This is a genomic window from Enterobacter cloacae complex sp. HYC033_NIDB (assembly GCF_056673335.1).
On the sequence record NZ_CP115124.1, the window covers coordinates 57672 to 167757 of the forward strand.

135 protein-coding genes and 2 pseudogenes (2 of these 137 only partly in view) are annotated in these 110086 nt (G+C 51.9%); 34 read left to right on the top strand and 103 right to left on the bottom strand.

Annotated elements, in window-relative coordinates:
- The 4 genes in view from O1721_RS23765 to O1721_RS23780 are tightly spaced (at most 14 nt apart) and all read left to right on the top strand, a layout consistent with a single transcriptional unit that may run on beyond the window.
- Window positions 1-557, top strand: the 3' portion of a protein-coding gene (locus tag O1721_RS23765; protein ID WP_001249395.1) for a hypothetical protein. 61 nt of this gene lie to the left of the window's left edge; only the last 557 of its 618 coding nucleotides appear in the window; the start codon falls outside the window, past its left edge; its stop codon occupies window positions 555-557.
- On the top strand, window positions 539-772 hold the full coding sequence (locus O1721_RS23770) for a hypothetical protein (RefSeq protein ID WP_001191890.1): 234 nt from the start codon (window positions 539-541) through the stop codon (window positions 770-772). Before O1721_RS23765 ends, O1721_RS23770 begins: the two co-directional genes overlap by 19 nt.
- Window positions 772-2964 (top strand): DNA topoisomerase III, encoded by a 2193-nt coding sequence (locus O1721_RS23775; protein ID WP_000366823.1) that lies wholly within the window; start codon window positions 772-774, stop codon window positions 2962-2964. Before O1721_RS23770 ends, O1721_RS23775 begins: the two co-directional genes overlap by 1 nt.
- Before the next feature lie 14 nt (window positions 2965-2978).
- Window positions 2979-3467: a hypothetical protein gene (locus O1721_RS23780; RefSeq protein ID WP_000467110.1), complete on the top strand. Its 489-nt coding sequence runs from the start codon at window positions 2979-2981 to the stop codon at window positions 3465-3467.
- Window positions 3468-3557: 90 nt separating this feature from the next.
- On the opposite strand, the gene O1721_RS23785 is transcribed toward O1721_RS23780, so the two are convergent.
- The 10 genes from O1721_RS23785 to O1721_RS23830 form a co-directional block, all read right to left on the bottom strand.
- A complete protein-coding gene (locus tag O1721_RS23785) occupies window positions 3558-3836 on the bottom strand; it encodes a hypothetical protein (RefSeq protein WP_000746034.1) in 279 nt (92 codons plus the stop codon).
- Window positions 3837-4068: 232 nt separating this feature from the next.
- On the bottom strand, window positions 4069-4686 hold the full coding sequence (locus O1721_RS23790; protein ID WP_000464630.1) for a hypothetical protein: 618 nt from the start codon (window positions 4684-4686) through the stop codon (window positions 4069-4071).
- A gap of 55 nt (window positions 4687-4741) precedes the next feature.
- Window positions 4742-5398 carry a hypothetical protein gene (locus O1721_RS23795; protein ID WP_000268552.1) on the bottom strand — a complete coding sequence of 219 codons (657 nt, stop codon included), beginning with the start codon at window positions 5396-5398 and terminating at the stop codon, window positions 4742-4744.
- The gene (locus tag O1721_RS23800; RefSeq protein ID WP_000936897.1) at window positions 5398-6825 is read right to left on the bottom strand and encodes a DNA cytosine methyltransferase; all 1428 of its coding nucleotides are present in this window, start codon (window positions 6823-6825) and stop codon (window positions 5398-5400) included. The genes O1721_RS23795 and O1721_RS23800 overlap by 1 nt, the downstream gene beginning before the upstream one ends.
- A 3-nt stretch (window positions 6826-6828) precedes the next feature.
- A complete protein-coding gene (locus O1721_RS23805; protein WP_000647188.1) occupies window positions 6829-7329 on the bottom strand; it encodes a hypothetical protein in 501 nt (166 codons plus the stop codon).
- A gap of 8 nt (window positions 7330-7337) precedes the next feature.
- A complete protein-coding gene (locus O1721_RS23810) occupies window positions 7338-7649 on the bottom strand; it encodes a hypothetical protein (RefSeq protein ID WP_002210541.1) in 312 nt (103 codons plus the stop codon).
- A gap of 5 nt (window positions 7650-7654) precedes the next feature.
- Window positions 7655-8161 (bottom strand): hypothetical protein, encoded by a 507-nt coding sequence (locus O1721_RS23815; protein WP_000566443.1) that lies wholly within the window; start codon window positions 8159-8161, stop codon window positions 7655-7657.
- Window positions 8154-8828 carry a hypothetical protein gene (locus tag O1721_RS23820; RefSeq protein ID WP_000344149.1) on the bottom strand — a complete coding sequence of 225 codons (675 nt, stop codon included), beginning with the start codon at window positions 8826-8828 and terminating at the stop codon, window positions 8154-8156. Before O1721_RS23820 ends, O1721_RS23815 begins: the two co-directional genes overlap by 8 nt.
- A complete protein-coding gene (locus tag O1721_RS23825) occupies window positions 8803-9084 on the bottom strand; it encodes a hypothetical protein (RefSeq protein ID WP_000044823.1) in 282 nt (93 codons plus the stop codon). Before O1721_RS23825 ends, O1721_RS23820 begins: the two co-directional genes overlap by 26 nt.
- A complete protein-coding gene (locus O1721_RS23830; RefSeq protein WP_001125904.1) occupies window positions 9077-9454 on the bottom strand; it encodes a hypothetical protein in 378 nt (125 codons plus the stop codon). The genes O1721_RS23825 and O1721_RS23830 overlap by 8 nt, the downstream gene beginning before the upstream one ends.
- A gap of 326 nt (window positions 9455-9780) precedes the next feature.
- Here O1721_RS23830 and O1721_RS23835 point away from each other — a divergent pair, with 326 nt between their 5' ends.
- Entirely contained in the window at window positions 9781-9924 is a 144-nt protein-coding gene (locus O1721_RS23835; protein WP_000939033.1) for a hypothetical protein, read from the top strand.
- Between the two features lie 91 nt (window positions 9925-10015).
- Window positions 10016-10651, top strand: coding sequence for an N-6 DNA methylase (locus O1721_RS23840; RefSeq protein ID WP_000074431.1), 636 nt, complete (start codon window positions 10016-10018; stop codon window positions 10649-10651).
- Between the two features lie 52 nt (window positions 10652-10703).
- Here O1721_RS23840 and O1721_RS23845 read toward each other — a convergent pair whose 3' ends face one another.
- The 21 genes from O1721_RS23845 to O1721_RS23945 form a co-directional block, all read right to left on the bottom strand.
- On the bottom strand, window positions 10704-10976 hold the full coding sequence (locus O1721_RS23845; RefSeq protein ID WP_000703827.1) for a helix-turn-helix domain-containing protein: 273 nt from the start codon (window positions 10974-10976) through the stop codon (window positions 10704-10706).
- Window positions 10977-11024: 48 nt separating this feature from the next.
- On the bottom strand, window positions 11025-12206 hold the full coding sequence (locus tag O1721_RS23850) for a ParB/RepB/Spo0J family partition protein (protein ID WP_001207227.1): 1182 nt from the start codon (window positions 12204-12206) through the stop codon (window positions 11025-11027).
- Between the two features lie 3 nt (window positions 12207-12209).
- Window positions 12210-12995: a ParA family protein gene (locus O1721_RS23855; RefSeq protein ID WP_001151305.1), complete on the bottom strand. Its 786-nt coding sequence runs from the start codon at window positions 12993-12995 to the stop codon at window positions 12210-12212.
- 173 nt (window positions 12996-13168) lie between these two features.
- Window positions 13169-13480: a hypothetical protein gene (locus O1721_RS23860; RefSeq protein WP_000380893.1), complete on the bottom strand. Its 312-nt coding sequence runs from the start codon at window positions 13478-13480 to the stop codon at window positions 13169-13171.
- Window positions 13462-13911 carry a hypothetical protein gene (locus tag O1721_RS23865; RefSeq protein ID WP_001053910.1) on the bottom strand — a complete coding sequence of 150 codons (450 nt, stop codon included), beginning with the start codon at window positions 13909-13911 and terminating at the stop codon, window positions 13462-13464. The genes O1721_RS23860 and O1721_RS23865 overlap by 19 nt, the downstream gene beginning before the upstream one ends.
- Before the next feature lie 13 nt (window positions 13912-13924).
- A complete protein-coding gene (locus tag O1721_RS23870; RefSeq protein ID WP_000098294.1) occupies window positions 13925-15169 on the bottom strand; it encodes a DNA-methyltransferase in 1245 nt (414 codons plus the stop codon).
- The gene (locus O1721_RS23875; protein WP_001258026.1) at window positions 15162-15524 is read right to left on the bottom strand and encodes a hypothetical protein; all 363 of its coding nucleotides are present in this window, start codon (window positions 15522-15524) and stop codon (window positions 15162-15164) included. Before O1721_RS23875 ends, O1721_RS23870 begins: the two co-directional genes overlap by 8 nt.
- Window positions 15525-15526: 2 nt before the next feature.
- Window positions 15527-15769 carry a hypothetical protein gene (locus tag O1721_RS23880; protein ID WP_001096360.1) on the bottom strand — a complete coding sequence of 81 codons (243 nt, stop codon included), beginning with the start codon at window positions 15767-15769 and terminating at the stop codon, window positions 15527-15529.
- Window positions 15770-16203: 434 nt separating this feature from the next.
- Complete coding sequence (locus O1721_RS23885; RefSeq protein WP_000268394.1) at window positions 16204-17142, bottom strand: ParB/RepB/Spo0J family partition protein; 939 nt, start codon at window positions 17140-17142, stop codon at window positions 16204-16206.
- Window positions 17143-17258: 116 nt separating this feature from the next.
- Window positions 17259-17804, bottom strand: coding sequence for a hypothetical protein (locus tag O1721_RS23890; protein WP_000435225.1), 546 nt, complete (start codon window positions 17802-17804; stop codon window positions 17259-17261).
- Window positions 17805-17806: 2 nt separating this feature from the next.
- Window positions 17807-18376 carry a hypothetical protein gene (locus O1721_RS23895; protein WP_001256126.1) on the bottom strand — a complete coding sequence of 190 codons (570 nt, stop codon included), beginning with the start codon at window positions 18374-18376 and terminating at the stop codon, window positions 17807-17809.
- 11 nt (window positions 18377-18387) lie between these two features.
- Window positions 18388-18951 carry a hypothetical protein gene (locus O1721_RS23900; protein ID WP_000004671.1) on the bottom strand — a complete coding sequence of 188 codons (564 nt, stop codon included), beginning with the start codon at window positions 18949-18951 and terminating at the stop codon, window positions 18388-18390.
- Window positions 18944-19372 (bottom strand): hypothetical protein, encoded by a 429-nt coding sequence (locus O1721_RS23905; protein WP_000988988.1) that lies wholly within the window; start codon window positions 19370-19372, stop codon window positions 18944-18946. Before O1721_RS23905 ends, O1721_RS23900 begins: the two co-directional genes overlap by 8 nt.
- The gene (locus O1721_RS23910; RefSeq protein WP_000039129.1) at window positions 19369-19716 is read right to left on the bottom strand and encodes a hypothetical protein; all 348 of its coding nucleotides are present in this window, start codon (window positions 19714-19716) and stop codon (window positions 19369-19371) included. Before O1721_RS23910 ends, O1721_RS23905 begins: the two co-directional genes overlap by 4 nt.
- An 11-nt stretch (window positions 19717-19727) precedes the next feature.
- Complete coding sequence (locus O1721_RS23915) at window positions 19728-20861, bottom strand: hypothetical protein (protein WP_223369384.1); 1134 nt, start codon at window positions 20859-20861, stop codon at window positions 19728-19730.
- Between the two features lie 44 nt (window positions 20862-20905).
- On the bottom strand, window positions 20906-21100 hold the full coding sequence (locus O1721_RS23920; protein ID WP_000757530.1) for a DUF2997 domain-containing protein: 195 nt from the start codon (window positions 21098-21100) through the stop codon (window positions 20906-20908).
- 48 nt (window positions 21101-21148) lie between these two features.
- Window positions 21149-21541 (bottom strand): hypothetical protein, encoded by a 393-nt coding sequence (locus tag O1721_RS23925; RefSeq protein WP_000018404.1) that lies wholly within the window; start codon window positions 21539-21541, stop codon window positions 21149-21151.
- 61 nt (window positions 21542-21602) lie between these two features.
- Window positions 21603-23066 carry an AAA family ATPase gene (locus O1721_RS23930; RefSeq protein ID WP_001280522.1) on the bottom strand — a complete coding sequence of 488 codons (1464 nt, stop codon included), beginning with the start codon at window positions 23064-23066 and terminating at the stop codon, window positions 21603-21605.
- Between the two features lie 73 nt (window positions 23067-23139).
- Window positions 23140-24072, bottom strand: coding sequence for a hypothetical protein (locus tag O1721_RS23935; RefSeq protein ID WP_000434070.1), 933 nt, complete (start codon window positions 24070-24072; stop codon window positions 23140-23142).
- A 561-nt stretch (window positions 24073-24633) separates the two neighbouring features.
- Window positions 24634-25131, bottom strand: coding sequence for a hypothetical protein (locus tag O1721_RS23940; protein WP_000062185.1), 498 nt, complete (start codon window positions 25129-25131; stop codon window positions 24634-24636).
- 2 nt (window positions 25132-25133) lie between these two features.
- The gene (locus O1721_RS23945) at window positions 25134-25622 is read right to left on the bottom strand and encodes a DUF1643 domain-containing protein (RefSeq protein WP_001273096.1); all 489 of its coding nucleotides are present in this window, start codon (window positions 25620-25622) and stop codon (window positions 25134-25136) included.
- A 96-nt stretch (window positions 25623-25718) separates the two neighbouring features.
- On the opposite strand from O1721_RS23945, the gene O1721_RS23950 reads away from it, so the two are divergent.
- Window positions 25719-26054: a hypothetical protein gene (locus O1721_RS23950; RefSeq protein ID WP_000683477.1), complete on the top strand. Its 336-nt coding sequence runs from the start codon at window positions 25719-25721 to the stop codon at window positions 26052-26054.
- Between the two features lie 14 nt (window positions 26055-26068).
- Here O1721_RS23950 and O1721_RS23955 read toward each other — a convergent pair whose 3' ends face one another.
- The 4 genes from O1721_RS23955 to O1721_RS23970 form a co-directional block, all read right to left on the bottom strand.
- On the bottom strand, window positions 26069-26539 hold the full coding sequence (locus O1721_RS23955; protein ID WP_001281821.1) for a hypothetical protein: 471 nt from the start codon (window positions 26537-26539) through the stop codon (window positions 26069-26071).
- Window positions 26532-26903: a hypothetical protein gene (locus O1721_RS23960; protein WP_000516918.1), complete on the bottom strand. Its 372-nt coding sequence runs from the start codon at window positions 26901-26903 to the stop codon at window positions 26532-26534. The genes O1721_RS23955 and O1721_RS23960 overlap by 8 nt, the downstream gene beginning before the upstream one ends.
- Window positions 26904-26913: 10 nt before the next feature.
- Window positions 26914-27108, bottom strand: coding sequence for a hypothetical protein (locus O1721_RS23965; protein WP_000343597.1), 195 nt, complete (start codon window positions 27106-27108; stop codon window positions 26914-26916).
- A gap of 340 nt (window positions 27109-27448) precedes the next feature.
- Complete coding sequence (locus tag O1721_RS23970) at window positions 27449-27997, bottom strand: hypothetical protein (protein WP_001061573.1); 549 nt, start codon at window positions 27995-27997, stop codon at window positions 27449-27451.
- 162 nt (window positions 27998-28159) lie between these two features.
- Here O1721_RS23970 and O1721_RS23975 point away from each other — a divergent pair, with 162 nt between their 5' ends.
- On the top strand, window positions 28160-28510 hold the full coding sequence (locus tag O1721_RS23975; protein ID WP_000270043.1) for a type II toxin-antitoxin system RelE/ParE family toxin: 351 nt from the start codon (window positions 28160-28162) through the stop codon (window positions 28508-28510).
- 4 nt (window positions 28511-28514) lie between these two features.
- Window positions 28515-28817: an XRE family transcriptional regulator gene (locus tag O1721_RS23980; RefSeq protein WP_000124640.1), complete on the top strand. Its 303-nt coding sequence runs from the start codon at window positions 28515-28517 to the stop codon at window positions 28815-28817.
- 26 nt (window positions 28818-28843) lie between these two features.
- Here O1721_RS23980 and O1721_RS23985 read toward each other — a convergent pair whose 3' ends face one another.
- From O1721_RS23985 to O1721_RS24070, 18 genes are all read right to left on the bottom strand, one after another.
- Complete coding sequence (locus tag O1721_RS23985; protein WP_001239998.1) at window positions 28844-29137, bottom strand: hypothetical protein; 294 nt, start codon at window positions 29135-29137, stop codon at window positions 28844-28846.
- A gap of 88 nt (window positions 29138-29225) precedes the next feature.
- Window positions 29226-29498, bottom strand: a complete 273-nt coding sequence (locus tag O1721_RS23990; protein WP_001043046.1) for an HU family DNA-binding protein — start codon at window positions 29496-29498, stop codon at window positions 29226-29228.
- 57 nt (window positions 29499-29555) lie between these two features.
- Window positions 29556-30083: a thermonuclease family protein gene (locus tag O1721_RS23995; RefSeq protein ID WP_001210659.1), complete on the bottom strand. Its 528-nt coding sequence runs from the start codon at window positions 30081-30083 to the stop codon at window positions 29556-29558.
- Window positions 30084-30085: 2 nt separating this feature from the next.
- Complete coding sequence (locus O1721_RS24000; protein ID WP_001270409.1) at window positions 30086-30277, bottom strand: hypothetical protein; 192 nt, start codon at window positions 30275-30277, stop codon at window positions 30086-30088.
- A 25-nt stretch (window positions 30278-30302) separates the two neighbouring features.
- Window positions 30303-31160: a hypothetical protein gene (locus tag O1721_RS24005; protein WP_001167036.1), complete on the bottom strand. Its 858-nt coding sequence runs from the start codon at window positions 31158-31160 to the stop codon at window positions 30303-30305.
- Complete coding sequence (locus tag O1721_RS24010) at window positions 31147-31377, bottom strand: hypothetical protein (RefSeq protein WP_000972665.1); 231 nt, start codon at window positions 31375-31377, stop codon at window positions 31147-31149. The genes O1721_RS24005 and O1721_RS24010 overlap by 14 nt, the downstream gene beginning before the upstream one ends.
- Complete coding sequence (locus O1721_RS24015) at window positions 31377-31895, bottom strand: nitrite reductase (protein ID WP_000210757.1); 519 nt, start codon at window positions 31893-31895, stop codon at window positions 31377-31379. The genes O1721_RS24010 and O1721_RS24015 overlap by 1 nt, the downstream gene beginning before the upstream one ends.
- Complete coding sequence (locus O1721_RS24020; protein WP_000919343.1) at window positions 31892-32338, bottom strand: hypothetical protein; 447 nt, start codon at window positions 32336-32338, stop codon at window positions 31892-31894. Before O1721_RS24020 ends, O1721_RS24015 begins: the two co-directional genes overlap by 4 nt.
- Window positions 32338-32697: a hypothetical protein gene (locus O1721_RS24025; protein WP_000422769.1), complete on the bottom strand. Its 360-nt coding sequence runs from the start codon at window positions 32695-32697 to the stop codon at window positions 32338-32340. The genes O1721_RS24020 and O1721_RS24025 overlap by 1 nt, the downstream gene beginning before the upstream one ends.
- A 57-nt stretch (window positions 32698-32754) precedes the next feature.
- Window positions 32755-33183 (bottom strand): hypothetical protein, encoded by a 429-nt coding sequence (locus O1721_RS24030; RefSeq protein WP_000591076.1) that lies wholly within the window; start codon window positions 33181-33183, stop codon window positions 32755-32757.
- Window positions 33184-33216: 33 nt separating this feature from the next.
- The gene (locus O1721_RS24035; RefSeq protein ID WP_000139696.1) at window positions 33217-34077 is read right to left on the bottom strand and encodes a DsbA family protein; all 861 of its coding nucleotides are present in this window, start codon (window positions 34075-34077) and stop codon (window positions 33217-33219) included.
- A 15-nt stretch (window positions 34078-34092) separates the two neighbouring features.
- Window positions 34093-35052 (bottom strand): S49 family peptidase, encoded by a 960-nt coding sequence (locus O1721_RS24040; protein ID WP_000829617.1) that lies wholly within the window; start codon window positions 35050-35052, stop codon window positions 34093-34095.
- A complete protein-coding gene (locus O1721_RS24045) occupies window positions 35052-35906 on the bottom strand; it encodes a hypothetical protein (protein WP_000539391.1) in 855 nt (284 codons plus the stop codon). Before O1721_RS24045 ends, O1721_RS24040 begins: the two co-directional genes overlap by 1 nt.
- 4 nt (window positions 35907-35910) lie before the next feature.
- A complete protein-coding gene (locus tag O1721_RS24050; protein ID WP_001370730.1) occupies window positions 35911-36204 on the bottom strand; it encodes a hypothetical protein in 294 nt (97 codons plus the stop codon).
- A 10-nt stretch (window positions 36205-36214) separates the two neighbouring features.
- The gene (locus tag O1721_RS24055) at window positions 36215-36688 is read right to left on the bottom strand and encodes a hypothetical protein (RefSeq protein WP_000057876.1); all 474 of its coding nucleotides are present in this window, start codon (window positions 36686-36688) and stop codon (window positions 36215-36217) included.
- Window positions 36689-36784: 96 nt separating this feature from the next.
- The gene (locus O1721_RS24060; RefSeq protein ID WP_000648873.1) at window positions 36785-37306 is read right to left on the bottom strand and encodes a hypothetical protein; all 522 of its coding nucleotides are present in this window, start codon (window positions 37304-37306) and stop codon (window positions 36785-36787) included.
- A gap of 2 nt (window positions 37307-37308) precedes the next feature.
- Window positions 37309-37830: a hypothetical protein gene (locus O1721_RS24065; RefSeq protein WP_000393783.1), complete on the bottom strand. Its 522-nt coding sequence runs from the start codon at window positions 37828-37830 to the stop codon at window positions 37309-37311.
- Between the two features lie 4 nt (window positions 37831-37834).
- Complete coding sequence (locus tag O1721_RS24070; RefSeq protein WP_000849069.1) at window positions 37835-38443, bottom strand: hypothetical protein; 609 nt, start codon at window positions 38441-38443, stop codon at window positions 37835-37837.
- 267 nt (window positions 38444-38710) lie between these two features.
- On the opposite strand from O1721_RS24070, the gene O1721_RS24075 reads away from it, so the two are divergent.
- Together O1721_RS24075 and O1721_RS24080 are read left to right on the top strand one after the other, a co-directional pair.
- Entirely contained in the window at window positions 38711-39826 is a 1116-nt protein-coding gene (locus O1721_RS24075; RefSeq protein ID WP_000946104.1) for a phosphoadenosine phosphosulfate reductase domain-containing protein, read from the top strand.
- Between the two features lie 17 nt (window positions 39827-39843).
- On the top strand, window positions 39844-40278 hold the full coding sequence (locus O1721_RS24080) for a hypothetical protein (RefSeq protein ID WP_004201092.1): 435 nt from the start codon (window positions 39844-39846) through the stop codon (window positions 40276-40278).
- Window positions 40279-41314: 1036 nt separating this feature from the next.
- Here O1721_RS24080 and O1721_RS24085 read toward each other — a convergent pair.
- From O1721_RS24085 to mobI, 3 genes are read right to left on the bottom strand one after another with little or no spacing between them, the layout of a single operon-like run.
- Window positions 41315-42415, bottom strand: coding sequence for a RepB family plasmid replication initiator protein (locus O1721_RS24085; protein WP_001348532.1), 1101 nt, complete (start codon window positions 42413-42415; stop codon window positions 41315-41317).
- Window positions 42400-42687 carry a hypothetical protein gene (locus tag O1721_RS24090; protein WP_000127321.1) on the bottom strand — a complete coding sequence of 96 codons (288 nt, stop codon included), beginning with the start codon at window positions 42685-42687 and terminating at the stop codon, window positions 42400-42402. Before O1721_RS24090 ends, O1721_RS24085 begins: the two co-directional genes overlap by 16 nt.
- A 4-nt stretch (window positions 42688-42691) precedes the next feature.
- Window positions 42692-43231 (bottom strand): conjugative transfer protein MobI(A/C), encoded by a 540-nt coding sequence (gene mobI, locus O1721_RS24095; protein ID WP_001447712.1) that lies wholly within the window; start codon window positions 43229-43231, stop codon window positions 42692-42694.
- A gap of 498 nt (window positions 43232-43729) precedes the next feature.
- Between mobI and O1721_RS24100 the strand changes: the two genes are divergently transcribed.
- Genes O1721_RS24100 through O1721_RS24110 form a run of 3 tightly spaced genes read left to right on the top strand, consistent with a single transcriptional unit; the run spans window position 43730 to window position 45444 of the window.
- Window positions 43730-44713, top strand: coding sequence for a ParM/StbA family protein (locus tag O1721_RS24100; protein WP_000077457.1), 984 nt, complete (start codon window positions 43730-43732; stop codon window positions 44711-44713).
- Window positions 44714-44729: 16 nt separating this feature from the next.
- On the top strand, window positions 44730-45023 hold the full coding sequence (locus O1721_RS24105) for a hypothetical protein (protein ID WP_000919078.1): 294 nt from the start codon (window positions 44730-44732) through the stop codon (window positions 45021-45023).
- A 1-nt stretch (window position 45024) separates the two neighbouring features.
- Window positions 45025-45444, top strand: a complete 420-nt coding sequence (locus O1721_RS24110; protein WP_000651490.1) for an H-NS family histone-like protein — start codon at window positions 45025-45027, stop codon at window positions 45442-45444.
- A 59-nt stretch (window positions 45445-45503) separates the two neighbouring features.
- On the opposite strand, the gene O1721_RS24115 is transcribed toward O1721_RS24110, so the two are convergent.
- From O1721_RS24115 to O1721_RS24130, 4 genes are read right to left on the bottom strand one after another with little or no spacing between them, the layout of a single operon-like run.
- Window positions 45504-46055, bottom strand: a complete 552-nt coding sequence (locus O1721_RS24115) for a FlhC family transcriptional regulator (protein WP_479953918.1) — start codon at window positions 46053-46055, stop codon at window positions 45504-45506.
- Entirely contained in the window at window positions 46052-46660 is a 609-nt protein-coding gene (locus O1721_RS24120; RefSeq protein WP_000891157.1) for a hypothetical protein, read from the bottom strand. The genes O1721_RS24115 and O1721_RS24120 overlap by 4 nt, the downstream gene beginning before the upstream one ends.
- A 10-nt stretch (window positions 46661-46670) precedes the next feature.
- On the bottom strand, window positions 46671-47204 hold the full coding sequence (locus O1721_RS24125) for a transglycosylase SLT domain-containing protein (RefSeq protein ID WP_000790610.1): 534 nt from the start codon (window positions 47202-47204) through the stop codon (window positions 46671-46673).
- Entirely contained in the window at window positions 47204-47476 is a 273-nt protein-coding gene (locus O1721_RS24130) for a helix-turn-helix domain-containing protein (protein ID WP_000356489.1), read from the bottom strand. The genes O1721_RS24125 and O1721_RS24130 overlap by 1 nt, the downstream gene beginning before the upstream one ends.
- 715 nt (window positions 47477-48191) lie before the next feature.
- Here O1721_RS24130 and O1721_RS24135 point away from each other — a divergent pair.
- Window positions 48192-48554: a hypothetical protein gene (locus O1721_RS24135; RefSeq protein ID WP_000683483.1), complete on the top strand. Its 363-nt coding sequence runs from the start codon at window positions 48192-48194 to the stop codon at window positions 48552-48554.
- Between the two features lie 37 nt (window positions 48555-48591).
- Here the strand turns inward: O1721_RS24135 and O1721_RS24140 are convergent, their stop codons facing one another.
- The 11 genes from O1721_RS24140 to O1721_RS24190 all read right to left on the bottom strand — a co-directional run bounded on the left by O1721_RS24140 (window position 48592) and on the right by O1721_RS24190 (window position 62479).
- On the bottom strand, window positions 48592-52206 hold the full coding sequence (locus O1721_RS24140) for a conjugal transfer protein TraG N-terminal domain-containing protein (protein ID WP_000534551.1): 3615 nt from the start codon (window positions 52204-52206) through the stop codon (window positions 48592-48594).
- A gap of 12 nt (window positions 52207-52218) precedes the next feature.
- Window positions 52219-53652, bottom strand: coding sequence for a conjugal transfer protein TraH (locus O1721_RS24145; protein WP_000256129.1), 1434 nt, complete (start codon window positions 53650-53652; stop codon window positions 52219-52221).
- 1 nt (window position 53653) lies between these two features.
- A complete protein-coding gene (gene traF, locus O1721_RS24150; RefSeq protein ID WP_001326396.1) occupies window positions 53654-54694 on the bottom strand; it encodes a conjugal transfer protein TraF in 1041 nt (346 codons plus the stop codon).
- Between the two features lie 110 nt (window positions 54695-54804).
- Entirely contained in the window at window positions 54805-56316 is a 1512-nt protein-coding gene (locus O1721_RS24155; RefSeq protein ID WP_000811656.1) for a UvrD-helicase domain-containing protein, read from the bottom strand.
- A gap of 286 nt (window positions 56317-56602) precedes the next feature.
- The gene (locus O1721_RS24160; protein WP_000101568.1) at window positions 56603-57643 is read right to left on the bottom strand and encodes a DNA-binding protein; all 1041 of its coding nucleotides are present in this window, start codon (window positions 57641-57643) and stop codon (window positions 56603-56605) included.
- A gap of 152 nt (window positions 57644-57795) precedes the next feature.
- A complete protein-coding gene (locus O1721_RS24165; protein ID WP_001097010.1) occupies window positions 57796-58671 on the bottom strand; it encodes a DNA replication terminus site-binding protein in 876 nt (291 codons plus the stop codon).
- Between the two features lie 316 nt (window positions 58672-58987).
- Entirely contained in the window at window positions 58988-59479 is a 492-nt protein-coding gene (locus O1721_RS24170; RefSeq protein WP_000139717.1) for a hypothetical protein, read from the bottom strand.
- Window positions 59476-60345 carry a 3'-5' exonuclease gene (locus O1721_RS24175; protein WP_000997323.1) on the bottom strand — a complete coding sequence of 290 codons (870 nt, stop codon included), beginning with the start codon at window positions 60343-60345 and terminating at the stop codon, window positions 59476-59478. The genes O1721_RS24170 and O1721_RS24175 overlap by 4 nt, the downstream gene beginning before the upstream one ends.
- 4 nt (window positions 60346-60349) lie before the next feature.
- Window positions 60350-61360 (bottom strand): tyrosine-type recombinase/integrase, encoded by a 1011-nt coding sequence (locus O1721_RS24180; RefSeq protein WP_000543934.1) that lies wholly within the window; start codon window positions 61358-61360, stop codon window positions 60350-60352.
- Between the two features lie 2 nt (window positions 61361-61362).
- On the bottom strand, window positions 61363-61899 hold the full coding sequence (locus O1721_RS24185) for a protein-tyrosine phosphatase family protein (RefSeq protein ID WP_000949433.1): 537 nt from the start codon (window positions 61897-61899) through the stop codon (window positions 61363-61365).
- A gap of 298 nt (window positions 61900-62197) precedes the next feature.
- On the bottom strand, window positions 62198-62479 hold the full coding sequence (locus O1721_RS24190) for a hypothetical protein (protein ID WP_000575657.1): 282 nt from the start codon (window positions 62477-62479) through the stop codon (window positions 62198-62200).
- A gap of 261 nt (window positions 62480-62740) precedes the next feature.
- Between O1721_RS24190 and O1721_RS24195 the strand changes: the two genes are divergently transcribed.
- Entirely contained in the window at window positions 62741-63343 is a 603-nt protein-coding gene (locus tag O1721_RS24195; protein ID WP_000278322.1) for a hypothetical protein, read from the top strand.
- 15 nt (window positions 63344-63358) lie between these two features.
- On the opposite strand, the gene O1721_RS24200 is transcribed toward O1721_RS24195, so the two are convergent.
- From O1721_RS24200 to O1721_RS24240, 9 genes and pseudogenes are all read right to left on the bottom strand, one after another.
- Window positions 63359-63811: a hypothetical protein gene (locus O1721_RS24200; RefSeq protein ID WP_000791469.1), complete on the bottom strand. Its 453-nt coding sequence runs from the start codon at window positions 63809-63811 to the stop codon at window positions 63359-63361.
- A gap of 170 nt (window positions 63812-63981) precedes the next feature.
- A complete protein-coding gene (locus O1721_RS24205; protein ID WP_001165345.1) occupies window positions 63982-64404 on the bottom strand; it encodes a hypothetical protein in 423 nt (140 codons plus the stop codon).
- Window positions 64394-68539: an RHS repeat-associated core domain-containing protein gene (locus O1721_RS24210; protein WP_011872905.1), complete on the bottom strand. Its 4146-nt coding sequence runs from the start codon at window positions 68537-68539 to the stop codon at window positions 64394-64396. The genes O1721_RS24205 and O1721_RS24210 overlap by 11 nt, the downstream gene beginning before the upstream one ends.
- Window positions 68540-68779: 240 nt before the next feature.
- A complete protein-coding gene (locus O1721_RS24215) occupies window positions 68780-69505 on the bottom strand; it encodes a hypothetical protein (RefSeq protein WP_000988731.1) in 726 nt (241 codons plus the stop codon).
- Window positions 69506-69618: 113 nt separating this feature from the next.
- Window positions 69619-69993 carry a hypothetical protein gene (locus O1721_RS24220; protein WP_000868820.1) on the bottom strand — a complete coding sequence of 125 codons (375 nt, stop codon included), beginning with the start codon at window positions 69991-69993 and terminating at the stop codon, window positions 69619-69621.
- A 120-nt stretch (window positions 69994-70113) separates the two neighbouring features.
- The gene (locus O1721_RS24225) at window positions 70114-70230 is read right to left on the bottom strand and encodes a hypothetical protein (protein ID WP_000338626.1); all 117 of its coding nucleotides are present in this window, start codon (window positions 70228-70230) and stop codon (window positions 70114-70116) included.
- Between the two features lie 9 nt (window positions 70231-70239).
- Window positions 70240-70359, bottom strand: a pseudogene (locus O1721_RS24230) (permease); the annotation flags it as partial.
- 276 nt (window positions 70360-70635) lie between these two features.
- Complete coding sequence (locus tag O1721_RS24235; RefSeq protein WP_000427619.1) at window positions 70636-71640, bottom strand: IS110-like element IS5075 family transposase; 1005 nt, start codon at window positions 71638-71640, stop codon at window positions 70636-70638.
- A gap of 99 nt (window positions 71641-71739) precedes the next feature.
- Entirely contained in the window at window positions 71740-72174 is a 435-nt protein-coding gene (locus O1721_RS24240) for a mercury resistance transcriptional regulator MerR (protein ID WP_000414383.1), read from the bottom strand.
- 71 nt (window positions 72175-72245) lie between these two features.
- Between O1721_RS24240 and O1721_RS24245 the strand changes: the two genes are divergently transcribed.
- The 8 genes and pseudogenes from O1721_RS24245 (at window position 72246) to O1721_RS24280 (ending at window position 76993) form a co-directional block, all read left to right on the top strand.
- Window positions 72246-72596, top strand: a complete 351-nt coding sequence (locus O1721_RS24245; protein WP_001294666.1) for a mercuric transport protein MerT — start codon at window positions 72246-72248, stop codon at window positions 72594-72596.
- Between the two features lie 15 nt (window positions 72597-72611).
- Complete coding sequence (gene merP, locus O1721_RS24250; RefSeq protein WP_000732290.1) at window positions 72612-72887, top strand: mercury resistance system periplasmic binding protein MerP; 276 nt, start codon at window positions 72612-72614, stop codon at window positions 72885-72887.
- A gap of 71 nt (window positions 72888-72958) precedes the next feature.
- Window positions 72959-74644, top strand: a complete 1686-nt coding sequence (gene merA / locus O1721_RS24255) for a mercury(II) reductase (protein WP_000149288.1) — start codon at window positions 72959-72961, stop codon at window positions 74642-74644.
- 14 nt (window positions 74645-74658) lie between these two features.
- Window positions 74659-75297, top strand: coding sequence for an organomercurial lyase MerB (gene merB, locus O1721_RS24260; protein ID WP_000761850.1), 639 nt, complete (start codon window positions 74659-74661; stop codon window positions 75295-75297).
- 111 nt (window positions 75298-75408) lie between these two features.
- Window positions 75409-75774 carry a mercury resistance co-regulator MerD gene (gene merD, locus O1721_RS24265; protein WP_000995361.1) on the top strand — a complete coding sequence of 122 codons (366 nt, stop codon included), beginning with the start codon at window positions 75409-75411 and terminating at the stop codon, window positions 75772-75774.
- A complete protein-coding gene (gene merE, locus O1721_RS24270) occupies window positions 75771-76007 on the top strand; it encodes a broad-spectrum mercury transporter MerE (protein WP_001087810.1) in 237 nt (78 codons plus the stop codon). Before merD ends, merE begins: the two co-directional genes overlap by 4 nt.
- 35 nt (window positions 76008-76042) lie before the next feature.
- A pseudogene (locus tag O1721_RS24275) lies at window positions 76043-76678 on the top strand (putative bifunctional diguanylate cyclase/phosphodiesterase); the annotation flags it as partial.
- A gap of 111 nt (window positions 76679-76789) precedes the next feature.
- Window positions 76790-76993 carry a DUF3330 domain-containing protein gene (locus O1721_RS24280; RefSeq protein WP_024198696.1) on the top strand — a complete coding sequence of 68 codons (204 nt, stop codon included), beginning with the start codon at window positions 76790-76792 and terminating at the stop codon, window positions 76991-76993.
- A gap of 205 nt (window positions 76994-77198) precedes the next feature.
- Here the strand turns inward: O1721_RS24280 and O1721_RS24285 are convergent, their stop codons facing one another.
- The 3 genes from O1721_RS24285 to O1721_RS24295 are packed head-to-tail and all read right to left on the bottom strand — an operon-like array spanning window position 77199 to window position 78390.
- A complete protein-coding gene (locus tag O1721_RS24285; protein ID WP_003159187.1) occupies window positions 77199-77735 on the bottom strand; it encodes a hypothetical protein in 537 nt (178 codons plus the stop codon).
- A gap of 11 nt (window positions 77736-77746) precedes the next feature.
- Window positions 77747-78142, bottom strand: coding sequence for a type II toxin-antitoxin system VapC family toxin (locus tag O1721_RS24290; RefSeq protein WP_003159186.1), 396 nt, complete (start codon window positions 78140-78142; stop codon window positions 77747-77749).
- Window positions 78139-78390: an AbrB/MazE/SpoVT family DNA-binding domain-containing protein gene (locus tag O1721_RS24295; protein WP_003108276.1), complete on the bottom strand. Its 252-nt coding sequence runs from the start codon at window positions 78388-78390 to the stop codon at window positions 78139-78141. The genes O1721_RS24290 and O1721_RS24295 overlap by 4 nt, the downstream gene beginning before the upstream one ends.
- A gap of 181 nt (window positions 78391-78571) precedes the next feature.
- Between O1721_RS24295 and O1721_RS24300 the strand changes: the two genes are divergently transcribed.
- Window positions 78572-79138 (top strand): recombinase family protein, encoded by a 567-nt coding sequence (locus O1721_RS24300; protein WP_003159185.1) that lies wholly within the window; start codon window positions 78572-78574, stop codon window positions 79136-79138.
- A gap of 348 nt (window positions 79139-79486) precedes the next feature.
- On the opposite strand, the gene intI1 (O1721_RS24305) is transcribed toward O1721_RS24300, so the two are convergent.
- Window positions 79487-80500 (bottom strand): class 1 integron integrase IntI1, encoded by a 1014-nt coding sequence (gene intI1, locus O1721_RS24305; RefSeq protein ID WP_000845039.1) that lies wholly within the window; start codon window positions 80498-80500, stop codon window positions 79487-79489.
- Between the two features lie 145 nt (window positions 80501-80645).
- On the opposite strand from intI1 (O1721_RS24305), the gene O1721_RS24310 reads away from it, so the two are divergent.
- Entirely contained in the window at window positions 80646-81437 is a 792-nt protein-coding gene (locus tag O1721_RS24310) for an ANT(3'')-Ia family aminoglycoside nucleotidyltransferase AadA2 (protein ID WP_001261740.1), read from the top strand.
- A 796-nt stretch (window positions 81438-82233) separates the two neighbouring features.
- On the opposite strand, the gene O1721_RS24315 is transcribed toward O1721_RS24310, so the two are convergent.
- The 4 genes from O1721_RS24315 to O1721_RS24330 are packed head-to-tail and all read right to left on the bottom strand — an operon-like array spanning window position 82234 to window position 89226.
- A complete protein-coding gene (locus tag O1721_RS24315) occupies window positions 82234-83505 on the bottom strand; it encodes an MFS transporter (protein WP_117005513.1) in 1272 nt (423 codons plus the stop codon).
- Window positions 83506-83510: 5 nt separating this feature from the next.
- On the bottom strand, window positions 83511-84914 hold the full coding sequence (locus tag O1721_RS24320) for an efflux transporter outer membrane subunit (RefSeq protein ID WP_117005514.1): 1404 nt from the start codon (window positions 84912-84914) through the stop codon (window positions 83511-83513).
- Window positions 84914-88060, bottom strand: a complete 3147-nt coding sequence (locus O1721_RS24325) for an efflux RND transporter permease subunit (RefSeq protein WP_275150019.1) — start codon at window positions 88058-88060, stop codon at window positions 84914-84916. Before O1721_RS24325 ends, O1721_RS24320 begins: the two co-directional genes overlap by 1 nt.
- Before the next feature lie 5 nt (window positions 88061-88065).
- Entirely contained in the window at window positions 88066-89226 is a 1161-nt protein-coding gene (locus O1721_RS24330) for an efflux RND transporter periplasmic adaptor subunit (RefSeq protein ID WP_048822808.1), read from the bottom strand.
- A 128-nt stretch (window positions 89227-89354) separates the two neighbouring features.
- Here O1721_RS24330 and O1721_RS24335 point away from each other — a divergent pair, with 128 nt between their 5' ends.
- Window positions 89355-90092, top strand: coding sequence for a response regulator (locus O1721_RS24335; RefSeq protein WP_048822864.1), 738 nt, complete (start codon window positions 89355-89357; stop codon window positions 90090-90092).
- Window positions 90089-91150 carry an ATP-binding protein gene (locus tag O1721_RS24340; RefSeq protein WP_048822863.1) on the top strand — a complete coding sequence of 354 codons (1062 nt, stop codon included), beginning with the start codon at window positions 90089-90091 and terminating at the stop codon, window positions 91148-91150. The genes O1721_RS24335 and O1721_RS24340 overlap by 4 nt, the downstream gene beginning before the upstream one ends.
- 13 nt (window positions 91151-91163) lie before the next feature.
- Here O1721_RS24340 and O1721_RS24345 read toward each other — a convergent pair whose 3' ends face one another.
- Entirely contained in the window at window positions 91164-91337 is a 174-nt protein-coding gene (locus O1721_RS24345) for a hypothetical protein (RefSeq protein ID WP_275150020.1), read from the bottom strand.
- 180 nt (window positions 91338-91517) lie between these two features.
- Here O1721_RS24345 and istA point away from each other — a divergent pair, with 180 nt between their 5' ends.
- Complete coding sequence (gene istA, locus O1721_RS24350; protein ID WP_060434988.1) at window positions 91518-93059, top strand: IS21 family transposase; 1542 nt, start codon at window positions 91518-91520, stop codon at window positions 93057-93059.
- 11 nt (window positions 93060-93070) lie between these two features.
- Complete coding sequence (istB, locus tag O1721_RS24355) at window positions 93071-93826, top strand: IS21-like element helper ATPase IstB (RefSeq protein WP_060434990.1); 756 nt, start codon at window positions 93071-93073, stop codon at window positions 93824-93826.
- A gap of 313 nt (window positions 93827-94139) precedes the next feature.
- Here the strand turns inward: istB and sul1 are convergent, their stop codons facing one another.
- From sul1 to aadB, 3 genes are all read right to left on the bottom strand, one after another.
- A complete protein-coding gene (sul1, locus tag O1721_RS24360) occupies window positions 94140-94979 on the bottom strand; it encodes a sulfonamide-resistant dihydropteroate synthase Sul1 (protein ID WP_000259031.1) in 840 nt (279 codons plus the stop codon).
- Window positions 94973-95320, bottom strand: a complete 348-nt coding sequence (locus O1721_RS24365) for a quaternary ammonium compound efflux SMR transporter QacE delta 1 (protein ID WP_000679427.1) — start codon at window positions 95318-95320, stop codon at window positions 94973-94975. The genes sul1 and O1721_RS24365 overlap by 7 nt, the downstream gene beginning before the upstream one ends.
- A 156-nt stretch (window positions 95321-95476) precedes the next feature.
- Window positions 95477-96010 (bottom strand): aminoglycoside nucleotidyltransferase ANT(2'')-Ia, encoded by a 534-nt coding sequence (gene aadB, locus O1721_RS24370; RefSeq protein ID WP_000381802.1) that lies wholly within the window; start codon window positions 96008-96010, stop codon window positions 95477-95479.
- A gap of 145 nt (window positions 96011-96155) precedes the next feature.
- Here aadB and intI1 (O1721_RS24375) point away from each other — a divergent pair, with 145 nt between their 5' ends.
- The 4 genes from intI1 (O1721_RS24375) to O1721_RS24390 all read left to right on the top strand — a co-directional run bounded on the left by intI1 (O1721_RS24375) (window position 96156) and on the right by O1721_RS24390 (window position 102090).
- On the top strand, window positions 96156-97169 hold the full coding sequence (gene intI1 / locus O1721_RS24375; protein WP_000845039.1) for a class 1 integron integrase IntI1: 1014 nt from the start codon (window positions 96156-96158) through the stop codon (window positions 97167-97169).
- 305 nt (window positions 97170-97474) lie between these two features.
- Window positions 97475-98032, top strand: coding sequence for a recombinase family protein (locus tag O1721_RS24380; protein WP_001162012.1), 558 nt, complete (start codon window positions 97475-97477; stop codon window positions 98030-98032).
- Between the two features lie 2 nt (window positions 98033-98034).
- Window positions 98035-101007: a Tn3 family transposase gene (locus O1721_RS24385; RefSeq protein ID WP_001138073.1), complete on the top strand. Its 2973-nt coding sequence runs from the start codon at window positions 98035-98037 to the stop codon at window positions 101005-101007.
- A 78-nt stretch (window positions 101008-101085) separates the two neighbouring features.
- Window positions 101086-102090 (top strand): IS110-like element IS5075 family transposase, encoded by a 1005-nt coding sequence (locus O1721_RS24390; protein WP_000427619.1) that lies wholly within the window; start codon window positions 101086-101088, stop codon window positions 102088-102090.
- Window positions 102091-102271: 181 nt separating this feature from the next.
- On the opposite strand, the gene O1721_RS24395 is transcribed toward O1721_RS24390, so the two are convergent.
- The 11 genes from O1721_RS24395 to O1721_RS24445 form a co-directional block, all read right to left on the bottom strand.
- Entirely contained in the window at window positions 102272-102493 is a 222-nt protein-coding gene (locus O1721_RS24395; RefSeq protein ID WP_000714163.1) for a hypothetical protein, read from the bottom strand.
- Window positions 102494-102565: 72 nt separating this feature from the next.
- Window positions 102566-102844 (bottom strand): hypothetical protein, encoded by a 279-nt coding sequence (locus tag O1721_RS24400; protein ID WP_000268337.1) that lies wholly within the window; start codon window positions 102842-102844, stop codon window positions 102566-102568.
- Entirely contained in the window at window positions 102831-104558 is a 1728-nt protein-coding gene (locus tag O1721_RS24405) for a DUF7146 domain-containing protein (RefSeq protein WP_000122922.1), read from the bottom strand. The genes O1721_RS24400 and O1721_RS24405 overlap by 14 nt, the downstream gene beginning before the upstream one ends.
- A gap of 177 nt (window positions 104559-104735) precedes the next feature.
- A complete protein-coding gene (locus O1721_RS24410) occupies window positions 104736-105122 on the bottom strand; it encodes a hypothetical protein (RefSeq protein ID WP_001077336.1) in 387 nt (128 codons plus the stop codon).
- Window positions 105123-105580: 458 nt separating this feature from the next.
- Window positions 105581-106432 carry a hypothetical protein gene (locus O1721_RS24415; protein WP_000595210.1) on the bottom strand — a complete coding sequence of 284 codons (852 nt, stop codon included), beginning with the start codon at window positions 106430-106432 and terminating at the stop codon, window positions 105581-105583.
- Window positions 106433-106506: 74 nt separating this feature from the next.
- The gene (locus O1721_RS24420; RefSeq protein ID WP_000064432.1) at window positions 106507-107064 is read right to left on the bottom strand and encodes a hypothetical protein; all 558 of its coding nucleotides are present in this window, start codon (window positions 107062-107064) and stop codon (window positions 106507-106509) included.
- Window positions 107065-107137: 73 nt separating this feature from the next.
- On the bottom strand, window positions 107138-107356 hold the full coding sequence (locus O1721_RS24425) for a hypothetical protein (RefSeq protein ID WP_000260293.1): 219 nt from the start codon (window positions 107354-107356) through the stop codon (window positions 107138-107140).
- 13 nt (window positions 107357-107369) lie between these two features.
- Entirely contained in the window at window positions 107370-107639 is a 270-nt protein-coding gene (locus tag O1721_RS24430) for a hypothetical protein (RefSeq protein ID WP_000184110.1), read from the bottom strand.
- The gene (gene yfbR, locus O1721_RS24435) at window positions 107632-108237 is read right to left on the bottom strand and encodes a 5'-deoxynucleotidase (RefSeq protein WP_000071870.1); all 606 of its coding nucleotides are present in this window, start codon (window positions 108235-108237) and stop codon (window positions 107632-107634) included. The genes O1721_RS24430 and yfbR overlap by 8 nt, the downstream gene beginning before the upstream one ends.
- Before the next feature lie 71 nt (window positions 108238-108308).
- On the bottom strand, window positions 108309-108512 hold the full coding sequence (locus O1721_RS24440) for a hypothetical protein (RefSeq protein ID WP_000050847.1): 204 nt from the start codon (window positions 108510-108512) through the stop codon (window positions 108309-108311).
- 201 nt (window positions 108513-108713) lie between these two features.
- On the bottom strand, window positions 108714-110086 hold the 3' portion of the coding sequence (locus O1721_RS24445) for a hypothetical protein (RefSeq protein WP_479953967.1). The gene runs 94 nt beyond the window's last position; only the last 1373 of its 1467 coding nucleotides appear in the window; the start codon falls outside the window, past its right edge; the stop codon is at window positions 108714-108716.

A 110086-nucleotide genomic window follows, 5' to 3' on the forward strand; every position in this document is an offset into this window, starting at 1 on the left:
CCGAGCAAAAGCCTCAGCCCCAGACTGCCCCTGCCGAAAATGACAAACCTGCCCGAGTTAGCCGGGAACTGTCGATGGCATGGGACAACATGGGGCGCGGTGGTGCTGCATTACGTCAACCTGGTTATATCCATGTGCTGGGCGACGGTAATGTCAGCGCAACGATGAACAAGGTCAAAGATGACTCCGCTGGTTCAGATAAAACTCCAGCAGGGATCAAACAGCACGGGGATGTCAACGAAGCCATCAATACCTTCAAGTCCATGAATAAAGGCAAAGGCTACTCGCTGTACGAGTTGTCACGCTGGGAACGCTATTGCGATGGTGGCAAAGGTATGGACGAGCACGATTGGCGCTTTGTGGAAGCCGAGGGAACCACAAACATCCCCAAGGACGTTGTAACCGGCTGCATACCACCTACCCACACCTATAAAGATTATCTGAATGCCTGGACGCACTTTTGCACCAGTCAGGCTGTAACTGACGCAGATCGCCGCATTGTGCGCGAGTCCGTGCGTCCCTATTCAGTGGTGAACCCATGCAAAGCTCTGAAATAAGAAACCAGACAGAGCTAGGCCGTAAGGCTGAGCTCTTCGACGCTTTATTAATCATGCTCCAGGAGGCCGGTTCGAGGGGTAATTCCAGCGAAGCGGCCTATGTCATTTCTGGAGTCCTCGAAAACCTCTCCAGAGACTACCCCGAAGTCAAAGGTCTGGCTCAAAGCTGGACTGAGCTGGCGAATCTGGAATCAAAGATGAGAGGAGCTGCTTAATGGACCTTTATATCTGCGAGAAGCCTTCTCAGGCAAAAGATTTGGCTGGCGTAATGAAGGCCTCCCAACGAGGTGATGGATTTCTCCATGATGGAGGAAACCGCGTTATTACGTGGGCGTTCGGCCACCTGCTGGAATTGTATATGCCAGACGATTATGACGAACGCTACAAGTCATGGTCACTGGAGACCCTCCCTATTGCACCAGAGTCATGGCGGTACAACGTTCGCAAGAGTGCGTTCAAACAGTACAAAATTGTTGAGGGACTGGTCAAAAAGGCGAGCACCATCTACATCTCAACGGACTACGACCGAGAAGGTGAGGCTATCGCCCGTTCGCTTCTGGATCGATTCCGCTACTCTGGCCCTATTCGCCGAGTTTGTTTGACGGCTCTCGATGAGTCAAGCATCAAGAAAGCGCTGAACAACGTAAAGGATGGCAAGGATACGGTCTCACTCTACTACGCCGCATTGGCACGGCAACGCGCTGACTGGTTGGTAGGCATGAACGTGAGCCGCCTCTACACAGTGCTGGCCCGAGATGTCGGCTTCAACCACACTCTTCACGTTGGCAGGGTTATCACCCCAACCGTCGCTCTTGTTTGTCAACGGGACCGAGAGATCGCCGGTTTCACCCCCTCACCATACTGGACTCTGGGTGTGAACGTGTCCGTACAGAATGGACAGTTTGCCGCCCAATGGATACCACCAGAAGAGTGCAGTGACGAGCAAGGCCGGTGCGTCAATAAGGCCTATGCCGAGCAGGTAGCCTCCCAGGTCAATGGTGCCAATGCTGTTATCAGCAAAGCAGAAACCAAACCAGGTAAAGAGTCAGCCCCCCTCCCCTTCGATCTAACGTCGCTGCAACAATACGCGAGCAAACGATGGGGATACACAGCTCAGCAGGTACTGGATGCAGCTCAAGCTCTGTACGAGACGCACAAAGCGACCACCTACCCTCGTACTGACAGTCGTTATCTACCCGAGAGCCAAAAGGAAGACATTCCGGACATTCTCCAGGCGCTCATTTTGTCCGATCAGAACGTCTCTGGGCTGGTGGCTGGCGCAGATCCTCATCGCAAGGCCAGGGTATTCAATGACGCCAAAGTGACCGCGCACCACGCGATCATTCCAACACCGGCCAGAACAGACATCAGTGCCATGTCTGAGATCGAGTTCAATCTTTACGACGCCATCCGTCGTTTCTACATCGCGCAGTTCTACAGCGAGTTCGAGTTCACCAAAACCTCCATCGAGGTGCAGTGTGGGCGTCACCTCTTTGCGTCCGCTGGTAAGACACCTACCAAACAAGGCTGGAAGGTTTTGTTTGCTTCTGATAGTGAAAGCAGTCCCAAGGACGAGGGGGAAGACACCGACGCGCCGGTTGAACAAGAGAAGCTCCCCAGGGTTAGCCAGGGCGAACCTGCCTTGCTGAATGGGGCCGAGCTGGCAAACAAAATGACGCGGCCAGCACCGCACTTCACCGAAGCCACATTGCTTGCCGCGATGGAGAACATTGCCCGGTTCGTGACTGAGGAGAAGTTCAAACAAATCCTCAAAGACACAGCCGGTTTAGGCACTCCAGCAACACGCGCAAGCATCATCCAGGGCGCTGTTGATAAAGGCTACTTCAAGCGTCAGAAAAAGGTACTGCTTGCAACTGATAAGGCTCATGCGCTTATAGCAGTGCTTCCACCAGCCATCAAATCACCCGGCATGACTGCGGCTTGGGAGCAGGAGCTTGAGAAAGTTGCCTCCGGCTCCGGGAACATGTCTGTCTTCATGAAGCAGATTTCCACCTGGATCTGCCAAATGGTTGAGCAGCTCAAAGTGGCCGCACCGGTTCTGACCAAAGAAGGTGGCGCGATGGCTAAAGCCTTCGAGGGCGCGAAGCCTCCTTCACACGAATGCTTCAACTGCGGTGGAGAGATGCACCGGATCAAAGGGAAGAACGGTTTTTTCTGGGGCTGCCAGAACGAGGCTTGCAAGAAGACGTTCCCAGACAACCGAGGGAAACCCGAGAAACGTATCGCGGCGGAGGATTGTCCAGACTGCCCAGATTGCGGTAGCCCGATGCGTCTCAGGAAAGGAAAAGCCCCTGGCAAGAAACGAGCCTCTAAGTTCTGGGGCTGCACAGCGTATCCCGATTGCAAAGGCACTATGCCCTTCAAAAAGTCGGACTTTATGGATTGATAGAGGAATTAAGTATGTTTGGAAAAATCATTTTAACTGCGATGCTCACAACCAGCTCTGCCACTGCCGAAGATGCCGGGAAGAACATCGCCTCAGGCTTGGCAACTGCATCTACCCGCCAAATAGGTCAGGCCATCATGCCAACTCTAGCTATCGGCTCGGCCATTGCAAAAAGCGCAGGAAAAGGCATGGTGTTAGGTTTCGCTGAGACATCTGCCAGCTATATTTCCCACGATGACCTGAGCGCCACTCGAAGCTATCAAAACCCTGAGGCTGTTGATATGGCAAAAGGCCTGGGGACCTTGAAAGACGTCCCTGATTTCCTCTACGTCATTACAGACGTAAATGCCAACATGGCTGACAAATGCAAGCGCGTCTGGGAGCCTCAATCACTGGCTTTAAGCCAATTGATTGTTGAGCTGGTGGCACTGCGTAAGACGAACAACAAAGGTAGCTACGAACAAGCGCTATCCCACCTCGATTGTTCAATATTCACAAACTAAAACAATTAAGGGGCCGTCGGCCCCTTATCTTTAATTACCCAAGTTCTTTTGATACCTGAGCTACAATAGTTTTAAATCAGAATACCAAAATCAATTCACATGGATGGCGAATACTTCAACCGGATAATCTCCAAAGTGCGGGTGCGTTATGACGTTCCTTGAGAAGCCACGCCAAGGACGAATCTCTATCCTGGACATATCTCCAGCCTTTGGGTAGCCACACTTAACATGGACTTCATCATACTCGCGCCCCTCTAGTCTTTTTATCCAGTAGTCTGTGACGAGGCGATATTCATCTGGTTTTTCTCCAGATTTGATCTGATCGAAGTAAATCTTTTTTACGGGCAGATGAAGTATTCTCTTTTTCATAATCACCACCTGATAGCTCATCAGACTATCTAACTATTAGACAAAACATCCCTTTTTCAATTTCTGTCTCTCTCGCCTCATGGGCCAATACAATATCCGCGATAACACGAATATTCCCTTCATAGTTGCGAATGGCCGCATCCCGCATCGTGTCTAAAGTGTCCTGACACTTCGCTCGCCTGAATTTAACGAGCCAACTTTGCCGATCTATCTTGTCCACACCAAATCCCATTCAGCGAACCATGTATCCAGCTTCTTTTGCCGCAGCATCAAGCTCGGAGGAAAAGTTAACGTCGGACTTTTCTGCCGCGTTATAGAGGGCTCCACACTTGGGCCATGAGCGCCCTACCAGTTTCATCGCCAACGCATCCGCCAGCATTTCTCGGATCTGTGTTTCAGCCTCACCAAAATCGGCTAGAGTTTCGTCTATGCCCGACTCTTCCATCAGCTCGATGAGCTGAGGTTGTTTGAGCCAGACGCCTGTTTGCATTTCCAACTGGTCTCTTGCATCTGCCACCAATTGGCGTTCAAGGGTGACGCCATTTACGGTCTTAACAAATTGCTTTGGCTGACGCTTTACCTTTTTTGGTCTGGACACATCAGAGATAACCGTCACCGGCTTCCCACGCAGTTCACGCGGCAACGGTCCACTTAGCCCCAGAACTAAGCGACGAGCGTACTCATGCTCGTATGGTTTCAACCCTCGACCTTCACGGTACATCTCAGTATCCACCAGCAGATCACCGCGCAGCCTCGCGTTTTTCCGCACTTGTTCGGACAAGACCGATTTGCCCTTCCCGCTGGCTCCCATTACGAGCGAGTGAGATTCTACTTTGTTATCAAAAAACATAATTCCGCCCCCAAAGAGGTGTTGCTATAAAACATGGTTTGAACATCTGGCGCTGTTATTGCGCCCACCGATACTCTGGGCAACGCACTCTGTTGTGGCCGCTTTTCCCTTTGCTATTGGTGATGTCATCTTCATTCTTCGCAGCCCCCAGCTTACTCAGTATTTCAGCTTTTGTGGCGCGATGACCGCGTATTAAAAGAGCATTCAGCAGGTATCCAGTGAACACCTCTGTACTCGGCATACGGTCAAGCAACTCAACATACTGCTCATCCGTCAAATCATGGATCTCACAATATTTTTCCACCGCCTTTTCGTAGGCTTCTGCGTAGCCATGAGTGGAAATCCTGAAAACAATATCCCCATTGCCGTAGCCTGGCTTTGTGACGAGAAAACAAGGTGCGAAGTAGGTTCTCTTCACCCCCATCCGGCTCCGGTTCTCGATACTGATATAAGCCCTCAGCCCCTCAGCAATGATATTTGGCCCGGAGTTGCGTCGCCGCTTACAAGTCTTATTCTGACGCTTCACCTCTTCTGCCTCAGCTTCCCACTTTCGGTCCAAGCTGTAGGCCAGCCGGTGAGCTGTTGCGTAGGAATACTCTCTCAAGGAGAAGTATTCCTGCCGGTAATCATCCGCCACCCCAACTGTTCGTGCGACACGGAACCCGACGAAACCGGCGTCATGGGTTCCCTCGCCGTAGTAAATGACTGCCATTATTTACCTTCCTTACTTCTGATACCGTGCTGCACCACGGTATGGCGACCGCAATTCACATTCAGGTGATCCCGAACTGCGGCCATGACCGCTGAATGCAATCTGTAATCCACACTCTGCCCAAGTGTTTCTGTCGCTTGTTCTTTTGCCATCCACGAAATATCAAAGCTATCAGGTATCGACATCAACTCCTGAACCAGATCGACCGATGGCTTGTAAATGCGGCCACCGTCTTGGATGTACACTGCATCCTTTACCCCACGATCCTGAGACTTGAGGATGGTCGGGCAACTGGTGCTTTCTCTCGTCAAGAACGCAGGCATCCTGCGAGAAGTTGACTCTCTGGCCTGAATTGACTTCAACGCTGTGACGTCTGCACAATCCCCGAGGTGCTTCTCGATCACCGGCCACAATCGTCCACCAGCTCTCTGCTCAGGTTTCGGTGGAACGAACCCAGGGAAGACCGACGCCACCATGTAATAGCGTTCTCGCCCCTGGTACGCGCCGAAATCCAGACCGTTCAAGACCATCTCAGTGAGGAAGTACCCCATCCGCCGCAGTGTCGTTCCCATCATCGCCCCGGCTCCGGATGCTTTGAAGTTCGGGACGTTTTCCACCAGCACGACGGCAGGGTTCACGACCTCGATCTGTTTTAGTGCCGGGTAAACCATGTCGAGCATGGTGGAGAGATCTTCAAGAGAACGCTCTTTGTCCCTTGGACTTTTGGCGTTTGAGTGGTCATCACACCCCAACGAGTAATGGGCCAAACCAATTGGTGGGCACTCCGCCAGCAAGGCTCCAAGGCGATCCAGCTCCAGGTGATGAATGTCTTCATTCAGCAGGATACGCGGGGAGCTGTTCACCAGCGTATTGAGCGCATGTACTTCACTCAGGTTCCGCCCGGATGCTCTGTCTCTGGCTTCAACTGGACGATGTTCCAAAACAATCTCAGCCTTCCAGCCAAGCGATTCCATAACATGAATGTCTACCCCGCCAGTCAATGCCACAAAGGCACGGAAAGGGCTGGTTTTTCTGAACCGATCAGCAATGGCAAAGGCTCTGTTTGCGACGGGAGTGAAGACTACTCGACCTTTTCGCATTTCGACGTGGAAACGCTCTGTATAGCGAGGGAAGCACTTATCTATGAGCCCTTGTCCAGAAAACTCAATAACGGTTTCCAGCGGGTTGTTGGAGCGACTCTTTGGTTGATACCGGCGCTGATAAACCTGGTGTGTCTGTAGTTCATCGGTCGCTGGGATCACCGAAAAACCGCCCATCCCCTCCCCTGGCTCAACGGCGATGCCCATACCTGGCTTGAACCCCATAACATCCAAAAAGTTGGACGAAACCCTAACCTTGCGTTTATCGCCTACTCGATTGAACGCAAGTTGTTTGGTTACTACGGAGGGGGAGACGATCGGTAACATTGGTCAACCTCTTTTCTTCTTGTTTTGCTCGCGCTTCACCATTGCTCCAGCAGCTTTCAGAAGTCTCTGGTTCTCCGCCAGCTCCTCTTGGAGTTCCTGAGTATCCTCTTCTGTCTGAGCCTTTTTCAGCTCGGCCTCGCAATATTGGACCTCTTCCTGCAAGCTGACTTTCGCAAACTTGAGAGCGGCCAGTCGCGTCGTATAAACGCCAAAAGGCAATTCGCCACCTTCCCGGAACTGCTTCAAGCACCAGCTCGGTATAGATGGCAACCAACCAAAGTCCCCATTCTTCCGTGACCTTTTCCCCCACGTAATCCCATCTAACTTTTGGGCAAGATTGACATAGCGTTGATCGCTGGTTGAGTTGCGTCGTTTCTGAATAGAGCGAACTATCCACTCTGTAACCTCGACCTTTGCTTTATCATCATCAGAGATGTAATAAAGGGCTGCGTACAACACAGCGCCTTTACGAATGACTGATGGTGGGTATGCCTGGGCTTTCATCTATCCCCCTATCGCTTTTTCTGTCCGACAAGACGGAGATGATCGGCGGCCAAGTCATACTGCTCGTTTTTGTCGCGGCGGCGGAATCTGTCAAAAAACTTCCCTCGTGGCAGGGTTTCTTCCATAGCGATCAGGCGGTTCAGCCACACTTCTTGAGGTAGCATCCCTGCTGGAGTCGGCCCGAGCTTACGTCCTTCCTTGACGTGCTCCATTGTTTGCGTGGCAGTAAAAATCGCACCACCAAACTTTCTCCACTTGAATTGCAGGGGCATATCTGGAGACTCATCCAGCATCAATTTCTTATTGGTTTGTTCTGTCACGACAATTACTCCACCATCCATTCTTCACTAAGCAGGAACGCCCAGCGCTCTTCTGCTTTTTCTGGGTTGTCTTTGGCCTGTTTGATCATGATCTCGGCGGCGTTAAAGCCTACCTCTCCACTGAACCGGCCCCATGAATGGCTATGCCACTCGCGCATCACACTTCGGCCAAGCGATGCAAGTTCTGGACTTACACCCTCATGGAGGGCATAGAGCTCCCAAGCATCCCACCCGTATCGTAATAGGTTGTGCCCTGGGGCGTTAAAGGCCTGAGCAGCCTTGAACCGCTCTCCAGGCTCCTTCCCTCTAACATCCACACCCTGGAGCACCAACCCCATTACCACTTCAATGACAGGCTCGCGTTGCTTCTTTGCCAGCTCGATGGCAGCCACCAGCATTGCTTTGGCGTCAACAAATTTCCCATGCCCTTGGCACATACCGCAGGTTTCTTTGGAAGGGGAAAAGTCATAAACACCGGAACCAGCACAAAGGCGGCATGTCAGGTCAATCATGGGCTCTTCTCTCCTCATACTCTTCGATGCGCTCTTTCAGACGCTGAACCACTGGTGCGAGCTCAGGGATAGCTTCCGCTTCCTCAAGCGTGTATCGCTTGTCTTCCTGGTAATCGACTATTTGAGGAGGCCTTGGCTGTTTAGGGAACTCAGCAAAGTCATTCAGCGACATCGAGGTAGGAAGTCCTCCTTCAATCTCACCTTTTTCGTTGAGTGACTGAGTGACGATAAGCTGTGTTCCGCCCACCTCGGTATCAAAGCGGTCATCAAAGCGCTCACCGATAGTCCAGCCGCCACGGCCAAGAACACAGGTCGTACTCATACGTAGGCGATTGAATGCTTTAGCGTCATCCCAGTTCAAAGGATTTTCATCCATGAGGAAAAAAGGCGCTTCGTCCCGAACGAACACCTTGGACTTGGCGTTATCGAAGATCGGCCCAAACACCCCCTGCTGGAGGTATGGTTCGACTTTCTCTGCAAGATCCTGGTGCCCTTGAGAACGCAGCGCCTCATAGAGCTGGGTGATTGTTTGTTTGCCGGTGTCCGGAAGGCAGGACAATACTGTCTGCTTTTCCTCGTCACTCAGGCTTACCATTCTGGACAAAAAGCTGACTACCAGCTCGTTGTGCCCATCGACCGTTTCAATGTTGAGCTTGTTCTCGTCCATCTTCTTCCTCAGTAATCGGTTCGATAAATTCAATGGAGTCCATGCTTACATGACTGATAATGGCTTTCAGGCCGCAGCAGTCGCATGGTTCAAAGGTCAGTTCTGATCCCTTGGGAGACTGATGCGTGACCGTTGCCACAGCCCCTAGAGGGATCAACCCCCAGCCGTTTTTTAGTACCCGAGTAGTTCTGACCAGCCGACCTTTGTACTCTCGTTTCAGTTTCGGATGCGGCACTACCGCATATCGCTTACTCATTTCGGTCCCCTTGTACCAAAGGCTCGACAACCAGCTCTTGAGCTTCGTCCCAGTCGGACACCTTTGCATCACCAAACGCAAAGGCAATTCGCATAGCCACTGTCGGCCTGCCTATTTTCATCAAGTAAGCCGCAGCACCGGCACACATCGACTCTTGTCCCGAAGGTGCATAGTTACCCTCTTCATCCCATTCACCACCTGACTTTGAGTGCACGGTCTTGTGGCAATGAAACGTCGTCATGTCGTTTTCAACGATGTCGTTGATGATGCCTTCTAATCGCCCAGGGGCCAGCTCGATAGCGCCCTCCTTCCGGAATGGACAGTTGGCGCAAGGTTTCTTCAAACGGAGATGATTTGCTTGCTTTGGCATACATATCACTTTTACAGCATCATTTTATGATTCTATGATATAGCCATATTCCGTGTAGTCAATATCTCACTAACAATTACTTTCTATCGGACGCTTACGCGCCCATTTTGGGCAGATAGACAAGTTATTTGGGCGTTTGGGCGTTTGGAGTGTGCGAGGTGGACAGCGGGGAGACTTTCACATGTGAAAGTTTTGTTTCTTGGTATCGTTTTATTGTCTCTTGATATTATTTTATGATGCTGTAATAATCATAAATAAGGGCCGCATCGCTCTTCGACCTTCGTTGCAGCCCTTACAACACAATCAAGCAATTAAGGAGCTTTGTTATGCTGCAAGGCAATACTAACACGAATAAGCGCATCCCGCTCGCGGCGTTCATGAAATGGCCGCTGGCGAAACGTCAGGACTTCATCGACCGGGAAATGTCCGGTTGCCCCGACTTTATCAAGACGTCTTTGCTTCGGCATTAAGGCGATCAGGCAGGAAAGCAAAGAACCTCGCTTCGGCGGGGTTCTTCGTTTCTACCTCTTGAATGTTTCGTCAGAACAAACTGGAGCGCTTATGTCACCAGAAACACAGCAACTTACATCCAAGGCTTTATCTCTCATCGAGCAGTCCCGATACAGAATGGGCACATCTCGGTTTGTTGAGGCCTTTATTGACCAGTGGGCATACTTGCAGACTGGCCTATACCCAGCCAAGGAGGAGATCCCGGAAGAACTTCAGCCGGTCGCCTTCGAGCTCTCTCACGTCCTGTCTGCCGCCATTAAGCGCGACCCCACCAGCGATGTTTTGGGTTACGTCCTAAGCATGTCTGGCTTCCACAAGAAGGGCACCAATTACTTCCCCACTCCTCCAGAGATTGGCCGCTTGATGTCACTCATTGTTGGCTCACAGTCTTCGGCAGACTTTTATGAGCCCTGCTGTGGTTCTGGCATCAACGCCATTCACTGGATGGAAAACCTGATCGAGAACCACGGTCCCGAAGCATTGAGAGAAGCCTCAATCTACCTGGAAGACATCGATCCGTTGATGGTGAAGTGCTGCATGATCCAGCTATTCCATTATTTCGAGTCCCGCAATACCACTCCCAAAACGCTGAGTATCGTCGGCATAGACACCCTTAGCAGACGAACCAAGAACATCGCCTACTACGCCGAAAAACCTCCAGCAACCGCCGCTACCGTGGCAGCATAAAAAAACCCGCCGATTGGCGGGTTTTGCATTCAATGCGCTGCTCTATGGCACCTTACAGTTTTCCGTACCGGTTCAAGAACGAAGACCTGTCTAAGATCCCCCAGTCTGTCAGCATGTAGTAGCCGGTGGCACCTCGTTCGCCGGTAGACTCCCTGACGAACAAGATATTCATTCCGAACTCATCACGCAGGGCAGACAACTGTCTCTTGATCGTTGATTCAGGAATATTTGTTGCCTTGTGAAGGTCTTGGAGACTTGGCTTCTCCGTTTTAGACAGGGCATTCACCAAAGCAAATTTTCTTTTCATGTCCTGTGAGATCTTCATATTCACCTGTTCTTGACAGGCCCAACCTCTTTGGCTGGGCCTCCTTTATTAGCCTTCGACACTCAGGAGTTCAATGTCTGACACAGGCACATGAACATGCTTTTCCTTGCCTTCGCCATCGAGCGTTTTAACCCAGACAGTAGACGGAACCAGAGCAACACGGTCGGTCATGATGACTCCACGTTTGGTCTCGCCATCCAGGTTAACGTTGACAGCAAAAATCAAACTGTCAGCCCGGACGTTCTTCCATTCCTTGTCCTTCGGCAGAGGAGGAAGAGCATCACCGCCTTCTTCATCTTTGTCCTTGCCGCTGTTATCTGGCTGCTTGACAGGATCTTTGTGCTCACCCTCTTCATCACGCAAAGGGTCTTCGTCATCATCGTCCTGACCATTGGAATTTTTACCCCCTTCCAGTTCCTCCTGGGCAAGGTTCAGGTCGTCATTCCCGGTTTGTTCCGACGTACCATCCCCACCCGAGTTGAGGGATTGCTCGTCGGTGTTGCCAGCGCCAAGCTCATCATTCTGGTGGGAGCCAGTCAGTGGGCCTTTTTCCATTTCGTCTTTGATACGTTTGGCATCATTCAGCAGCTCACGGCTTTGTTTACGAGTAATCCCGTCAGACATAGCCACCGCGCAGACGGCGCGACATCTTTCTTCATTCAGATCGAACAAGAGACGAAGGTTATTCAAGGTCTCTGTATCAGAACATACTTCATTATCGTATAACTCACGCACACAGTCAGGTAGCTTGAGCAACGACAGATGCGTAGATACGAAAGTGATATTCTTACCGAGCCGATCAGCAATATCCTTTTGCTTCCAACCTTCTTCAATAAACAGGTTTAACGCCTCGGCAATCTCTACCGGAGTCAAGTCATCCCGCTGGATGTTTTCGATCAGCTCACCAGCAGTCTCGTCCAAATTGTTCTGGACCTTATCATTCACCACCAGGTCAATGGTCTCGATACCAGCGTGTTTACACGCTCTCCAACGCCGCTCCCCTTTTTGGATGACGAACTTGCCTTCTTCATTCTTCGGGAACACGATGATCGGAGATTGCTGCCCTTCGGTCAGCAAGGTTGCCGCCAGCTCTTCAATGTTACGGAAGCGCTTACGAACCTGGACCTTGGATACAACGTCGTCAACAGGTACGGTAAGAACCTCTTTGCCTTTCTTGCCTTTGGCGGCTTTAGCAAGTTCGGACAGGCCTTTTAAATTGTTCAATGCCATCGCTTAGCCCACCTTCTCTAATAGTTCTTCCAACACCGCCTCAACCTCTTTGGCCGCGACATGTCCATAGCGAAGCTCCCAGACAGGGATGCCATCAGTCGTCGCCGTATCGAGCGGAGGCCGGTGCATAATTTTGTTCTCAAACAGCAGATCCGGAACTGTGTTCTCCAGCGACTTGAGGGCTTTGTCGTGATTGACAGAGCGGTCCATGTCGTTGATCACGATGCCCAGGATCTCCAAATTTTGGTTGTATGCCTCGCGCACACCAATAATCGTGTTCAGGAGACCTTCTACGCCGTCCACAGCGAAGCCAGAGAGCTTTACCGGACATGCCACATGGGTAGACATCACCAACGCTGCCACCAGCTTTCTGCCGAGGCTAGGCGGACAATCAATCAGCACGTAGTCGTAGTTCTCAAACAGCTCAGCCAAATGGCGAGCCGGATTCATGGCTTGGTCAAGAGGCACAGCCTCCATCTCAAACAGATCCGGGTCATTCTTCGGCGTATGAATGAGGTCTGCACCGCAAGGGCAGTGCATGACCTCAATGCCGTCCAGCTCGTAAGCGAACAGCTCTGCGGTTTTGGTTCCAGTGAGGATGGGCTCGTAGTCACCATCCTCAAGCTCTCGTCTGGGGGCCAGTCGAGAGGACGTGTTCCCCTGACCATCCATATCCAAGACCAGCACTTTCTTTTTCTTCTGTAACGCCAGATAAAAGGCCTGCTGGATACAGAGGGTACTCTTACCCACTCCGCCTTTCTGGTTGGCGAAGCTGATTACTTTTGCCATACCCACCTCTATTTTGGTTTCTCGCAGGTGATCAAGACCACCCCCAAACTTTCACATGTGAAAGATTGTAGCGATCATAAAATGATACTGCAATATCTAATTATGGTTCTGTTAAAACAAACTTTAAACAAAAAAACGGCCATGAAGGCCGCTTATTGACAAGGTTTGTGCTGTCAGCGCAATTGATTTGCTGCTCCAAGCCCATTCGCCAATAACTGCATCGCATCGTTGAACAGCGCGGAGCCCCGTTCCGGTGTGAGCAATTCCGGCATATCTTCTCGCGGCCAAGTACCGGCTACTTGAATGAGCAAACTGGCAGCCCAGTGAATCTGCTTTTCTTCACTTTCATCGGCCAGAGTGCATACGACGGGGAAACCGTACTTACGCCCCCAGCGACTCACCTCTTTGAACGATACCAGCTCAGGCTTTTGCAAATCCCGGCTGTAGGCCTCAGCTATCATGTGGTTCAGTTCTTGAGTGTCCATTTATCCCCCTTAACAGTTTTTTCAAATTCTTCCTCAAACATCGTTTTTAATGTGTTTCGTATCTCTTCATCCTGGATGTCATTGACATCAAAGCTGGTAGCGACAGCCTCACTTCCAATGCCACAGAGAACATAACCCCGGCCATCAGGACCAGTTTTAAGAGGCACAACGGGAAGTGGTGTATTGGGACACACTCCAGCAATGCCCGGAGAAATAATTGGCCCCCCGCGAGGAATAACCCAATTACCGATAAACCCCCAATCAATTTGCGTCGAGATGGCATCAGGCTGGTATTGCTCACCCCAAAAGTTGATTGCTGCCTGCTGATGTTGTTTACCGGCATAGTAGATATATCCGGCCACAAGAAGCACGGAGAGGACAAAAATAATTGCCAATTGGCGCAAGACTCTTGCGATAATACTTAAATTCATGGGCATTGTTCTCTTAATTCAACGCTCCCCCGCCCACTGCTGCTATGGCCGGGTTCATCCAAAATCCATCAAAGCCGGTGAACATTTCCGCCTGGGTGCGAATGTACTCAAGAATGATGTCACAGGCGATCCAGCGCCGGTTATTCCTTTCTGCGGCCAACCCGCTCTTATTCGACCCACTGAACGGATCAACAACAAGGTCGCCCTCTTCCGTCAGAAAGCGGATAGCCATTTCAGGTATGTCTGTTGGGAACATTGCCGGGTGCGGTGGCAACCCCAGTTCTCTAGCGATTCTCCGAAGCTCCAGAGTATCCGCACAACGGTGGCCGCGCTGGATAACGTTTTTCGGTATCCGTCCTTCCGTGACGTTAGAGAATGCGTTCCCTCTCAGTCGATATGCCCCGTCACCATAACTGACCACTCTGTTATCACCGCCTTGGGCCATCAGCTTCTGATGTTTCTCTGTATGAGGGATCAGGACCCTTCTGTTGTCAGAACGCACCCTGTCAGGGTCGTTGGTGAACCAATAAACAGGCTCCCACCCGGCACACAACTGGTAACGGTTCACACAAGCCCAGTGGGTCGGACTTGGTGGTTTTGACAGGTTGATCCACGGCCATCTATCCATGAGAGAGAGCCCAAGCCGATCATGGAGCGCCAGCACCATTCGCTCAACGTAGAGAGATCTGGAGGGGCTCTTGGCCTCGAATATGTCATTGCTGACATTCAGGACAACGCTTCCTCCTGGCACCAGGTTCTTGACTATCGGTTCGAGTGCCTGAGTAATGAAATCCACCCATTTGGCTTCATCAACGTTTCCATAGCCACGCTGTATACGGAGCGGGAACGGCGGAGATGTCACACACAGATGCACCGGCTCATCGAGGTCAGAGAAAAAGCTCTTGTTGTTTGACCACACCGCCAGCCCAAGATTTGTTGAATAAGCGACCAGTCGAACGCCACCTAGCGCTTCATGCAGGCCCTTCTTGGTTTTGCTTGAGAGCTCCCAGACACCCCGCTCGCCGTCCACCTTCTGGAGAAGGTTCATCGACTTGAGGGTTTGCTGATACCAGCGTATCTGTCTTTTCAGCTTGCTCCGCTTGACCTTTGCCTTGCCAATTTCACTTTGTTCATTCAGAGCGCTTTTCGGGATTCCAGCGAGCTCTGCCACCGAATCGTAGAGCTCCTCATTCGATAACGGCTTATCGGCCTTGGCATACGCCTCTTGGACATGAAAGAGTTCTAGCTGGCTACTCATCATGCCCCTCCGTACCCTGGAATATGTCATTGAGCACAGAGGTCGCCTCGGCGCTCTTTACATCATGCTCGGTGTAGAAAGGCCACCAGGTTAATCCGCCACCTTCAAACCATGAGCAGCGGAACTGGATTGTCTGATCAGGAAGGACTTTGAACTCGACATGCTGGGGTTTGTCATAACGGCACATTGCACCAAGGTCTAGGCCAAACTTTTCTTTAACCAATGTGGATGACATCGACCCCTGGCTCAAACCTTGGCTGTTAACCCAATAGACCCGGTTGACAGCACCAGCAATACCGAAGAATAGGAAAGCCAGTATTGCCCCGGCCTTCAACCATACAAAAACACTTCTCACAATTATCCTTCCTGCTTTACAAATGGGTCTCTGCCATCGAGAGGCTTTGAAAAAATAGCCCCCGGCTCAGACATCGCCGCCTCGACCTCGTACTTGTTAAAAGTCTCCGTCCACCAGCTATTCATCTGGTAAATCGTGATATTCAGAATTGAAGCAGCCTTGCTCTTACTTGTGGCCGCAACGACAGTTCTGAACTGCCCCTCGGCCCCATAAGTGATCCCGCCATAAACCTTCAACTTCGCCACTATCGTTTTCTCCACCCAAATATGTCTCTCACGTCCCGCACACAGAAGAACCAACTTACCCTTGGCAGGAACGCATCGACTAACACACCTAAGGCGATAACAAACAATGGCGCCATCAGGATGAAGCCCAAACGTGCAACGGTCCCATATATACCTGCACAGATGAGCAAGGCTGCGATGACAGAGCAAACTAGCTGATGCTGACGCCTCAGTCTGGCTAGTTCAGACGATTTCTTGTCACTGTTCATCATCGAGCTCCGCGAGCTGAACACTGACACTGGCTGCCGCTGGAGGGGAAAACTGTACTGTCAGTCCGGATTCAAGCCTGATAGAGGAAACCACCAGCGTATCTGGTCCGGATGACGCCGGTACGACCGCAACAATGGTTCCCCCTTCCAGCAACTGGATGGCATCCTCAACAGTACAGCGCCCCATTACTGATTACCCGCCAAATCCAGCTCTTGCTGGTCTTCATTGGACTCGTCAGTTTTGGGCTCCAGCTCCGCCAGCTTGGCTTTCAGCTCCTGAAACGCATCAACATCTTCCCGGCTCAGGGTAAGGGTGAACGTTTCACCGTCATCGTTCGGCTTGATGTTGTCCAGACGACTGGTAATAGAGCTCACGCCTCGGTGCATGGCTTCAACCACCTTTTTGCCCAGGCGGGGACCTTTCTCGACAGACTTTTTGGTCAGTTTTTTCGGGGCCTTCTTGCCGTCATTGCCACTGGCCTGTTCTTCCTGCGCCTTTTTCAGGATCTCAACAGCGTTGGTGCCGTGCTCGTTGTAGAGCTCCTGAGCGTAGGTGGCAGCCACAGAGCCTTCCTGAATCATCCGTTTCAGTTCCAGAGGCATCTCCAAAAGGGCACGGGCGATACGAACGTGCTCAGCCGAGCGGCCAACACGTTGGGCAATCATCTGGTCGCTCCACCCCCAGTTTGCAAGCCGAGCGTAGATCACGGCTCGCTCAAGTGGAGAAAGAGGGAGCCCATCGTTGCTGGTGGCGATCAGAAGGCTCTGTTCGGCTTCATCGCCCTTGTGCTCTACGACCTGCACGAACTGGATGTCGGCACCTTCCTCTATAGCAAGCAGGATGGCGCGGCGACGGCGATGACCTTCACGGACATACACCTTTCCGTCGATAACTTTGACGATGATCGGCGGAACATAGTCGCCACGCTTGTAAGCATCGGCCAGCACTCGAATACCAGCTTTGATGTCCGGGCGCTCGTAGTAGTCCTCGCAGAAAGCGCCACGGGTGTTAAACCCTTCTTCCTCCAGCAGAAGCTGAGGAGAGATAGTGAATCCATCCCCTTTTTTCAGTTCTTCGGGGGCGGTTACGCCTTTGAGAGCGCGGAGTGAGTTGATAACAGCCATTCGTTGGTTCTCCTTGTGACTTGCTCACTTTATAGCATCACTTTTTGATACTGTAAACAGGGCGGCATAAAAAACCCGGCGCTTTACAGTACCGGGTTCTCTCTTCCTTCTCACCACTAACTTGCTTTGACTTTGAGCAACCTCAGCGCCAGCATGGCCCATTGCAGATATGCTTCCAGTCGTTGCTGGTACTCTTTCCCTGGTGGGCGTTGACCTTCCTTGTGGGCTATCGTCCTCTCGATACCGGCGAGGCTCTTTCTCAGCTCCAGGTTCCTGCGTATTCCCACCATTCTCTGTCTTGCTGATTCAGGAGACAGACTCCCAAGTCCAAAGAGGGGCAGTTGTCTGTAGTCCTGTGTTCCCAAGTTAATTTGGTTCCACGCCATTGCTGCTTGCCACGGTCGTTTCTGGATTTGTTGGATCGCCTTCCCACAACCCAGGCAGACCATATTCCAGCGCACAGGAGGACCTATAACCTTCTGCATTTGCGCCCGGCCATGACAACTATCGCAGGCTGCCACAGGAACGCTGAGCGGGTCGTGGTGCCCATAGGCTACTGTTTCAGTCTGGCTGTAGTGTTCATCTGATTTGAGCTCCGCCAAGAGCTTCTCACGCTTCTCTTTTGCGTATTCGAGGGTTAAGCCTTTTCTGATTTGTTCCATGTTCAGTCCAGAATGATTTTTCTCTTGTCTCGCTTGGGAGTGCCTTGTTCTTTCTGGTCCGATGTAGAGCTGATGACTTCTGGCTCTTTGGCCTCGCCCCTTTGTAGTTCGTCAATACTCCCCAGCTCTGTTCCACCGTGTCTTATCTCACCTTGATCTCTATGCTCTCTGGTTGAACGACGGATCTCTTCCGAAACTCCACGCAAAAACCCAATCACATTGGCCCGGAATGTACGTCTCTTCTCCTCTATCTCAAGCAAGTAACTCAAGTAGAAGTAAAACGGTATCGAGACGAACAATGACAAAGGGAACCAGCCTTTTTCGCTGGCAGAAACAAAGAGTCTCGGCTCAAACATTTTCATGGCGAGGGTCGCCATTAGCACAGAGATAACTACTGGAGTCACCGCCATCAAAAATCGGGAATGAAGGTACGCCATCCAGACCCCAGCGACTAAAGCTGTTAGCGAGAGGAACATAGCAACAACCAACGGGCTCGCATCAATGGCGATTAGCCCTATCTGGACGATAATGACGAAGCAAAGAAGCAATATTCTGTATAAAAATGACCGCATTCCAACCCACCTCAATCCAAGATAATCTTGCGCTTATCTTTCTGAATTTCGATAGGCTGCTCCGGTTCACTCAGAACACCCTCTGACGCTTTCAGAACTTGAATACTTGGAAAGCCCTTCCCTGCTCCTGCTTTTCTTGGTCTCTGCTCTGTTACCTCAATCGCTATTTCATCCCCCTCCCGGAACTGCGGGTAACAACCAGCGCGGTTGGCATAGCGATTCAACGACATTTTGAGCAGCCGGTATTTCTTTGGGCAGGTTATTTGTACTGACGCATCAGAGCTGCAAGCTGCGTCAAGCCGCCGGAAAAATTCCTCCGGTATCCCCTTTACAAGGAGCTCGCTCAACTCATCCATAGGCCTTGAGCCGGTTGGCATCGGATATGGCAACCTCCGGTATTCTCTGTAGATGTACCGCTTGATGACGATATGAAAGACGAATGCGGCAAAGCCCCACAAAGGGCCATTAAGGAGCCCCGCAACGATAAGTAGCACCGACGGGAAGGGAACCCCTACGAAACTCGGCAGGATTTTAATCTTTACCATCGGCGTTGACCGACGCACACTCTCACTCATTTGCTGACCCTTTACGTGCAACCTTGTACTGCACTTTCAGATCGTAACCATCCACTTCCTGATGAAGGACTTTCACGGGGACACCTTCAACGGTCCCCAGGTACACGCTCAGCTCAACTTCCGGAACATCGTCCCTGAGACCCAGTACATTGCGCCACCCAGTCGATGTCTTCTGGCAGTGAGCGCCCACCCTGTCATGCCGGTAGTAAATGTCTTTGTTATCTCCTTGGCAGATGAAGAATCCACTAACCTGCCCCGTCCTTAACACCCACTTGCGGTTGTGGAAGGTAGCTTCTTTCTCCACCTCAGTGGACTTGTCTATAGCCACCTGGCTTACCACCAGCTCTTGTGCGGACAAATCAGACACAAGGCCTATTACCAACGCGGATAACAGCGCGGCCATAGCCGCCCGTGTCATCATACTGCCGCCTCGTGAGTGGCATCGGCAAAGAATTTGCCTTGTTTGTAGATCTCGTCCTTCTCGAACGAGATAGCATCCGCACGACTGCTGAATGGTCCATAGCTTTTACCGTCGATCAGCACCTTCCACTGGCAACGCCAAACACGAGTCCATGCCGCAATCTTTGACTCGTCTGAACAAAGTCCGCGAATAACATAGAACGCAATCATTAGAATGCCGCTCGTCGGCACGATGCGCGAAACCCTTGTTTTACTGTATTCCTGCACTTCAAGGCCTTTGAAGGAAACCTCATCGGCAAACCCGCAGACCTCACCATTTTTGATTACGATGCGCTTTTTGCTCATAACCTACCCCACTAATCCAAAATAATTTTGCGCTTGCCTGGCTGTACTTCGATTGGCTCTTCCTTTTGCACCTTTGGTGCCGGAGCTGATGAGCTGACAACCACCGGTTCTCTTTCTGGGTTTTGTTGCTGGCGCTCACGGAGTTCATCCACTGAGGGAGGCTCATTGCTTGGTCGTTCAGCCCTTTCAGCACGTCGGGCTTCTCTTAACAACTCATCAATTTCGGAGTCGCTCCGGTTGTTCATAAAAGCTCTATAGGCAAAGAAAATCAGCACCGGCACTATTGCCACCAAGAAGAAAGGAAATGAGCTTCCGCTATCTTCCACTGGCTTGGTACTGGCCGCGCCTGTATCGAACATGGTACGAATAACCGTTGGCGCGGTCATGATCATAATTGCAGGCATTATCCCCATCACAATTCCTGATGGGCTCTGCCTCATAATTCCACTAGCAACCCCAAACACCAGCATCAACCCCGCTATGACTTTGACGAAAGAGCTATCCATTAGACCGATCATGGAGTCACTTACCTCCTCGAACGGACTTTGAAACGCACTGGTATTGCGGTCGGTGTCTTGTGCAGCACCAATCTGCTTGGGAGGTTCACTCTTTGGTGCAGTCTCTATGGATAGCGCTGGTGGTTGGCTGGCAACCTTCTGCATTTCACCATCTTGCTTAACCACCCCCAGGTCCTGAGTTTTGACGTGCGTTTGTGCTGGTGGTGCTAACTGGTATTTGACTGCCAGGTTGTTCCCGTGGACTTCAATGGTTTGCAGGGAGATGGGTTTACCTTCCAACTTGGTCAGAGCTTCTTGGAGCGGTAGCTCCTGAGCATCAGTCATACCGCCCATAAAGCCATTGAGCCCGTCATCATGGACGCGACAACGCAGCCTTCCCGAATAGCTACGGTATTCACCTGGGCAAACAAAATAGCCGCCCTGAGGGCCATCCAGTTTGCGCCATTTATTGCTTTTGAAGGCCTCCACTTTGGTCACAACTGGCTGACCGTCATGGTAATCAATGACCGTTTTGCTCTCCGGGCCAGTGTCCTCTACCTTCTTGCTGCCTGAGTCATCTGAGAGCATTTGCCCCACCATTACGCCAGTCACAAAGTCACTGGCAAAGGCCGCAGGAGCTGCGACCATGAGACCAACCAGCAAAAGAAGGGGGACGCGCCCTGTCCTTCTCATCACCATTCGTTCTGTTCCGTTTCGTGCTGGGTTTGACCAGCATTGAAGTGGTACTCGGGTTTCAGCTCTTTTTCTTCGACTTCGAGCTCTTCCGGGCGAATACGCTGCTCCAGCGCTTCACAGGTCTTACCCTGAAACCCCGTGAAATCGGCAGCAATCTTGCCGCCCTTGATCTTGATGTTTACCTTTTTCACTTTGTCACCTCGTCGTTAAGTTCAACTAATCTGATTGCCTTGGCGCTATTACCAAACAGCTTCCTCAGCTTCCAGTTCCAAAGTGCCATCGTGATGCTGCTTCACCGTCACGCTGAAACCTTCCTCTTTCAACTGCTGCTCGTAGTGGAAGGCAATGTAGCGATCCTGCACCTTGCTGCTTGCCTGCTGCGTCCAGCGGCCATAAGAGCCGTAGTTTTCCTGGTACTGCTCCCAAACACCGTTTTTTTCCTTGTAGCCAATCCGGTGCTCCTTGTTGTTCTGGTCGATCAGAACAATCGGGTATTTCTCGAAGGTGTAGCCAGCGCCCACGCGGTATAGCTTTTCGTTTTCAACAACGACGCCAACTCCCTCCAGAGCCTTCAACAGCAGCTCTTTGTCTTTGTAGGCGACCTGCACCTTGCCTTTTACGATATGGCTCATCTCATCACTCCTGAGTTGTTTCGGGGGTCATGCCGTGTTCCGGCATGACAAAGTTAATCGCTTAGTCCTCGATGGCGAGTTTTCGTCCAGAGCCATTCTGCTCTTGAACATCGAAGTTATTGGCCGGATAGAAGCCTTGATCCCGCAAACTGCGAATCTGGTTGATGTCTTCTCGGCGAGTTTCACTGGTCGGGGTAATGCGAGTGACCGCATCCACCAGCGCTTCATTGTTGAGCTCTTTGTCCTGAGCGTTCGCCAGATACATCGCGTCAATGACGGCCTGTTCAATCTCTGCCCCGGTGTATCCCTCGGTGGTACGCAGTAGCGTAGGCATATCGAACGCGGCGATGTTGGCCTTCTGCTTGGCGAGGTGGATCTCGAAAATCTTCTGGCGCTCAGCCACACTTGGCAGATCAATGAAGAATGCTCGGTCCCAGCGGCCAGCTCGCATCAATTCAGGAGGCAGCGACTGAACCCGGTTGGCCGTCGCCACAATGAAGATCTTCTTCTTGCGCTCTTGAAGCCAGTAGAGGAAAGAGCCCAGCAGGCGCTTGGATACTTCGTGTTCGCCATCGGCATTACCAAAAAACTTCTCCATCTCGTCAATCAACACAACAACGGGTGCGATCTGCTCAATGGTCTGCAATGCACGATTGAACTGGCGCTCGGTTTCACCGAGATACTTACTATAGAAACGGCCCATATCCAGGCGAACCAAGGTAGTGCCAAGTACACCGGCAGCGGCTTTTGCCGTCAGCGATTTACCACCACCAGGTACACCGGCCAGAAGGACACCTTTTACCGGAAGGTCTTTGTCCCAACCGGCTTTACGTATCTGGAGAAACTCCTTGAGGTTTTCGAGCCCACCGACATTCCCAATATCAATGGCCTCAAGCACATCGAGGCCGACATCACGCAAGATGTGAGCTTTTTCTTTTCGGATCTCGCCCAGGTATTCTTCACCCTTGAATTTCAAGTAAGCGGAATAGGTGAAGACGTTCTTCATCTGGGTGTGTGACAAGCCCAGGGCGTGGTTTGCGATGACAGCACGTTCGTTGCTCTCGAAGACTCCACCATCTTTCACGTTATCTTCACAGGTCTGGAGCAGTTTCAGGATTTCCTGATTGCTCATAGCCGGGAGATCGATGTGATAAACGAACTCTTCATTGAAGACGTCTTTGCCAGCGATGATGTAGTTGATCCCCTCATTCTCCAGATAGGTCAGTGATGACTTGAGGGCTGGGAGTGTTTCCGGGTTTGCACGTTGTCGGTCGAAAAAGAAAGTGTCGAACACGACAACACCGTTTTTGGAGGACTTCTTGGACTCGTCCACCATTGCCTTCATCGTGCCTGGATCGGGCAGCTTCTTGAATGGCATCACAATAAAGTGCTTGCCGACTTTCTTTGCAATGTCAGAGAAAACGCTCTCTGCACGGCCCAGCTCAAAAGTGCTAACGTTGATGACTGGAAAGGACAACTTGATTGGAATCTCAAGTTTGTCCATTTGCTGTGTAATATCGCTCATCGCTTATCCTTTAAATAAATTTCGACTTGTTGATCACCTCACATCATAAGTTCATTTTATGATGCTGTAAATATCACCTTCCAACTCTGTAGCTGTTCACGGCGGACTCAACGCGCTTGACTGACACGTCTATACCATTTGTCACCAGCAACTCATGCACTTGGCAACAGGCCTGTTGTTTTAGGCCAAAGAACTCTTCGTTAACACGGGCATACTCTGCTGCCGAATTGGAGGCGGCTCGTCTTAGATCTGGCATCAGAGATTCAACGCGAGACTCTACTTTGTCCAGAGAGGAACTGGCAGACGACAAGCTGAACAGCGAGAAGACGCTCCCAAAGTCGAAACCATCATTCAAACCGGCAAAGTCCATACCCAGATCGATAAACTCAGTTGCCATTGAGTGGTGCAGTGAGCCCACAATGTCACGATGATCCCCCAGCGCATTTGCGAAGGCTTTCACAGCTCTCTTCGCATCGTCTATTTCACTGCTGGCCGAGGAGTTTGACATCGACGACATGACGGAAATGCCCTTGTTGTCAGTCACAAGGTCGAGAACCTCCATTGTTTGTGCTGATGAAATACTGGAAGAGGCCTCACTGATTTCACGTAAGGCTTTTTGCCCCATGTCCACCAGTCGCTTGTTGCTCTCGTGGAGTCGAGATGCGGCGTCAAGCCTATCTTGAGCTTGGGTGATTCGTTCCAGAATCTGGCTACCGTCAATCGCTTGCTTCACGGCCCGAGAAACCAATCCCTCTTTGAGCTGGTCTCTCCCACGGCGCAAATACCGCAAATCGCTGTTATGGCCTTTTAGTGCTGAACGTATAACGGCGATGTCTCGACGAAACTGCCAGAACGTTATAATTTTTTGCCAGATCCCCAACTGAGCACGCTGTTGGCAAAGAGCTTCGTACTCTGCACCTTTCTCTTCAACCTGGCTGAGAGCTGCGGTAATCCTGTCTTGATATTGCCGGTCGTCAGCCAAGTAACTTTGAATTGCTTGTTCCATCCCGTACCCCAAAAACTTTCACATGTGAAAGTTCATTCTTTCTTTGTTCTGCCAGTACAAAGTATTTTGCCTTAGAACGACCTCACACCCCGCCCCTGCTCACGCCCATTTTGGGCAATTACAGATTCAGCATTTACAGGCTTATAATGTGATGCCGTAATAGACAAATAAAAAACGGCATAGCCGTTTTTACCTTACTTTGCTTTGCTCCGGCCCCCGCATAGTGCATTACCAATGCGTGATGAAAAATCCTTCCATTCTGGACTGTTCCGGTAGTCATCCTGTCCAGTTGCTTGTTCCTGGCTGGTCGATGCGAATTGATTGAGAGCATCCGGGCACGAAGAGCAGACCCCGATACCTTCCACTCTATTCACGCGAAGCCAGTGACACGGTTGACCGTTTTCAACACAAGCGTGATCATCGGTGCATCCGCACCCTATACATTTAGCAGTGAGCATAAGCGCCTCCCCAAGTAAATTAACAACATCATAGTATCATTATGTGATACTGTAAATATTAAAAAGAAAGCGGCCATAGCCGCCCTTCCGAAGTAATTTTCCTTTAGTGGTTGTCTTGGCCCTGTTTCCAAGCGACGAATGCCTGCACTAGCGGTACGCCATCATCACTCAAGGCATTCCCTTCTATCCATCCGCCTCGTATGACGACAGACTGCCCTGATTCCAAGCCAAAAGGTTCCCACTCAGAAGCCACCGGGGAACCGTCCACCAGCAGGTCGAGATCTTCAATCCATTTATCCCGGCCATCCAGAGTTTTCCAAACTGAGTCATCGACCCAAAAGGCCTTGATTTGTTCTGGTGTGGCATTGGTCCAATCGTTGTCTTTCCCGTCAGCAAGTGAAAGTACAGAGTCAACCGTTTGCTGCCAGTTCGGCCAATCTTCTTCGACAACAACGCAAGTAAGCGAGCTCTTGCCATTTGCTCTGCGGCCATCATCAACCTTCCGGATCAGCCTTTCCAGTGTCGCCAGCTCCTCATCGCAGAGCACGGCCTGTGCATCGCTTATCTTTGCCACGAAGTAACGTGCTTCAAGCATCGACATAATTATTTTCCTCCCCAGGGCACAAGTTTTGTCGAATATCCAAGCATTAGTGGGTGCTTCGGGTCCCCCGAACCAGTCACGCCAAATGCCAATACCGGCTTCCCAGATGCAACGAGCTGCTCTAAAAGCCTGTCCAAATGAACATGCAAAGACTTAGGCAGCTTAGTTCGGCTCCCCCAGCAGGGCACCAAGACATCAGCATCCCGAATAATCCTTTCCAAGTGGATTTCATTTTCAGGCCCGACAGGATCAACCGCCGTAGCCAGCTCTCGAACGTCGGTCGCCCGAAAAGCAAAAGCATTACCGACTATGAATCGCCTCCCTCCGTTGACCTTGGTAAACCCTATCCACTTTCTGACCGTGTGATCGTCCTCGGTGGCCGTGGCCGTAGAGCCGTTTACACCAAAATAACCGAACACAAGGCCTTCGGGTTGCACATCCCTTTCCAGACGGTATCTGTACATGCCGCACTTGCTGATAATTGCACTCAAAGTGTCACCTCTTTTTGAATGAAAAACGCCCTTTCACAGTTGCATTTTTTAATGCTGTGATAGGATAAAAGTGTAAGTTGAAAAGGAGAGATGACCATGAAACATGTACTGAATATCGCGCTGATGGCTGTTGTTGTTCTTGGCCTGGCTATGCTTGAGGCAACCAACTGGGGTTACGCAGTGCTGGCTATCCCGGCAGTGATTTGGGCCAAGCCGGTGCTCAACCTTCTGCACAAACTGCCGGTTCTGGCTGCTGCTTTTTGGATTCTGGTTGCTGTTTTCGCGTGGCAAGCGGCACTTGTTGGTATCCTGTTCTATGGCGTACTTGCGACCCCTAAAGCGCCAGCAAACACCAATGGCAAAAAAAGCCGAAAAGCCAATCTGATGGGCACTTACAGCTACGACTTTAAAACCGGCGAATGCTTTAGCTAAGACTGGCTCCACGGTTATTTCTCCTCAGCCTTCCTGATGGGCGCTCTCAGCGCTCTCAGGACAGCTTCTTCAAGAGCTGCGGCCCCTGCCCTATCACGTCGCTTTGTTAATGCCCCATATTGCTTCCTGATGGGTAGCATCAGCTCTTCGAGTTCATTGCGCTTCCTATCGTCGGCTTCAAGTTTCTCGCTTCGCGCCAAGGCTTCGGCTTGCTCGCTTTTTGCTTGCCACTCTATCTTGTCGCCTTGCACTTCCCATGCTTTAACGTAATGAGCATCATCCAGACCTTTTGCTCCGTTGTCCGAAAACGAGGCCCCTGAGTAAATGCCACCGACAACCCAGCGCCTTTTGCTTTTTCCCTTTGAGAAATACATCTCACGGCCTAAAACACCATCGCGCAAAGTGGCTACCGAGATAAAGAGCCCAGCGTCCCCTTTCCTAAAGCCGCAGAACACAAACTCAAGCGGTTCGTATAAATCACTCATGCTGATCACTCCGAAGAACAGACAAGACCTTCTCAGCTCGCTCCTGGAGGTCTATGAGTTCGGCAGCATCATTACCGCTCAATGACATGCCCCCGCCATAGAGGCGATACTCAACGCTGTCCATCGCCTGGCGAAGCAATCCTAGAAGAGCATTCACGTTTGCCGGTGTTGATAGGGCGACGGCTTCACCTTTCAGCTCACGTCCATTAAATTCCGACCACTCGGCTATGCCTGTCAGTTCGCAACAATTTGAGCAGGACATACTGGCAACATTCTGGGGATCGTCTGGACAGTGTCCATTGATGACAAAGTTCATCTCGTCACTGCCGCACTTTCCACAAATGATGTGTACTTTTTTGCCCATGCTGCTGCCCTTAGTGGAGAGTCTGCTCTTCCACAACAATCATCCCGTCAACCAAGCTGATTGTGGCGGGACCGCAGTTACCCAGCACCTCAGCTTTGACTCCGTTGTTCAACGCGACATAAAGCCGTCTCGCCCCGTTGGTGACGCGGATGCCTTTCTGGTCGAGTTGTTCAAGCATTTCTTCGTAGGTAATTTTTTCGTCCATCAGTTCTCCTCAGCAAGGATCTCGTCGATGAGGTTCTTTGCTATCAATCTGGCATCCAAAGGGACAGCCAGGCTGTCAATTCTGCCTCTTTCATGGGCAACAATGAGTTGCGCCTTCCAAGCTATCCCGGAAAGAGAAGCATCAGGTTCTTTACCTGAGCTTCTCATACATCTTGCGTTTCGGTACGCCGCCAGCCACTCAGGTCTGGTTGAGTTATAACGCCCAAGGCCAGCTTTTCGTTGGAAGCACATTCATCGCGCACCTTTACAGATTCATTTTATGATACTGTAAACAATAAAAAGACACCTTGCAAGACTTTCACATGTGAAAGTTTTCTGGTTTACATCTGCTCGCTTGGATCAAACCCCAGAGCCTTGCACACGTCATCCAGGTCATCGAGCGTGAAGAATCCCAGCGTCAGCTCCCCGGAGCGCTTCGCGGGGTTATAGCGAATTTTGATGGGCCTACCCGTCGCATCGCTCATCAGGGTTTCCAGACGCTTAATGTCAGCATCCCTATCCACTTCTTTGCCCTTCGCTATCGCCTCATATGTATGAACCGGTGTCCTGGTATGCAGGAGATCCCTCAGGAGCTTTTCTCTCTTGCTGATAGGTAACTTAGCCACGGCTCTCACATGTCCCAGGGTGATCTTGCGTGGATTTCTGAGCCAGAGTGTGAGCTCTTCCTCCGACAGCGTACCGGCGCGTTTCAGGTGTGTAACCGTGTATACCTTCTCAATCCCCAGTTCCTCTCTGATCTGACTGTTTGAGCGCCCCTCTCCGCTTAGGAACGCGACCACATAGGCCTTTTCTGCATCAGTCATGTCTGGATGCTGGTGGTAGTAGTCAATGGCTTCTCTTGCGTCGAGCAGTAGGGGCAGGTTGTTCATTCAGTACACCTTTTAGTCACATGACTATATTGAGGCCTATTCTACCCCCTATTTTAGTCACATGACTACTTACCGGCATTTCGTCCCCCATAGCCGCCGATTTTTCTTGATTATAGGTTTGAATCTATATAGGATTGCACCTATATTAAGTAAGGAGAAACCATGTGGGTCATCGAGACAACTGACACCTTTGATGAGTGGTTCGATGCACTGGATGATACCGATAGAGCCAACGTGCTGGCTTCGATGATGGTGCTGCGAGATAGAGGTCCCATGCTGTCGAGACCATACGCGGATACTGTTAACGGTTCATCCTACAGCAACATGAAAGAGCTGCGGGTCCAAAGCAAAGGAGATCCTATCAGGGCATTCTTTGCGTTCGATCCAAAGCGTAAGGGGATTCTTCTCTGCGCCGGTAACAAGACCGGGGACGAGAAAAGGTTTTATGAAGTAATGATCCCAATTGCAGACCGCGAGTTTGCGGCGCACTTGGATAAATTGAAGAAGGAGTGACGTTATGGCAAGAACTCTTGACCAAATGCTGGCAACAGAAAAGCCTGAGGTTGTTGCCAAAGCACAGAAAGCGGCCACTGAGATGTTACTGAACATCCACTTGGCAGAGCTTCGTGATCGCATGAACCTTACCCAGGGGGAAATTGCTGCATCTCTGGGTGTGAGACAGCCGACAGTCTCCGAGATGGAAAAACCTGGACGAGATCTCAAGCTGTCGTCCATTAAGCGGTACGTTGAGGCCTCCGGTGGCAAGCTACGCCTCGATGTTGAACTTCCGGACGGCACCCACTACGGCTTTGCCGTTTAACTCGATACGCCCCGTTATGGGGCGTATTACTTATCTTGCACTTCCTCCAGCCGTTTGCGGTATATCTCTCCTGCACGTTCCCTGCCATCGTCGGTCAGCCTAAAGGCCAGCTTTAGAGAAGCATTCCGGTACTTGTTCAACAGGCCATTCTCCACCAGCGTGTGGCATGACGTTCGGAAGTTCGTTCCATGAATACCGCTCTGGCGAGCTGAGTTGATCATCTCCAGTATTTTTACACCTGGTACAGGCTCGGCTTTTCCACCGGCCTCAATTGCGTATAGAATGAACAAAACGTCCTTTTGAGTTGACGACAACCTCATTCCGCCCCCTTATTCATGTCTGATATGAATAAGGCTCCCACGAAAGGAGCCTTATGTAAACCTTATTCATGTGTCACATGATTAAGATCTAGTTCACGGAGTCTTTCAACCCCTTACCAGCTTTGAACCCAGGAATGTTGGCCGCCGCGATCTGGATGTTCTCTCCAGTCTGGGGATTCCGTCCGGTTCGCGCTGCGCGTTCCTTAACGTGGAAAGTACCAAACCCAGTAAGCGCTACTGTCCCACCCGCTTTAAGCACCTCTTTCACTGAGTTGATCAGCGCATTTACCGCAGCTTCGGCCTTTGCTTTGCTAATATCAGCGTCTTCGGCCACTTTCATAATCAGTTCGCTTTTGTTCATCGTTATTCCTGTTTGTTTTCTTGGTTACTGTTTACACCTGCATACTCTGGGGTGTGGTTAGTGCTTTCTTCGCCACTCCCAAGGGGGAGTTCTCTCCGATTCCGGTAATGCCCAGAGACCTCGCTTATCGGCTTTGGCCTCGGTCTCCAGCTTGAACAGCTCCGGTGTTTTGGCGTACTGCCGGTACACCCACGCACTCCCAGAACGGACCATTTCGGCATTGACCCATTTGCCATCGACATAGAGATTGGCAACCAGGCGGCCATAACGGTCTTTGTCGATTTGCTCCACTTTGATCATTCGACCAAACACCAGATCTGATAAGGCCTGCTTCGCCTTTGAGCCGTATGGCTGCTTTTTCTCTGGAGTATCGATCTCCGCGAGCCTTACTCGGTACTGGATCTTGCCACTCCGGCAGTCTTTTCCGGTATCGCAGCTTTGTTCCGTTAGCACTTTGACCGTATCACCATCAGACACCCCCACAACCTTTGCAGTGAAGGTCTCTGCCCACACATGAGGAGCCAGCACCAGCATTGCTGATAGGAACGCTGAAATCCCCGTCTTTTTTGCAAAACCGAACCTCATAATCACTCCATCTTTTTTGCAGCCGGTAGAGCCTTGGCCCAGCAGAGCATTGTTTTATCCGCCTTGCTGTCTACGATTCGACAGGCATCCCAGTTAAGAGATGACCAGTGAGCAATGGCAGAGGCCAACCAGTACCACGGTGCAGTAAACACCGGCAGGCCCCCTTCCTTCGTTTTAAATACCTGGTATCGCATGTTGATCCTCCTGTTTGGGTGAGGCTTAGGCCTCGTAATAGAAATTTTGTGTGTCCGGATAAGGTTTAAAGCAATGAGCTGTGGCTCGCCCAAGGGAAAGCACCGTAGCATCAGCTTCCGGCTCTTCCTCGGTATCTTTACGAGACTCCCCACCAAGTTGCGTTACCCATTCGGCAGCGAGCCGCACCCCCTCATCAAACGGCACTTTGTTCTTTTGGAGCACATCAAGATAGGAAAGTAGCAAGCAGTGAGGTGTGATGACGGCGGTGTTCCAATCGGTTGCGAGCCGAGTTTCGGCCATGTCAGAAAACCAAAAGTCTACTTGATGCTTTAATCCTATTTCAGCCATCATGCCATGCTTGCCAGCGGCCTTTCTGCCTTCCTCTACTACCTGAACCGGGGCGTCCCAGTAGAGGATTTCACCATCCGCTTCTTGGGTCGCGCACGTTGCACCTTGCGGCCAATGCCTCCGTTCCATAATGAGCTCGCAGAGTGTTTGGTTGCCTACAGGAGCCTTGTAGTCCTCATCGAGATTCACCACGATGGTTTCCGGCTCCCGTTCAACTGGTGGCAGGTATCTGGCGACCAGAGGCATTGTCAAAATCACAGCCCCATCCATGTGAAAGGATGTTGGTGCCTTCACTATTCGGTCCATTACCCAGCACCAAGCATGAAGCAACCGATCCTCTACATTGTCGTCAGCCTCAATCTCTTGAACGAACTGGTTGAAACGAACCTGACTATCCAGAAACAGGCCTGTGCTCTGACACTTATCGCTGATCGTATGAATGAGCTCCGCCTGCTCCAGAAGCATTTCTCGGGTGACTTCTTCTACATCACCAAATGCTTCAAACAACTTTGTCATGTAGTCACGAATTTGCATGTTCTTCCCCCTCGGCATCGAACTGCTTTGCAAGCTCAGGATCACCTGCCCAGCGAAGGGCGTCTCCCATATGCGTGAAAGCGCGTTTATTGTCATCTTGCTTATTCACTCTGACCGGCGTCTTTTGGTCACGAGGCTGTAGTAGCCAGTACCCGGCCTCTTCCTTGATTAGTTCTGCGGCCACCAGCAAGCCGCTCTTCGTTGCAATGATCATCATCAGCTCCCGTGGTTAAGCCAGTAGGCATAGACAGTGATGGCAAGGCCACCCGCGAGCACAATGACTGCGGCGGTACGCTGGACCCACTTCGATGCACCAAACCGCGCCAGGTGTCTCCCCAGGAACTGGAAAGGAGCCGTCTTTCCGATAGCGCGAATCACCCAGGTGATTGCCAACAGAAGGATGGCTGTGGCCGGGTATATACCAACCCCTAAGAGATTTACCTCTCCGACCGCGAGTTGATAGATGAATGCCAACAGCATGGCTACCGCAGTCAATACGGCCACAACCTTGGTCCCGTTCCGCCAGTCCCACGCTCGACGTGCGTCACTGGTAAAACTCACCATCGAGACAAGGAACGGCATAAATGGCAGGTTCATGCTGGTGGGTTTATCCATGAATGCGTCAAGACCCACAAACATGGCCGTCATCACCACATAGAACAACAGGGCGGGGACAAGCATGTCGCGTAAAGACCGAACCTGGTTGGCGTTCGCGTTTTGAGTATTCGTCGTCATTGTGTTTGTCCCTTCAACATTCCCCATAGCTGACGGTGAAGATCAGCGATTACCTTGTACGTCCCCTTCACTGCTGGTTGCTCAAGGGTCTTGAGCATCCACAAAGCAATAAACAGGCTGGAAAGCAGTGCCACCACCAACTGGATGTTGTGGCTGCTCAAATAGACGGCATAGCCGTTTAGGCAGGCACTCAATAGCAGCCAGACCCTGGCCGTCATCAGCCCCCAGCGGTGATAGGTCACGAGCAGGTAGGCTGTTACGACAGAACAGAGTGTCATTGCACCAGAAGTGGCTAGGTAAACGCCCCATGTACTGGCCTCGCCAGCGACGTAAGTGCCACCAATGGAGAAGGACAAGCCAAAGATCCAAATTGCTGCATTCCGGAGTAGGGCATCAACAATGATGTAACTAGCAGCGAGATTGATAATTCCGCGTTTTAGCATTACCCCCTCCCGTTATTCTGATACCTGCCCAGCTCAGCCCTGAGCCTATTAATTTCCTCCGTGGCTTCGGCCAACTGCTCCCGATACTTCTTGAACTGCTGATATGAATGCCAGGACTGTCCCTTCGATACTGACTTCGTGATGGCGGCGACCTCATCCGGCGTCAACCGGGTGAGCTGCTCTTCCGGGTAGATCAGGATGGTGTTGCTGTCCCAATCAAACCCAGCATGAATTGCTTTCACCCCTACGGTAGGGGTTCCACCAATCCCTCCAGGCTGGTGGATGACAAGCCTCAAAGGGGCTGAGGCCTTGTGGGGGTGAAGGCTATCGAGAGCATTTTTTGCTTCTTGTAACTCCATTGGTACACCTCATAGTGAAATCAGGCCCCTGAGGGACCTGACTTTCACATGTGAAAGTTAATTTGCATTCTGCTGTCTGACAGAAACCCTCAAGGCCAGCGCCTTTTGCATGTCGGGCTGCTGGAAACGCACCTTGGTCCGTTCAGGCCAAGTGTCCATCTCATTGCATCGCAGGGTGTCGATAGCCGCATCACGGTAAACCTGATAAAGGTCGGTTCCACCAATGGAGTTAATTGCCATCATGGCGGCAAACATCGAGTTACTGTTCATGACGCTGGTTAGAGTCTCCGGGGTTATGGGTTTGTCGCATGACTTGTTGAGGGCAACCAGCAGGTCATTACCAACCAGAGCACAGGCAGCACATACCTGTTTGGTATCATCCAGGGCTTTCGTGTATTCGTTGCTTGTCTGAGGGACGCTTGAGCAAGCCGACAGGACAAGCAGCCCCGCCAGAAGGCACCCCAATTTAGTTGTAATCTTGATCATCAGTTCTCACTCCACTTTCACATGTGAAAGTTTTTATTGGTTCGCTGAGTCGTCTTGTTGCGACTCAATCATCATTTTTCGCATCACCGCCATGATGGCTTGTGCCGGTTGAGCACCACCGAGTAGCTGACTCTTGCCTGTCTGGTTGTCTACAACAAAGGTTGCTGGAGTACCATTAACGCCGTAACTCTTGGCTTTCTGGATGTCAGCTTGAACTTTATCTTCGTGCTTGCCAGAGCTGAGACACTCACGGAAAGCATCCAGATCAGCACCAACACCCGTGACAACAGAGGCCAAGTCAGAAACACCGGCACCGTTGCCTTTGCTGTGATGGAAAATCTCATTCACGAAGACCCAGAAGCCACGGTTGCCCTTCTGTTCAGCAATACATTCAGCGGCCAACGCTTCCTTGTGAGCTGCCGGGTTATGGAAGTCGAGAGGCATGTGCTTCCACTGCCAATTCACATTGCCTTTACTGGCATCCACAATTTGCTTGGGCGTGTCGTGGAATTGCTTACAGAAGGGGCACTCCATATCAGAGAACTCCACCAGCGTGAATCGGGCACCAAGGTCCCCATAGATGTGTTTGCCGTCTTCGACCTTTTCAGGTGCCGCCTCGAACTGGGCATACTTCTGATCGATGTCGGCTTGTTGTTTCTGCGCGACAAACTTATTGATGCTTTCGGCCACAGCAGCCTCAAACTCTGCCTTGCTTTTGAAGGTGACGCCTTCGGCATCTTTCACCTGGTTGACCGTGGACTTCACGTTGGCGATCTCTTGCGCCAGATCCTTCTCTTTCACGAGCTGGTAGATTCCGAACCCGGTTCCTACGAGCCCCAAAATAATGGCGGCAAAAACCCCGAGACGTAGTGATTTGGTACTTTGTTCTGTCATGTCAAACTGCTCCTATCAGTAAACTTTCACAGCGCTGAGTTCTTGCACGAAGGAACTGGCTTCGAGCTTCGCTCGTTGGGTCAGTCGCCGGATGATGTCTTCGGTTGGTGTGTAGTCCACCAAGTTGCTCTGGTGGATGACGTCTCGCGCCACGGAGTTCAAACTCCCCAGGCCATCAATCAGCCCAATTTCTTTGGCCTGCTCCCCGTTCCAGAGCAATCCAGAAAACACCTCTGGGGCGTCTTTCAGTCGATCACCCCGCCCAGCCTTCACTCGTTCGATGAACTGCTGGTGGGTTTTCGATAGAACGCCCTCCCAGAATTTCTTCATATCAGAGGTAAGAGGGGAGAATGGGTCGAGAAGCGCTTTGTGCTCTCCGGAAGTGATTGCCCGGCGCTCGATGCCGAGCCTGTCCATCAAGCCGGTGAATCCAAACCCTGAGCTAATGACGCCGATAGAACCGACAAGACTGGCGCGGTCAGCATAGATTTCATCCGCAGCAGAGGCGATGTAATAACCGCCAGAGGCACCGATGTCATCAATGATGGCGTAGACCTTTTTCTCCGGATGAAGGGCTCGCTGCGCCTTCACTTCTTCATAAATCCGTCCTGCTTGAACCGGGCTACCGCCAGGGCTGTTTATGCGAAGCACGACAGCTTGTGAATTCGGGTTGTCGAATGCTGCTTGGATGGACGGGATAAGGTGATCAGCATCGGCCAGTGTGCCAGCAGCAATTTCACCACGGATGTTGATATACGCGGTGTGAGGGGCTCCAGCCTTGGCGCTTTGCCACGGCATCCCACCCGGATTAGATGCCAAAATGATGAAGCCGATCATGAGAAGCACGAAACCTGATGCGCGAAGCACACGCAACATGGTCCGCCAGCGCCGGTCTTTCACCTGCTCTTTATGCAGGGTGAACATGTACTTCTCAATGAGCTCTTTCTCCCAGGGGATCTCTTTGTTTTCTGCCATTAGTCTTTCCTTTTGCATGTTTCGATTATCTGTCCCCAGAACTCTTCATCAGCGCTATCAGCCCGGTCTTTGACTTTCTGGTAAACAAGGTTGGTGTTGAGCTGATGCTCACGACAGAACTGGGCAATGTTGCTGTAGGTCCTGTCCAGATAGGTGAAGGGTTTCCCTTTACCTTTTTTCTTGGCGAGGATGAGTTTCCACTCATCATTGGAGAGTTTGTCTGCGGCCTTCCTTGTGTCCGCAATGCGCCTACGCACCGTTACCGGATCAAGTCCATGCGCTCTGGCTATACTGGCAACGCAATTGAACTTCCGACCGTCAATCATGACTGTAGGCAAATCACCAGCGGCAGCCTCCTTGAATCGGAAACCTCTGTACCCTGGCCTGAAGATCCCAGGAGCAAGTTGCTCACGGAACTCGATTGCTTGTTCTGACCTGACAAACTTGCTGTCGATTTTGCCGAGCATGTACTTAGCCCGAGCGATTACCTGGTAAAGCATCTTTTCCAGGAGCATGGCGTCAGCAGCTCGACTCGGAAGACCAATATCGTCTTCTTGCTCGATACCCAACATTTCTGCATGGCTGGAGCCTTCGGCATGTCGGAAACAGCCGTCGTACTCAAAAAGAAAGGAGGCCAAACCTCCTCTCAGCTTTGCTTTGAACCGGGTGTTGGCCGCGTTCTCTGGCGCTGGTGCCAGCTCAGAAACTTCAAGCCCTAAATTTGCGGCCAACTTCCGTAGGTCTTCCTCTCCAATTCGGCATCCAGGCTGCATAACCTGCGCCAGAGCAGATTCATCAGCACATCCGCGTTCTTTCAGCTCAGCCAAGAGGTAGGGAACTCGTACTACCCCCATAAGCTCAAGCTCCCTGAATCGCGTGGACCACCAGCTCACAGAGTTTCCCGTACACAGGAGCAAGGCAGAGTGAAGCCATCACCATGCCAAAGGCTTTCGATGGAGCCTCTTTGGCGAACTTGGTCAACCACGGCATCATGCCGCACAGAGCAGCAACCATAGCGCCAGCCACCCCTAGGGAAGGGAATGCCATCACTTGGGCCAGAATGAAGAAACACTGGGCGTATGCCGCATGGGTCATCGCCTTCTTATCTGCTGCCGTGAACTCCACGGCATCTACGCTTTTGACTTTTTCCATCACATTGTCCTCATGCAACATCAGGTTTTCCGAAAAATTTTTCATACACTTCGAGGTCGAAGGCCAGCATGGTCTTTGCCGCCTTTTCACTAAGCTGGTGGAGGCTAAGCATCTGAACCTTGTCAGTGCCGGTCACTTGCAGATCCACTGCGAACCACGTCCCACCTTTGGTTACGGCCAGAACTTGCACCGCCCAGGGCTTATCCAGTCGTTCGGGCGGAGTGATCATGTTCGACACTTTGGCGACCGTCGCGGTTGAACCTACCCAGTGCTTGTCGAACGCAATAACGTTCAACGCTTCAAACGCATCCTTCGCAGCTTTAAACCGGCTACGGACAGCATCTTGTTGCTTCCAAGCCATGAACTGGATAAGGGTCATTCCACCAGCCATAAGGGTGAGAAAACTCAAGCCATTCGCAGCAGCTACGACCGTCGCTACCAAGGACCCCAACATGACGAAGCGGTTATGTTTAAGCTGGGCCACTATTCACCTCCTATACCAACCAGCGTACAGGACTTTTCAAAAATGCAACCCCGCCTAGCTGCCCAATTCGGGCAACCCTAATTCAATCCAGAACTTTCACATGTGAAACTTTCCGCCACAGGAACAGGAGGTTTTTACCTGACCAGAACGGATGGATTGATAGCGGTGCCACAACTTGACCACTTCTTTTTCGCTGAGAAGGTTTGTCTTGATGTAACGGACTCTATCCCCGTCCGCTGTCTCAACAACGGTTCGGACATAGCCGTACTTGGCAACGGGTGCCTTGTACTTGTGTGACAGAATTACCCGGTAAACCGAGAGCTGGATAATGTCCGACTCATAGATGTGGTTTACCTGGCGCAGCTTGGTGTCCAAGGGAATGAGAACCCCATTCTTGGCTTTGTACACCTGATCAACCCTGCCGTGCATGGGCACCGGCTGTGTGGTTGATATGTCCTGTTCGGATAAAAACAGAGTGGCCGAGCGCAGCTCATAAGGCATGTTCTCTGATTTCCACCACGCCCAGGTGTCTCCAATGCCGCGTTTGCGCCACTGGTCCACTTTCGCAATGACGAAAGGTGCAATGATAAGGACGAATATCCAGAGAACTGCCTTCATGACTACCTCAGGCCCCTAAACCACTCTGGATGATTGGATACATCCATGTTCTTAACCTGTGATGAGAAGACCAGTAGCTCTTGGGTCGTCAGGACGGTCTCAGGAGCCCGAGCGATGAAAGGTCTCAGCAATCCAGAACCCGCGTAGATATTGATGACCATATGCAATCGCTCTGTTGTTCCAGACACTCTCCGCCAGCTCCGGTAGGTTTCTGTTGATTTGGCATAGCCAACCAAGGCAGGAGCCAGCGTATCGGACTCCTTCGTATTCAACTTCCCTTTTGCTGCCTTCGATACGAACTCAGCGATCACCGAAGCCAGCATGTCGGAGGTAAGGTGAAGCGGCAGCTTTATCGTGTCGAAGTCAGCCTTCTTGATGGTGAACAGGCGGATGTGATCGTTGCGGTAGTCACGCACATAGATGACATGGCTCTCAAATGGGTTGGAGTGATTAAAGGCATCCATACCCCAGCCTGCGGCCTCAAGATGTGCGTTTGATACTGACTTGTCGTAATCAAATTCCACGCTATTACTCTCCGTCTTGTCGTTCAGGAACTTTCACATGTGAAATTTTTCCGTCGGTCATGATGTCCAGGACGGCTTTGCCCAGTCTCATCCCTTTATGGTTTTGAACGGGGTCTCCCTTGTAGAAAAATCCTGGCTCGTTATCGGGATGGAATACCCCGTGAGGAATGTTGTCGTGATCGCCAAGCCACATGCGTAGCCTCAGATCCACCAACCACCCATCATCCAGGACAACCCAGAAATGCGGTGTCACGATGTCCTTGGTCTGTTCGTTTCGCACAAAACCATACATGCAGTCATGAGGTACACCCGCGTCATTGAGTAGGTGGCTTACTGCCCATGTCATGCCGTCACATTCCATCTGGCAGTCATCCAAGGTCATAAGGACGGCTTCCAGTTCCCGGTGCCACTCCGTCATTTGCTTGGCCGCAGGTTTTACCACCAGCTCGTTTTTGTTTTCTGCCAAGATGATGTCTTCCTCATCAATATTGCATTCGTCTATCGCTTCCGAACGGATGGATACCGCTTCATCCCAGTCATCGCTCGATCCGAAAATGCTCCAACCCTCAAGACCGTAATTCACCCATACGATGAACCGCTTTATCGTTTTCATGTGCGGCCCCCTTTAACCGTGCAACGTTCCCACATACTCACCCCCTCAAACCGTAACCACACCAAAAAACCACTTCTTGATGATTTTCAATCAGCAAGACAGGTTGCCCCTGAACTAACCTCACCGAAAAACCACCTTTAGATTGCTTTCTGGTGCTTATCAAGTTCTCCTGAGTGACTGGTCGTTCTGAAAACTTTACTTTTCACAGCATCATTTTATAATACTGTAAATCATAAAAACAACCCAGTAAAGAAAAAAGAGCGACTTATGTTGAGACGAGAAAACCAAGGAGATTTGTTCGATGACCAGGTGGTGTTGCCATCACTGGAGTCGGTTCTTACCGGTATATCTTCCAGTCAGCGTTGTGACGATAGAACAACGTACTTCTCAGCGCCGGATGTGGACTTGAGTTTGTACGACCACATCATTGTTTGCCTGTCTGGAGGCAAGGACTCGATTGCTGCGTACTTGCGGCTGGTGGACATGGGTGTTGATAAGTCAAAGGTGGAGTTCTGGCACCATGATGTTGATGGTCAGGAAGGTAGTTCGTTGATGGATTGGGCCTTCATGCGTGATTACTGTCGTCAGCTCGGGGAAGAACTGGGTGTCCCAATGTACTTCTCGTGGCTTGAGGGCGGCTTTGAGGGCGAAATGCTCAAAGACAATGCCTATAGCCACCCCCATCGTGTAGAGACGCCTGAGGGGCTTCTGGTGCTGCCTAGAGACCATAAGCGCTCTAAGCCTGGTACACGCCTTCGTTTCCCTCAGCAATCGCCATCACTCCAAACAAGGTGGTGTTCATCAGCCTTGAAGATCGATGTTGGCCGCAGAGCTCTTAATAACCAGGAGCGCTTCAAGGGGAAGAAGATCCTTTTCATCACTGGTGAGCGCCGGGAGGAAAGTGCAAACAGATCCAAGTACAACCAGCTTGAGGCTCATGCCTGTGACAGAAGATATGGGAAGACTGCACGGTTAGTTGATGCCTGGAGGCCCGTTCTTCATTGGACTGAGGAAGAGGTATGGGAAGTAATCGAGCGTCACCGCATTCTGGCCCCAGTCCCTTATCGCCTTGGTTGGAGCCGGTCTTCGTGTATGACCTGCATCTACAACTCACAGCGTATCTGGTCCACTATCCGTCACTACTGGCCTGAACGAGCTGGGAAGATTGCTCAGTATGAACAAACCTTTGGTGTGACGGTATCAAGAAAAAAAATCGACGTAATAGATTTAGGTTCTGCTGTTGCGCCGATACAGATTAGTGATGTTGAGGCATTGGAGCAGGTATCCAGAGAGGATTACACGCTCCCGATTTTTGTGCCGGAGGGGCAGAAGTGGGTTCTCCCTGGTGGCGCATTTGGCCGAGAGGCCTGTGGTTCTGATTGATTTGTGCAGAGGTGGTAATGTTGGATTTTGTTTTTTTGGTGTTTTTGGGGCTGGGCATATCTATGGTGCTGGTGCGTCGGTCTTCCCGTAAGGGGATGGATCTTGAACTGACATGGCTCCAGTCGTTGAAGGTTGTGCTGGTTCGTGGAGCTGTTGCATTGGGTCTGGGGTTTGGCATTGGCAGGCTTGTATTGATGGGGATGCAGTATGGTTTCCTTAGTGAGTCTGTCCTGAGGGAACATGCACTTGTCTCCGTAGCGGTGGTGCTGATCTGTGGGCTTGGTTCGTTCGTTGCGTTTCACTGGATCATCGGGAGGATCTCTGGAAGATCGATCAGCGTCGTTTCTGTGATCAAAGCTGTGGTGTACGAGTCTGGTTACTTTGTGCTGTCGATGCTTATCTTGTTAGTGATACTCGTCCTGTTCGGCCTTGCATACGAGACTTTTCTCTAAAAAACAGTGTTGATTATTTTTTGCTCAGCGATCAAAAGGATAAATATAAAGATCTTTAGATCTTTGTATAAAGGATTAAAAGCGGTTAAAAACAGGTTAGGCGCTCTGAGTTGTCATTCAACGCATTGATATTGCTGGCATTTTCATATTTATTCCGTGCAACGAACCCATAGGTTGCCGTGCAGCGAACCCATAGGTTGCCGTGCAACGCCCCCACATACCCTTGGATCTTATCCACTGTTATCCACACGGAACCCCTTTTTTTTCCACAAAATCCTTACAAAACAGAGCTTTCGTGCAGCGTTCCCACATATCAGAACTGGTGTTCGTGCAGTGTTCCCACATGTCTAAGGTTATACGTGCAGTCAGCCCATATATTCTCTTCTTAACGTGCAACGTTCCCATATATCAATTTTGGTCGTTTTTTGCTCCGTGCAGCGTACCCACATGTGATCGTGCAGCGCTCCCACATACCAAAACCCCGTTTATGCACAGGAAATGTGGATAACTTTTGGCCTCTTTTTATGTGAGCACGATCACTTTATGGACTATTGGAGTCATTTTGACTGCCTTTTTAGGTTTGTCCTGATCTGTCAATCTTTGTTCTGCTTCGTCAATCGTGCAGAGTTCCCATATATCGAGAGGTTCAGAACCTGCTTTCGTGCAACGTACCCACATATCAAATCTCATAACGTGCAGGTCCCCCACATCCTCACCCTTTAACTATCAATACCTTACGGGAACCACTCTACGGGAACCACTGGAGCAGCATGGCACTTATCCTTCGTCGTGGCTTACGCTTGCACGATACTGAGACTCGGCTTGCAACTACCGTGCAACGTTCCCATATATCGAGCCTCAGCCCACGAAGCATCTGGGGTCACGTTCGCTCTATCCGTGCAGCTCCCCCATATGCGGAGGCATTCCGTTTCCGGTCTTTCCTTGTGGGCGTACCTTGTGCGCTTTCTTCTGGCATAAAAAAAGGCGCTGACGCGCCTATCTTTCTTTTCCCTGGGGTATTGGGAGCTTCTGGTGGCTACCTCCCCTTACGCTGGGGTTCATCAATGATGTCGTGGTCGATCATGCCTTGCTTGATGGCCCGTAGCTCTGTCTGCTGCTTACGCTTGTTGGACGCCATCACCTGCTTCACGAAGTTCTCATGAGGCCTTATGACGTACCGCACGTCGATGACTCTGCGGCCATCCTTGATCTGGTTCGCGTCGTAGTCGCTTATGACCTCTTGTTTGATGAGGGCCTCCAGAGCGAGCTTCATAGCTCTGACGTTCTCCGGCATCCGTGGGCTCAATTCACGAGGGCTCTGTGTCAGGAAGCTGATAAGCGATGGCGTGTACGGCGAATCTGGCGATGCTTGAGTCCAGTAGTGGCTCATTCGCTTGTAGATGTACCGTGCAAGAGGGGAGCGGATTTGCATTCCGATTTTGTAGTTGTACTGACGAAACGACAGATTCATGATCGATTCGTTTACCAGCGGGTTGAACTGCACATAGCACCTGGCGTTCCCGCCTTTCTTGCGAAACTCACCTCTGGTGGTAAGTCCCACCATCGGGAAGAAGCTGGAGCTGATGAAGGCTTCGCCGTCATCACTGATACATTCGAGTGTTGCGCCACGACAAACCTGGATTGCTTCCTTGATTTCGTTCAGGTTGTAACCGTGACCCATCTTCGAGAGCTCTTTCTGGAGTTCGTACAGAGTGAACATGACTCCAGCCTTGCCCTCGATGATATGGCCTTTCCCGTTCACTGCGAGCTTGCGTAGAGCATCCTCAAGGATTTCCTCTCGCTGTCCCGCGTAGATCAGCACGGTTCTTCCGTCATCCTTCTCGATGATGGCTGGCTTCACCTTCACCGTGAAATGCTGGCCTCTGATGGTGCATTGTCGTGTCACTACAGCGTTGGATAAATCTTCATGCTCACGCTTTTGGTCCCAAATGTACTTCGGCAGCGCATCGTAGATCTCGATGGTGTTGGAGTAGTCGTCTTTCTTGGCCGGAGATTCAATGATCTCAAACAGGCTCATTTGCGGTGAGTCTTTGATTACGTCGAGTTTCTCCAGGTCTTTGTCTTTGGTTCTCTTGCTCATGATTGTTCCGTCGATACTTTCTAGCTGGTGGTCCATGCCGCCAGCATTGTCAATGCTCCCGCTGCTACCGTCGCTGAAAACACTAGCTGGTAGATGCGACGCTTAGCCCCCGCAGTGCCGCTCATAAAACGCAGGGCTGCCGCTTCATATCGGAAATGAGCGAACTCACCCCGAAGGGTGCTATCTGTCCCCTGTGGCGATTGTGGGCGCTTTGACAGGGCAGGGCGAGGATGGCTGGCGACTTTCTTGATCATCGCTTCACATTTCCCCAGTTTCGCCAATTCAGTGGCCGCTACAGATGCTGTCATGTTGTCACACCTCGTCGCTATGTGTCTTGTTTAGCTGGCGCTCGTACTCGTTTAGCGCCCGGCGAATTTTTGCTAAGGCAGTGGCGCGTTGTCTTAACACGGCATACCTGGTTTCAACTTGCTGGATCAACTCTTGTGCCCAGACAGGCTCTTTCTTGAAGTGCGACATGCTGTAGGCATGACCGCGACCCTTCTTGATATGTGTCGATAGAACCCTTTTCTTTTGTCCGGGAACTTGTTCGACAAATCTGTTGCGATACCACTCTGCAACGAGTGATACGCCTAGAATGCGAACCCGTGTACCGACACGCCCTTGTTCGTCCTCTGACGCTTCTTCACGCGCTGATTTGTGCGCGTTCCAGTACATGTCCGCTTCCTGCTGCGCCTCGACAGCAAGAACCGCTAAGGCGTGATCCAGTTTGCTCCGTACCTCTGCAACAAACTCTCGTCCCTCTGCCTCTAGCAGATCCTCTGTTATCTCGGATCGTTCTTCTTCGAGCTTCGGATCTAGCAGATCTAGCCATCGCTCTGTTGGTAGACTCACCTCAATACCCTCCCAATTCCTATCCAATTCCTATCCACATAACTATCTATCTGGAATTTAAAGCTGATTATTCCAATACTGGAATCTAGTTCTGTCACTAGGCTAACCCATCTTTGGAATTTGTCAAATTTCCCTCTATCTATCTGGAATCTTGATGCTCTTATTCTTTCACAGCCTCTTTAAATATGAATCTATATGTAAAGATTCCAGATATATTGGATATGGCATCAAAGATTCCAAATGCCTCTTTACCACCGTCTCTCGATGCTGGAGGGCAAGCGGTTCTCGATGCGAGGGTAAGGTCTGTTTATCTGAGCCTATCCGTGCAGCGTTCCCATAGGTTCCCTTACTCAACGATCAAAAAGCCACCGAAAAGCAACCTATATGCCCCTTTTGGGCAATTACACAGGCCATCTGTCCCCGCTTTTAGCCTTATTCTCTATCCAACACGCGGCAAGCAATCGAAAAGCAATCTAAAAGCAATCTTTGGAGGATTTCATGAGTCAATTTGTTCTGGGTTTGGATATTGGTTACTCCAACCTGAAAATGGCAATGGGGTATAAAGGTGAGGAAGCTCGCACAGTCGTCATGCCGGTGGGGGCAGGTCCATTGGAACTGATGCCACAACAGTTAACTGGCGGTGCAGGGACCTGCATTCAGGTTGTGATTGATGGAGAGAAATGGGTTGCAGGCGTCGAGCCTGACCGATTGCAAGGATGGGAGCGTGAGCTTCACGGCGACTATCCTTCGACCAATCCATACAAGGCTCTTTTCTACGCTGCACTCCTGATGTCCGAGCAGAAGGAGATCGATGTGCTGGTGACTGGCCTGCCTGTTAGTCAGTACATGGACGTAGAGCGCAGAGAGGCGTTGAAAGCTCGGCTTGAGGGCGAACACCAGATCACGCCAAAACGATCGGTAGCGGTTAAGTCTGTCGTGGTTGTACCTCAACCTGCCGGTGCTTACATGGATGTTGTAAGTTCAACCAAAGATGAAGACCTCCTGGAGATTATCCAGGGAGGAAAAACCGTTGTAATTGACCCTGGGTTCTTTTCTGTAGACTGGGTAGCTCTTGAAGAGGGAGAGGTCCGCTATCACTCATCTGGCACCAGCCTCAAGGCGATGTCGGTGTTGCTACAGGAAACGGACCGGCTAATTCAGGAAGACCACGGCGGTGCCCCTGGCATCGAAAAGATCGAGAAAGCTATTCGTGCCGGTAAGGCCGAAATCTTCCTCTACGGTGAAAAGGTATCGATCAAAGACTACTTCAAGAAAGCCTCAACCAAAGTCGCTCAAAACGCCTTGATCCCTATGCGGAAGTCAATGCGTGAGGACGGGATGGATGCTGACGTAGTTCTGCTGGCTGGCGGCGGTGCCGAGGCTTACCAAGATGCGGCCAAGGAGCTTTTCCCTAAGAGCAGGATCGTACTGCCCAACGAATCCGTGGCATCCAATGCCAGGGGCTTCTGGTTCTGCGGCTGATAGATAGGAGGTCGTTGTGGCTGGTAGCAAATGGGATGGAAAAATATCTAATCTGAACATATCGGAGCAAGCCTTTCCGGAGCTCTATCGTGAACTGTCCCAGATGCAGCATAAGGCGCGTAGTGATCGGCTCCGCGCCCTTGCTCTATTGGGTCTTTATTCTCTTCGATTTTCTGGCAACATTGGGTCTTTTGAGCAACAGAGTTCAGAGAGTCAACCTGCACAGCATCAAAATTCGCCAGTGCAGACTGACGCAAAACTGAACTCTCAACGTGATTCACTTAAAGGAAAACTGATGGGCTCCGTATGACATGAAAGACCACGAGGAGTTCTCTACGCTATCAGCGGCTGAACGTAGAGAGTTAATAATCGCAGAGTTAAAGCGTAAAAGCCGCATTCGCACCCTGTTGCGAGGACTCCCGTTAGATGAAGTTCGGGAGATCATTGACAGAATGAAGGGCGTTCTCAATGAACTGGAGGAAGAGTACAAAAAGCGAGAAGAAGAAGAAAAAGAAAAGCGAGCTCAGGCTGAGCGAATAATGAGCGACATGGAATCCTGCGGTGTGGACATCGGCTTGCTCAACGAAATGTTCACGAGCAGATCAGAACCTGATAATGCTAAATATTCAAAAGACGGAGTTTCGTGGAGTGGGCAAGGACGTCGCCCGGATGCTTTCAAGGGGTTGGGAGCTGTCGAGCTGGAGCGCTACCGTATCCCACAGAAGAAGTAAAAAAATGAGCGCCGCAAAGTTTGGGCGCTCATCTTCTGGTCCGAAATGTCATAGTCTACTCAAGCACACTCTTTCTCCCCACCACCATGCCTTCCTTGTTCTTTGCAGAACGGACATTCAACGCAGGTTCTTTGATTAACAGAGGTGAAGTACGTACACTTGCAGTTGTCGCACACCTCCAGCATTGCGTCCCCACTTCTCAGCTCCGAAGCAAGACACCAGGCATCAGTAATATCAAACGGAGCCCACCGAGCACCTTTCATTCCGGGCACTTCTTTGCGGATTGCGTGATACATTCTAAATGCCTTGTTCAAGGCTTTGATGTTCACAGACCGCAACACGGCTTCTCCACCAATGTTGAAGTAGAGCTGCATTAGAAGAGAGGCCTGTATCTTGGATGTGTGACTATGAATCAGTGTCGCACCACCCTGGAAAGTTCTGGATTTTCGTTCCAGAGTATATCCGTCCCTCTCCAGATCCTGGTAAAGCCGTCTGACCTGTTTGTAGGTCAGGCCAGTCTCGATCATGATGATTTTTGTGATGTACCCAGCAAGGGCCATGTGTCGAGCTGTAACCCAGCGACCCAATGTACCAGAGTTGCCAATGTTCATCTCCACCTCCCACGTCCCTGTAGAGACTGTTGCAGTTTTTTCAATACCGGGTGTGTTAACTCTTCCCGGCTGTCATCGAGAATTTCTTCAATGATGCTCGGAGCAAAACGAAGCGTAAAATGCGTAACCGTTGTTCCAGACATGTGGCGCAACTGGCTGTCTGTTGCCTTAGCCACCAGCTCCGCAAGCTCTCTCGAAACCCCGAAAACTTCCTTTGCCATCTCCGGGTCTCTCGATGCGACGCGGTTAAATAGCAACCAGTAGGCAGCATCAAATTCATCAACACTATGGTTGATAAAAACTACAGGGTCGTAGTCGCCAGAGAGTCGCGTGATGATGTTCTGCTCTGCTGTTTCGAGTTTGAAAGAGATCAACACGCCAGAGGCCAGAGCTTCCAATTGGGAAGGTGTTGCCAGTGACAGCTTTTGAACGGTGTCCATGCCCAAAGAAAATTGTGAGGCCGCATCATCTGGACGTTCTTTTGCCAGAGTGGATAGCAGGTTCCACAATGTCAGATCGAACTCGTAGACGTTTCTATCAGCTTCTTCTTGATCGAGGTTGACGGCTCTTGCATCCCACGCACCAATAATATCCAGTTCCAACATTCCGCCCCCCTCACAAATCACGAAGGTTGCGATAGATAGCCAAGACTCGGCTACCATAGTTTCTGGCTCGGATTTCGTCTTCCCAGGCGTGATAGCGGCCAACGCCAAGCTCCAAGTCATTTGGAGATGACTGAATGGCTTCTGATAGCACCTCTGCCCCAACCATGACGTTGGTCTCTGGGTCGAGAAGATCTGCTGGAGAAGAAACTCTATGACCATTCCACCGGATGCTCACTTGCATAAACCCGACATCAATGGCACGACCGTACTGCTGCTGAAACTCAGCGAGCTTAGCCTTTGCCTGATCTTCCGACTTAGCATAGAAAGGAAGCCCAGGAACGCGAAGCGTCCAAGGCCAAGGACTTATAGAGCCATTACCTCTCCCTGATGCAGATTCGGCCAATGCGACCGAATACACTAGAAGAGGGTCGAGGTTATATGCTTTCGCTGCTTTGTCGAAGATGGTTCCGCTCAGGTCAATAGCATTCGCTGTTGATGAAAGGAGAGCCGCAGACAGAACTAGCGCCTTGGCTTTGTTCTTCATCAGCTTGCCTCCTTATGTCTGAGGGGTATTTCGTGTTCTTCGTCGTACCGCTCCGGCCAAATCTCAGACGGCTTCACACCCAAAGCTGTAGCTATCTCATGTTCCCAGCGTGGACTGGGCTTATAGAGTGCCGTAGACACCACCTGCCGAGATGTTTTGTGTTTTCTGCCCAATGCGGCCAGAGAAAGCCCCTGGATCTTGAGTTTGTACTTGATCCACTCACGTTTCTTCTCTGGGTCGCTTGGGATGTCTATCAATTGGCATTTATCCATTGTTTGCCACCCTTTAAACTGCGTTGTTAGCCATACAAAAAGTGCGTTATTCGATGAACGCTTTTAGAGTTCTTCTATTGTCACAAACTGACACATTTTGCGCCTTTATAAGCCCAAATAATGATGCTGTCAACAATAAAAAACCTTTAAAAACATACACTTAACTTTGTACCGACGGAACAAAGTTACAATACTTTTAGTAATCAATGGGATACGGATATTTTTGCGATAGCAATGGAAAGTGCGCCAAAAGAATGGCGGAAATAGCGCACGGGGAGTGCGGTATTTTGTGATATTAAATAGCGTTTAGGTATAAGTGATTTTAGGGATACAGCGAGGGCTGAAATTGCGAATACAGCAGGAGCTGAGGAGGGCAGGGAAGGCAAAGGCGCATCCCGACCACACAAGGATGATGGTGTTTACAGAAAGAGATATTTGAGAAAGAGAACTCTGCGGTGTTGCAGATGGGGACCAAAGCGTTAGCAATGGCCTATTCCATAGTGTATGCGATTTGTTTGACATGTTCAACTATGTAATGCTTTGTCAATAAACGCCTTGTTCCGTAAGGGCAAACTTTCACATGTGAAAGTTTGAGGGCAAATTCTAATCGAAGAAGTTGCCAATGGAATGGTTGTTTAGCAAAAAATAGTCAAATTTTCACAGTTGCATTTTTTGATGCCGTGGTAAACTGGAGGTAAAGAGTAAGGGGGTTGATATGAAACATGTGGTCAATATTCTTCTGCTGGGAATGGTGCTTCTGGGAATAGCCATGATGGCTGACACACCTTGGGGACTTGGTGTGGCGCTGGCTCCCTTCGGCGTTTGGGGTGCTCGTTTCCTATTTCTGGTTCACAAAAGCCTTTGGGCTGCTGTTATCTTTTGGGGAGGGATCGCTTACTTCCAGTGGCAAGTTGCTTTGGTTGTCGGGGCTCTGTTTGGACTAACGTGCTTTATCCGCGTTGCGCGGTCAGCATATAAAGAGGCACCACCTACCCGGCGCAGAAAAAAACAAACTGGTGGGTTTCAAGATTCCTATGATTTTGACCAGCGCTTCCATATTGGAGCTGGAGACGAATAAGGGGGCCTGCTGGCCCCCTTATTATTTGGTTGGTCTTTTAGAACCTTTGATTTGCTATGTTGTACCCCCTGACGGCAGTCAAATAGCTACCTGAACGGTCTCCAGCTTCCGTCGAGTTCTGCAATACGTTTACCAGCTTGTCCGTAAACTCTTCGTTTTGCTGAGAAAGAACAGGCTGACCTCCTTGCATCATCGGTGAGCCATCCGGGTTACGTTCTGCATACTCCATTTTCAGATTCTGAACAGCCTGGTTCATGCGACCTTCGTTTGTGTCAAACGATTCGGCATAAACAGCGGCTTGGGATTCAGTCAGCCCATAACGGCTTTGAGCGATAGACTGCATCGTTTCTTTGAACTCATCACCGTACTGGTTCATAAACTGCTGCGCGGCTCCACCACCAGCTTCTGCGGCAGAGGATAGCGCTGCTGCATAGAACGCGCCGCGTTCCTCAATGCTCATCCCTTTAGCGGCTTCCGATAGATCAGATTTACCAGTTAACCACTCCTTCGCTGCATCATAGCCGCTTGCAGCAGCTCCCATGACGTTGCGGCCAAGTTTAGCCATACCGACCATCGCATCACCGGCCCAGCCAAACTCCTCTTGCACGGCCTGGTCGCCGCGTTGAGTGGCCGCGATGAATTGGTCGCGTTGTTCAGGTGTCATCGTTCTCATTTGATCCATCGCTCTTGAGAACGCATCAGCGCCAGCTTGACCACCAGCAATGAGAGCTCCACCTGCTTGTTCAGCTCTGCGGCCCATCCAATCACTGGAGTTGTCCCACGCTCCCCACGCCGAAGCGCTCCAAGACATTTCCGGAAGCGAGTTCATAAGGTTATCTTGGGCTTTTTTCAGTTCAGGAGCAGATACATTTCGCTCTGTTTGCTGTGCTTGGTTATGAAGAGCTGACGTACCGGCTGCATGTTCATTTTGAACAAGGGGGCTATTCGTTGGTAACTGCCCAGCTTCTGATGCCGGATTAGTTCCAGCCATCCCAGCCACATTCTCCCGGAATCCGGTTGGGATGTTAGGTCCACTGCCTACAGCCCCTTGAACCTGACCTGGTAGGCCTTGAACATTCGGGCCTTCAATGCCGTTATTTCCGTAAGCATCACCACTAAATGCTCCGTTGCGACCGGACGCGGTATTGATCGCCTGTAGTGCGGCTTGATACCCGCCAAGCTCCTTACCCTGTTCGTAATTTTTGGAGTTGGTCATTGCTGTCATTCGCGCTGCTGCCTGGGCCACTTGAGGAGACATTCCGTAGGCTTGGTATCTTTGCTGTAGTGAAGCCGCCTCGTCTTTAACCGATTGCGGCGCGGCATTTCGGAAATAGTCATTCAGTTGGTTCATGGCCGCAGGGGTTTGTGCTACTGCACCACCGAGAGTTTTAAAGTCGGTATTAGTCATGGAGCCCATTTGGTTTTGGAGCTGACTCATTGTTGTGAAGGTGTCCGATGCAGACACCAGTTCCGAAGCGGACTTGGATAGGTTCTGGGATAAGCTATCGCCCCAGGTTTGCTTGAATGACTCGCTTCCAGAACGGCTGAAACCCTGCGCTAATTGATTTGTCAACGCCTGGCTATCGGTTTGCGAATAGCTCACACCCTTCATGAACTGGGACACATCACTCGCTGACCAGCTTGAAGAGTCTTGAGTTGATGACTCTGTTGCTCCCTTCGCTTGCGCTTTGATGTCCAGGACATCACTGCCGCCGCCTGATTCGCCATTACCACCAGCAGGAACTAGGGCTGTACTGTTTGATTTCACACCAGCAGCGGCCTTCATTGCTGCCCTGGCCTTGCCAACCATAGGCATAAGCATGGACGCAGCTTCGTCAACATCGAGTGTGCCCATAGCCTGCATGGCAAAAGCACCTTTGACAGCATCAGAGTGGCTATCATCCACCTGGAACTTATCCATGAAGTTCTTGGCTTGCTGGTTGATCAATTGGCTTTGAGCTGTGTTTTGCGACGAAACGTTGCGCCCGACATTGGAGAGTCTTGAATAGGCTTGATCCTGACTTACTCCATCAGAAAAACCTCGACCAAGAGTGCTTTGGAAAGCCTCCGATTTCTGACTTTGTAATGCCTGTGCGGAGCTCACGCCTGATGCTAAGGTGGAGCCAAGCGAGAAGGTACTGATCATGCTTTCTGCGCCGTTTGCAATCGCACCACTGAACTGGTTGTGATTGTACGCTGGCTGACTTTGCATAACCGGACCTTGCTTGAGTAGATCTGGCGTTTGCATCTTTTCGTCAACGTGGTCAGAACCACTTATTCTCGATGCCAAGCTGGTGAAGGCGTAGGTGCTACCTGTGACGATAAACAGGGAAATCACCGGAGTGGCCGCAGCCAACATGCCGCCGGTTGCAATCCAGTGTTGCAGAACATCTCCAGTTGAGGAAAGAGCGTACATGGAGTTGAGACCACCAGCACTGAGGCTAGACATCTCATTTGACGCGGCGGTATGAACAAACAGGTTTATAATTGAGAGGACTGGCATCCATAGCTGAATCCAGAGGATGGTTTGTACATATTTCCCGGCTAACTGGAGGCCGAAGCTGCCCATCACGATAATAAAAGCAATGATCGGGGTTATAGCATAAATAAAGCCTTCAAAGAACGTCAGCATTGGTCGGACGACGGTCATGAACATCGACTGCTCTGCGGCCCACTGTGTGTTCCGTTGCTGAATAGCCTGGTTGACCATCAATGCAGAGCCATAATCCTGGAGGTCCTGATAACGTCCTGCTGCGGCTTCATAATAGAGGGGCTCCAGAACGGCGGCTTTCAGATAGTCGATTGATGACGTAGTTGTGGCACCCATCGCTTGAAGCGAATCGGTCAGCTTCGTTAGAGCGTTGTCTCCAGTTGACGTGTCAATACCCAGTAGGCTGTTAAGAGCATCAACAACAACCGGGCTGCTTAGGTTGGCGGTTGCAGTGCTAATAGCCACCCATCCGTCAGTACATGTGTAGTCAGCGCCGTCAGGGTTTGCTGTAGACAAATACAACCTAGTTCCGTAGAGCTGTGAGTTGAATCGCAAAGCTGAGTCAGTTGAACGGTTCATCAACTCATCAAGGGACATTAGGTTGAGATCGACTTTGGTTAACGTGCATTCCCGAATGTAATTGTTCCAGGAACGCCTCACGTCAACATAGCCGCCTCCATTTGCTGAGTTAAGCGCAGTAAAAACTCCTGTGTCATAGGCTCGCCGTCTGACGTCATTCAACAGTTTCAGTGTTTCGGAAAAGTGGCTTTCCGTGACATTGGGTACGATTACCCCATATCCAGTTTCAAACAAATTGGTGATGGTGTATCCCACGTTGGATATGACACCTCCAGCAAAGCCTACCCCAATAGGGACATTGGCGACGACTCGAACCTGCCCTGTATAAGCGTCCTCGATAGTCACAGTTGTGGTTGGGCCGAAGAAACAGGCATATAGAATCCAACCTACCAGCACTTGCTGGAGGTTGATTTGCTTTGCGCCCTGAAAGACGGACTGAATACAGATCATCAAGACCCCAAGAAGCAGGCCAATACTGACCATCTTCTCGAAATCCCCGGTGCCGGTGATCATTGATACTGCAATCAGGATTTGCTCCAGAAAAGCAGAGTCACCGATAGAGTGGATTGAAAAAGATCCCATTCCAATAGCTCCTTAGTTCGTGCTAGGAGGATTGGACAAAGTTGCCAGCATGTATTTTTGCTTGCGGATGTTGTCCAGTAGGTTGTTGTATTTCTCAATTTGGCTTGCCAGATCGCCGTATTGAGAGGACAGGATTGTGTATTCAGCACGGATTTGCTGTTGCGATTGCGCGAGAAGCTCTAGTGCCTCTTTCTTGTAGGGTGATTTGCTGTTAGCCATCGCAATGCGAGCTGCGCGGAAGAACTCTTCCGAGAAGCTATACATCATGGTCAGGGCTATCGCTCCTGATGACTCTGTTGCGAACAGGTTAGCGCCGTCCTGTGAAAGGACAGACAAGTTACGAACAATGGTGCCAATCCCTCCGGGGAGGTTAGAAACAAAGGCCTTTTCTGGGTCGGTTAAGGTTCCAGAGTTCGTTGCGTATTTGTAGATCACACCAGGTGTAGAGCTTGTTCCTAACAGCATATCGGTGATCTGGTTCTTGATACCTTTGAGCACGACAGTTTTATTGCTGGAGCCAGCACTCAGGCAGTTGGTCGTATCAGAATCACAGGAATAGATCTCAACAGAACCGCCTGAAATCAGGTCTGACAAGGTGATCTTGTTACCTGGTAGGGTCGTCAGAGGGGTTGTTTTCGCACCAGTGCCGGTTGAGTTCGGGTCGTTTACCAGATCACCAATGATGACTGTGCCGGTTAAAGACATGATCGCTTCAAGAAGGGTGTTATCCCCGTACTGGAACCAGGTGTTGGCGTTGTTGCTCTTGAGTTGCTTCCAGACGATGTTGCCAATCATCTTGTTGTATTCGTCAGGTTTGTTGGCTTTCAGTTCTTCCAGAGGACTCTTGCCGCTGGTTTCCTGCTTGGACCCGAAGAAGTCTTCATACAGGCCGGAAGTTGTCGCGGTTATAGAAGCATCAGTTTTGTGTTTAAGGTCCATGCCGCTGGTTAGGTCGTTCACGAAACCTTGAGCGAGCTGGCAGGAGTTGCCCAGATGTTGGTTGAGCGCTTGCACTTTCTTCTGGAAGTTCTCTATCCACTTCGCTCCGTCCGGGAAAACGTTATCGAGCGCAAGCTGGAAGGCATAGCCCTTGGCGTTGGCTGCTACAGCCCGAAGGAGTTGGACAATTTGATCCGCGTTAATGAAGGAAAGCGAACCGCCGAACAGATCTACACCACCGCAACCAGCTTTCCATGATGGAGGGGCAAAGCTCACCAGGTTCTCGTCGAAGATTCGTGTCTTTGCAGTGAACCGGCCACCAGCTAAAACGCCACGTCGTTGGCTTTCATAAACCCCAGGTGGTGTTGTGTTGCTCATTTCATTGAAGAGTTTGTCCATCTGTGATTGGAGGCCGTTAGCGGCTATCGCCCCTGTCGGTGCCATGACGAGACTGGCCGCCACACTCAGGGCAAGCAGGCTCCTTTTTAATGTCTTGTGCGTGACCATCTTAGTTCTCCTGTAATTTGTCCCGGATGTACTTCATGAGTTGTTCCGGTGGCACAAAGTTGTCTTTATCGCCGCTCGCTTGAGATAGTTGTTTGAGGTCAGAGCCCAGCTCTGGTGAGGCCAAGCGTTCGGCTATGTTGTTTTCTAGGTTGAGTACCGGACGTGTACGGTTAAACTCTTCGTCTGTGACCCAACCATTGCGTTTTGCTGCGACCAAAATCCTGTGATTCAGCTCAGGAAGAGACATTGGCCCTTGTCCTATAGGAGCGAACTGACCGTCTGGAGATGCGAGGTAAACAGCAGGGAAAGTTACGATACCAAGTTGTTTGGCATGGCCTTCATCGGTTTTGTAATGGGGGAAAAGCCCACTGGGGAGTGGTTTGCCGTCCATAGATACAGGAATGATCGAGAATCCTTCTCCTTGTTCCAACATCTTGATGAGCGGTGCTTGCAAGTCACTGTAGTCATCGTCGGACTTGTAGAAGAAGAATATCCCTACGCGTTCGGCTACGCTTTTGAGTAGCATGTTTTTGGCGTTACCAGCGTCACGATCAACTTGTTGTGAGGCAAACGTGGCAGCAGGACGTCGAGTAATTTCATCCAAGAAAGGATCACCTACGACCGCCAGCTCTGTAGCATCGGAAAATTGTTCAGAGCGATCTATCGCAAATCGTTGCAAGTAGAGAAACGTCCTGACGTTTTCAACGGTAGGATTGTTCCAAGCAAGGTCTTTGTACTTGGGTAAGTTTTCCCGGAACCATTCCGCTGAGAACATTTCTGGGCCGCTCGGAAGCGGAGCAGCAGGCTTAGGCTGTGTAGGCTTCGCTTCTGCCACAGGCTTTGGTTTGGGCTTTTCGGGTTTTTTCTCTGGTTCTTTGGGCTCTTCCTTGTACCAGAACCAACCCTCTTCCTTTCGCTCATAAAAACCAGGTCTTGTGCCATCTTGAGCCCAAGCCTGGTGTGATGCCCCCAGCGTGAGCGCTGCAAGGAGCAGTAAATTCAAAGGTGATTTTTTCATAGTCTCACGCACGTATTTTCCCATGCTCGATATGGTAGAGGTGGGAGGCGTGAAATTAGGCAGGTGTAAGCGCCCATTTAGGGCGCTTAGAGCGTTTTATTTGTCAACTTTCACATGTGAAAGAATTGACCAAACTATTTGGTCGTGTCCTCTTCAACTTCTGTCGCTTCTGCGGCCATCTTCATCTGCTTCTCGACCATGCGTTTTTGGGTGATGTAGCGGATAACCATCTCGACAGCGCTGTTCAACGCAAGGATTCGCATCGCTCTGGTGGATGCAACGTAGAGCAGGTTTATTTCATCGTCACGGGCCATTGGGTCGAGCTCTGGGTCCAGGACATCCGGAAAGTCGTCATAGAGCTGAACAAAGTCCCACTCCAACCCTTTGCACCGATGAGCTGTTGAGACCGTAATGTCAGCCCCAAACTCTTCTTTGACTGTATTGCGTCGTAGAGTGGTGAGTCGTTCAGGGATTTCATCGTAGCTGTTGATGATCTTGACAGCCCTCATCATCTCAGGGTCTTTGGTCGCCTTCGCTACTTCTTGATACTCGAAGTAGTCTTCATACTCATCAAGCAGTTTCTTATTCTTTACCCGGTCTGGCTCTGCCATCGAAAACCAGTACAAATCCTGGAGCTCATTGATCTGGTAAGCGTCGATTCCACCGACCCAGAATACCTGCGCTCCGGATTCGGTCGCAGAGAGCGCCGTCTCTATAACCCCCATGACGGTTCGGTGAAGTATTGCGCGGTGGCCCACGTCACCTGGTAAAAACATGAGTACCTGATCTGCTGGTCCCCGGCCAACAACAGGTCGTGTTTCACCTTTGAGTTCAAGAAGGGCGTTTGCCACCAGCGAAACGTTGGGGCCAAAGCGGAAGCTATGAGTGAGATAGAGTTGGTCGGCGTTCATGAGCTCTTTGCTATCAAGGGCGTTGTTTGCGCCTCTGAACCTATAGATCTGCTGGTGGCGATCTCCAACCAGGATTACCTTGCAGTTCTGCTGTAGGACGATGCTACTTGTTACGGGGTTAGCGTCTTGTGCCTCATCAAAAAGAATGGTGGTGTACCGGCGAGACAGATTCGGCATCCCGAGCTGATACTGTTTGAGGTAGCAATCGTGTACGGTCGGGAACGGATCTTGAACGTTTGTCATCCGTTTCCATATGAGCTCAGCACCTTCGACCACCTGGATTTGGTATCTCTCCTGTTTGGACGTAAGCACTTTACCCGTATCGGCGCGAGCAAAATGCGTATAAAGAATCCGCATGTCTGCACTACACATAAAGGCGTTGAGCGTATCGAGAATATCTTTGGCAAACGTCCAGTTCTTGGTATTCACCGCTTGGGCAATATCGGTGAGCCTTAGGTTGCCGGAGAGTTTGTGCTGGTAGCCCCTTCCTATAGTGGCGTAGGCAAGCTGGTGGGACGTTTTGCAGTCTACGTTTGCAGGAAACTTTTCTCTTGCCTCGTCGCGGATAGCCCTGTTGTATGCCAAGTAGAGGATACGTGAATCGAGGTTGTTGTGGGCGTACTTCACCAGTGTCGTGGTTTTACCCGTTCCAGCGTAGGCCTTAACGACAAGGCGAGGCCCTTTGTACTGAGTGATCAGTGATTGTTCTGGTGTGTCAGGAGGAAGTTGTTTCATGAGGCCCCCTACGACAAACACATCTGGAGAGTGATGCGCTTCTTTTGTGTCGAGAGGAACGTACTGATCCGCTTTTCTTCTCGGGGGAGGGATACTTCACAATCCAGATCTGTCCACCAGTCTGGGGCTTTACCTTGAGCCACCTCCGTAACCCAACTATGGAGACGGTGTAACCAGCGATAGTCGCCAATAGATGAGGTGGCTAGTGTCATAGCCTCCTCAATCTTGGTTTGAAGAGCCGCAGCTCTGTGTCGCCACTCTTCTGAATATTTAGCCTTTCGCGCCATCAGTTTTCCTCTTTCTTTTTCCCTCCCTTACCAGCTTTAGCGAGCTCTTGCTCCAACCCAGAAATTTTGGTCAGTGCATCATTGAGTCTTTGTTCGAGGCTCTTGGCCTGCTGGTCTTTTTCCTGCAACTGACCAGCCATCATGCCTTTGTCTTGAACAAGAGCGCGAGCTTCTGCTTCGGCGCTGGATAATTTGGCGTCCAGCTTTTCTACCTCTCCAGATAGGCGCTGGCACTCTCGTTCAGCGGATTCGCCATGAGCTTTGGCTGTGGCAAGGGAGTCCTGTGATTGGGCCAGTTTGGCCTGTACATTTTCGAGCTGCTCTTTCAACGATGTTTTTTGTTCCTGAGCGGCCCGGAGCTTTTCTGTCTGCTCTATACTCTTGCCTTTTTGCTCCTCCAACTCACCCTCTGTAGTTGCCAATTTTTGGCTCAAAGAGCGATTTTCGCTTTTAGCTTGCTCCAGGTGATCCTGTGCTCGGGTCAGATCTGCGGCTTTCGCCTCCAGCTTGCCCTCCAACTCAACGATCCGCTTTTCCAGCTTATCAATGTCAGCCAGTGAGCGTTCTAGCTCCGCAGACTTGAGGGATAGCGAGTTTTCTGCCTTACCAAGGGCCGCATCGAGCTCTGATTTTTTGTTGGTGAGAGCTTCAAGTTGTTCTTCCAGTAGCTCAGCCCGTTCGGTGGCATCATTTGCCATGTCCACGGCTTGCTGCATATCTTCCTGGTACTCAATTTCTTTCTGTCGTAGCAGTTCACGCTCGCGCTCAAGCTGTTCATCGGCGCTTGCTTTGGCTACCGTATAGATCTTCTGTAGGAAGAGCTCAGCATCGCTCATAACCGATTCTGGAAGGACTACCTCTACCAGCTCTTCATCGAGGGAGTGTTCCTCTGACCACTGTTTGAGATACGTTGAAATGGTGGTAAAGCTCCCCTTGCCAATGATGTCTCTGATAGCGATGACCGTTGGGCGTTTACCGGCGTCCTTGAGCTTTTGGGCCGCAGCCGCTACATCGTCAAACTCAACCAATTTTCTTGCCATGAGAACGTTCCTTTTAATTTGTAATGTTTACGATAATTACGATAATACGGTAATTATCATAATTATATATCATGCTGCTGTCGATTGGAATTGTTTGTGTGGGACAAAGCCCTTCCGGCTGCGGAAAAGCCTTGTTACGCGGTCACGCTGATTCATCCAGGGAAGGATTCGATAGTGACTCCACCGAAGGTGCCAAGGATTTCCGATGCCGCTTTATCAGATCGAGTTTTGCGTTGTTCTGAGGCGTCAAAGTTACGAAGCAATTTGAGCTGAACATCCTTATCCTGGAGCACGATCAGGGGCATTGGCGCGGTAACGGTTTTGAGTACCCCTGCGGCCATGACGTTTGCCACCGGTTGAACCTTTACTTCCCTTCGCTCCCGGAGATAAGGCTCCGGGGTGCTGGCGATCTTCTGGATAAGCTGCTCCAGGGGAAGTTGATAGTCTGGCCCAGATCGCTCCAGCTCCTCTCTGATGCGTTGCAAAAGCTCCTCTTTTACGGGCTTCTTCAAGGAGTCCTTCCGTTGCCAGGTGAAGCGGATAGAGTCGATGTCGCCATTGGTATAGCACCGAATTTGTCTGTAAAGGTGGAGAGTCATGACACCAGGGCAGTCCGCTCGAAGTGCTTCAAACCTCTCTTGCCTGGTGGGGTACGTCGAGATAATGAACTCCTCGATACCAGCTTTGGCCGCGTTGATGCGTTCAACCGTCGCCGCAATTTCGTCAGCTACACCAATCCTGGAAGGGGAGAACCAGAGTACCCCCACGGTGCGCCTGGCAGACTTCTGCGAATAGTCTGGGTTGATGTGAAGATCTCTGTAGCTGTGCGCTGCCAGCTCAAGAGCTTCGCGCCCAGTTTGTTCAGTTACGACAATCTTGTTGACGGGCTCGTTCTCCATTCCTTTTCCGGTAGGAGGGATGGCCGCAACTTTTGCGTACCGTGGCGGTAGTCGTTTGATAAGAGAGGACAGGTTCGTTAAGTCGCGGCACATGGCCGAGAATTGTTCTGATATGAAGTTTTTAGCCATGCTGCCGCCTATGTGTGGGTTTGTTCTAACAGTTCATTGGTTACATAGTAGACAGATTTAGACCATCATGCAATGAGGGGGAGGGGCAAGAATACGCCTCCGCTTCGCGTCGGCGGGTGCCCTGTTTGACCTTCGTGTGTGAGATTAGATTGAGAAAGAGAGAGAAAAAGAGAGAAAGAAGAAAAGCGCGGGGCAAGCCAGAAATGTGGCTGAGGGGGACTGCTGGGGTGGGGCTGGCACCCTCTATACCCCACTTTGCATGATGGTCTAACTTTGTGGTTATAGGACGACTTTTAGGGTGCCTAGATTTGCTCGATTAGGACAAATTTCGGTCCATCCACGCTGATTGGCGTAGCAGCGCGATGGCATCAGAAGGGGTAACTTTCCATGCGTTGGAAAGCTGGCGAACTGCGAAGACTGCGAGCTCCATTCGGTCGTCATCATTGATGAAATTCTGGAGCTGGTTTCCTCGCTCACTAAGGATGATCGCAACACCGGCCTTGCCGTTGTTGTAAACCGCAAAGCTCTTATTCTTCGCGTCGCCGTGATAGGAACCCTCAGCCTTGCTACGCAAACCAAAGAGAACGCTGCAAAACGCCGTCAGTTCGCCGCGAGTGAGCTGCACCGTGATCTTGCTTTTCCAGTCTGGGCTGGACCCCGATGCCCTGATCGGCGCAATCTCGATGCTGACCGTAGGATATTCACCTCTGGTTAGCGTGTGTTGCACATTCAGGCCGGTGCGTTTCGCGGGGTCCTTCTGCCAGTCTGAGAAAAATTTGAGGCTTTCGCCGTAGGATTGTTCTGTCATTCCAAATTACCTTTGCTTTGAAGCTCCTGGAGCTGGACCACGAGGTCACGTTGGACTTTGGCTATCTCTGTCACCAAGTCGGCGGTGGCAATAGCGTCGGTCGCTGCTGAATGGGCTCGACCTTTCCAGCTCACACCTGCCTCGCAGGTGGCATCCGCAAGTGAGATTGTGCCGTGCCGGTTGGTTGAGCCAAAGGCATCAGCCGCCAGCTTCATCGCGCACAGACAGTTCTGCTCTTGCCACCAAGAGAGTTGGTCTCCAAATGCACTGGCTGTTTGCCTCAACATCCTACTGTCGAAACTGGAGTTAAATATCACCAGATGACGGCCCGACAAAAGCCGGGCGAGAGCTGGCGCAACTTGAGTCCACGTAGGCTCATTCGACAGCTCAGTCTCGGTGATGCCATGAACACCCATTGCCTGAGGGTCTATTTCCACGGTTGGCCGTAATCTGGTGCAGAGGAGAACCGCGCCTCTGATGTCAGTAACAGCCAGCTCGATCACCTGGTCTCTTTCACCAAGTCCGGTCGTCTCGGTATCGAGAACCAGAGGTTCCAGAGCGACCCACCTTTGTGCCATGACAGAGGCCTTTGCCAGGTTGCTACGCATTCTTGCCTTGACCGAAAGGATGGATTGCGCCCTTATTTGCTTTTGTGATGCCGGTGAACAACCCCTTCTCCGCATTGGTTGGCAATCTGCTATCCGGTACACTCCAAATTGGCCACCATACCCGTTTTTGTAGAACGAAACTGGCTCTACTCCTGGCTTAGGCTTCATCCGAAATTCGTCCCTGAGCCGTCCTTTTGAAAAGCACCTATCGGCTTTCATGGCTTCGGCTCTGGCAAGTTCGAGTTCTTCATCATTCATGCTGTTAATCCGCTATATCGAGGCGTTGGCTCGCTCTCTTCAAACGCTCATCGCCGCGTCTGTCATATTTCTGGGTAGTTGCAATGCTTGAGTGGCCCATTGCGTCCTTCACGGTCACAATATCCTCACCGTTATCCAGCATCGAGGAGGCAAAGGTGCGTCGCAGGTCATGGGGCGCAAACATCTCCAGACCGGCTTCAACTCTTCTGGTCTCCAAGATGTGGTAGATGGCCTGATCCGACATCCGCTCTCCAGTCACATCATCAAACCGCCTGATCCTCGGGAATAAAGGCCCTTCATGCGTTCCTCGAACCTCTTCAACCCACTTATCCAGTCTTTTCCATGCGCCACCAGGCACATACGCCATTCTCTCTTTGTTGCCCTTGCCAAGAACCTTGAGAGCGCGGTCCTTGTAGATCATGCTTCCCATGTCCAGCGCAACGATTTCCGAGCGGCGCAAGCCACACCCGAGGAGCACCCCGAGAATGGCCGCATCCCGAAGCCCTTTGGCGCTTGAATCACTTTCACATGTGAAAAAGAGGCTGCGAATCTCATGGCGTTCAAGTGCCCGCCCTTTAGGAAGTCGAGATCCACGTACTGAACGGACTTGCTTAATGTGCTGGAAGCTATCCGTATCAATTTGCTTCATCGTCCAGGCTTCAAGAGCCACCCCTTTGAGCGCTGACAGGTAGGTGTTGATCGTTGCCGGAGCCTTCCCTGCATCCCCCAGCATTTCCAGCACCGCCAATATGTGGTGCCGCCTCATTGAGCTCCATGCACAGTCACGAAGGTTCTGAAACCCGATCATCTTGGCGACAATGTTGAGGAATGAGCTCATGGTCTGCCTGCTTCGCTTTGACCCGAGGCTCACCAGATAGGCGACGGCGGGGTTGTCCTGGATGTTCCGGAGCGAGCTCGATGACGGCAACAGTTCACCGCGAATGCTTTGTTCTGCCGGAACATTTACTTTCGCATGTGAAACTAGCTCTTCCTTGTCATTGTTTGTGTCGTGCAAAGTCACCTCCTAAGCCCGACCGCAACGAGAAGAAAATCCCATATTTTGAGGTGAAGAGGTAGTTCCTCCTCCATATGTTGCGTTTCGTAGCTTTGCATCAGTGGTTCAAACTTGGTTGGATTGCACAGCAATTCGTAAACTGTTCGGTTGGGCTTGGTGATCGGCTTATTCGGAGTGAATCCATGTTTGTTCTGGAGGTACAGCGCTACCGCGCCACTTCTGGATTCTCCGTAATAGCAATGAACGAAGATCTGATCGATACCGCTACCAACCAATCCATCCAGGAAGGTGGACAGCTTTTCAGCCTGGGATGAGTCAATGTAAGAGGCGTAATTCATCCGGAACGCTGCCTTCATCGTGTGGATGGTGTTCTCAGAATAGCCGCCGTCATAGAAGCTATCGCGGTACAACTGCCCCCACTGTCCGAGAGCGGCAGGGGACTTGTCTGGGTCAGTTATGGAGATCATGGCCGCACCGGGAACCGGCTCCAGTCTTTCGGCCTCCGCTTGACTAATGAAAAAGACTTTTTTGCTAAGCATGCCCCATCATCCCCTTACAAGGATGTGTTGCGAGTAGCTCATGCGCCTGACTTTGCCCCTCTTGAGTATCTACAGGAGCGGTCGTATACACACCTCCATGCCGCAAGTCCACAATACTGGTCCGACAGCAAGAACCTACGTTCTGAACTTTATTGTCCGAATCCAAACCAGCAAAAGTATGGCACGGTCCAGGGAATGGTTTCCTGCAAATAGAGCAGCGCTCAAAGTTCTTATCGAGGATTCTCTTTAAAACTTTCTCAAATTTGTTTTTGTTTAACATCGAGTTCTCCACACAAAGTTACTGGCCGAGCATCCCAGCCAAGGTGGTCTGCTGGCCTTCGCTACAAGGTGCAAATCCGGCAAAAGCACCGGCATTAACCTTGAGCTCATCAAAGCGTCCATCGGTGTCCCGGTAGTACACCTTACGTTTTCCAATTCCACCTTCGAGGTTTGCGGCCAACCAGGCGATCACTGCATCAGCATCGTTCGTAACTGATGCTCCCTGATCCAGATCGATAAGTACCAGGTGGGTGTCCGTCTGGAGTGCCACTTCAAAGGTCGCTCTTACATCAAAAATCACTGGTCGCGCTCCTTGTAAAAAGTGGGCATTCAGCACCACCTATCCTATTCCAAAAACTCTACTTTTTCAAAGATACATTTTAATAAGTAGAACAACAGCAAGAAGAACTTAAATTTATTTACCGTAATTATCATAATTACGGTAATACGGTAATTTTACAGATTTAGATGGAATGGTATAAGATGTCTCGCTGGAACATACTTGCTGAAAAAACGCTTAACAACGATAGTGAAAACATCATGTACAGGTGCGAGAGATAATATGTATAAGAGCCTTGAAGATCTGATGGCGGGTATTTACGAGATGGCAGCGCCAGATGGCATCATCTGTAACGAGGTTTCCAAATTCCTTGCGGCCAACCAGGTCAAGCCGGAAGACATAAGCTCTGGGATCTGGTTTTTCCTGTGGCTGAAATCAGCTCCCAAGGATGCGAAGCCAATCCAAAAAGAAATCCCCGGATTTGGAGTTGTTCTCAACATGCCGACTTATGGCGGAACGCTCAACGAAGCAATCACAGGGTTGATCGAGAACGAGTGCCGTCAAATAGAGCTCGCTGAGGGACATCCGAGCCTTGAGGCTTGGGTTGAATCAGTATTAGCCGGTCGAGATGACGGAGAGGAAAATGAAGCTGCGGCCAATATCGTGGATCTGCTTAATGGGTGTCACGACCTACTGGATACAGCAATAATCAATTACCTTTTTAAGGTGGGAAAAATCAACGAGCAAGAGATTTTGTCGCTCATCTATTATGGAGAGCTATGTGACCACTCTCTTGTCGGTACGCCTTTTTCAACGTTACATATCCCGAGTGAAAATAACGTCCACGAACGTAACATCATCCCCATTAAAAAAGGAGCCAGTTAGGCTCCTTTTTGTTACTCAGGGTTTGCTTTGAGAAACAACTTCATTCCAAGTATGCAGCACCTTCGATAGGTGCTGATGCTTTCTGGTGAAGTCCTTATCATCCAAGAGTGCTTTAAATGGCGCGTTCAGGTCACTGCATGTGACGTTCTTGCCGATCACAGACAGGGTATCCTGGAGTGATCCACCAGCAGCATCAAGCCCCATTCTATCGACGGTCTCACTACTCACCATTGCCTGGACAACATTGGTGAATGCCTTTGAGTTGAGCTGCTCAACGCTCAGGGCTGTATTGCATTTCTGCTCAACCGCTTGCTTGTACTGGATGGTGTACTTTGCAGTGATAGGTGACATGGTGTTCATCGCAAGTATGTATGCGTCTACCTCACTGGTCGGTAATGTCGCGGCGTAGACTGACGAGCATGATGCGGCTGCGGCCATTATCAAAGTTATTACCTTCTTATTCTTCATTTCTCTGAAATCCCCCTTTAAAATATGGAGCTACAACTCATTTGTACCAATCATAATACTATTGATTTCCAAAAGTATCTCTCTCTACTGACTCTATGATGGCTCGCCTTCCAAACACTTGGCCGCTGGCGTCGGTTAGCTAGACTAACACCAGCGTATTCAATGAATAACTAGCCAAAAACCTTTATCAATTCTTTAATTGTTCTGGCAGACTCCATTTCCTCCATAATCTTTTCAATTCCGACGCCGGAATCCAAATTACTTCTGTACTTTTTAGCCAAATCACAAAGTTCAGATTTTAACTCCTTGCAATCCAGATTAGAGATAAGAACAGCATTGAAATTAGCCTTAAACAGTCGAGAACCATACATCACAATTTCTACAGGCCAGTACCAGAATGGACTTAGCGGCTTGTAGCTCGCAACCTCGTCTATTTTGTAGTGACGACCTTCCGAATCATAAATGTCCATCAGCTCAAAATAACCGTTCCTCAAAGACTGAATAGTACATTTCCCGAACTCGGATTCTGATGCCACTACGAAGAGCGACCTTTTCTTGCTGCTCACAAGCAGCGCTGGAAATTCAATTTGCACAACCGCATCCCTCATCATTTATTGAATCAGCTAAACCACCACTAACAGGAGAGGCTTGAGCTACTTTTGCCCATTCAGGCGTCCCGTGCCACCAACGACCAAATGCGCTATATGGGGTAGGTCCATTGCCGTGAATGTTTTGGTGAATATCTCTTGGAATGGACTTCAAGTTCCAAGGATGGTTTTTTATTGAGTCAGGAACATATTTGCCAAACTTGCCATTTCTCTGAATAGCCCAATGGTGAAGCTCATTACCTCGTGGAACCCCTTGAACTTTCCTTACTCTGGGTGAGACATTGCTCCATTTTTGGCTTAATTTGAACCACGATTTACCGGAGCTGGCATGTCTGAAAACTCCTGACGCCCAGCCGCCACCTATAGCCCCAATCGCTCCGGCGATTCCAACTTTTGACCAACTAACACATTTCCAACTCCCATTATTTTCGATTAGTTGGCTAAGTAGCTCCAACCCAGCTCCAATACCTGCACCAACAAACGCAAATTCACCCGTCGGGTCGGTATTGGACATAGGGTTTCCATGCACATACCCGTAGGTGTTTACTCCATCGATCAGGCCAAGAGGGTCGCTGGTAATGTACCGCCCGGTCGCTGGGTCGTAGTAACGCCGCCAGTTGTAGTGGAACCCGGTCTCCGCGTCGTAATACTGTCCTGGGAATCGCAGGTTGAAGGTTGGCCCCTGGATGATGATGCTGGCCTTACCGAACGGGCTGTAGCTCGCCTTCCAAACGACTTGGCCGCTGACGTCGGTCAGTGCCTTCGGGGTGCCCAGGTGATCGACGTGGACTTGGTAGGTCTGTCCTGACTGAACAAAGCCCAAGGGTGTCCCATCGAGCCAGATGTACTCCGCCAGCACGTCTCCAGTGGCCGCGTCCAGCTCCTCGATGAGGTTTCCTGCCAGGTCGTAAACCAGCAGCCGGGTATGCCCGTTTAGGGTCTTGGTTACACGCTGATCCAGATGGTTGTATGTGTAGCTTACAGTCACTCCCGCGACCGTTGCGGCCACCAGCCGGTTCTGGCTGTCATAGGTGAAGGTATCCGCCCCCTGCTTCGTCAGGTTGCCATTGGCGTCATAGCTTCTGGAGGTTTGCCCGGCCTTCACCAACCAGTTGTTCATGTAGTTGATGGTGTAGCTTTGGCTCAGGCCATCGGTCGTGATCGAGGTCCTGTTGCCGGTGGCGTCATAGCCATAGCCCAAAACGCCATAGATCCCCTCAGCAGAGGTGATGCGGCCAACCGCGTCATAACCGAGTGACTGATTGACTGATGAGCTGAGATTGTCGTCTATGGCTGAAATCAACGAGTCTGGCGTGTACCGATAGACCAGCGAATGCACCCTAGCAGCGTCGATGCCGGTGACACGGTAATCGAGATCCAGAGTGCGGCTTTCTGAAATGCCGTTCCCTCTGACCATACTGGTGACGGGGCCAAAGGGCGCTCGCTCAATCTGGCTTGCCAGGTTTGTTGTGGTGCCTGCTTGTGTCGTTGTCACCTCGATGACGTCACCGGCTGAGTCACGGGTGTAGGAGACCTCACGGCCACTGGGATACGTGATCTTCGTGACGAGGCCTGCACCATCGTATTGGTACTGGGTAGTCAGGCTCTGCCCGTGGGTTTCCCAGGTTTCGTAAGCCAGCCATCCTTCGGGGGTGTAGCCAAATCTCCGGACACCGTTGCCATCATCGACTGAGGTCAAGCGGCCTATGCCGTATGGTGAGGTTGCTTCGTCGTACCCGTACAGAATTGGCGATTCGCCAGCGACATCGCTGGAGGTTTCGATGATCCGGTTCAGCGCGTCATAGCTGTAGCTTGTGGTTTGCCCCTTGGCCGTTTTGCGCGTTGCCACGTTACCGGCTTCGTCATAGGTAATGTCGGTGGTGCCGGTGTCCGGGCTCCGGACCTGGGTCACTTCGCCAAAGCCGTTGTAGCTGTAGTAGGTCAGGCGCGAACGAGGGTCGGAGACACGGTAAACATCGCCGGTATCCTTGTAGAGCACCTGCGTGACCTTCCCGAGGGGATCGGTCGTTTGTGTCCGGTGATGGAAGCCGTCGTACTTGTAGGAGTGTGTGTTACCAGAGGGACTGGTCTCCTGTATCAGGTTTGCCACCACATCGTAGGAAAACGATGACTGATTGCTATAGGCGTCGGAGACACTGGAGAGCCAGCCGATTTCGTTGAAGATCCGGCGCTCTATCCAACGGGTCTGGCCCAGCGCATCGAGCAGTCGCTCTTCTACTGGGTTCCCGAGGTCATTGAGCTCAAGCTCGCGCCGGTTGCCCTGTGCATCTGTTTCCGCCACCAGCCGATGTGCAGCGTCGTACTCATAGCTGACGGTTGCACCATTTGGCTTGGTCAGCGAACTCAGGAGGCCCACAGCATCATAGTTGTAGACCGTGGTTCCTTCTGGCCCAGTGGAGCTGACAAGTCTTCCTCTGGCGTCATAGGTGAGGGTTTGGGTTACACCATTGACACCCTGAATGGTCCCGGCGCGACCGTTCGCGTCGTAGTCACCAAACTGCGTCACCTGCCCCAGCGCGTTCGTTGTCCGGATCAGGTTGCCCTGGTCATCGTAGTCAAATGTCGTAACATCGCTGACGTCGGTGCGCGGACCATCAACCGAGGCCAACAGGCTCGGCTTTCCTGTACCAACAGGGGCATAGGTGTAGGTCCATGTCCGGGAAGCGCCCGAGCTGCGATCAGTGACCTTGCGGCTTATCACCCGGAGATGAGTGTCGTAGGTGAGCTCAGTGATCCTGGTTGGTTCTGTGATTTTTGCCGGGAGCGACTTGGAAGGAAGCCAGTCGGTCGTAACCTTACCCCCGTCCTGGTCTATCTGGGTGGTTTCCAATCCCCGGTCGTTATGGGTGAACGTGCGCTTCTGCCCAGCGCGGTCAGTAATGCTGGAGACGAGGCCTTTGCTGTCGTAGACGTAGGTTTCCTTGCCGCCCACAAAGCCGGTACACGGCGCACCCTCAACCACATCAGGCTTGAGCATCCCATTGTGGCGACTGTAGGTGTATCGCTGAACGTGGCCGAGGGCATTGGTGACAGAGACGCTTCCGTCAGCGTTGTAGCTTACCTGAGTTTTCTCTGCGCCCCCGGCGTGTTCGCTTAGAACCGCTCTCCCCTGAGTATCATATCCCCATGTGGCGAAACGGTTGCCGTTCTCGTCCACCAGCCCAGAGAGCAAACCCGGTGCATTCGGGTCATCGTAGAGATAGCTGCGGCTCGTATTGTCCTGGTAGATCACTTCCGCCAGCTTGCCAGCGCTGTTGTACTGGTACTGAATACTGCCACCAGCAGGATCGGTGACACTGACCATGCGGCCATCTTGATACTGGAACTGGATGGTGCGGCCAAAGCCGTCAGTGATCGAGGATAGCTCTCCGTTCAGATAGCTCAGGGTGATGTGATTGCCGTTGGGCTTCTCGATGCCGGTCAGTCGTCCGGTTTCATCATAGGCCTCGACTACCCCGTCAGATTGAGTGTAGCGCCAGCCGGTAGCATCCTTCGTCAAGGTATCATCGGTTTTCCATGTTGGCACCCAGACAGAGGACGAGTTGTAGAACGCGAGTTGTTGCCCTTCTGGCCGGTGCAGGACAACCATGTTCTCACCGTACTTCGAGGCGTTGACCTCGACGCTCCGCGAGTAGGTATGCCGCCAGCCGCCGAGCTCTTCATCAGGAAGGTGGCTATTGTAGTATCTGGTGAATGTGAAAGGGTCGGAGCCTCCGCTTTGATAATCCAGTTCAGCCTGGAACTTGTTGCCGGTGCCAAGATGGATAGGGTTCCCTACACACATGGTCGTTGTTGGTAAGCCGAGATCCCTGTCCAGGAACGGTGTTTTATCCATCTCACCCGGCAGAACATAGGTTGAGCGCCAGTAGACCGTAGCTGGGTCGCCAGTGCAGGTAGTGGGGTCATAATCGCCAGTAGCACCTAGATACTTAAAACAGATCCTGGAGACATAACGGCCATCACCATAACTGGCAACCGGATAAAGCGCATCCCCAACTGGCGTTCCCTTCCCTTGCTCCTCACCAGAGCGATAATTCTTCATGAAGGAATGCGCGTCTATGATGGTGTTGAAGCGCATTTTGTCTACTTCGGTGCTCACGGCTACAACCCGCCATTGTGCAAAAGCAACGCATGGCAAAGTTGCGAGCACCACAACGGCCAATGACCGCAGGTTTCGCATCAGTAAAAGGGAAGGTCTCGATCTCATTTACAGCTCCAGTTTTTATGCTGGAGCTATTTTCAGGTGGGAGAGTCGTTATCAACGACTGCGTTATTGCCCTTTTAGGGTATGAATACGTGATTTGGAGAGGTTGTGTATTCAGAACAAATGAGAAGCAGGTTACTCATTTCGCTCAAACACTGTGACAAGAACACGTTTTTGGTTGTCGTCGTTGATCACCATCAGGTACTTGAACTTGGAATCTCTATGGCCCCAGACTTCCACGTTATCTACGCGGCCATACTTTCTGGCTTTATGGCGAGCCACTTTCTCGTCAAAGGGCTGAACCTGTAACTCTGGATGCTGGAGGCGGCCAACAAGTGAGGCCCACGGTTTTTTAGGGTCTCCAGAGGTTATCCGGGCCTGATACTGATCGATGGCATGTTGAGTAACCAGGACGGGGCCAATGGCAGGTGTAGATATTTCGTCATGGGTCTGGGTATAGGCTTGCTTGTCCACATCGAGGAGCTCAATGTTGCCCTCTCCCGGCTCATCCATAAACTCCATGCTCTGCGAGACTTCAATAGTAGCGCCCTTTAAACGCCCAGTGAGGCAAGCCGCAAACTTGAAAGCAAAAGCCTTGGTGGATTTGCCCAGCGCCAGCTTCTTGATTGCACCTTTGGATACCACCAGCTTGTAACCAGCACCAGCACCTGGCTCTCTGCAAAAAACCTGTTTGTCCAGCGCCAGATAGCGAATGGCTACGAGCTCAGCCAAAAGATCCGCTTCTTCGTGGTCAAAATCAATATGGACATCAAGGATGCCTTTCCGTTTTGTACCAACGCGCCAGAATACAAGGGCTGAATTATTTGAAGTTTTCTTCGAGACGGTAGTCAATGTCATCATGGTCTATTTCTCCATTGTCGGGATAATGGTCGGCATCGCCGCCAGCCCCCCTATTCGTTTGGGTTCATTTAGATGCTATCACGGGTTTTAAAAATGCAACCCCTAGTGTCACTCTATTTATGGTCCCATGTATTTTTATAAGCTCGGGCTAGGCGTTTCTCGATCACTTCTGACAAACTGCAACCATCGACTTCTGACAACCGCTTCAAAATCCTGTGGGCTTTATCGCTTATAGTTATGCTTTTACCAACACCATATCCCCTTCTGCGACGTTGCCTAATTGATGTCCCGAGTTTATTGATTTGCTCTGCTGTCAGGTATTTATTAATCCATTCAGTGAGTTCTGATGGTGATCGCCCTATGCTGTTCAGGCTGTCCACGGCTTCAAGTTTCTTATCGAATGGGACGTCACGCCAGAAAGCTGGGCGCGAAGCAGCTCTGAGGAGATAGATCGCCGTAGCCTGAGCATCTTCATTGGATACTTTCAAAAAATCACCTTTTCCGTTACATGTCACACTTACCTTATCGTGACATGTAACACCTCAAACTGCAAGTATAAAAAAAGGCCAGCTATTGCTGGCCTTTACGTTCATTGTCGCAGTTACTCTTTAGGCGTTGTGATGCTTTTTTTCCTTCTGTTTCTCATGGTAGAGATACAGACTGCCGCCAGTGACGACAGTGAAAAAAATGAGCAACCCCAACATGCCTAATGTGAAAGCGTCCATTTGACCCCCTTAGGAATTGCTGACCTTGGTTAAGATTATACCATAGATCCACAGGATAACCCCAATGACCAACACCAAACCGGCTTCTTTGACGGTTATAGTGTCCCCAGATACAGCCAATCCTACAAGGGGTCGTCTCAGAAAACGGAATCTATGGTCACTCCCGTTTTTGCAACACCGATTTTGACGACAAGTTGGCTTGCTTGAATCTATCCGGCGTCTGAATGGGATTTTATTCCCGCGCCTCGATGAGTTCCGCGCCTGATGAACCTCCAGAAAATATACGGCTTCAATGAGCCTTTCCGTTTTACAGGTTCCTCAACAGGCCGGTGGGCCGTTAGTATCATCAATATCAGTATTCGCAAAACCAGATGAATGATTGTTTAAACTGGTGTATTTCTGCCTTTATGCTTCGTAAGTTTGCTGTCGCGCCGTCAGTGCCCAGGCTATTCTGGCCAGCTTGTTTGCCAGAGCACAGGTGACGACAAAGTTGCTTTTCCGACACAACAACTCCCTGACCCAGTCGGCCAACTTGCCAGACTGGTGTTCCAGTTTTTGTATGAATACCCTGGCACACTGAACCAACAAAGTTCGGATCTTTTTGTTGCCCCGCTTGCTAATCCCTAACAATGTCGTCCGACCTCCCGTGCTGTACTGTCGGGGTACCAGCCCTGTTGCCGCCGCAAAGTCACGGCTGCTGGCGTACTGCTTCCCGTCGCCAATCTCAGTTGAAATAGTACTGGCAGTCAGCGTTCCAACGCAGGGAATACTCAGCAAGCGCTGTCCAACCTCATCTTCGTCCAACTTTCGTTTCAACTGAGATTCCAGATCTTTAATCTGCTCAACAAGATAGTGATAATGCTGTTGTAATTTCAGCAGTAACTGGCTGAGATAAAGAGGCAAACTACTGTCCTCAAGAAGGGTACTCAGTCGACTAATAACGGCAGCACCTCGCGGAACGCTGATACCAAATTCCAGCAGAAAAGCATGCATCTGATTAGTTGTTTTCACCTTATCCTGAACCAGGGATTCACGGACACGATGCAGAGCTCGCATTGCCTGCTGAGATTCGGTTCTGGGCTGCACGAAACGCATAGATGGACGTGATGCTGCTTCACAGATAGCTTCAGCATCAACGAAGTCATTTTTGTTGCTTTTAACGAATGGGCGGACAAATTGCGGTGATATCAGCTTTGGAAAATGCCCTAACTCTTCCAGCTTGCGTGCCATAAAGTGAGAACCGCCACAGGCTTCCATCGCGATGGTTGTTGCCGGGCATGTCGCCAGAAATTCGATTAGCTTTGGTCGGGTGAATTTTTTACGGTAAACGGCCTTCCCACGATGATCCTGACAATGAATATGGAAAGAGTTCTTACCCAGATCGATACCAATAAGCGCAATGTTTTCCATGATGGTTCTCCGAATGAAAGCCTGTCCTCAGCATAGTACTGGGAAGGAGGGAGTGACCATCTCATTAAATAAAGCACGCTAAGGCGTAACTACCCTCGGCTACACCGCGTCGGCACCACGCGGCTCTTTCTCCCCTTGCAGCGAAGCAATCAGCGGGCAAGAAACGTTCCCTTGCCGCGCATGGCAGGCGAACACAAGTTCGGATAGCACGGTTTCCATGCGCGCCAGGTCGGTCATTTTTTCGCGCACGTCCTGAAGCTTGTGCTCGGCCAGGCTGCTGGCTTCCTCGCAGTGGGTGCCGTCATCCAGCCTCAGCAGCTCTGCGATCTCGTCGAGGCTGAATCCGAGCCGCTGGGCTGATTTCACGAAGCGCACCCGCGTCACATCCGCCTCGCCATAGCGGCGGATGCTGCCATAGGGCTTGTCCGGCTCCGGCAACAAGCCCTTGCGCTGATAGAACCGGATTGTTTCCACGTTGACCCCGGCCGCCTTGGCGAAAACGCCAATAGTCAGATTCTCCAAATTTTTTTCCATATCGCTTGACTCCGTACATTGGTACGGAAGTAAGCTTAAGCTATCCAATCCAGATTTGAAAGGACAAGCGTATGTCTGAACCTCAAAACGGGCGCGGGGCGCTCTTCACTGGCGGGCTAGCCGCCATCCTCGCCTCGGCTTGCTGCCTGGGGCCGCTGGTTCTGATCGCCCTGGGGTTCAGCGGCGCTTGGATCGGCAACTTGACGGTGTTGGAACCTTATCGCCCGATCTTCATCGGCGCGGCGTTGGTGGCGCTGTTTTTCGCCTGGCGGCGCATCTACCGACCGGCGCAAGCCTGCAAACCAGGGGATGTGTGTGCGATTCCCCAAGTGCGCGCTACTTACAAGCTCATTTTCTGGGTCGTGGCCGCGCTGGTTCTGGTCGCGCTCGGATTTCCCTACGTCATGCCATTTTTCTATTAATCACAGGAGTTCATCATGAAAAAACTGTTTGCCTCTCTCGCCATCGCTGCCGTTGTTGCCCCCGTGTGGGCCGCCACCCAGACCGTCACGCTGTCCGTACCGGGCATGACCTGCTCCGCTTGTCCGATCACCGTTAAGAAGGCGATTTCCAAGGTCGAAGGCGTCAGCAAAGTTAACGTGACCTTCGAGACACGCGAAGCGGTTGTCACCTTCGATGATGCCAAGACCAGCGTGCAGAAGCTGACCAAGGCCACCGAAGACGCGGGCTATCCGTCCAGCGTCAAGAAGTGAGGCACTGAAAACGGCAGCGCAGCACATCTGACGCCCTTGTCTGCTACCACAAACGAAAAAGGATCTGTCGCATGACCCATCTAAAAATCACCGGCATGACCTGCGACTCGTGCGCGGCGCACGTCAAGGAAGCGCTGGAAAAAGTACCCGGCGTCCAATCTGCCATAGTGTCCTATGCCAAGGGCGCGGCCCAGCTCGCCCTTGATCCAGGCACAGCGCCGGACGCACTGACCGCCGCCGTGGCTGGCCTGGGCTACAAAGCGATGCTCGCCGATGCCCCGCCGACCGACAACCGCACTGGGCTGTTCGACAAGGTGCGCGGCTGGATGGGTGCCGCCGACAAGGGCAGCGGCGGCGAGCGCCCGTTGCAAGTCGCCGTGATCGGCAGCGGTGGAGCCGCGATGGCGGCAGCACTGAAGGCCGTCGAGCAAGGCGCGCAGGTCACGCTGATTGAGCGCGGCACCATCGGCGGCACCTGCGTCAACGTCGGTTGTGTGCCGTCCAAGATCATGATCCGCGCCGCCCACATCGCCCATCTGCGCCGGGAAAGCCCATTCGACGGCGGCATGCCACCCACACCGCCGACGATCTTGCGCGAGCGGCTGCTGGCCCAGCAGCAGGCCCGTGTCGAAGAACTCCGTCATGCCAAGTACGAAGGCATCCTGGACGGCAATTCAGCCATCACCGTTCTGCACGGTGAAGCGCGTTTCAAGGACGACCAGAGCCTTATCGTTAGTTTGAACGAGGGTGGTGAGCGCGTCGTGATGTTCGACCGCTGCCTGGTCGCCACGGGTGCCAGTCCGGCCATGCCGCCGATTCCGGGCCTGAAAGAGTCACCCTACTGGACTTCGACCGAGGCCTTGGTCAGCGACACCATTCCCGAACGCCTAGCCGTGATCGGCTCGTCGGTGGTCGCGCTGGAACTGGCGCAAGCCTTCGCCCGGCTGGGCAGCCAGGTCACGATCCTAGCTCGCAACACGCTGTTCTTCCGCGACGACCCGTCCATCGGCGAGGCCGTCACAGCGGCCTTCCGTGCCGAAGGGATCAAGGTACTGGAACACACGCAAGCCAGCCAGGTCGCGCATGTGAACGGCGAATTCGTGCTGACCACGGGACACGGTGAAGTACGTGCCGACAAGCTGCTGGTCGCTACCGGACGGACACCGAACACGCGCAGCCTGGCACTCGACGCGGCGGGAGTCACCGTCAATGCGCAGGGTGCCATCGTCATCGACAAGGGCATGCGCACCAGCACGCCACACATTTACGCGGCCGGCGACTGCACGGACCAGCCACAATTCGTCTATGTGGCGGCAGCGGCCGGCACCCGTGCCGCGATCAACATGACCGGAGGGGATGCTGCCATCAATCTAACCGCGATGCCGGCCGTGGTGTTCACCGATCCGCAAGTAGCAACCGTGGGCTACAGCGAAGCGGAAGCGCATCACGACGGGATCGAAACCGACAGTCGCACGCTCACGCTCGACAACGTGCCGCGTGCGCTTGCCAACTTCGACACACGCGGCTTTATCAAGCTGGTCATCGAGGAAGGTAGCGGACGGCTCATCGGCGTGCAGGTCGTCGCCCCGGAAGCCGGCGAATTGATCCAGACGGCTGTTCTCGCCATTCGCAACCGCATGACGGTGCAGGAACTGGCCGACCAGTTGTTCCCCTACCTGACGATGGTCGAGGGGCTGAAGCTCGCGGCGCAGACCTTCACCAAGGATGTCAAACAATTGTCCTGCTGCGCAGGATGAAAGGAGATGGAACCATGAAGCTCGCCCCATATATTTTAGAACGTCTCACTTCGGTCAATCGTACCAATGGTACTGCGGATCTCTTGGTCCCGCTACTGCGGGAACTCGCCAAGGGGCGTCCGGTTTCACGAACGACACTTGCCGGGATTCTCGACTGGCCCGCTGAGCGAGTGGCCGCCGTACTCGAACAGGCCACCAGTACCGAATATGACAAAGATGGGAACATCATCGGCTACGGCCTCACCTTGCGCGAGACTTCGTATGTCTTTGAAATTGACGACCGCCGTCTGTATGCCTGGTGCGCGCTGGACACCTTGATATTTCCGGCGCTGATCGGCCGTACAGCTCGCGTCTCATCGCATTGCGCTGCAACCGGAGCACCCGTTTCACTCACGGTTTCACCCAGCGAGATACAGGCTGTCGAACCTGCCGGCATGGCGGTGTCCTTGGTATTGCCGCAGGAAGCAGCCGACGTTCGTCAGTCCTTCTGTTGCCATGTACATTTCTTTGCATCTGTCCCGACGGCGGAAGACTGGGCCTCCAAGCATCAAGGATTGGAAGGATTGGCGATCGTCAGTGTCCACGAGGCTTTCGGCTTGGGCCAGGAGTTTAATCGACATCTGTTGCAGACCATGTCATCTAGGACACCGTGATCGGATATCGACCCAATGTTCTACGGCACCGGCATCGGATTCGCAGCGCGCGGATTGAACTCGGCGAAACGGTATATGCATTGCCGTGAACCGACCAAAAGGAGGTGTTCGATGAACGCCTACACGGTGTCCCGGCTGGCCCTTGATGCCGGGGTGAGCGTGCATATCGTGCGCGACTACCTGCTGCGCGGATTGCTGCGGCCAGTCGCCTGCACCACGGGTGGCTACGGCCTGTTCGATGACGCCGCCTTGCAGCGACTGTGCTTCGTGCGGGCCGCCTTCGAGGCGGGCATCGGCCTCGGCGCATTGGCGCGGCTGTGCCGGGCGCTGGATGCGGCGAACTGCGATGAAACTGCCGCGCAGCTTGCTGTGCTGCGTCAGTTCGTCGAACGCCGGCGCGAAGCGTTGGCCAATCTGGAAGTGCAGTTGGCCGCCATGCCGACCGCGCCGGCACAGCATGCGGAGAGTTTGCCATGAACAGCCCCGAGCGCATGCCGGCCGAGACACACAAGCCGTTCACCGGCTACCTGTGGGGTGCGCTGGCGGTGCTCACCTGTCCCTGTCATTTGCCGATTCTCGCCATTGTGCTGGCCGGCACGACGGCCGGCGCGTTCATCGGCGAGCACTGGGGTATTGCAGCCCTCACGCTGACCGGCTTGTTTGTCCTGTCTGTGACGCGGCTGCTGCGGGCCTTCAGAGGTCGATCATGAGCGCTTCCCAGCCAATTGAATGGACAGTGGCGCAACTGGCGCAGGCGGTCGAGCGCGGGCAGCTTGAGCTGCACTACCAGCCGATTGTCGATTTGCGCAGTGAGCAGATTGTCGGCGCGGAAGCCCTGTTGCGCTGGCGTCATCCGACGCTCGGACTGTTGCCGCCGGGCCAGTTCCTGCCCGTGATCGAATCGTCCGGCCTGATGCCGGAAATCGGCGCATGGGTGCTGGGCGCAGCCTGCCGTCAAATGCGCGACTGGCGGGTGCTGGCATGGCAACCGTTCCGGCTGGCCGTCAATGTTTCGGCGAGCCAAGTGGGGCCAGATTTCGACAAGTGGGTAAAGGGCGTGCTGGCCGATGCCGGGTTGCCCGCCGCGTATCTTGAAATTGAGCTGACCGAATCGGTTGCGTTCGGTGATCCGGCGATCTTCCCCGCCCTGGAAGCTTTGCGACAGATCGGTGTGCGCTTCGCCGCCGACGACTTCGGCACCGGCTATTCCTGCCTGCAACACCTGAAATGCTGCCCCATCAGCACGCTCAAGATCGACCAATCGTTTGTCGCCGGACTCGCCAACGACCACCGCGACCAGACCATCGTGCGCACCGTGATTCAGCTTGCGCATGGGCTTGGCATGGAAGTAGTGGCCGAAGGCGTGGAAACATCGGCGAGTCTTGATTTGTTGCGACAAGCGGACTGCGACACAGGACAAGGCTTCCTGTTCGCCAAGCCGATGCCGGCGGCGGCATTCGCCGTCTTCGTCAGTCAATGGAGGGGTGCCACCATGAATGCAAATGATCCGACTGCCACCAGTTGCTGCGTGTGCTGCAAGGAAATCCCGCTCGATGCCGCCTTCACCCCGGAAGGCGCGGAATACGTCGAGCACTTCTGCGGGCTGGAGTGCTATCAGCGCTTCCAGGCGCGCGCCAAGACCGGGAGCGAAACCGATGCCGATCCGAACGCCTGCGACTCATCACTGTCAGACTGAGGCATACCCTAACTTGATGTCAGATGCCATGTGTCGTTTTCAGAAGGCGACTGCACCAGTTCACTGGGCTGGCCGCCGTGTGTGCATAGAACTTCTGACCGGGAACGGTCAGAAGTTCTATGCACGAAGCGCCGCGAGAGATCGGAATTGCTCAGAACTCTTGTGCACGGCGCGACAAAGCCGGAACCGCCGAAAATTCCGGCGATCAACCGGCAAGCTGCTTGATGCGCTCGGCCAGGCGGCCGAAAGCCTCGTTCACGTATTCCAGCACCTTGGGTTCTGCGCCCTGCGTGCGCAGCGAGTCTTTGAAGGCTTCCAGGTCGGACAGCCATTGCCGATGCAGGCGGCCCAGCTCGTCGAGCTGAGGCCGGAAGTCTTGGAGACTGCCGCTCGCACGAAACGCCTGGTAGCCACGCTCAAGCGTGGCCGCCGTGGTCAGCAGTTGCGCGCCCATTTGCTTGTGCTGTTCGGAGAACTCGGCCATGCCGTCATAGGGCCGCGAAGCCTTGCGGCGCTCGGCTTCGGATGCCTCTTCCATGATGCGGGCGTAGCGGTAGAACCCTGGGAACTCGCGGGACAGCGCCATGAGCTGCTGATCGGATGTGCCGACCCAAATCCTGTGCAGGTCAGGCCCGTACCCCATCATGCGATTGATGATGGCATGGGCCTCGCTGACACCCTGGGCGGCAAGCTGCTGCATGTGTTGGTCGATCTTCGCGGCCAGTCGGCGGAATTCGTTCATGCTCATGTCCGTCACAAAAGGCGCGTTGATTGCCCTTGCGCCGTGAGAAGTGCCACCGCCTTCTTATCGAAGGAAACGAAGGTTTCCCCGCCAAGCCAGTTGCCTTCGTAGGCAATGACGCCATCGGCAAAGTCTCCGCCCGCGTCGAGCACCAGCAAGCCAGCCTCCACGGCAGGCCGGTTCACTTCCACATTCGCGGCGGCCAGTAGTGCCCGGATCGCGCTGGCCGCGTCGGCTTGCTGGAAGCCGTAGACACGCAGCAGCACCCAAACAAATTCGCATAGGCACGGCAGCGCGACCGCGATCAACTCGGCGTCGGTCAAGACTGCGGCGGCAACGTCCGCTTGTGCGGGATCGTCACGCACAACCGCACGCACAAGGACGTTGGTATCGACTGCGACCTTCATTGCTTACCTGCCCAGCCTTGCGCCGCCGCCTCGTTGATTTCTTCGATGGTGGCAACCTTCTGCGTCTTGCCCGCGAGCAGGCCGACAAAGCTGGCTATCGTCCCTGCGGGCCGTGCCGCCTTGAGCACGCCCCGACCGTCTGGCAACAAGTCCAGCTCGATCTTGTCGCCTGGCCTGATGCCGAGGTGTTGCAGTACGTCCTTCCGAAACGTCACTTGTCCCCGTGCGGTAACGGTCAATGTGGTCATGGTGGTTTGCCCTCGCAATCAAGGTTGATGCTTCACATAGTAATGCAAAAATGCCTTACCGTCAATGTCCGTCAAACGATCATTAGTCGGCCATGCCGGACACTGTCCAGCAAAGTTATTGCACAACGGGTTGTCGGACATTAAGATAGGCGGACGGAATGACGGACAAGAGAGGCGGCAAATGGCACTGATCGGCTATGCGCGGGTATCGACGGCGGAACAGGACACCGCCTTGCAGACGGATGCGCTACGCAAGGCAGGCTGCGAGCGCGTTTTCGAGGACACGGCTTCCGGGGCCAAGGCCGACCGCCCCGGCTTGGCTGATGCGCTGGCCTACCTGCGCGACGGCGACGTGCTGGCCGTCTGGCGGCTGGATCGGCTCGGGCGCTCTATGCCGCACCTAATCGAAACGATAGGCGCGCTGGAAGCGCGAGGCGTCGGCTTCCGTTCTCTGACGGAAGCCATCGACACCACCACGCCAGGCGGGCGGCTCATCTTCCACGTGTTCGGCGCGCTGGGCCAGTTCGAGCGCGACTTGATCCGCGAGCGCACCAAGGCCGGGTTGACTGCCGCCGCCGCTCGTGGGAGGAAGGGCGGGCGAAAGCCGGTTGTCACCGCCGACAAGTTGCAGCGAGCGCGGGAGCACATCGCCAACGGGCTTAATGTCCGAGAGGCCGCTACACGGCTCAAGGTGAGCAAGACGGCCCTGTACACCGCGCTGCAATCCACCAGTGCAGCCGACTCCTGATATTCCGTGCAGTCGTCTTCTGAAAATGACAGCTCACGCGCAGGTAGATGCGTGCGACTTTCATGCGGGCCTCCTGGTCATTTTGGGTATAGGGAAAATGACCATTGTTTCACGCCTAGCCAAAAAGGGAAGGTTCCCGGTTCAAATGTCGTTTTCAGAAGACGGCTGCACTGAACGTCAGAAGCCGACTGCACTATAGCAGCGGAGGGGTTGGATCCATCAGGCAACGACGGGCTGCTGCCGGCCATCAGCGGACGCAGGGAGGACTTTCCGCAACCGGCCGTTCGATGCGGCACCGATGGCCTTCGCGCAGGGGTAGTGAATCCGCCAGGATTGACTTGCGCTGCCCTACCTCTCACTAGTGAGGGGCGGCAGCGCATCAAGCGGTGAGCGCACTCCGGCACCGCCAACTTTCAGCACATGCGTGTAAATCATCGTCGTAGAGACGTCGGAATGGCCGAGCAGATCCTGCACGGTTCGAATGTCGTAACCGCTGCGGAGCAAGGCCGTCGCGAACGAGTGGCGGAGGGTGTGCGGTGTGGCGGGCTTCGTGATGCCTGCTTGTTCTACGGCACGTTTGAAGGCGCGCTGAAAGGTCTGGTCATACATGTGATGGCGACGCACGACACCGCTCCGTGGATCGGTCGAATGCGTGTGCTGCGCAAAAACCCAGAACCACGGCCAGGAATGCCCGGCGCGCGGATACTTCCGCTCAAGGGCGTCGGGAAGCGCAACGCCGCTGCGGCCCTCGGCCTGGTCCTTCAGCCACCATGCCCGTGCACGCGACAGCTGCTCGCGCAGGCTGGGTGCCAAGCTCTCGGGTAACATCAAGGCCCGATCCTTGGAGCCCTTGCCCTCCCGCACGATGATCGTGCCGTGATCGAAATCCAGATCCTTGACCCGCAGTTGCAAACCCTCACTGATCCGCATGCCCGTTCCATACAGAAGCTGGGCGAACAAACGATGCTCGCCTTCCAGAAAACCGAGGATGCGAACCACTTCATCCGGGGTCAGCACCACCGGCAAGCGCCGCGACGGCCGAGGTCTTCCGATCTCCTGAAGCCAGGGCAGATCCGTGCACAGCACCTTGCCGTAGAAGAACAGCAAGGCCGCCAATGCCTGACGATGCGTGGAGACCGAAACCTTGCGCTCGTTCGCCAGCCAGGACAGAAATGCCTCGACTTCGCTGCTGCCCAAGGTTGCCGGGTGACGCACACCGTGGAAACGGATGAAGGCACGAACCCAGTGGACATAAGCCTGTTCGGTTGGTAAGCTGTAATGCAAGTAGCGTATGCGCTCACGCAACTGGTCCAGAACCTTGACCGAACGCAGCGGTGGTAACGGCGCAGTGGCGGTTTTCATGGCTTGTTATGACTGTTTTTTTGTACAGTCTATGCCTCGGGCATCCAAGCAGCAAGCGCGTTACGCCGTGGGTCGATGTTTGATGTTATGGAGCAGCAACGATGTTACGCAGCAGGGCAGTCGCCCTAAAACAAAGTTAGACATCATGAGGGTAGCGGTGACCATCGAAATTTCGAACCAACTATCAGAGGTGCTAAGCGTCATTGAGCGCCATCTGGAATCAACGTTGCTGGCCGTGCATTTGTACGGCTCCGCAGTGGATGGCGGCCTGAAGCCATACAGCGATATTGATTTGTTGGTTACTGTGGCCGTAAAGCTTGATGAAACGACGCGGCGAGCATTGCTCAATGACCTTATGGAGGCTTCGGCTTTCCCTGGCGAGAGCGAGACGCTCCGCGCTATAGAAGTCACCCTTGTCGTGCATGACGACATCATCCCGTGGCGTTATCCGGCTAAGCGCGAGCTGCAATTTGGAGAATGGCAGCGCAATGACATTCTTGCGGGTATCTTCGAGCCAGCCATGATCGACATTGATCTAGCTATCCTGCTTACAAAAGCAAGAGAACATAGCGTTGCCTTGGTAGGTCCGGCAGCGGAGGAATTCTTTGACCCGGTTCCTGAACAGGATCTATTCGAGGCGCTGAGGGAAACCTTGAAGCTATGGAACTCGCAGCCCGACTGGGCCGGCGATGAGCGAAATGTAGTGCTTACGTTGTCCCGCATTTGGTACAGCGCAATAACCGGCAAAATCGCGCCGAAGGATGTCGCTGCCGACTGGGCAATAAAACGCCTACCTGCCCAGTATCAGCCCGTCTTACTTGAAGCTAAGCAAGCTTATCTGGGACAAAAAGAAGATCACTTGGCCTCACGCGCAGATCACTTGGAAGAATTTATTCGCTTTGTGAAAGGCGAGATCATCAAGTCAGTTGGTAAATGATGTCTAACAATTCGTTCAAGCCGACCGCGCTACGCGCGGCGGCTTAACTCCGGCGTTAGATGCACTAAGCACATAATTGCTCACAGCCAAACTATCAGGTCAAGTCTGCTTTTATTATTTTTAAGCGTGCATAATAAGCCCTACCTGAAGGAGTATATAGTAAAAACAGTGTCTATTCGCGTGTGAGTGAGTGACAGGGCTTTACATATAACGTCAGCGGCTTTCATTTCAAACGTACATACTGTGTATAATGGTATGTACGTTTTTTATTTGCGCCGAGTCCTTCGGCGGTAACCATTCATCCATGAATTTTTGTTCAGTGTTTAATTGCACCTTGTGAGTGCGACTTGTTCCAACAAGTCGGGAGAGATAGGAGTTACGTCATTGGTTTAGCAGGACGGGGATAGTTATTTGCGGCAAGTACAGAGTTGTCGCCGCATCCATGCGGCTTTGACAGTTCAGTTGTTCACTCATTGATTCACCTTCTTGATTAGTTGCACTTAATTTACCACCACATTGCAACCGCTCCTTACCACGTGTTGCAAATTAATCGCACCACAACTTTCACGGAAAGTACCACTTCGTCGGGTCTCGGCTTTGTGCCAAAAGCGGCGATTACAATTCCTTCTTGTTAATGGTCTTCTTTCGGCTATAGAGCCGACATTCTTGATAACTCTGCTCAGTTTCATCGTTTCTAATAATTAACTATTGAGATTAAGGCGAACATATGCGGATGAACATATCGACTAGAAAGTACCTATTCGAGCTGTATCCGCACTGTTGAATTTAAATCAGCTCAACGCCCCAGTTTCAGTAACTTTGGCGAAAAGAACCCACTTACACTGACTAATCCGCCTAAAATCCCCGCTACAAGAAAAATAGCTCCGACATCAAAAATTTCTCCCAGAGGTGTTATCAGCAACAACCCAATGGGAGCCGCAAGGCTCATCATCGAGTTCATAATGGACAAAACACGTCCTTGAAGATAATTTGGGATGATGGTCTGCAACAATGCCGTCAGAGGTGCACTACCGAAAACAAAACACACACCACTGATGACCCACCACGCAACGGCAACGCCAAATAGGCTGGATGGAACCAGTGCCGTTAATGCGACGGCAAAACAAGACGTAGCAAACCCTGCCAGAATCCAGTAAATAGGGGTTTTTAATTGCATAGCAGCAACAGCTAAGCCACCCAAGACCATCCCTACACCCGACAAGCCCTCCATCAAAGCCACTTGATTAGCGCCGCCGCCAAAATATTGTTTAACCAACAGCGGTAATAATGTAAATGACGGCATAATCACAAGCACCGTCGTCGCCAGCAGCAGGAATAATCGGGCTAGTCCCGGAGTGTTTCGAATGGTATCAATACCTTCCTTGAACTCACTGACCATACTTGTATCAGCCTTACGGACTGCACGACTCTGAGGAATTGCGAATATCAACAGTGGTATCACAGCACAAAGTGCAGTGAACACATCTATAGATATGGCCCAGCCGATTGGCATGACACTTATAGCAAGGGCCCCCAGCGGCGCTGCAATGACCACTGTCATGCTTTGTAAAGCCTGATTAAGTCCAGCGGCTCGCATCAAGAAACTTTTGGGGACTAGCATATATGTGCTCGCCGCCGCTGCTGGTGCCTGAAATGCTTGCATCGCACTGCGGATCCCCAACATCACCCAGATATGCCATATTTCGATACTTTCGGTATTAAATAGCACGATGAGCACCACCATGCATATCGCGCTGACAACATCAGGAATGATCATCAAAAGTCGGCGGCTGTAACGGTCTGCAAGTACTCCACCCAGAGGACTAAGCAAGGCTTGTGGCAGTAAAGCCACAATACCTGCAATAGCCAACGCACTGACACTGCCGGTGGTATCCGTGATCCACCATAGCAGCACAAACTGAGTCAGGGCCGATCCACACAGAGAAAGCGCCTGCCCAATAAAAATAGCCCAAAACCTTAACGGCCAATCAGGACCGGGGTCACTTTGACCACATGTATCGCGGTCAGAAAGATCCCGAGTAGGTTCAGACGCTGCCTGATTCAACATGATACTTAGTGTACTCCCGTCTCTGCTTTATTTAAAAAGGAGCCACCAAGGGCTTTATACAAAGCCACATAGTTCGCGAGCTCCGCACCACGCAAATCAATCAGAACCTGACGTTCGGCATAAAGTTGACGTTGTGCATCAAGTAGTTCTAAGCGGCCATCAACACCTGCCCGGTATCTAAGCAGGGATAACTCCGCTCGTTTAGACGCGCTACTTACGGCTCTCTTTTGTGCCATTATTTGCAGTCCAAAAGTCTCCAAACCGCTTAATCCGTCAGCCACATCTTTGAATGCCGTCTGGATGGTCTGTTCATAAGATATGACGGCTCCGGATTTTCGGATCTCCGCCAAGCGGAGTTCCGATTTCAACTTACCAGCATTAAATATCGGTATATTAATTTGCGGGGCAAAACTCCAAACCCGGCTGTCACTATCAAACAGATTCTTCACTTCTGAACTGCTATAACCTGTTGAAGCCGTCAGCGAAATCCGTGGAAAAAATGCAGCCCGAGCTGCGCCAATATCTGCATTTGCAGCTTTCAGATTTAACTCGGCTTGTACTACATCTGGACGATTAAGGATTAATTCTGACGTTAAGTTGGCAGGCATCACCTGAAGTGGCTGAGTTTCTAACACTGAATGTTTTGATAAACCTTCAGGTAGTGTTTTTCCTATCAACAGCTGAAGAGCATTGTTAGATAGGGCAAGCACACGCAGCCGGGCCTGCAAATCAGCTTCAGCACTCGCAACCTGTCCTTCGGCTTGCGCAACATCTAAGCCACTGCTTTGTTCAGCGGCTCTCAGTTGGCGAGCTAACAGCAGTGAATGCTCCCAATCAGCCAAAGTCTGCTGTGCTAGCAAAAGTTGCTCTTGAGCAAGCAACTGTGCGTGATACGCATCTGCAACCGCACTTATTAAAACCAACTCTGCTGATTTTTGCCCCTGCTCCGTTGCAAGATACCGGTAAAAGGCTGCTTCACTCATTGATCGTGCATAACCGAACAAGTCTATTTCAAAAGCGCTCGTCCCCAAGCCAACTCCGTGTTCAGAGGTTGTACTTACACCTCCGGTATCATTCTCTCCACGCTGGCGAGTTCCGCTGATTGTGGCATCAACAGAGGGCAACATATATGAACGCTGGATACCATACTGAGCCTTTGCAGCGGCCACGTTTAAAGTAGCCAGTCGTAAGTCTTTGTTATTCTCCAGCGCTAAACCAATTAACTCCTGCAACCTTGGCTCTTTGAACACAGATTGCCAAGACAAATCCACTGCCGATTTTTGCGACACGTTTTTGGTATTTAGCAGGTTGTAGTTCAGCGTATCTACTGGTGGCCTTTGATAATCTGGTGCCAGTGTGCATCCGGTTAGCAAAGATACGCAAAGCAGGCTAAAAATATTTAACTTCATTACACCGACTCCTCGTTGCTCGCTTGAGGTTTGCTAGTTGCTTTCTTGCGGGATGCAGAAAAGCGCTCTTGGATACTCATGACAAGTACAAAGAATACTGGAACGAAGTAAATTGCAAGCACTGTGGCTGTGACCATTCCTCCAAAGACACCAACACCGATAGCTGCCTGTGTTTCTGCACTTGCACCAGAAGCGAAAACTAGTGGCAATACACCAAGACCAAATGCAAGTGACGTCATCAGGATGGGTCTTAATCGCAATCTGGAAGCTGTCACCGCTGCGTCAATTAAGCCATGACCTTCTTCACGAAGCTGCTTCGCAAACTCGACAATCAAAACAGCGTTTTTGGCCGATAAGCCAATAACGGTGATCATACCAACTTTGAAGAACACGTCATTTGACATTCCAAGCAGCAATACCGAACCTACCGCGCCGAGCAGGCCTAATGGCACCACCAGCATTACTGAAACCGGAATAGCCCAGCTTTCATATAAGGCTGCAAGTACCAAAAATACGACTAACATCGAAAGAGCCATGAGCATTGGCGCTTGAGAGGCTGACTGCCTTTCTTGCAAAGACTGCCCTGTCCAAGCGATATCAAAACCCGGAGGAAGCTGAGATGCGAGGCGCTCCATTTCATCCATCGCCTCTCCACTTGAAAACGTCGGAGCAGCACCACCGGCGATTCTTACAGAGGGTAGTCCTTGAAAACGCATCAATTGTAATGGTGTCGCACCCCATTTAGGTGTAACGACTTCTGACAGGGCAACCATGCCACCACTGACATTTCGGACACGTAATTTCAGAATGTCTTCAATCTGCATCCGAGATTTTGAGTCAGCCTGAATAATGACTTGTTGCATCCGCCCACGGTTAGGGAAATCATTGATGTAACTCGACCCCATTGCCGTGGAGAGCATATCGCTGATTGCAGCAAAGGACACACCCAAAGCCTCTGCTTTCTGCCGGTCAATATGAAGAGTGATCCCAGTACCCGCAGGAAGACTGTCGGCATAGACCCCGGTAACAATTTTACTGTTGTTAGCGAGCTCTAACAGCTTGGCTTGTGCAGCTTGAAGGGCTTCATACCCCTGATTACTGCGGTCGATCAAGCGCATAGAAAAGCCTGATGAATTGCCTAACTCGTCAATAGCAGGTGGCATGATACTGAACACCAATCCTTCACCAGCGGTTTCGGCCATGGTCATGTAGGCGTAGTAGACTTCCTCCCACGCATTTGCACCATTTCGTTCGTCCCAATCCTTCAGCATGGTAAAACTAACCGCTGCATTCGTGCCAGAGCCAGACAAGCCGTAACCTAGGATCGATATATTCGACTTAATACCCGGTCTTGTTGCTACGTACTCTTCAAAAGATTTCACCACCGCAGAGGTGCGTTCAGTGGTTGCATCTGAAGGCAGTAAAAAGCTGGTAATGAAATAACCCTGATCTTCTTCAGGCAAAAAGGCTGACGGTAATTTACCAAAAGAGTACACCAGCATGCCGACCAGCAGCGCAAACATCAGCATTACCCGGCCAATCCGCTTGGTCAGTTTGCTGACTCTCACACCATAGCGATCTGTCATCCGGTCGAACCGACGATTAAACCAACCGAAAAATCCCGTTTTCTCGGCATGGCCATGGCTGATTGGCTTTAACAATGTTGCGCACAGAGCAGGCGTGAAAGTTAATGCTAAAAAGGCAGAGAATAAAATAGAGATGGCCATTGAGAGCGTGAATTGTTGATAAATCACGCCAACGGAACCGCTTGCTAAAGCCATTGGAATAAATACGGCGGTCAACACCAGCGTGATACCAATAATTGCGCCGGTAATTTCTTTCATTGCTTTAACGGTAGCATCACGTGGCGACAGACCCTCTTTTGCCATTAAACGCTCGACGTTTTCGACAACAACAATCGCATCATCCACGATGATACCGATAGCCAACACCATCCCGAACATCGTGAGGACGTTGATAGAAAAACCGGTTAACATCATAACGGCGAATGTACCCAGCAACGCGATTGGAGCGACAATTGCTGGTATTAAGGTGTAGCGGACATTCTGCAAAAACAGGTACATTACGAGAAACACAAGAACCATCGCCTCAATTAGCGTATGAGCGACTTTCTCAATCGAAATTTTTGCAAATGGCGCAGTATCGAAGGGAACTGAATAACTCATCCCAACGGGCATCGTCTGCTGAAGTAACTGCATGCGCTCTTTAACACGCTCAGAGGTCAGTACTGCGTTCGCACCGGGCGCAAGTTGTATAGCAGCTGCTGTTGCTGTTTTTCCGTCTTCTCGCGTCAGAAATGCATAAGATTGAGCACCTAACTCAACACGAGCAACGTCGCCCAATACCAGTTTTGCACCACTTCCCTCAGCGCGAAGCACGATGTTTGCAAATTCTTCCGGAGTTTCTAACTGACCTTTCGCCATTAATGGGATTGCAACTTTCTGCCCCGCTGGCGCTGGTTCATCGCCAAGACTGCCCGGTGCAATCTGAATATTCTGCTGAGTGATCGCATTAGAAAGATCGGCCATCGACAAGTTATAAGCAGTGAGTTTTACTGGGTCGACCCAAATCCGCATCGCTTGCTCGGCACCGAACAATTGAACGCGACCAACACCTTCAATTCGGCGTAACTCTTCGATGACGTTTCTGGCCATGTAATCAGAAAGCGCCGTGCTATCGAAGCGATTGTCATCGGATTTAAGGCTGACAAGCATCAAAAAGCCCGAGGATGCAGCTTCGACAATCAGACCATTTTGTCTGACAGTTTGCGGCAAACGGGCTTCGATGGTTTTTAGTCTGTTTTGCACATCGACTTGCGCTAACTCAGGATTCACTCCGGGTTTAAAAGAAGCAGTGATAGTAGCTGCCCCTGACGTATCAGAAGATGACTCAAAATAGAGTAGATTCTTTAAGCTCGACAGTTCTCGTTCGATAAGACCGAGCACAGAATCATTCATCGTTTGGGGAGTTGCACCGGGATATACGGCTGTGATGGTCACCTGAGGCGGAGCAACTGAAGGATAGCGCTCAATCGGTAGCTGAGGTAATGCTATCAAACCAGACATGATGATAAAAAGTGCAACAACCCAAGCAAATACGGGGCGGTTAATAAAAAATTGCGGCATCTTAACTACTCCCGCTCGCCGGTTGAGGTATTACTGCTGATTGCAGTATCGACAGTTGGTTGAACTGCGTTCGACGGAGTCACTTCAGCACCTTCACTCATTCGGTCGAGGCCGCTAACAATCACCTTGTCGCCAGCCGTAATACCCTTTTCGATTCGATAGCTGCGATCAATCAACTCTCCGAGCTGAACATGGACCTGACGCACTTTATTGCCTTCAGACAGCAGCCAAACCCATGCTTCGTCTCCGGTTCTGGTTACCGCTTCCTGTGGTACGAGTAAGGCATCGTCGAAACTGGCCAGTGTGAGTCTGGCTCTTACAAACATACCGGGTAGTAACTCACGCTTTGTGTTGCTCACCAAAATACGCACCAACACATCGCCAGTTGCCTCATCAACGGTCAATCCCGAGAACAAGACTTTGCCTTTAACATCGAATGGCTTGCCACTGGCTTTTAGAATTTCAACATGCAATTCTTTTTTACCAGCCTCGGTCGCCTCTCTTAGCAAATCCAGTGATTCAGCAGGCTGGCGTACATCGACGTAAACCTCGTTGATTTGTTGTACCTTTGCCAGTGAAGTGTTGTCACTCGGACCGACCAAAGCTCCCTCAGAAACAATTGATTGCTCGATGCGACCGTTGATCGGCGAATCCACTGTTGAAAATTGTAAATCCAATTTTCGACGGGATAGCTCTGCTTTAGCCTGAGCAACCTCGGCAGCAGCCTGATCTTTGGCAGACACGGCGTCATCGTAGGTTTGCCTGCTAACGGCATCTCCTTCAACCAGCGGTTGCAAGCGTTTGACTTGAATTTGCGCTCTGCTCAGTGCAGCCTCGGCACGCATCAAAGCCGCAGCAGATGTTTCTACGTCAGCCTTAAACGGCGCTGGATTGATTTGGAAAAGTGGCTGGCCAGCATGAACCTCTGCACCTTGAACAAATAAGCGTTCTTGAATAATACCAGTGACTTGTGGTCTGATTTCGGCAACACGAACAGGCGCAACACGCCCGGTTAAATCATCGGTCAGTGCAACACGCGATGGCGTTACTTCCAGAATAGAAACTGGTGGCGGTGGTGTTGTCATATCTGGCATTTCGGGGCTACACCCTGTTAAGGTGAGCAGTAACAAAGCATGTATTACATTCAGCTGCTTAGTTGATTTCATCAAATGTCCTCTTGAGCTATAGTCCGGAATTCTGTTTACATCTCAGTGTAGACAAAGAGTGTTGGCGTTTGAGGGAGCCAATGTGGAGGAATGATGGAGAAACCGTATTTATGTCAGAAAACTTTAAAATGACGACTCTCGCTCTATCTAGCCGAGGTGAAAAAACGCTTGGTTCCCCCTTGATCCTTATTGCTGAAGATGAGGCTGATATCGCTGATATCCTCTCCGGTTACTTGCGAAGAAGTGGGTTGCGATGTGAGATTGCCGAGGATGGCCGACGAGCGCTAGACCTGCATGCAACACTAAAACCGGCACTGGTATTGCTGGATATTCAAATGCCGCAACTCAATGGCTGGCAGGTCCTATCCGAGATCAGAAATCGGGGTAATACACCTGTCATCATGCTCACCGCTATGGATCAGGATATTGATAAGTTGATGGGGTTACGGATGGGGGCTGACGATTATGTGGTGAAACCATTTAATCCTGCCGAAGTGACAGAGCGAGTGCTGGCGGTGCTTCGTCGTGTATCCCCTGAATCGCAAAAATCCAACAATCAGGTGCTCAAAGTATCCCCATTTCATATTGATTTGGAAACGTACGAGGTATTCATCGACAACCCCGATAGAAAACAAATATCGCTGACCATGACGGAGTTCAAGTTATTGGTTCAACTTGCAAAATCACCAAGAAAAGTATTTAGCCGGGCAGAGCTTCTAAGTCATTGCTTACCTGAGAGTGACGCTTTAGAAAGAACTGTCGATAGCCACATCTCTAAGCTTCGGAAAAAGCTAGAAAACCTTGGTGTAAAGGGGATCCCGTCTGGTTTAAGAGGTGCCGGTTATCGGTTATGGAGCCAAGAATGAAGTTGGTTGGTTTGAGTCGGCAAATTGCATTTTCAATGATGGCAATTGCCTTGGGGGTGATACTTTTAGTCATTTTTACTTCATATGTTTTTTACTACTTTTGGGACAAATATTGGCCTGAAAATGTTCCGGTCAACAGCTTAGTGCCGACTGTGCCGGAACTATTTTGGATGCTGGGTACTACAATCGCTGGACTGGTGCTGGCCGTATGGGTTGCTTTGAGCTTATCCAAACGGATCCTCACTCCACTAAATTCACTCGCAGCCGGGATCCGAAGCCTTGCCAAAGGAGATTTGAGCGCGAGAGCTGTTGCCGATGATGAGTCTATGGGTGAAGCATCCCAGTTGGCAGCAGACTTTAATCATTTAGCTGAAAAGTTGCAAAAAATGACGGAAGAACAACGCTTCTGGAATGCGGCAATTGCTCACGAGTTACGGACACCTGTCACGATTTTACGTGGCAGGCTGCAAGGTCTTGTTGATGGTGTTTTCCAGCCGGACATAATGCAATTTAAAAGCTTATTAACTCAGGTTGAAGGGTTAAATAGGCTGATAGAGGACATGAGGGTTATCAGTTTGGCGGATAGTGGCAACCTGTATCTCAATAGAGTCAACACTGATATCAAAGATGAAATTGACTCTGCAATACAGTTCTCTGGGATTTTTTCTGACGACAGTAAATTCACGCCCTGTATCAATATCGACGCAATGATTGTTTCTTGTGATCCCGTTAGAATTAGGCAAGCAATGCTTGCGCTGCTGGACAATGCAAAAAAGTACTCTAGTTCAGGCCGGATCTATATCAGTTTGGAGAAGAAAAACCATAATTATCAGTTAAGTGTGCAAGACGAAGGTCCGGGGATCCCCCCAGATTTTCTGCCGCATATTTTTACACCATTCATGCAAGCCCCTGATAGTAAACGCAATGGCAGTGGTTTGGGGTTAGCTGTCGTCTCAGCGATTGCCAAAGCGCATGGAGGTTATGCAACCTGCACATTATCAGCTGATGGCGGCACAATTATCTCCTTGTGCTGGCCTGAGCCAGAACATATCGAATGATGTGGTCTATCAATCAACCCAAGACTAAGTTGCGCACGATGAGCTGGTTGCGTCCGCTATTTTTTGCTTGATAAAGTGCAGAATCGGCAGATTGAATAAATTTTTCAACAAATGCACTTACCTGAATTTCACGGCTGACGGACTCTGAAACAAGCTCAGTCACGCCTAAATGCGTATTCTGGCCCAAAGTGAACACCCGTTCTGGTTTTAAGTGAACACCCATTCTGATTTAATGTGAACACCTATTCTGGCGCAAAGTGAACACTTTTGCCCGATTTCCAGAATCAGTGTTCACATAATTCCAGAATCCCTTTCCCGCGTTGATTGTTATCACTGATAACCTATTCATTTTCAGATGGATACGGTTATGAGCAGACAGAGAACATCAATGCGTAAACTTCGTGAAATCCTCAGGCTACGGTTGCATGCTGGTTTGTCCGTCCGTCAGGTTCGGGATAGCCTGCGTATCAGCATCGGCGCTATACAAAAAGTCACCAGCGCAGCAGAGCAGCAAGGCATCGACTGGTCAACCATCTGCACCTTAGACGACAGTGCGCTGGCCAAGCTGATTTATCCTAAAGCCGATGCCCGCGTATCCACCAGGCTGGAATTGCCAGAGTGGACGACCGTGCATAAAGAACTGCGTAAAGAAGGTGTCACCAAACATCTACTCTGGGAAGAATATACCCAGCAGTACCCCAATCGCAGTTACAGTTACCCGCAGTATTGTCACCTGTATGGCGAGTGGCAGAACAAGCAGCGCCGCTCAATGCGACAAGTCCATATTGCCGGTGACATGCTGTTTGTTGATTATGCCGGGCAAACCGTCCCTATTGTTTGTGCCAGTACCGGTGAAATTCGCTTTGCCCAGGTCTTCGTAGCCGTATTGGGCGCATCGAATTACACCTATGCCGAAGCGACCTTAACGCAGACGCTACCAGATTGGCTGGGCAGCCATGCCAGAGCCTTCAGCTTCTTTGGTGGCGTGCCCAAGCTCATTGTGCCGGATAACCTTAAGAGCGGCGTGACCAAGGCTTGCCGATACGATCCGGATATCAATGCCGCCTACCACCAATTAGCTCACCATTATGGCTGCGCGGTTATGCCAGCCAGGCCCCGTAAACCACAGGATAAAGCCAAAGCAGAAGTAGGTGTGCAAATCATTGAGCGCTGGATTTTAGCCAGATTACGTCACCATACCTTCTTCTCGTTAGCTGAGCTGAATCACTGCATCAAGGCGCTATTACAGGATGTGAATACCCGGCCGTTTAAGCAGTTCAGCGGTAACCGGCAAGAATGGTTCGAGCAACTGGATAAACCGGCGCTTAGCCGTTTACCACGCGAGCCGTATCAATACACGGATATCAAAATGGTGAAGCTCAACATTGATTACCATGTGCAGTTCGGTGAGCACCTTTACTCAGCGCCGCATCAGTTAGTGGGTGAGAAACTTGAACTGCATGCCACCGACAACCTCATTACGTTGTACTTCCAGAACAAGCAGATCACCAGCCATCCGCGCATTAATCGCCGCGGTATCAGTACAAAACCTGAGCATATGCCGGTGCGGCATGAGAAGCATCACAAATGGAGCCGTGGGCGGCTGATGAATTGGGCTAAAGACATCGGCAGTGACACGCTAACCTGGGTGGCGCACGTCATGGATGACAGAGCACACGAACAACAAGGTTACCGGACATGTTTAGGCTTACTGAATCTGACCCGACGCTATCCGGCGCAACGCGTGAATCGTGCTTGCGCTATCGCCAATGAACAAAAGCTCACCCGGCTGAAAAACATTACCTCAATCCTGAAAAGCAATCTCGATACGCTGGTTACGGAAGATGACAGCCAGCCCATCTTGCCGCAGACACATGAAAACATCCGCGGCCCAAGCAGCTTCCATTAAGGAGAATCATTATGACAGCGCACAACATCACCGTTCTTAGACAGCTCAAGCTAAATGGCATGGCTCAGGCCCTGCTACAACAACGTGAACAACCGGGCACCTACCAGGCATTGTCGTTTGAAGAGCGGTTGCAACTCCTGATTGATCACGAACAGCAAAGCCGCGATAACCGTAAACAACAGCGCTTGTTAACAGGTGCAACACTCAAAGTTGCTGCAAATGCGCGGGAGATTAATTACGAACAGCCACGCGGTTTAAACCAATCCGTGATAGCCGGTTTACTCAGCTGCGGCTGGGTAACGAAACATCAGAACATCTTAATCACCGGCCCCTGTGGTAGCGGTAAAACCTATCTCGCGTGTGCTCTGGCACATACTGCGATCTTAAAAGGCCACAGCGCAAAGTATTACCGGCTGTCGCGCTTACTGATGGAACTAAGCCAACACAAAGCAGATGGCAGTTACAGCAAAGCATTAAAACAGCTGGCGAAATACGACATCCTGATCCTGGATGATTGGGGGTTAGAGCCGTTAAAAGCGGCACAGCGCAACGATCTGATGGAGATCATGGATGATCGGCATCAGCTAACGTCAACAATTATGGTAAGCCAGTTGCCAACAGAGGAATGGTATCAGGCAATTGGCGATAACACGCTGGCAGATGCCATCCTGGACAGGTTAATGCACAACGCCCACAGGCTAAAACTCAAAGGAGAATCGATGCGAAAAGTCACATCAGAGTTGACTGAAAATGAACACCTAGGTTAAAAGAGAACTGAGCCCAATGCGGGAAATGCCGGGTGTTCATATTGACCAGAATCGGTGTTCACATAAATCAGAATGCGCAACCAATCACAATACTGAAGCCCCAACTGTTATCAGTTGGGGCTTTTTCTTGTCTGTTTGCGGCGGTTGCGTTTTATCGGTAGTCGTCGAGCTCTGCACCATCCCACATAAGAGCTTAACGGTGCGATCTTCAACGCCATCACACAAAACTTTCTTTTTCACGCACAGTCAACTTATTGGATGTTTTATTAACAACCCAAAAGGAGATATTTAGCGGGCGGCCGGAAGGTGAATGCTAGGCATGATCTAACCCTCGGTCTCTGGCGTCGCGACTGCGAAATTTCGCGAGGGTTTCCGAGAAGGTGATTGCGCTTCGCAGATCTCCAGGCGCGTGGGTGCGGACGTAGTCAGCGCCATTGCCGATCGCGTGAAGTTCCGCCGCAAGGCTCGCTGGACCCAGATCCTTTACAGGAAGGCCAACGGTGGCGCCCAAGAAGGATTTCCGCGACACCGAGACCAATAGCGGAAGCCCCAACGCCGACTTCAGCTTTTGAAGGTTCGACAGCACGTGCAGCGATGTTTCCGGTGCGGGGCTCAAGAAAAATCCCATCCCCGGATCGAGGATGAGCCGGTCGGCAGCGACCCCGCTCCGTCGCAAGGCGGAAACCCGCGCCTCGAAGAACCGCACAATCTCGTCGAGCGCGTCTTCGGGTCGAAGGTGACCGGTGCGGGTGGCGATGCCATCCCGCTGCGCTGAGTGCATAACCACCAGCCTGCAGTCCGCCTCAGCAATATCGGGATAGAGCGCAGGGTCAGGAAATCCTTGGATATCGTTCAGGTAGCCCACGCCGCGCTTGAGCGCATAGCGCTGGGTTTCCGGTTGGAAGCTGTCGATTGAAACACGGTGCATCTGATCGGACAGGGCGTCTAAGAGCGGCGCAATACGTCTGATCTCATCGGCCGGCGATACAGGCCTCGCGTCCGGATGGCTGGCGGCCGGTCCGACATCCACGACGTCTGATCCGACTCGCAGCATTTCGATCGCCGCGGTGACAGCGCCGGCGGGGTCTAGCCGCCGGCTCTCATCGAAGAAGGAGTCCTCGGTGAGATTCAGAATGCCGAACACCGTCACCATGGCGTCGGCCTCCGCAGCGACTTCCACGATGGGGATCGGGCGAGCAAAAAGGCAGCAATTATGAGCCCCATACCTACAAAGCCCCACGCATCAAGCTTTTGCCCATGAAGCAACCAGGCAATGGCTGTAATTATGACGACGCCGAGTCCCGACCAGACTGCATAAGCAACACCGACAGGGATGGATTTCAGAACCAGAGAAAGAAAATAAAATGCGATGCCATAACCGATTATGACAACGGCGGAAGGGGCAAGCTTAGTAAAGCCCTCGCTAGATTTTAATGCGGATGTTGCGATTACTTCGCCAACTATTGCGATAACAAGAAAAAGCCAGCCTTTCATGATATATCTCCCAATTTGTGTAGGGCTTATTATGCACGCTTAAAAATAATAAAAGCAGACTTGACCTGATAGTTTGGCTGTGAGCAATTATGTGCTTAGTGCATCTAACACCTGAGTTAAGCCGCGCCGCGAAGCGGCGTCGGCTTGGACGAATTGTTAGGCCGCATATCGCGACCTGAAAGCGGCACGCAAGACCTCAACCTTTTCCGCCCCGAGTGAGGTGCATGCGAGCCTGTAGGACTCTATGTGCTTTGTAGGCCAGTCCACTGGTGGTACTTCATCGGCATAGTAAAAGTAATCCCAGATGATCGCCTCCCAGCTGTTACAACGGACTGGCCGCCCGGCGATGACGCCCTCAGCCGCCTCTGGGCACGAGCCCTGCGGAGCCTCCGCGATTTCATACGCTTCGTCTGCCCACCAAGCAGGTTCGCAGTCAAGTAACTCATCCCCGATCTCCGCTAAGAATCCATAGTCCAACTCCTCCATGACGCGCCCGCCGAGCATTTCAACTATTGCCTCGAGCTCGCCGCGCCTCTCGCCGGGAAACGTCAGATCAATATCATCGTGCTTGCGTGTTACACGCCCTAGCCGTGCATCGATCGCCCAGCCCCCACCGATCCAGAGCGGCAGATTTCGCTCATCTGCCGCAGCTAGAATTTTGTGTATCAATGTGACCTGCGTTGTGTCCATGCGGCCTAACTTTGTTTTAGGGCGACTGCCCTGCTGCGTAACATCGTTGCTGCTCCATAACATCAAACATCGACCCACGGCGTAACGCGCTTGCTGCTTGGATGCCCGAGGCATAGACTGTACAAAAAAACAGTCATAACAAGCCATGAAAACCGCCACTGCGCCGTTACCACCGCTGCGTTCGGTCAAGGTTCTGGACCAGTTGCGTGAGCGCATACGCTACTTGCATTACAGCTTACCAACCGAACAGGCTTATGTCCACTGGGTTCGTGCCTTCATCCGTTTCCACGGTGTGCGTCACCCGGCAACCTTGGGCAGCAGCGAAGTCGAGGCATTTCTGTCCTGGCTGGCGAACGAGCGCAAGGTTTCGGTCTCCACGCATCGTCAGGCATTGGCGGCCTTGCTGTTCTTCTACGGCAAGGTGCTGTGCACGGATCTGCCCTGGCTTCAGGAGATCGGAAGACCTCGGCCGTCGCGGCGCTTGCCGGTGGTGCTGACCCCGGATGAAGTGGTTCGCATCCTCGGTTTTCTGGAAGGCGAGCATCGTTTGTTCGCCCAGCTTCTGTATGGAACGGGCATGCGGATCAGTGAGGGTTTGCAACTGCGGGTCAAGGATCTGGATTTCGATCACGGCACGATCATCGTGCGGGAGGGCAAGGGCTCCAAGGATCGGGCCTTGATGTTACCCGAGAGCTTGGCACCCAGCCTGCGCGAGCAGCTGTCGCGTGCACGGGCATGGTGGCTGAAGGACCAGGCCGAGGGCCGCAGCGGCGTTGCGCTTCCCGACGCCCTTGAGCGGAAGTATCCGCGCGCCGGGCATTCCTGGCCGTGGTTCTGGGTTTTTGCGCAGCACACGCATTCGACCGATCCACGGAGCGGTGTCGTGCGTCGCCATCACATGTATGACCAGACCTTTCAGCGCGCCTTCAAACGTGCCGTAGAACAAGCAGGCATCACGAAGCCCGCCACACCGCACACCCTCCGCCACTCGTTCGCGACGGCCTTGCTCCGCAGCGGTTACGACATTCGAACCGTGCAGGATCTGCTCGGCCATTCCGACGTCTCTACGACGATGATTTACACGCATGTGCTGAAAGTTGGCGGTGCCGGAGTGCGCTCACCGCTTGATGCGCTGCCGCCCCTCACTAGTGAGAGGTAGGGCAGCGCAAGTCAATCCTGGCGGATTCACTACCCCTGCGCGAAGGCCATCGGTGCCGCATCGAACGGCCGGTTGCGGAAAGTCCTCCCTGCGTCCGCTGATGGCCGGCAGCAGCCCGTCGTTGCCTGATGGATCCAACCCCTCCGCTGCTATAGTGCAGTCGGCTTCTGACGTTCAGTGCAGCCGTCTTCTGAAAACGACACCATGTGCAAACGATGTCAGAATAGAGTTAAATTTCCTATTGATTGACATATTCCGTCAAAGGTAATAGATTTCATCCTGACACTTTTGCCTTTGGAGGCATCTTGCAAGGTCAACGCATCGGCTATGTCCGCGTCAGCAGCTTCGACCAGAACCCGGAACGGCAATTGGAGGGTGTTCAGGTGGCGCGGGTGTTCACCGACAAGGCTTCTGGCAAGGACACCCAGCGTCCCGAGCTGGAAAGGCTGCTGGCCTTCGTCCGCGAGGGCGACACCGTGGTGGTGCATAGCATGGACAGGCTGGCACGCAACCTTGATGACCTGCGCCGCATCGTCCAAGGGCTGACACAACGGGGCGTGCGCATGGAGTTCGTCAAAGAAGGGCTGAAGTTCACCGGCGAGGACTCACCGATGGCCAATCTGATGCTGTCGGTCATGGGAGCCTTCGCTGAGTTCGAGCGCGCCCTGATCCGCGAACGTCAGCGCGAGGGAATCGTGCTGGCCAAGCAGCGCGGTGCCTACCGGGGACGAAAGAAATCGCTGAACAGCGAACAAATTGCCGAGTTGAAACGGCGAGTTGCGGCAGGCGACCAAAAAACCTTGGTGGCCCGTGACTTCGGCATCAGCCGCGAAACCTTGTACCAGTACCTGCGGGAAGACTGACCATGCCACGCCGCTCAATCCTGTCCGCCACCGAGCGCGAAAGCCTGCTGGCACTGCCAGATGCCAAAGACGAACTGATACGGCACTACACGTTCAACGAAACCGACCTGTCGGTGATCCGTCAGCGTCGCGGCGCCGCGAATCGATTGGGCTTCGCTGTGCAGCTTTGCTACTTGCGATTCCCTGGCACCTTTTTGGGCGTCGATGAGCCTCCGTTTCCGCCCCTGTTGCGCATGGTGGCCGCGCAACTCAAGATGCCAGTGGAAAGTTGGAGCGAGTACGGCCAGCGCGAACAGACACGGCGGGAGCACTTGGTCGAGCTGCAAACGGTTTTTGGGTTCAAGCCCTTCACCATGAGCCACTATCGGCAAGCCGTGCATACATTGACCGAGCTGGCCTTGCAGACCGACAAAGGCATCGTGCTGGCGAGCGCACTTGTCGAGAATCTGCGGCGGCAGAGCATTATCCTGCCCGCCATGAATGCCATCGAGCGCGCAAGCGCCGAGGCCATCACCCGTGCCAACCGACGCATTTACGCGGCGCTGACCGATTCTTTGTTATCACCCCACCGTCAGCGCCTGGACGAACTTCTCAAGCGCAAGGACGGCAGTAAAGTGACGTGGCTGGCATGGCTGCGCCAGTCGCCTGCCAAACCGAACTCTCGCCACATGCTCGAACATATTGAGCGCCTGAAATCCTGGCAAGCACTTGATCTGCCCGCAGGCATCGAGCGGCAGGTTCACCAGAACCGCCTGCTCAAAATCGCTCGTGAAGGTGGCCAGATGACGCCTGCTGATCTGGCAAAGTTCGAGGTGCAACGACGCTATGCCACGCTGGTAGCGCTGGCCATCGAAGGCATGGCCACCGTCACCGATGAAATCATCGACCTTCACGATCGCATCATCGGCAAGCTGTTCAACGCGGCCAAGAACAAGCATCAGCAGCAGTTCCAGGCTTCCGGCAAGGCGATCAACGACAAGGTGCGGATGTATGGGCGCATCGGTCAAGCGTTGATTGAGGCCAAGCAAAGCGGCAGCGATCCGTTCGCCGCCATCGAGGCCGTTATGCCCTGGGACACCTTCGCCGCCAGCGTCACCGAAGCGCAAACATTGGCGCGGCCTGCCGACTTTGATTTCCTGCACCACATCGGTGAAAGCTATGCCACGCTACGCCGCTACGCGCCGCAGTTCCTGGGCGTGCTCAAATTGCGGGCTGCGCCCGCCGCCAAGGGTGTGCTCGATGCCATCGACATGCTGCGCGGCATGAACAGCGACAGCGCGCGCAAGGTGCCCGCCGATGCGCCAACCGCATTCATCAAGCCGCGCTGGGCAAAGCTGGTTCTGACCGACGACGGCATCGACCGGCGTTACTACGAGTTATGCGCCCTGTCGGAGCTGAAGAACGCGCTGCGCTCCGGTGATGTCTGGGTGCAGGGTTCTCGCCAGTTCAAGGACTTCGACGAATACCTGGTGCCGGTCGAGAAGTTCGCCACTTTGAAGCTGGCCAGCGAATTGCCGCTGGCAGTGGCCACCGACTGCGACCAATACCTGCATGACCGGTTGGAATTGTTGGAGGCGCAACTCGCCACAGTCAACCGCATGGCTGCGGCCAACGACTTACCGGATGCCATCATCACCACCGCGTCAGGCCTGAAGATCACGCCGCTGGACGCGGCAGTACCAGACGCCGCGCAAGCCATGATCGACCAGACAGCTATGCTGCTGCCGCACCTCAAAATCACCGAGTTGCTGATGGAGGTCGATGAATGGACGGGCTTCACCCGCCACTTCACACACCTGAAGACCAGCGACACGGCCAAGGACAAAACCTTGCTGTTGACGACGATCCTGGCCGACGCGATCAACCTGGGTCTGACCAAAATGGCCGAGTCCTGCCCTGGCACCACCTACGCCAAGCTGTCTTGGCTGCAAGCCTGGCACATCCGCGATGAAACCTATTCGACGGCGCTGGCCGAGCTGGTGAATGCGCAGTTTCGGCAACCCTTCGCCGGCAACTGGGGTGACGGCACCACGTCATCGTCGGACGGCCAGAACTTCAGAACCGGCAGCAAAGCAGAAAGCACTGGTCATATCAACCCGAAGTATGGAAGCAGTCCAGGACGGACTTTCTACACCCATATCTCCGACCAGTACGCGCCCTTCAGTGCCAAGGTGGTCAACGTGGGCATTCGTGATTCAACTTACGTGCTTGATGGCCTGCTGTACCACGAGTCGGACTTGCGCATCGAGGAACACTACACCGACACGGCAGGCTTCACCGATCACGTGTTTGGCTTGATGCATTTGCTGGGATTTCGCTTCGCGCCGCGTATCCGTGACTTGGGCGAAACCAAGCTATTCATCCCCAAGGGCGATGCCGCCTATGACGCGCTCAAGCCGATGATTAGCAGCGACAGGCTGAACATCAAGCAAATACGCGCCCATTGGGATGAAATTCTGCGGCTGGCCACCTCCATCAAGCAAGGCACGGTAACGGCTTCGCTGATGCTGCGCAAACTCGGCAGCTACCCGCGCCAGAACGGCTTGGCCGTGGCGTTGCGCGAGCTGGGGCGCATCGAGCGCACGCTGTTCATTTTGGATTGGCTGCAAAGCGTGGAGCTGCGCCGCCGCGTCCATGCGGGGCTGAATAAGGGCGAGGCGCGCAACGCGCTGGCCAGGGCGGTCTTCTTCTACCGATTGGGTGAAATCCGCGACCGCAGTTTTGAGCAGCAGCGCTACCGGGCCAGCGGCCTCAATCTGGTGACGGCGGCCATCGTGTTGTGGAACACGGTATATCTGGAGCGTGCCACCAGTGCTTTGCGTGGCAACGGCACGGCGCTGGACGACACATTGTTGCAATATCTGTCGCCGCTGGGGTGGGAGCACATCAACCTGACCGGCGATTACCTATGGCGCAGCAGCGCCAAGGTCGGTGCGGGGAAGTTTAGGCCATTGCGACCGCTGCCACCGGCTTAGCGTGCTTTATTTAATGAGATGGTCACTCCCTCCTTCCCAGTACTATGCTGAGGACAGGCTTTCATTCGGAGAACCATCATGGAAAACATTGCGCTTATTGGTATCGATCTGGGTAAGAACTCTTTCCATATTCATTGTCAGGATCATCGTGGGAAGGCCGTTTACCGTAAAAAATTCACCCGACCAAAGCTAATCGAATTTCTGGCGACATGCCCGGCAACAACCATCGCGATGGAAGCCTGTGGCGGTTCTCACTTTATGGCACGCAAGCTGGAAGAGTTAGGGCATTTTCCAAAGCTGATATCACCGCAATTTGTCCGCCCATTCGTTAAAAGCAACAAAAATGACTTCGTTGATGCTGAAGCTATCTGTGAAGCAGCATCACGTCCATCTATGCGTTTCGTGCAGCCCAGAACCGAATCTCAGCAGGCAATGCGAGCTCTGCATCGTGTCCGTGAATCCCTGGTTCAGGATAAGGTGAAAACAACTAATCAGATGCATGCTTTTCTGCTGGAATTTGGTATCAGCGTTCCGCGAGGTGCTGCCGTTATTAGTCGACTGAGTACCCTTCTTGAGGACAGTAGTTTGCCTCTTTATCTCAGCCAGTTACTGCTGAAATTACAACAGCATTATCACTATCTTGTTGAGCAGATTAAAGATCTGGAATCTCAGTTGAAACGAAAGTTGGACGAAGATGAGGTTGGACAGCGCTTGCTGAGTATTCCCTGCGTTGGAACGCTGACTGCCAGTACTATTTCAACTGAGATTGGCGACGGGAAGCAGTACGCCAGCAGCCGTGACTTTGCGGCGGCAACAGGGCTGGTACCCCGACAGTACAGCACGGGAGGTCGGACGACATTGTTAGGGATTAGCAAGCGGGGCAACAAAAAGATCCGAACTTTGTTGGTTCAGTGTGCCAGGGTATTCATACAAAAACTGGAACACCAGTCTGGCAAGTTGGCCGACTGGGTCAGGGAGTTGTTGTGTCGGAAAAGCAACTTTGTCGTCACCTGTGCTCTGGCAAACAAGCTGGCCAGAATAGCCTGGGCACTGACGGCGCGACAGCAAACTTACGAAGCATAAAGGCAGAAATACACCAGTTTAAACAATCATTCATCTGGTTTTGCGAATACTGATATTGATGATACTAACGGCCCACCGGCCTGTTGAGGAACCTGTAAAACGGAAAGGCTCATTGAAGCCGTATATTTTCTGGAGGTTCATCAGGCGCGGAACTCATCGAGGCGCGGGAATAAAATCCCATTCAGACGCCGGATAGATTCAAGCAAGCCAACTTGTCGTCAAAATCGGTGTTGCAAAAACGGGAGTGACCATAGATTCCGTTTTCTGAGACGACCCCTACAATACCGACACCGATGGCTGTTACGGCGACCTTACGCAGGTCTTCACCGATAGCTCCCAGAGTCTTCTTGTCAGGAGAGAAAAGACGCACAAACCACGTCTTAATACGCAAAAACTTTTTCATGATTACCTCCATAGTTGAAGAGGAGGCGAATCATGCCTGAGAGGGCATGAACACCCCCTCAGGGTTAAAGTTTTAGGCAGACAAAGCTGTTGGCTTCGCCTTGTTCATCTTCATTGAGTTAATGATCTTCGTCGCTTCATCAGCAAACGGGCCAGTAACTTGGATAGGCTCCCTTCTTGCGAAGGAGGCTGTCACCATCATTCTCTGGCCGTGCATCAGATGACGATACCGAGACCGCATAAGCTCAACGTAGGCCGCAGAGTCCCCCTCCCACCCCTCAGGGGGAGAGAAGGGGCACACCGCGTCGTTACCAGGCGTTGTATCAACCTTCGAGACATCAATGACGGCCATACTCAGCTCTCCTTCTCGCAATGAAATCGCGCAGGTAGCGAGCATTCGGGAAACCGAGGCTTCCCTGACTCATCAGGACATCGTTCCAGTCAATCCCTTTCGCTCTGGGCGGGATCGGGAGCTTAGGCAGCAGGACGTACACACGAATGCCGCGCTTCTCCAGCTTGGCTTTCAGCACGTTCGCTGACTTCTCCCCAGTCACAGACTTATCTTTGTCAGCCCAGATCAGTACGGTGTGAACACCTTCTGGAACCTCGAAGGACTCCATTAGGGTGGCATTGACCGTTGACCAAACCGGGATTTGAGTGACTCGATAAGCTGACAGAGCTGTTTCCAGCCCTTCTGCAACACCCAGGATACCCTCAGTCGGTTCACCGAGGCGGATGGCCGCGCCATTGACATCCAAACCGTCAGGAATGGGCATCATCTTTTTGGCGTTGCCGACCTTGGCTTTTTTACCGTTTTGGGTGAGATAGGTGCGGTGGAGCGTTACCAGGTTGCCTTCCACATCTCGGATAGCGCAGACGATAGCCGGGAATTTCCCAACTTCATTGCCATCTTCGTCGTAGTAGGCCATAGCCGGATTGAACCGCAGACAGTCTGTTTTTTCTACTTCATCAACTTTGAACAGCAGCTCGCGGTTTTTGAAGTACAGACGCATTGGCTCAGTCACATGACTGGAGAACGGCAAACACTCGTTCCATACCTTCTCGATTTTCTCACGGAGACGAGCACTGTAAGCGCGTTCGCGCTCCATTCTCTTCTCCATTTCTTCTTGGAGCTCAAGCAACCAAGGCTTAGGTTGTTCACGAAACATCGGAACAACTTTCGGCTTATTTTCGCTGCTTTGCTCTTCCGGTTGTGTGGCCGCAGGTTGTACTTGCGGTGCCGGAGTTTCTACCTTGCGGTTGACCACAGGGGCCGACTCAACATGGTGACTCACCGGCTCAACACCACCGTTCGAGCGAGCGCGGAACTGCGTTACCGTAGCGCCGCGACGTTCCACCAGCCAGGTGTTGCGATGCGTTTGCATAGGTTGTTCTCTCACAACATTCCCCTGCTCGTCCTTAACTTCAACGACGACAGTTACAGGCTCGCGCCCGAGGTTTGTCATGACGATCTCATCCCCATACTTGGCTTCACTTTCACCAATGGCTCTTTCAAGATCCACGCCCCAGATGGTGCGTTCCAAACCGCTCTTGTCACGGATGAAGGCAAAGTAGCTGAGCTCGTTGTCTTCGTTATGCTCATAAGGAGCTTTACCGTGGGCAATCAGAGTACCGGCAATGGATTTTTTACGATTCTTGGAATCGAGAACCTTGTTATTCACCTTCATAGGCTCTTGCTGAACAGGCGCTTTGGCCTGGACAGGAGCTCGTGTCGGTGCAGCGGCTTGTTGATACTGGGGTTGCTCTTTCTCAACGCCCAGATAATCACCAACCTCGCTCAGGCACTGTTTAAAGTCCCAGTTATTGAGCCACATCAGCAGCTCAAAACCATCATGATTGGCACCGCATGTATTGCATACGCCGCCACCAGTCAGGTGGGCATCCTTGAACAGTCGGAAGCCATCTTTCCCGCCGTGGATAGGACAAGAAACATGACGACCAGGTTTACGGAGAGCTGGTTCAAGATGGGGCGCTAGGGCCGCCAGGATGAATAGCCAGTTTCCGTTTGCAGCTTCACGAACGGTGTCAGCTTTGTAGTAAGACATAGGTTTTCTCCTTAGCGTGAACCCCAGCATCGAGGCTTCCTTAAACCCCCGTCGCCAGGGTTTTAAGGAAACCCCGACACCGGGAGAATGTGCCAAGGAGGCTCCCCAGCCGGGGAGTTCTCCCCGGCGAGGGGTTTAAAAAGGTCGCCCCCGAAACGGAGGCGAATTTTGTGAATATCACAAGCACAAATGAGCGCCCTCTTCCGAGGCCATCATGATTGTGACATCTGCGGTTACAGGATCTGACTTAATCACAACCTCAGTGGGTTTGAAAAAGCCATCTACAGTGGGCATGGGGTAATAAAGACGAATCTTTCCCCAATTCTTGTTGTCGGTAAAAGCGACCTTTGTTTGAGCAACACAAAGCTGCAAAAACATGAAAAGGAAGTCTTCTACCGAGTGCTTACCATCTGCACCAAATACTCCATCGACAATTGCCGGGGTCACTGCCACATTGGTCAGGAAACCAGCTTGTTTACCGATGGAAGATTGGTCCACCAGCAGACCATCATTGATGGCTTGTTGACGGATTTGGGCGAGGTCCAATTTAGCTACTTGGTTCATAAGGTGTACTCCAAAGTTAATGGGTACACCTACCCCGTGCGGGGAAGTGTACCCGCATGGGTTATTGAAAGGTCACGGCCAAAGCCGAGCTTTAAGGTTCCGAGTTTTACGCTGGCTGAATGCGCCAAAGAACGGTCGGAGGAAACGAGTCAGCGACACGCTTCACATTCGCGTAAAGAGTGTCCGTAAAGACACGCTCTAAGCGACGACCACCTTGACGATAAACCAACTTAAAGTCTTGGAATTTGTTCATGGATACCTCCAGAAATAACGGGAGGTATCTCCAGCAGGAGATAGACTCCCGCAGGGATTAATAAATTAACGTTAATTTGCTGTTTGTTTTTGGCGACCAGCTATCGCACTTTTCGCTCTCCGAAGAGAACAAAATCTGCTTACTGATGGTATTCACCATGAGTAAGAAGACTTGGGAAGTAAAGCAGGGGTTTCCCCCTGCCTTGTTATGCCGCTTTGAGGTGGCGAGAGAAAAAGTCCCTGGTTTGCTGGATAGCTCCCCGGAGAAGTTCTCGTCTGTAGCCAGCGTAGCTCTTGTCATCACTGGCAACGGTCAAGCCGTGCAGACTCTCTTCACCCAGGACAATCTCGTTTTCACGAGAGAGTACCTCAACACGTAGGCCAAGCACTCGCTCTTTCCCTTCCAGGATAGAACAAATTGTTTGGTCTCTTACTTCGTCATCCCAGTGGCCCATATCGAAATCCCGCTCAGGGAGTTCAGTAACACGCACCAGGTAGTTTTCAGTGGCCCGTTCCCAAACCACTTCATCTTCGCATGGAGAGGCCTCGATCAGCGAGTACCCGTCCGCTTCGAGCTTCTTGGAAAGACTTTTTACATCATCCGCCAGCTCCAGCACAAAGCGTTCCCAGAGGTCTTGCCAGCGCTCGACCATATCCTGGTTAATCCCTTCAATGCCGGTGCCAATCATGGAATCATCATCAGGGAAGATCCCTGTGAAGTCCACGTTGTCGTCGATGTTCATGCAGTTCCAATGGCTGTAGTGATGCCCGTGACTATTCCGAGTAATGGACAGGTCACAGGAACCATATTCGCGGAGGACAGAAAGCATATTCTCAATGTCTTTCTGTGCCATCAGGTTCTTCACGCGGCTGACAGCATCCACTTGGCCGGGCTCAGTGCTGAATAGGCGATTCATGAGAGCTTTGACGTCATCAACGCTCAAATCCCCGTAGAAGGCTACGCCATCCCCCTGGCAGTATCCGAGACTGTACTCAATCGTCAGATCATCCGGGTATCCACACTTAACCAGTTCGTTTTGAAAATGCTGTTTAATCATTGGTATCTCCTTAATTTCAGAGGGAGACACCATCCCCTCAGGGACCGATGTCCCCCGTGGGGTTAATGTTTGGGTTAAGAAGCCTTGCGGCTTAATTCAGTATCAAATCGAGGACCTTTGAGAACCGCAGTTTTCATAACCTCGAAGTTTCTTGGGTAACGCAGCTTTGAAACTGCGCCAGCTCGGATGTCGGCAGCCTCACTTGGAGAGACTAGCCTTAACCCTTCGCTGGTTTCAGCGTAGAACCAACCGGCATAACGCTCATAGGCATTCTGCTGGTACTGTTCAGTCGCCATATTCTTCCGGATCGCCTCTGTTAAGGCCTCAACAACACCGTCATCTTTCGTGATGATGTTGAAAACATGAGAGACAGTCAGGAAGTTCCCAAAGAAGCAGGCTGCCCCAAGCCAAGGCTGGAACATTTCGCCATTTCGCCCCGTCCTCACCATTGGTTCAAACGGGTATGGGCGATAACAGTGATACTGCTCAAACATCGGGTCAAGAACGTTGTCACCCAGGACATCCAGTAAAGTCTGAATACTGTCCGGGTCTTGGCCTGCCCACTTACTCCCATTGCTGAGAATCAGTGTTTTACCGTCAGTACGCTCCAGAGCTTGTTCAAAGTTAGACATAGTGCATTCCTTTTGGTTAGGACGCACCACACCCTCTCGGGATGATGCGCCCGAGTGGGTTAGTTGAGAAGGCTTAGCCGTCAAGTCCGTAAATTACGGCGGAGCCGGGCTCCATCTCGACAACTTGTGCGCTTCCTTCTTCTATCAGCTCCTGCATGTAACCAGACTCAGCATCCGGATTACGTTCGCAGTGTTCGTCCCAGCGTTTCAAAAGCCCTTCTGTGGCTTGTCCGTGGGTCTCACCAAGGCCGATAAACTCATAGTGTCCTGTGTTTACGATGATCACCACCATAGCTAGTGCTCTCCTACAGGTCACTTGGTACATACAGGTCATCTTTGATGGCAGAAAAATCGACAGGAGACTGGTCCCCATAGGTTCGATTCACGCCACCAGCATCATCGACACTGACAAAAACCGTGCGGAGTAAACCGCTGGGCTTTGCAGGGTAAACGATGCTGACATGCTGACCTTTGTACTGTTCTGACAAAGTGCTTTGAAGCTCATCAACCGAACGGAATTTCCGGTCGCGGCCAAAGTCCTTAATCTTGATGTCGCCAGGGATTGGATTAGTCATCGTTACCCCCTGCCAGCAGTTTATCTACTGAATGGCCGAGTCCGTTACCAAACCATTTGTCCAGAGCGTCGATTTCCGGGAAGTCCGATTTCACCTGAGCAACAACACGTTCCATTTTGCTGAGAGCATCCTGGAACTCAAGGCCATTACCTGCGGCCACCTCAAGTTTGCACTTGATGTAAGCGGAGTAGGTATCACAGGCCTTAACCAGTGATTGTTCATAGCCACCGGGAGCGAAGGCTATGGCGACTGCATCCTGGAGTTCTTCGGGAAGAGTCTGGATGAGTTTGTCCTCTGCGGCCTTTTCCAGTCGTTCAAACTCACGCTGCAAAACAGCGTTTGCTTTCTTGACCGGTGTTACAACATCCGAACAGAGAACCTCGGCTGCATCATGCAACGAAGCATGAGCAAGCATGACTGCCAGATCCACCGACTTCCCTTGCTGAATGGCAATATTGCCAGCCAGGTAGGAAAGCAGGGTAACAACAGCGCTGTGTTCCAACACAGACTCCGGTTGAACAGAGTGCATCAGTGACCAGCGTTTGATCAGGCGTTGGCGCAAGGCCAGAGCTAGAAAGCCGAAATTTGAATTAGACATAGTGCCTCCAAAATTGGTTGGAGGTACACCAAAGCCGACCGGGCCTTGGTGTACCCGGTTGGGTTACTTAGTTATCTCGGGTCAAGCTGCTTAGCTATAGCGAGTAAAAACGGATGGAATGGATGATCTTGCGGGACACCCCCAACAAGCTCACGGGCTAAACCGACTGAGTTTGTAGCCAACACCTCTTTGACGGCCAGAATGATTTCATTGTCGATTTCATCCTGGATCTTTCGTTGTTGGTCCACCAGCCGACTTAACTTGTCTAGGCTCATGCTTCTCTCCTTTGTTTGTGGGAGAGAACCCAGGAGGGGTTTCCTCCCGAGGGGTTAGGTTATTGCTGTTTTGGGCCAGCTACCGTTATAGCCAGCAAGCGCTGACAATGAACAAAGAGTATGACAGCCACCTAAAAGGGTAAAACGCTGTAATTGCCCTTTTGGGGTGCAAAAGAAAAAGCCCTCCCGAAGGAGGGCTTTTTATGCGGCCAAGGACAAGCCTTGCTGTCCTCTTTGCAACTCTGTGTCGTCGCGGCGATGTAAGCGTTGAACCGCCTTGATCATCGTTCTGACATGTCGCTCCAAAGAGGCTGGATGGCGTTTTGACAGTAGGTTGATCCAGTCGAGATAGATAGCAAGCGCGGAACCTTCGGTTAGGGCTGCCTGTATCGCCTCATACTGCCCTACGGCACTCTGGACCACATCATTCATCCACTGGGCGTCAGTATTGTCCAAGAGCTCGCAGAGGGCCGTATAAGCCTTCCTTCTGGTCGCGGCCATGTAACGACGAATGTTGGCGTTTCCGCTCCCCTCTCGCCCTTCCATGACGCTCATACAGAATGCGCTGGAGTAACAAAGCATCGCGTCAGTCACGTAGTTAAACCATCGCTCCTGATGCCGTTTCTGTTCTTCCATTGCTTCCTGGTCAAGTTGCTTCTCGATGAACAACCCCGTCGGAGTACGGTGGTGCAGATGGTACTTGAACGTTAAGTGCAAGTTGACCCACCAGCGTACCGTTGCCAGTCTTCCCTTGATTTTTCGCTTCACCAGATCTTTGTACTTAGCATCGCTAAGCACTTTGACATCCTTGCGCTGTTGGATTCCTTCCATCGTCTGTAGCCCTGTAAGGCCCATCTGGTGGTAGGTTTGACCTCTTTGCATCATACGGTGATACAAAGCGCCTTTTCCTTTCGCAAGCTGGATTGCTCCGAACCGAAGGTAGAACTGCGCTGCACTACCGGGCGTATAATGTCCCTTTAGTACAGACTCCCTTAGTCGCGGGTATTCGTTCCAGATGATGAACGCAGCGGAGTCGGGATCGACTTTCACTTCATCATCTTCTGCGAAGCAAACCACCCTTCTCTTTCCGTCTGCGGTATTGATCACTTGCGCTGCCAACGGGTCATCCCCGCCGTCAAAGTAAGCCATTTCCGCTAACGGATCGGCCAAGCCATCAGAAAGCGAACCATCGCCCCAGCGACCAACCTTCAACCACAATGGCTTCGGAATTGGTGACTGAGGAACGGTTTCACACTGCGGCTCGTCTTCCAGCAAGTCCAGATCACCCATCGACCAAACCCTGTGGTAAATCTCCAGGGCATGGAAAGGCTTATCATTGAAATGATGGAAGGCCCACATGAAGTCGATATGGACTAAAGCCTCTTCCGATATGATCCGGAATTGTGGCTCTGCCATTCGACGGTTCCAGTCGTTATCCTCTGCTTGACCAGTAGCCAGCTTGTATGCCAGCTCATCAGCTCTCTTTTGCTCCATGTAGTCCATGCTGCAACAGACATGAAGCAATCGTTCTAGGAAAACAGGACTGTAAACGTCCGGCTGTATTTTGATGTATC

What these genes read in the sequence shown, in the direction of transcription:
- O1721_RS23770 (WP_001191890.1), top strand. Translation starts at nt 539, where the DNA reads ATGCAAAGCTCTGAAATAAGAAACCAGACAGAGCTAGGCCGTAAGGCT.
- O1721_RS23775 (WP_000366823.1), top strand. Translation starts at nt 772, where the DNA reads ATGGACCTTTATATCTGCGAGAAGCCTTCTCAGGCAAAAGATTTGGCT.
- O1721_RS23780 (WP_000467110.1), top strand. Translation starts at nt 2,979, where the DNA reads ATGTTTGGAAAAATCATTTTAACTGCGATGCTCACAACCAGCTCTGCC.
- O1721_RS23785 (WP_000746034.1), bottom strand. Translation starts at nt 3,836, where the DNA reads ATGAAAAAGAGAATACTTCATCTGCCCGTAAAAAAGATTTACTTCGAT.
- O1721_RS23790 (WP_000464630.1), bottom strand. Translation starts at nt 4,686, where the DNA reads ATGTTTTTTGATAACAAAGTAGAATCTCACTCGCTCGTAATGGGAGCC.
- O1721_RS23795 (WP_000268552.1), bottom strand. Translation starts at nt 5,398, where the DNA reads ATGGCAGTCATTTACTACGGCGAGGGAACCCATGACGCCGGTTTCGTC.
- O1721_RS23800 (WP_000936897.1), bottom strand. Translation starts at nt 6,825, where the DNA reads ATGTTACCGATCGTCTCCCCCTCCGTAGTAACCAAACAACTTGCGTTC.
- O1721_RS23805 (WP_000647188.1), bottom strand. Translation starts at nt 7,329, where the DNA reads ATGAAAGCCCAGGCATACCCACCATCAGTCATTCGTAAAGGCGCTGTG.
- O1721_RS23815 (WP_000566443.1), bottom strand. Translation starts at nt 8,161, where the DNA reads ATGATTGACCTGACATGCCGCCTTTGTGCTGGTTCCGGTGTTTATGAC.
- O1721_RS23820 (WP_000344149.1), bottom strand. Translation starts at nt 8,828, where the DNA reads ATGGACGAGAACAAGCTCAACATTGAAACGGTCGATGGGCACAACGAG.
- O1721_RS23825 (WP_000044823.1), bottom strand. Translation starts at nt 9,084, where the DNA reads ATGAGTAAGCGATATGCGGTAGTGCCGCATCCGAAACTGAAACGAGAG.
- O1721_RS23830 (WP_001125904.1), bottom strand. Translation starts at nt 9,454, where the DNA reads ATGCCAAAGCAAGCAAATCATCTCCGTTTGAAGAAACCTTGCGCCAAC.
- O1721_RS23835 (WP_000939033.1), top strand. Translation starts at nt 9,781, where the DNA reads ATGCTGCAAGGCAATACTAACACGAATAAGCGCATCCCGCTCGCGGCG.
- O1721_RS23840 (WP_000074431.1), top strand. Translation starts at nt 10,016, where the DNA reads ATGTCACCAGAAACACAGCAACTTACATCCAAGGCTTTATCTCTCATC.
- O1721_RS23845 (WP_000703827.1), bottom strand. Translation starts at nt 10,976, where the DNA reads ATGAAGATCTCACAGGACATGAAAAGAAAATTTGCTTTGGTGAATGCC.
- O1721_RS23850 (WP_001207227.1), bottom strand. Translation starts at nt 12,206, where the DNA reads ATGGCATTGAACAATTTAAAAGGCCTGTCCGAACTTGCTAAAGCCGCC.
- O1721_RS23855 (WP_001151305.1), bottom strand. Translation starts at nt 12,995, where the DNA reads ATGGCAAAAGTAATCAGCTTCGCCAACCAGAAAGGCGGAGTGGGTAAG.
- O1721_RS23860 (WP_000380893.1), bottom strand. Translation starts at nt 13,480, where the DNA reads ATGGACACTCAAGAACTGAACCACATGATAGCTGAGGCCTACAGCCGG.
- O1721_RS23865 (WP_001053910.1), bottom strand. Translation starts at nt 13,911, where the DNA reads ATGAATTTAAGTATTATCGCAAGAGTCTTGCGCCAATTGGCAATTATT.
- O1721_RS23870 (WP_000098294.1), bottom strand. Translation starts at nt 15,169, where the DNA reads ATGAGTAGCCAGCTAGAACTCTTTCATGTCCAAGAGGCGTATGCCAAG.
- O1721_RS23885 (WP_000268394.1), bottom strand. Translation starts at nt 17,142, where the DNA reads ATGGCTGTTATCAACTCACTCCGCGCTCTCAAAGGCGTAACCGCCCCC.
- O1721_RS23890 (WP_000435225.1), bottom strand. Translation starts at nt 17,804, where the DNA reads ATGGAACAAATCAGAAAAGGCTTAACCCTCGAATACGCAAAAGAGAAG.
- O1721_RS23895 (WP_001256126.1), bottom strand. Translation starts at nt 18,376, where the DNA reads ATGCGGTCATTTTTATACAGAATATTGCTTCTTTGCTTCGTCATTATC.
- O1721_RS23900 (WP_000004671.1), bottom strand. Translation starts at nt 18,951, where the DNA reads ATGAGTGAGAGTGTGCGTCGGTCAACGCCGATGGTAAAGATTAAAATC.
- O1721_RS23905 (WP_000988988.1), bottom strand. Translation starts at nt 19,372, where the DNA reads ATGATGACACGGGCGGCTATGGCCGCGCTGTTATCCGCGTTGGTAATA.
- O1721_RS23910 (WP_000039129.1), bottom strand. Translation starts at nt 19,716, where the DNA reads ATGAGCAAAAAGCGCATCGTAATCAAAAATGGTGAGGTCTGCGGGTTT.
- O1721_RS23915 (WP_223369384.1), bottom strand. Translation starts at nt 20,861, where the DNA reads ATGGTCGCAGCTCCTGCGGCCTTTGCCAGTGACTTTGTGACTGGCGTA.
- O1721_RS23925 (WP_000018404.1), bottom strand. Translation starts at nt 21,541, where the DNA reads ATGAGCCATATCGTAAAAGGCAAGGTGCAGGTCGCCTACAAAGACAAA.
- O1721_RS23930 (WP_001280522.1), bottom strand. Translation starts at nt 23,066, where the DNA reads ATGAGCGATATTACACAGCAAATGGACAAACTTGAGATTCCAATCAAG.
- O1721_RS23935 (WP_000434070.1), bottom strand. Translation starts at nt 24,072, where the DNA reads ATGGAACAAGCAATTCAAAGTTACTTGGCTGACGACCGGCAATATCAA.
- O1721_RS23940 (WP_000062185.1), bottom strand. Translation starts at nt 25,131, where the DNA reads ATGTCGATGCTTGAAGCACGTTACTTCGTGGCAAAGATAAGCGATGCA.
- O1721_RS23950 (WP_000683477.1), top strand. Translation starts at nt 25,719, where the DNA reads ATGAAACATGTACTGAATATCGCGCTGATGGCTGTTGTTGTTCTTGGC.
- O1721_RS23955 (WP_001281821.1), bottom strand. Translation starts at nt 26,539, where the DNA reads ATGAGTGATTTATACGAACCGCTTGAGTTTGTGTTCTGCGGCTTTAGG.
- O1721_RS23960 (WP_000516918.1), bottom strand. Translation starts at nt 26,903, where the DNA reads ATGGGCAAAAAAGTACACATCATTTGTGGAAAGTGCGGCAGTGACGAG.
- O1721_RS23965 (WP_000343597.1), bottom strand. Translation starts at nt 27,108, where the DNA reads ATGGACGAAAAAATTACCTACGAAGAAATGCTTGAACAACTCGACCAG.
- O1721_RS23970 (WP_001061573.1), bottom strand. Translation starts at nt 27,997, where the DNA reads ATGAACAACCTGCCCCTACTGCTCGACGCAAGAGAAGCCATTGACTAC.
- O1721_RS23975 (WP_000270043.1), top strand. Translation starts at nt 28,160, where the DNA reads ATGTGGGTCATCGAGACAACTGACACCTTTGATGAGTGGTTCGATGCA.
- O1721_RS23980 (WP_000124640.1), top strand. Translation starts at nt 28,515, where the DNA reads ATGGCAAGAACTCTTGACCAAATGCTGGCAACAGAAAAGCCTGAGGTT.
- O1721_RS23985 (WP_001239998.1), bottom strand. Translation starts at nt 29,137, where the DNA reads ATGAGGTTGTCGTCAACTCAAAAGGACGTTTTGTTCATTCTATACGCA.
- O1721_RS23990 (WP_001043046.1), bottom strand. Translation starts at nt 29,498, where the DNA reads ATGAACAAAAGCGAACTGATTATGAAAGTGGCCGAAGACGCTGATATT.
- O1721_RS23995 (WP_001210659.1), bottom strand. Translation starts at nt 30,083, where the DNA reads ATGAGGTTCGGTTTTGCAAAAAAGACGGGGATTTCAGCGTTCCTATCA.
- O1721_RS24000 (WP_001270409.1), bottom strand. Translation starts at nt 30,277, where the DNA reads ATGCGATACCAGGTATTTAAAACGAAGGAAGGGGGCCTGCCGGTGTTT.
- O1721_RS24005 (WP_001167036.1), bottom strand. Translation starts at nt 31,160, where the DNA reads ATGCAAATTCGTGACTACATGACAAAGTTGTTTGAAGCATTTGGTGAT.
- O1721_RS24010 (WP_000972665.1), bottom strand. Translation starts at nt 31,377, where the DNA reads ATGATGATCATTGCAACGAAGAGCGGCTTGCTGGTGGCCGCAGAACTA.
- O1721_RS24015 (WP_000210757.1), bottom strand. Translation starts at nt 31,895, where the DNA reads ATGACGACGAATACTCAAAACGCGAACGCCAACCAGGTTCGGTCTTTA.
- O1721_RS24020 (WP_000919343.1), bottom strand. Translation starts at nt 32,338, where the DNA reads ATGCTAAAACGCGGAATTATCAATCTCGCTGCTAGTTACATCATTGTT.
- O1721_RS24025 (WP_000422769.1), bottom strand. Translation starts at nt 32,697, where the DNA reads ATGGAGTTACAAGAAGCAAAAAATGCTCTCGATAGCCTTCACCCCCAC.
- O1721_RS24030 (WP_000591076.1), bottom strand. Translation starts at nt 33,183, where the DNA reads ATGATCAAGATTACAACTAAATTGGGGTGCCTTCTGGCGGGGCTGCTT.
- O1721_RS24035 (WP_000139696.1), bottom strand. Translation starts at nt 34,077, where the DNA reads ATGACAGAACAAAGTACCAAATCACTACGTCTCGGGGTTTTTGCCGCC.
- O1721_RS24040 (WP_000829617.1), bottom strand. Translation starts at nt 35,052, where the DNA reads ATGGCAGAAAACAAAGAGATCCCCTGGGAGAAAGAGCTCATTGAGAAG.
- O1721_RS24045 (WP_000539391.1), bottom strand. Translation starts at nt 35,906, where the DNA reads ATGGGGGTAGTACGAGTTCCCTACCTCTTGGCTGAGCTGAAAGAACGC.
- O1721_RS24050 (WP_001370730.1), bottom strand. Translation starts at nt 36,204, where the DNA reads ATGGAAAAAGTCAAAAGCGTAGATGCCGTGGAGTTCACGGCAGCAGAT.
- O1721_RS24060 (WP_000648873.1), bottom strand. Translation starts at nt 37,306, where the DNA reads ATGAAGGCAGTTCTCTGGATATTCGTCCTTATCATTGCACCTTTCGTC.
- O1721_RS24070 (WP_000849069.1), bottom strand. Translation starts at nt 38,443, where the DNA reads ATGAAAACGATAAAGCGGTTCATCGTATGGGTGAATTACGGTCTTGAG.
- O1721_RS24075 (WP_000946104.1), top strand. Translation starts at nt 38,711, where the DNA reads ATGTTGAGACGAGAAAACCAAGGAGATTTGTTCGATGACCAGGTGGTG.
- O1721_RS24080 (WP_004201092.1), top strand. Translation starts at nt 39,844, where the DNA reads ATGTTGGATTTTGTTTTTTTGGTGTTTTTGGGGCTGGGCATATCTATG.
- O1721_RS24085 (WP_001348532.1), bottom strand. Translation starts at nt 42,415, where the DNA reads ATGGACCACCAGCTAGAAAGTATCGACGGAACAATCATGAGCAAGAGA.
- O1721_RS24090 (WP_000127321.1), bottom strand. Translation starts at nt 42,687, where the DNA reads ATGACAGCATCTGTAGCGGCCACTGAATTGGCGAAACTGGGGAAATGT.
- O1721_RS24100 (WP_000077457.1), top strand. Translation starts at nt 43,730, where the DNA reads ATGAGTCAATTTGTTCTGGGTTTGGATATTGGTTACTCCAACCTGAAA.
- O1721_RS24110 (WP_000651490.1), top strand. Translation starts at nt 45,025, where the DNA reads ATGAAAGACCACGAGGAGTTCTCTACGCTATCAGCGGCTGAACGTAGA.
- O1721_RS24115 (WP_479953918.1), bottom strand. Translation starts at nt 46,055, where the DNA reads ATGAACATTGGCAACTCTGGTACATTGGGTCGCTGGGTTACAGCTCGA.
- O1721_RS24120 (WP_000891157.1), bottom strand. Translation starts at nt 46,660, where the DNA reads ATGTTGGAACTGGATATTATTGGTGCGTGGGATGCAAGAGCCGTCAAC.
- O1721_RS24125 (WP_000790610.1), bottom strand. Translation starts at nt 47,204, where the DNA reads ATGAAGAACAAAGCCAAGGCGCTAGTTCTGTCTGCGGCTCTCCTTTCA.
- O1721_RS24130 (WP_000356489.1), bottom strand. Translation starts at nt 47,476, where the DNA reads ATGGATAAATGCCAATTGATAGACATCCCAAGCGACCCAGAGAAGAAA.
- O1721_RS24135 (WP_000683483.1), top strand. Translation starts at nt 48,192, where the DNA reads ATGAAACATGTGGTCAATATTCTTCTGCTGGGAATGGTGCTTCTGGGA.
- O1721_RS24140 (WP_000534551.1), bottom strand. Translation starts at nt 52,206, where the DNA reads ATGGGATCTTTTTCAATCCACTCTATCGGTGACTCTGCTTTTCTGGAG.
- O1721_RS24145 (WP_000256129.1), bottom strand. Translation starts at nt 53,652, where the DNA reads ATGGTCACGCACAAGACATTAAAAAGGAGCCTGCTTGCCCTGAGTGTG.
- traF (WP_001326396.1), bottom strand. Translation starts at nt 54,694, where the DNA reads ATGGGAAAATACGTGCGTGAGACTATGAAAAAATCACCTTTGAATTTA.
- O1721_RS24155 (WP_000811656.1), bottom strand. Translation starts at nt 56,316, where the DNA reads ATGAAACAACTTCCTCCTGACACACCAGAACAATCACTGATCACTCAG.
- O1721_RS24160 (WP_000101568.1), bottom strand. Translation starts at nt 57,643, where the DNA reads ATGGCAAGAAAATTGGTTGAGTTTGACGATGTAGCGGCTGCGGCCCAA.
- O1721_RS24165 (WP_001097010.1), bottom strand. Translation starts at nt 58,671, where the DNA reads ATGGCTAAAAACTTCATATCAGAACAATTCTCGGCCATGTGCCGCGAC.
- O1721_RS24170 (WP_000139717.1), bottom strand. Translation starts at nt 59,479, where the DNA reads ATGACAGAACAATCCTACGGCGAAAGCCTCAAATTTTTCTCAGACTGG.
- O1721_RS24175 (WP_000997323.1), bottom strand. Translation starts at nt 60,345, where the DNA reads ATGAATGATGAAGAACTCGAACTTGCCAGAGCCGAAGCCATGAAAGCC.
- O1721_RS24185 (WP_000949433.1), bottom strand. Translation starts at nt 61,899, where the DNA reads ATGCTTAGCAAAAAAGTCTTTTTCATTAGTCAAGCGGAGGCCGAAAGA.
- O1721_RS24195 (WP_000278322.1), top strand. Translation starts at nt 62,741, where the DNA reads ATGTATAAGAGCCTTGAAGATCTGATGGCGGGTATTTACGAGATGGCA.
- O1721_RS24200 (WP_000791469.1), bottom strand. Translation starts at nt 63,811, where the DNA reads ATGAAGAATAAGAAGGTAATAACTTTGATAATGGCCGCAGCCGCATCA.
- O1721_RS24215 (WP_000988731.1), bottom strand. Translation starts at nt 69,505, where the DNA reads ATGATGACATTGACTACCGTCTCGAAGAAAACTTCAAATAATTCAGCC.
- O1721_RS24225 (WP_000338626.1), bottom strand. Translation starts at nt 70,230, where the DNA reads ATGGACGCTTTCACATTAGGCATGTTGGGGTTGCTCATTTTTTTCACT.
- O1721_RS24235 (WP_000427619.1), bottom strand. Translation starts at nt 71,640, where the DNA reads ATGGAAAACATTGCGCTTATTGGTATCGATCTGGGTAAGAACTCTTTC.
- O1721_RS24240 (WP_000414383.1), bottom strand. Translation starts at nt 72,174, where the DNA reads ATGGAAAAAAATTTGGAGAATCTGACTATTGGCGTTTTCGCCAAGGCG.
- O1721_RS24245 (WP_001294666.1), top strand. Translation starts at nt 72,246, where the DNA reads ATGTCTGAACCTCAAAACGGGCGCGGGGCGCTCTTCACTGGCGGGCTA.
- merP (WP_000732290.1), top strand. Translation starts at nt 72,612, where the DNA reads ATGAAAAAACTGTTTGCCTCTCTCGCCATCGCTGCCGTTGTTGCCCCC.
- merA (WP_000149288.1), top strand. Translation starts at nt 72,959, where the DNA reads ATGACCCATCTAAAAATCACCGGCATGACCTGCGACTCGTGCGCGGCG.
- merB (WP_000761850.1), top strand. Translation starts at nt 74,659, where the DNA reads ATGAAGCTCGCCCCATATATTTTAGAACGTCTCACTTCGGTCAATCGT.
- merD (WP_000995361.1), top strand. Translation starts at nt 75,409, where the DNA reads ATGAACGCCTACACGGTGTCCCGGCTGGCCCTTGATGCCGGGGTGAGC.
- merE (WP_001087810.1), top strand. Translation starts at nt 75,771, where the DNA reads ATGAACAGCCCCGAGCGCATGCCGGCCGAGACACACAAGCCGTTCACC.
- O1721_RS24280 (WP_024198696.1), top strand. Translation starts at nt 76,790, where the DNA reads ATGAATGCAAATGATCCGACTGCCACCAGTTGCTGCGTGTGCTGCAAG.
- O1721_RS24285 (WP_003159187.1), bottom strand. Translation starts at nt 77,735, where the DNA reads ATGAACGAATTCCGCCGACTGGCCGCGAAGATCGACCAACACATGCAG.
- O1721_RS24290 (WP_003159186.1), bottom strand. Translation starts at nt 78,142, where the DNA reads ATGAAGGTCGCAGTCGATACCAACGTCCTTGTGCGTGCGGTTGTGCGT.
- O1721_RS24295 (WP_003108276.1), bottom strand. Translation starts at nt 78,390, where the DNA reads ATGACCACATTGACCGTTACCGCACGGGGACAAGTGACGTTTCGGAAG.
- O1721_RS24300 (WP_003159185.1), top strand. Translation starts at nt 78,572, where the DNA reads ATGGCACTGATCGGCTATGCGCGGGTATCGACGGCGGAACAGGACACC.
- intI1 (WP_000845039.1), bottom strand. Translation starts at nt 80,500, where the DNA reads ATGAAAACCGCCACTGCGCCGTTACCACCGCTGCGTTCGGTCAAGGTT.
- O1721_RS24310 (WP_001261740.1), top strand. Translation starts at nt 80,646, where the DNA reads ATGAGGGTAGCGGTGACCATCGAAATTTCGAACCAACTATCAGAGGTG.
- O1721_RS24315 (WP_117005513.1), bottom strand. Translation starts at nt 83,505, where the DNA reads ATGTTGAATCAGGCAGCGTCTGAACCTACTCGGGATCTTTCTGACCGC.
- O1721_RS24320 (WP_117005514.1), bottom strand. Translation starts at nt 84,914, where the DNA reads ATGAAGTTAAATATTTTTAGCCTGCTTTGCGTATCTTTGCTAACCGGA.
- O1721_RS24325 (WP_275150019.1), bottom strand. Translation starts at nt 88,060, where the DNA reads ATGCCGCAATTTTTTATTAACCGCCCCGTATTTGCTTGGGTTGTTGCA.
- O1721_RS24330 (WP_048822808.1), bottom strand. Translation starts at nt 89,226, where the DNA reads ATGAAATCAACTAAGCAGCTGAATGTAATACATGCTTTGTTACTGCTC.
- O1721_RS24335 (WP_048822864.1), top strand. Translation starts at nt 89,355, where the DNA reads ATGACGACTCTCGCTCTATCTAGCCGAGGTGAAAAAACGCTTGGTTCC.
- O1721_RS24340 (WP_048822863.1), top strand. Translation starts at nt 90,089, where the DNA reads ATGAAGTTGGTTGGTTTGAGTCGGCAAATTGCATTTTCAATGATGGCA.
- istA (WP_060434988.1), top strand. Translation starts at nt 91,518, where the DNA reads ATGAGCAGACAGAGAACATCAATGCGTAAACTTCGTGAAATCCTCAGG.
- istB (WP_060434990.1), top strand. Translation starts at nt 93,071, where the DNA reads ATGACAGCGCACAACATCACCGTTCTTAGACAGCTCAAGCTAAATGGC.
- sul1 (WP_000259031.1), bottom strand. Translation starts at nt 94,979, where the DNA reads ATGGTGACGGTGTTCGGCATTCTGAATCTCACCGAGGACTCCTTCTTC.
- O1721_RS24365 (WP_000679427.1), bottom strand. Translation starts at nt 95,320, where the DNA reads ATGAAAGGCTGGCTTTTTCTTGTTATCGCAATAGTTGGCGAAGTAATC.
- aadB (WP_000381802.1), bottom strand. Translation starts at nt 96,010, where the DNA reads ATGGACACAACGCAGGTCACATTGATACACAAAATTCTAGCTGCGGCA.
- intI1 (WP_000845039.1), top strand. Translation starts at nt 96,156, where the DNA reads ATGAAAACCGCCACTGCGCCGTTACCACCGCTGCGTTCGGTCAAGGTT.
- O1721_RS24385 (WP_001138073.1), top strand. Translation starts at nt 98,035, where the DNA reads ATGCCACGCCGCTCAATCCTGTCCGCCACCGAGCGCGAAAGCCTGCTG.
- O1721_RS24390 (WP_000427619.1), top strand. Translation starts at nt 101,086, where the DNA reads ATGGAAAACATTGCGCTTATTGGTATCGATCTGGGTAAGAACTCTTTC.
- O1721_RS24395 (WP_000714163.1), bottom strand. Translation starts at nt 102,493, where the DNA reads ATGAAAAAGTTTTTGCGTATTAAGACGTGGTTTGTGCGTCTTTTCTCT.
- O1721_RS24400 (WP_000268337.1), bottom strand. Translation starts at nt 102,844, where the DNA reads ATGGCCGTCATTGATGTCTCGAAGGTTGATACAACGCCTGGTAACGAC.
- O1721_RS24405 (WP_000122922.1), bottom strand. Translation starts at nt 104,558, where the DNA reads ATGTCTTACTACAAAGCTGACACCGTTCGTGAAGCTGCAAACGGAAAC.
- O1721_RS24410 (WP_001077336.1), bottom strand. Translation starts at nt 105,122, where the DNA reads ATGAACCAAGTAGCTAAATTGGACCTCGCCCAAATCCGTCAACAAGCC.
- O1721_RS24415 (WP_000595210.1), bottom strand. Translation starts at nt 106,432, where the DNA reads ATGATTAAACAGCATTTTCAAAACGAACTGGTTAAGTGTGGATACCCG.
- O1721_RS24420 (WP_000064432.1), bottom strand. Translation starts at nt 107,064, where the DNA reads ATGTCTAACTTTGAACAAGCTCTGGAGCGTACTGACGGTAAAACACTG.
- O1721_RS24425 (WP_000260293.1), bottom strand. Translation starts at nt 107,356, where the DNA reads ATGGTGGTGATCATCGTAAACACAGGACACTATGAGTTTATCGGCCTT.
- O1721_RS24430 (WP_000184110.1), bottom strand. Translation starts at nt 107,639, where the DNA reads ATGACTAATCCAATCCCTGGCGACATCAAGATTAAGGACTTTGGCCGC.
- yfbR (WP_000071870.1), bottom strand. Translation starts at nt 108,237, where the DNA reads ATGTCTAATTCAAATTTCGGCTTTCTAGCTCTGGCCTTGCGCCAACGC.
- O1721_RS24440 (WP_000050847.1), bottom strand. Translation starts at nt 108,512, where the DNA reads ATGAGCCTAGACAAGTTAAGTCGGCTGGTGGACCAACAACGAAAGATC.